Annotated in this window: 110 protein-coding genes and 2 pseudogenes (1 of these 112 running past the window's edge); 49 read left to right on the forward strand and 63 right to left on the reverse strand. The window is 72.8% G+C overall.

Annotation, left to right across the window (positions count from 1 at the left end):
- A partial coding sequence (locus ABZ321_RS26025) for an FtsX-like permease family protein (protein WP_354895604.1) occupies window positions 1-591 on the forward strand: 591 nt, incomplete at its 5' end.
- A 1-nt stretch (window position 592) separates the two neighbouring features.
- Here the strand turns inward: ABZ321_RS26025 and ABZ321_RS26030 are convergent.
- Window positions 593-1,063: a cupin domain-containing protein gene (locus tag ABZ321_RS26030; RefSeq protein WP_354895607.1), complete on the reverse strand. Its 471-nt coding sequence runs from the start codon at window positions 1,061-1,063 to the stop codon at window positions 593-595.
- Window positions 1,064-1,131: 68 nt separating this feature from the next.
- Between ABZ321_RS26030 and ABZ321_RS26035 the strand changes: the two genes are divergently transcribed.
- Both ABZ321_RS26035 and ABZ321_RS26040 read left to right on the forward strand, forming a co-directional pair.
- On the forward strand, window positions 1,132-1,899 hold the full coding sequence (locus tag ABZ321_RS26035; protein ID WP_354895610.1) for a maleylpyruvate isomerase family mycothiol-dependent enzyme: 768 nt from the start codon (window positions 1,132-1,134) through the stop codon (window positions 1,897-1,899).
- A gap of 9 nt (window positions 1,900-1,908) precedes the next feature.
- Window positions 1,909-2,661, forward strand: coding sequence for an aminoglycoside phosphotransferase family protein (locus ABZ321_RS26040; RefSeq protein ID WP_354895613.1), 753 nt, complete (start codon window positions 1,909-1,911; stop codon window positions 2,659-2,661).
- Here ABZ321_RS26040 and eda read toward each other — a convergent pair whose 3' ends face one another.
- The 8 genes from eda to ABZ321_RS26080 all read right to left on the reverse strand — a co-directional run bounded on the left by eda (window position 2,662) and on the right by ABZ321_RS26080 (window position 11,091).
- Window positions 2,662-3,285: a bifunctional 4-hydroxy-2-oxoglutarate aldolase/2-dehydro-3-deoxy-phosphogluconate aldolase gene (gene eda / locus ABZ321_RS26045; RefSeq protein ID WP_354895616.1), complete on the reverse strand. Its 624-nt coding sequence runs from the start codon at window positions 3,283-3,285 to the stop codon at window positions 2,662-2,664.
- Window positions 3,282-4,595, reverse strand: coding sequence for an FGGY family carbohydrate kinase (locus ABZ321_RS26050; protein WP_354895619.1), 1,314 nt, complete (start codon window positions 4,593-4,595; stop codon window positions 3,282-3,284). Before ABZ321_RS26050 ends, eda begins: the two co-directional genes overlap by 4 nt.
- Complete coding sequence (locus tag ABZ321_RS26055; RefSeq protein ID WP_344505418.1) at window positions 4,592-5,551, reverse strand: hexose kinase; 960 nt, start codon at window positions 5,549-5,551, stop codon at window positions 4,592-4,594. The genes ABZ321_RS26050 and ABZ321_RS26055 overlap by 4 nt, the downstream gene beginning before the upstream one ends.
- Window positions 5,551-6,537 (reverse strand): sugar phosphate isomerase/epimerase family protein, encoded by a 987-nt coding sequence (locus tag ABZ321_RS26060; protein WP_354895622.1) that lies wholly within the window; start codon window positions 6,535-6,537, stop codon window positions 5,551-5,553. The genes ABZ321_RS26055 and ABZ321_RS26060 overlap by 1 nt, the downstream gene beginning before the upstream one ends.
- Window positions 6,538-6,567: 30 nt before the next feature.
- Entirely contained in the window at window positions 6,568-7,608 is a 1,041-nt protein-coding gene (locus ABZ321_RS26065; RefSeq protein WP_344505420.1) for an ABC transporter permease, read from the reverse strand.
- 2 nt (window positions 7,609-7,610) lie between these two features.
- Window positions 7,611-9,152 carry a sugar ABC transporter ATP-binding protein gene (locus ABZ321_RS26070; RefSeq protein WP_354895627.1) on the reverse strand — a complete coding sequence of 514 codons (1,542 nt, stop codon included), beginning with the start codon at window positions 9,150-9,152 and terminating at the stop codon, window positions 7,611-7,613.
- A 28-nt stretch (window positions 9,153-9,180) separates the two neighbouring features.
- Window positions 9,181-10,248 carry a sugar ABC transporter substrate-binding protein gene (locus ABZ321_RS26075; protein WP_344505422.1) on the reverse strand — a complete coding sequence of 356 codons (1,068 nt, stop codon included), beginning with the start codon at window positions 10,246-10,248 and terminating at the stop codon, window positions 9,181-9,183.
- A 75-nt stretch (window positions 10,249-10,323) separates the two neighbouring features.
- Entirely contained in the window at window positions 10,324-11,091 is a 768-nt protein-coding gene (locus ABZ321_RS26080; protein ID WP_344505423.1) for a DeoR/GlpR family DNA-binding transcription regulator, read from the reverse strand.
- 342 nt (window positions 11,092-11,433) lie between these two features.
- Here ABZ321_RS26080 and ABZ321_RS26085 point away from each other — a divergent pair, with 342 nt between their 5' ends.
- From ABZ321_RS26085 to ABZ321_RS26125, 9 genes are all read left to right on the forward strand, one after another.
- The gene (locus ABZ321_RS26085) at window positions 11,434-12,015 is read left to right on the forward strand and encodes a glucose-6-phosphate isomerase family protein (RefSeq protein ID WP_344505424.1); all 582 of its coding nucleotides are present in this window, start codon (window positions 11,434-11,436) and stop codon (window positions 12,013-12,015) included.
- Window positions 12,002-12,685 carry a deoxyribose-phosphate aldolase gene (gene deoC / locus ABZ321_RS26090; RefSeq protein ID WP_354895632.1) on the forward strand — a complete coding sequence of 228 codons (684 nt, stop codon included), beginning with the start codon at window positions 12,002-12,004 and terminating at the stop codon, window positions 12,683-12,685. Before ABZ321_RS26085 ends, deoC begins: the two co-directional genes overlap by 14 nt.
- Entirely contained in the window at window positions 12,685-13,635 is a 951-nt protein-coding gene (locus ABZ321_RS26095) for a hypothetical protein (protein WP_344505427.1), read from the forward strand. Before deoC ends, ABZ321_RS26095 begins: the two co-directional genes overlap by 1 nt.
- Window positions 13,636-13,637: 2 nt before the next feature.
- Window positions 13,638-14,426, forward strand: coding sequence for an MBL fold metallo-hydrolase (locus ABZ321_RS26100; RefSeq protein WP_354896114.1), 789 nt, complete (start codon window positions 13,638-13,640; stop codon window positions 14,424-14,426).
- On the forward strand, window positions 14,423-15,292 hold the full coding sequence (locus tag ABZ321_RS26105; protein WP_344505428.1) for an SIS domain-containing protein: 870 nt from the start codon (window positions 14,423-14,425) through the stop codon (window positions 15,290-15,292). The genes ABZ321_RS26100 and ABZ321_RS26105 overlap by 4 nt, the downstream gene beginning before the upstream one ends.
- Window positions 15,289-16,779 (forward strand): FGGY family carbohydrate kinase, encoded by a 1,491-nt coding sequence (locus tag ABZ321_RS26110; protein WP_354895636.1) that lies wholly within the window; start codon window positions 15,289-15,291, stop codon window positions 16,777-16,779. Before ABZ321_RS26105 ends, ABZ321_RS26110 begins: the two co-directional genes overlap by 4 nt.
- A gap of 18 nt (window positions 16,780-16,797) precedes the next feature.
- On the forward strand, window positions 16,798-17,652 hold the full coding sequence (locus ABZ321_RS26115) for a class II fructose-bisphosphate aldolase (RefSeq protein WP_354895640.1): 855 nt from the start codon (window positions 16,798-16,800) through the stop codon (window positions 17,650-17,652).
- A complete protein-coding gene (locus ABZ321_RS26120; RefSeq protein ID WP_354895643.1) occupies window positions 17,649-18,554 on the forward strand; it encodes an NAD(P)-dependent oxidoreductase in 906 nt (301 codons plus the stop codon). The genes ABZ321_RS26115 and ABZ321_RS26120 overlap by 4 nt, the downstream gene beginning before the upstream one ends.
- A gap of 114 nt (window positions 18,555-18,668) precedes the next feature.
- The gene (locus ABZ321_RS26125; RefSeq protein WP_344505433.1) at window positions 18,669-18,818 is read left to right on the forward strand and encodes a hypothetical protein; all 150 of its coding nucleotides are present in this window, start codon (window positions 18,669-18,671) and stop codon (window positions 18,816-18,818) included.
- A gap of 6 nt (window positions 18,819-18,824) precedes the next feature.
- Here ABZ321_RS26125 and ABZ321_RS26130 read toward each other — a convergent pair whose 3' ends face one another.
- The 4 genes from ABZ321_RS26130 to ABZ321_RS26145 are packed head-to-tail and all read right to left on the reverse strand — an operon-like array spanning window position 18,825 to window position 23,986.
- Window positions 18,825-19,301 (reverse strand): (2Fe-2S)-binding protein, encoded by a 477-nt coding sequence (locus ABZ321_RS26130; RefSeq protein WP_344505434.1) that lies wholly within the window; start codon window positions 19,299-19,301, stop codon window positions 18,825-18,827.
- An 11-nt stretch (window positions 19,302-19,312) separates the two neighbouring features.
- The gene (locus tag ABZ321_RS26135; protein WP_354895647.1) at window positions 19,313-21,565 is read right to left on the reverse strand and encodes a molybdopterin cofactor-binding domain-containing protein; all 2,253 of its coding nucleotides are present in this window, start codon (window positions 21,563-21,565) and stop codon (window positions 19,313-19,315) included.
- Window positions 21,562-22,761: an oxygenase MpaB family protein gene (locus tag ABZ321_RS26140; RefSeq protein ID WP_354895650.1), complete on the reverse strand. Its 1,200-nt coding sequence runs from the start codon at window positions 22,759-22,761 to the stop codon at window positions 21,562-21,564. The genes ABZ321_RS26135 and ABZ321_RS26140 overlap by 4 nt, the downstream gene beginning before the upstream one ends.
- Before the next feature lie 16 nt (window positions 22,762-22,777).
- Window positions 22,778-23,986, reverse strand: a complete 1,209-nt coding sequence (locus ABZ321_RS26145) for an oxygenase MpaB family protein (RefSeq protein ID WP_354895653.1) — start codon at window positions 23,984-23,986, stop codon at window positions 22,778-22,780.
- 157 nt (window positions 23,987-24,143) lie between these two features.
- Here ABZ321_RS26145 and ABZ321_RS26150 point away from each other — a divergent pair, with 157 nt between their 5' ends.
- Together ABZ321_RS26150 and ABZ321_RS26155 are read left to right on the forward strand one after the other, a co-directional pair.
- Window positions 24,144-24,782 (forward strand): helix-turn-helix domain-containing protein, encoded by a 639-nt coding sequence (locus tag ABZ321_RS26150; RefSeq protein ID WP_344505438.1) that lies wholly within the window; start codon window positions 24,144-24,146, stop codon window positions 24,780-24,782.
- Window positions 24,783-24,786: 4 nt separating this feature from the next.
- A complete protein-coding gene (locus ABZ321_RS26155) occupies window positions 24,787-25,200 on the forward strand; it encodes an AMP-binding protein (protein WP_354895656.1) in 414 nt (137 codons plus the stop codon).
- On the opposite strand, the gene ABZ321_RS26160 is transcribed toward ABZ321_RS26155, so the two are convergent.
- The 4 genes from ABZ321_RS26160 to ABZ321_RS26175 are packed head-to-tail and all read right to left on the reverse strand — an operon-like array spanning window position 25,163 to window position 29,275.
- On the reverse strand, window positions 25,163-26,296 hold the full coding sequence (locus ABZ321_RS26160; RefSeq protein ID WP_354895659.1) for an acyl-CoA dehydrogenase family protein: 1,134 nt from the start codon (window positions 26,294-26,296) through the stop codon (window positions 25,163-25,165). The genes ABZ321_RS26155 and ABZ321_RS26160 overlap by 38 nt on opposite strands.
- Window positions 26,297-26,305: 9 nt before the next feature.
- Window positions 26,306-27,334 carry an LLM class F420-dependent oxidoreductase gene (locus ABZ321_RS26165; RefSeq protein ID WP_354895662.1) on the reverse strand — a complete coding sequence of 343 codons (1,029 nt, stop codon included), beginning with the start codon at window positions 27,332-27,334 and terminating at the stop codon, window positions 26,306-26,308.
- Window positions 27,334-28,440: a CaiB/BaiF CoA-transferase family protein gene (locus ABZ321_RS26170; protein ID WP_354895665.1), complete on the reverse strand. Its 1,107-nt coding sequence runs from the start codon at window positions 28,438-28,440 to the stop codon at window positions 27,334-27,336. The genes ABZ321_RS26165 and ABZ321_RS26170 overlap by 1 nt, the downstream gene beginning before the upstream one ends.
- A gap of 55 nt (window positions 28,441-28,495) precedes the next feature.
- A complete protein-coding gene (locus ABZ321_RS26175; protein ID WP_354895668.1) occupies window positions 28,496-29,275 on the reverse strand; it encodes an enoyl-CoA hydratase-related protein in 780 nt (259 codons plus the stop codon).
- Window positions 29,276-29,318: 43 nt separating this feature from the next.
- Here ABZ321_RS26175 and ABZ321_RS26180 point away from each other — a divergent pair, with 43 nt between their 5' ends.
- Window positions 29,319-29,987, forward strand: coding sequence for a GntR family transcriptional regulator (locus ABZ321_RS26180; RefSeq protein WP_354895670.1), 669 nt, complete (start codon window positions 29,319-29,321; stop codon window positions 29,985-29,987).
- A gap of 477 nt (window positions 29,988-30,464) precedes the next feature.
- On the opposite strand, the gene ABZ321_RS26185 is transcribed toward ABZ321_RS26180, so the two are convergent.
- Window positions 30,465-31,889 carry an aldehyde dehydrogenase family protein gene (locus tag ABZ321_RS26185; protein ID WP_354895672.1) on the reverse strand — a complete coding sequence of 475 codons (1,425 nt, stop codon included), beginning with the start codon at window positions 31,887-31,889 and terminating at the stop codon, window positions 30,465-30,467.
- A 71-nt stretch (window positions 31,890-31,960) separates the two neighbouring features.
- Between ABZ321_RS26185 and ABZ321_RS26190 the strand changes: the two genes are divergently transcribed.
- The 7 genes from ABZ321_RS26190 to ABZ321_RS26220 all read left to right on the forward strand — a co-directional run bounded on the left by ABZ321_RS26190 (window position 31,961) and on the right by ABZ321_RS26220 (window position 40,570).
- The gene (locus ABZ321_RS26190) at window positions 31,961-33,136 is read left to right on the forward strand and encodes an acyl-CoA dehydrogenase family protein (protein ID WP_354895675.1); all 1,176 of its coding nucleotides are present in this window, start codon (window positions 31,961-31,963) and stop codon (window positions 33,134-33,136) included.
- A gap of 178 nt (window positions 33,137-33,314) precedes the next feature.
- A complete protein-coding gene (locus ABZ321_RS26195; RefSeq protein ID WP_354895678.1) occupies window positions 33,315-34,541 on the forward strand; it encodes an ABC transporter substrate-binding protein in 1,227 nt (408 codons plus the stop codon).
- Window positions 34,542-34,548: 7 nt separating this feature from the next.
- Window positions 34,549-36,468, forward strand: coding sequence for an ABC transporter permease (locus tag ABZ321_RS26200; RefSeq protein WP_354895681.1), 1,920 nt, complete (start codon window positions 34,549-34,551; stop codon window positions 36,466-36,468).
- Complete coding sequence (locus tag ABZ321_RS26205) at window positions 36,465-37,256, forward strand: ABC transporter ATP-binding protein (protein WP_354895684.1); 792 nt, start codon at window positions 36,465-36,467, stop codon at window positions 37,254-37,256. The genes ABZ321_RS26200 and ABZ321_RS26205 overlap by 4 nt, the downstream gene beginning before the upstream one ends.
- Window positions 37,253-37,966 (forward strand): ABC transporter ATP-binding protein, encoded by a 714-nt coding sequence (locus ABZ321_RS26210; protein ID WP_344505452.1) that lies wholly within the window; start codon window positions 37,253-37,255, stop codon window positions 37,964-37,966. The genes ABZ321_RS26205 and ABZ321_RS26210 overlap by 4 nt, the downstream gene beginning before the upstream one ends.
- A complete protein-coding gene (locus tag ABZ321_RS26215; protein ID WP_354895688.1) occupies window positions 37,966-39,918 on the forward strand; it encodes a GMC family oxidoreductase N-terminal domain-containing protein in 1,953 nt (650 codons plus the stop codon). Before ABZ321_RS26210 ends, ABZ321_RS26215 begins: the two co-directional genes overlap by 1 nt.
- A gap of 10 nt (window positions 39,919-39,928) precedes the next feature.
- The gene (locus tag ABZ321_RS26220) at window positions 39,929-40,570 is read left to right on the forward strand and encodes a hypothetical protein (RefSeq protein ID WP_354895691.1); all 642 of its coding nucleotides are present in this window, start codon (window positions 39,929-39,931) and stop codon (window positions 40,568-40,570) included.
- Window positions 40,571-40,671: 101 nt separating this feature from the next.
- Here ABZ321_RS26220 and ABZ321_RS26225 read toward each other — a convergent pair whose 3' ends face one another.
- The 4 genes from ABZ321_RS26225 to ABZ321_RS26240 all read right to left on the reverse strand — a co-directional run bounded on the left by ABZ321_RS26225 (window position 40,672) and on the right by ABZ321_RS26240 (window position 48,012).
- Complete coding sequence (locus tag ABZ321_RS26225) at window positions 40,672-41,940, reverse strand: helix-turn-helix transcriptional regulator (RefSeq protein WP_354895694.1); 1,269 nt, start codon at window positions 41,938-41,940, stop codon at window positions 40,672-40,674.
- A gap of 213 nt (window positions 41,941-42,153) precedes the next feature.
- Window positions 42,154-44,517: an ATP-binding protein gene (locus ABZ321_RS26230; protein WP_354895697.1), complete on the reverse strand. Its 2,364-nt coding sequence runs from the start codon at window positions 44,515-44,517 to the stop codon at window positions 42,154-42,156.
- 156 nt (window positions 44,518-44,673) lie between these two features.
- Window positions 44,674-46,788: a 3-hydroxyacyl-CoA dehydrogenase NAD-binding domain-containing protein gene (locus ABZ321_RS26235; RefSeq protein WP_354895700.1), complete on the reverse strand. Its 2,115-nt coding sequence runs from the start codon at window positions 46,786-46,788 to the stop codon at window positions 44,674-44,676.
- 12 nt (window positions 46,789-46,800) lie between these two features.
- A complete protein-coding gene (locus ABZ321_RS26240) occupies window positions 46,801-48,012 on the reverse strand; it encodes an acetyl-CoA C-acetyltransferase (RefSeq protein ID WP_354895703.1) in 1,212 nt (403 codons plus the stop codon).
- Window positions 48,013-48,116: 104 nt separating this feature from the next.
- Between ABZ321_RS26240 and ABZ321_RS26245 the strand changes: the two genes are divergently transcribed.
- Together ABZ321_RS26245 and ABZ321_RS26250 are read left to right on the forward strand one after the other, a co-directional pair.
- Window positions 48,117-49,289: a TetR family transcriptional regulator gene (locus ABZ321_RS26245; RefSeq protein WP_354895706.1), complete on the forward strand. Its 1,173-nt coding sequence runs from the start codon at window positions 48,117-48,119 to the stop codon at window positions 49,287-49,289.
- A 99-nt stretch (window positions 49,290-49,388) separates the two neighbouring features.
- Window positions 49,389-51,215, forward strand: coding sequence for an AMP-dependent synthetase/ligase (locus ABZ321_RS26250; protein ID WP_354895709.1), 1,827 nt, complete (start codon window positions 49,389-49,391; stop codon window positions 51,213-51,215).
- Between the two features lie 67 nt (window positions 51,216-51,282).
- On the opposite strand, the gene ABZ321_RS26255 is transcribed toward ABZ321_RS26250, so the two are convergent.
- Both ABZ321_RS26255 and ABZ321_RS26260 read right to left on the reverse strand, forming a co-directional pair.
- Entirely contained in the window at window positions 51,283-52,665 is a 1,383-nt protein-coding gene (locus tag ABZ321_RS26255; RefSeq protein ID WP_354895711.1) for an AAA family ATPase, read from the reverse strand.
- A gap of 40 nt (window positions 52,666-52,705) precedes the next feature.
- On the reverse strand, window positions 52,706-53,029 hold the full coding sequence (locus ABZ321_RS26260) for a hypothetical protein (protein ID WP_344505465.1): 324 nt from the start codon (window positions 53,027-53,029) through the stop codon (window positions 52,706-52,708).
- Window positions 53,030-53,138: 109 nt separating this feature from the next.
- On the opposite strand from ABZ321_RS26260, the gene ABZ321_RS26265 reads away from it, so the two are divergent.
- The 4 genes from ABZ321_RS26265 to ABZ321_RS26280 all read left to right on the forward strand — a co-directional run bounded on the left by ABZ321_RS26265 (window position 53,139) and on the right by ABZ321_RS26280 (window position 57,656).
- Complete coding sequence (locus ABZ321_RS26265; protein ID WP_344505466.1) at window positions 53,139-53,717, forward strand: PadR family transcriptional regulator; 579 nt, start codon at window positions 53,139-53,141, stop codon at window positions 53,715-53,717.
- Window positions 53,714-54,439 (forward strand): ABC transporter ATP-binding protein, encoded by a 726-nt coding sequence (locus ABZ321_RS26270; RefSeq protein WP_354895715.1) that lies wholly within the window; start codon window positions 53,714-53,716, stop codon window positions 54,437-54,439. Before ABZ321_RS26265 ends, ABZ321_RS26270 begins: the two co-directional genes overlap by 4 nt.
- A 5-nt stretch (window positions 54,440-54,444) precedes the next feature.
- Window positions 54,445-56,925: an FtsX-like permease family protein gene (locus ABZ321_RS26275; RefSeq protein ID WP_354895717.1), complete on the forward strand. Its 2,481-nt coding sequence runs from the start codon at window positions 54,445-54,447 to the stop codon at window positions 56,923-56,925.
- Between the two features lie 227 nt (window positions 56,926-57,152).
- The gene (locus ABZ321_RS26280; protein ID WP_354895719.1) at window positions 57,153-57,656 is read left to right on the forward strand and encodes a DinB family protein; all 504 of its coding nucleotides are present in this window, start codon (window positions 57,153-57,155) and stop codon (window positions 57,654-57,656) included.
- Here the strand turns inward: ABZ321_RS26280 and ABZ321_RS26285 are convergent.
- Window positions 57,625-58,812: an ABC transporter permease gene (locus ABZ321_RS26285; protein ID WP_354895722.1), complete on the reverse strand. Its 1,188-nt coding sequence runs from the start codon at window positions 58,810-58,812 to the stop codon at window positions 57,625-57,627. The genes ABZ321_RS26280 and ABZ321_RS26285 overlap by 32 nt on opposite strands.
- Window positions 58,809-59,504, reverse strand: a complete 696-nt coding sequence (locus tag ABZ321_RS26290) for an ABC transporter ATP-binding protein (RefSeq protein ID WP_354895725.1) — start codon at window positions 59,502-59,504, stop codon at window positions 58,809-58,811. The genes ABZ321_RS26285 and ABZ321_RS26290 overlap by 4 nt, the downstream gene beginning before the upstream one ends.
- A gap of 32 nt (window positions 59,505-59,536) precedes the next feature.
- Between ABZ321_RS26290 and ABZ321_RS26295 the strand changes: the two are divergent.
- Window positions 59,537-60,730, forward strand: a pseudogene (locus tag ABZ321_RS26295) (RNA-guided endonuclease TnpB family protein); the annotation flags it as partial.
- 149 nt (window positions 60,731-60,879) lie between these two features.
- Here the strand turns inward: ABZ321_RS26295 and ABZ321_RS26300 are convergent.
- Together ABZ321_RS26300 and ABZ321_RS26305 are read right to left on the reverse strand one after the other, a co-directional pair.
- A complete protein-coding gene (locus ABZ321_RS26300; protein ID WP_354895728.1) occupies window positions 60,880-61,968 on the reverse strand; it encodes a peptidoglycan-binding protein in 1,089 nt (362 codons plus the stop codon).
- The gene (locus tag ABZ321_RS26305) at window positions 61,965-62,483 is read right to left on the reverse strand and encodes a hypothetical protein (protein WP_354895731.1); all 519 of its coding nucleotides are present in this window, start codon (window positions 62,481-62,483) and stop codon (window positions 61,965-61,967) included. The genes ABZ321_RS26300 and ABZ321_RS26305 overlap by 4 nt, the downstream gene beginning before the upstream one ends.
- Window positions 62,484-62,593: 110 nt before the next feature.
- Between ABZ321_RS26305 and ABZ321_RS26310 the strand changes: the two genes are divergently transcribed.
- Window positions 62,594-63,871, forward strand: a complete 1,278-nt coding sequence (locus tag ABZ321_RS26310) for a histidine kinase (RefSeq protein WP_354895734.1) — start codon at window positions 62,594-62,596, stop codon at window positions 63,869-63,871.
- A complete protein-coding gene (locus tag ABZ321_RS26315) occupies window positions 63,868-64,518 on the forward strand; it encodes a response regulator transcription factor (protein ID WP_344505476.1) in 651 nt (216 codons plus the stop codon). The genes ABZ321_RS26310 and ABZ321_RS26315 overlap by 4 nt, the downstream gene beginning before the upstream one ends.
- 141 nt (window positions 64,519-64,659) lie before the next feature.
- On the opposite strand, the pseudogene ABZ321_RS26320 reads toward ABZ321_RS26315, so the two are convergent.
- Window positions 64,660-64,773 (reverse strand): annotated as a pseudogene (locus tag ABZ321_RS26320) (PQQ-dependent sugar dehydrogenase); the annotation flags it as partial.
- 303 nt (window positions 64,774-65,076) lie between these two features.
- Between ABZ321_RS26320 and ABZ321_RS26325 the strand changes: the two are divergent.
- Window positions 65,077-68,109: a hypothetical protein gene (locus ABZ321_RS26325; protein WP_354895738.1), complete on the forward strand. Its 3,033-nt coding sequence runs from the start codon at window positions 65,077-65,079 to the stop codon at window positions 68,107-68,109.
- Between the two features lie 48 nt (window positions 68,110-68,157).
- On the opposite strand, the gene ABZ321_RS26330 is transcribed toward ABZ321_RS26325, so the two are convergent.
- The 8 genes from ABZ321_RS26330 to ABZ321_RS26365 form a co-directional block, all read right to left on the reverse strand.
- On the reverse strand, window positions 68,158-68,289 hold the full coding sequence (locus tag ABZ321_RS26330; protein WP_354895741.1) for a hypothetical protein: 132 nt from the start codon (window positions 68,287-68,289) through the stop codon (window positions 68,158-68,160).
- Between the two features lie 199 nt (window positions 68,290-68,488).
- Window positions 68,489-69,781 carry an MFS transporter gene (locus tag ABZ321_RS26335; RefSeq protein ID WP_354895744.1) on the reverse strand — a complete coding sequence of 431 codons (1,293 nt, stop codon included), beginning with the start codon at window positions 69,779-69,781 and terminating at the stop codon, window positions 68,489-68,491.
- Window positions 69,782-69,803: 22 nt separating this feature from the next.
- Window positions 69,804-71,228, reverse strand: a complete 1,425-nt coding sequence (locus tag ABZ321_RS26340; protein WP_354895747.1) for an NAD(P)-binding domain-containing protein — start codon at window positions 71,226-71,228, stop codon at window positions 69,804-69,806.
- Between the two features lie 65 nt (window positions 71,229-71,293).
- Window positions 71,294-71,797 (reverse strand): N-acetyltransferase family protein, encoded by a 504-nt coding sequence (locus tag ABZ321_RS26345; RefSeq protein ID WP_344505486.1) that lies wholly within the window; start codon window positions 71,795-71,797, stop codon window positions 71,294-71,296.
- Complete coding sequence (locus tag ABZ321_RS26350) at window positions 71,794-72,123, reverse strand: metalloregulator ArsR/SmtB family transcription factor (protein WP_344505488.1); 330 nt, start codon at window positions 72,121-72,123, stop codon at window positions 71,794-71,796. Before ABZ321_RS26350 ends, ABZ321_RS26345 begins: the two co-directional genes overlap by 4 nt.
- A gap of 12 nt (window positions 72,124-72,135) precedes the next feature.
- On the reverse strand, window positions 72,136-73,389 hold the full coding sequence (locus ABZ321_RS26355) for a M28 family peptidase (protein ID WP_354895750.1): 1,254 nt from the start codon (window positions 73,387-73,389) through the stop codon (window positions 72,136-72,138).
- Entirely contained in the window at window positions 73,386-73,619 is a 234-nt protein-coding gene (locus ABZ321_RS26360; protein ID WP_354895752.1) for a hypothetical protein, read from the reverse strand. The genes ABZ321_RS26355 and ABZ321_RS26360 overlap by 4 nt, the downstream gene beginning before the upstream one ends.
- 57 nt (window positions 73,620-73,676) lie before the next feature.
- The gene (locus ABZ321_RS26365; protein ID WP_344505492.1) at window positions 73,677-73,823 is read right to left on the reverse strand and encodes a hypothetical protein; all 147 of its coding nucleotides are present in this window, start codon (window positions 73,821-73,823) and stop codon (window positions 73,677-73,679) included.
- 90 nt (window positions 73,824-73,913) lie between these two features.
- Here ABZ321_RS26365 and ABZ321_RS26370 point away from each other — a divergent pair, with 90 nt between their 5' ends.
- A complete protein-coding gene (locus ABZ321_RS26370; RefSeq protein ID WP_354895755.1) occupies window positions 73,914-74,294 on the forward strand; it encodes a metalloregulator ArsR/SmtB family transcription factor in 381 nt (126 codons plus the stop codon).
- Here the strand turns inward: ABZ321_RS26370 and ABZ321_RS26375 are convergent.
- A complete protein-coding gene (locus ABZ321_RS26375; RefSeq protein ID WP_354895758.1) occupies window positions 74,263-74,757 on the reverse strand; it encodes a hypothetical protein in 495 nt (164 codons plus the stop codon). The genes ABZ321_RS26370 and ABZ321_RS26375 overlap by 32 nt on opposite strands.
- Before the next feature lie 61 nt (window positions 74,758-74,818).
- Here ABZ321_RS26375 and ABZ321_RS26380 point away from each other — a divergent pair, with 61 nt between their 5' ends.
- Genes ABZ321_RS26380 through ABZ321_RS26390 form a run of 3 tightly spaced genes read left to right on the forward strand, consistent with a single transcriptional unit; the run spans window position 74,819 to window position 75,922 of the window.
- Complete coding sequence (locus tag ABZ321_RS26380; RefSeq protein ID WP_354895761.1) at window positions 74,819-75,166, forward strand: helix-turn-helix transcriptional regulator; 348 nt, start codon at window positions 74,819-74,821, stop codon at window positions 75,164-75,166.
- Window positions 75,148-75,723, forward strand: coding sequence for a permease prefix domain 1-containing protein (locus tag ABZ321_RS26385; RefSeq protein WP_344505499.1), 576 nt, complete (start codon window positions 75,148-75,150; stop codon window positions 75,721-75,723). Before ABZ321_RS26380 ends, ABZ321_RS26385 begins: the two co-directional genes overlap by 19 nt.
- 43 nt (window positions 75,724-75,766) lie before the next feature.
- Complete coding sequence (locus tag ABZ321_RS26390; RefSeq protein WP_354895764.1) at window positions 75,767-75,922, forward strand: hypothetical protein; 156 nt, start codon at window positions 75,767-75,769, stop codon at window positions 75,920-75,922.
- Here ABZ321_RS26390 and ABZ321_RS26395 read toward each other — a convergent pair.
- The 6 genes from ABZ321_RS26395 to ABZ321_RS26420 form a co-directional block, all read right to left on the reverse strand.
- A complete protein-coding gene (locus ABZ321_RS26395) occupies window positions 75,897-77,270 on the reverse strand; it encodes an FAD-dependent oxidoreductase (protein ID WP_354895767.1) in 1,374 nt (457 codons plus the stop codon). The genes ABZ321_RS26390 and ABZ321_RS26395 overlap by 26 nt on opposite strands.
- Before the next feature lie 65 nt (window positions 77,271-77,335).
- Entirely contained in the window at window positions 77,336-77,746 is a 411-nt protein-coding gene (locus ABZ321_RS26400; RefSeq protein WP_354895770.1) for an arsenate reductase ArsC, read from the reverse strand.
- Window positions 77,747-77,775: 29 nt separating this feature from the next.
- Window positions 77,776-78,513, reverse strand: a complete 738-nt coding sequence (locus tag ABZ321_RS26405) for an MIP/aquaporin family protein (RefSeq protein WP_354895773.1) — start codon at window positions 78,511-78,513, stop codon at window positions 77,776-77,778.
- A gap of 34 nt (window positions 78,514-78,547) precedes the next feature.
- Window positions 78,548-79,207, reverse strand: a complete 660-nt coding sequence (locus tag ABZ321_RS26410; RefSeq protein ID WP_354895776.1) for an arsenate reductase ArsC — start codon at window positions 79,205-79,207, stop codon at window positions 78,548-78,550.
- Window positions 79,200-79,883, reverse strand: a complete 684-nt coding sequence (locus tag ABZ321_RS26415) for a helix-turn-helix domain-containing protein (protein ID WP_354895779.1) — start codon at window positions 79,881-79,883, stop codon at window positions 79,200-79,202. The genes ABZ321_RS26410 and ABZ321_RS26415 overlap by 8 nt, the downstream gene beginning before the upstream one ends.
- Window positions 79,884-79,911: 28 nt before the next feature.
- Complete coding sequence (locus ABZ321_RS26420; RefSeq protein WP_354895782.1) at window positions 79,912-80,190, reverse strand: hypothetical protein; 279 nt, start codon at window positions 80,188-80,190, stop codon at window positions 79,912-79,914.
- On the opposite strand from ABZ321_RS26420, the gene ABZ321_RS26425 reads away from it, so the two are divergent.
- The gene (locus ABZ321_RS26425) at window positions 80,189-80,374 is read left to right on the forward strand and encodes a hypothetical protein (protein ID WP_354895785.1); all 186 of its coding nucleotides are present in this window, start codon (window positions 80,189-80,191) and stop codon (window positions 80,372-80,374) included. The genes ABZ321_RS26420 and ABZ321_RS26425 overlap by 2 nt on opposite strands.
- Window positions 80,375-80,550: 176 nt before the next feature.
- Window positions 80,551-81,054 carry a hypothetical protein gene (locus tag ABZ321_RS26430; RefSeq protein WP_354895788.1) on the forward strand — a complete coding sequence of 168 codons (504 nt, stop codon included), beginning with the start codon at window positions 80,551-80,553 and terminating at the stop codon, window positions 81,052-81,054.
- Window positions 81,055-81,080: 26 nt separating this feature from the next.
- Here the strand turns inward: ABZ321_RS26430 and ABZ321_RS26435 are convergent, their stop codons facing one another.
- Window positions 81,081-81,506: a DUF6114 domain-containing protein gene (locus tag ABZ321_RS26435; RefSeq protein ID WP_354895791.1), complete on the reverse strand. Its 426-nt coding sequence runs from the start codon at window positions 81,504-81,506 to the stop codon at window positions 81,081-81,083.
- A 1-nt stretch (window position 81,507) separates the two neighbouring features.
- Entirely contained in the window at window positions 81,508-82,131 is a 624-nt protein-coding gene (locus ABZ321_RS26440) for a DUF6230 family protein (protein ID WP_354895794.1), read from the reverse strand.
- A 213-nt stretch (window positions 82,132-82,344) separates the two neighbouring features.
- On the opposite strand from ABZ321_RS26440, the gene ABZ321_RS26445 reads away from it, so the two are divergent.
- Both ABZ321_RS26445 and ABZ321_RS26450 read left to right on the forward strand, forming a co-directional pair.
- Window positions 82,345-83,265 carry a hypothetical protein gene (locus ABZ321_RS26445; RefSeq protein ID WP_354895797.1) on the forward strand — a complete coding sequence of 307 codons (921 nt, stop codon included), beginning with the start codon at window positions 82,345-82,347 and terminating at the stop codon, window positions 83,263-83,265.
- A gap of 34 nt (window positions 83,266-83,299) precedes the next feature.
- The gene (locus ABZ321_RS26450) at window positions 83,300-83,977 is read left to right on the forward strand and encodes a Tat pathway signal sequence domain protein (protein WP_354895800.1); all 678 of its coding nucleotides are present in this window, start codon (window positions 83,300-83,302) and stop codon (window positions 83,975-83,977) included.
- A 61-nt stretch (window positions 83,978-84,038) separates the two neighbouring features.
- Here ABZ321_RS26450 and ABZ321_RS26455 read toward each other — a convergent pair whose 3' ends face one another.
- Complete coding sequence (locus ABZ321_RS26455; protein ID WP_354895803.1) at window positions 84,039-84,857, reverse strand: hypothetical protein; 819 nt, start codon at window positions 84,855-84,857, stop codon at window positions 84,039-84,041.
- A gap of 3 nt (window positions 84,858-84,860) precedes the next feature.
- Window positions 84,861-87,368 carry a hypothetical protein gene (locus ABZ321_RS26460; RefSeq protein WP_354895806.1) on the reverse strand — a complete coding sequence of 836 codons (2,508 nt, stop codon included), beginning with the start codon at window positions 87,366-87,368 and terminating at the stop codon, window positions 84,861-84,863.
- Window positions 87,369-87,593: 225 nt separating this feature from the next.
- Between ABZ321_RS26460 and ABZ321_RS26465 the strand changes: the two genes are divergently transcribed.
- Window positions 87,594-88,679 carry a lipase gene (locus ABZ321_RS26465; protein WP_354895809.1) on the forward strand — a complete coding sequence of 362 codons (1,086 nt, stop codon included), beginning with the start codon at window positions 87,594-87,596 and terminating at the stop codon, window positions 88,677-88,679.
- Window positions 88,680-88,924: 245 nt separating this feature from the next.
- Here the strand turns inward: ABZ321_RS26465 and ABZ321_RS26470 are convergent, their stop codons facing one another.
- The 4 genes from ABZ321_RS26470 to ABZ321_RS26485 all read right to left on the reverse strand — a co-directional run bounded on the left by ABZ321_RS26470 (window position 88,925) and on the right by ABZ321_RS26485 (window position 94,440).
- The gene (locus ABZ321_RS26470) at window positions 88,925-90,214 is read right to left on the reverse strand and encodes an ABC transporter substrate-binding protein (protein ID WP_354895812.1); all 1,290 of its coding nucleotides are present in this window, start codon (window positions 90,212-90,214) and stop codon (window positions 88,925-88,927) included.
- A gap of 20 nt (window positions 90,215-90,234) precedes the next feature.
- Complete coding sequence (locus ABZ321_RS26475) at window positions 90,235-91,788, reverse strand: methyl-accepting chemotaxis protein (RefSeq protein ID WP_354895815.1); 1,554 nt, start codon at window positions 91,786-91,788, stop codon at window positions 90,235-90,237.
- Between the two features lie 795 nt (window positions 91,789-92,583).
- Window positions 92,584-93,525, reverse strand: coding sequence for a hypothetical protein (locus tag ABZ321_RS26480; protein ID WP_354895818.1), 942 nt, complete (start codon window positions 93,523-93,525; stop codon window positions 92,584-92,586).
- Between the two features lie 39 nt (window positions 93,526-93,564).
- On the reverse strand, window positions 93,565-94,440 hold the full coding sequence (locus ABZ321_RS26485) for a M23 family metallopeptidase (RefSeq protein ID WP_354895821.1): 876 nt from the start codon (window positions 94,438-94,440) through the stop codon (window positions 93,565-93,567).
- Between the two features lie 112 nt (window positions 94,441-94,552).
- Between ABZ321_RS26485 and ABZ321_RS26490 the strand changes: the two genes are divergently transcribed.
- The 4 genes from ABZ321_RS26490 to ABZ321_RS26505 all read left to right on the forward strand — a co-directional run bounded on the left by ABZ321_RS26490 (window position 94,553) and on the right by ABZ321_RS26505 (window position 97,717).
- A complete protein-coding gene (locus tag ABZ321_RS26490) occupies window positions 94,553-95,455 on the forward strand; it encodes a hypothetical protein (protein WP_354895824.1) in 903 nt (300 codons plus the stop codon).
- A 362-nt stretch (window positions 95,456-95,817) separates the two neighbouring features.
- Window positions 95,818-96,408 carry a hypothetical protein gene (locus tag ABZ321_RS26495; RefSeq protein ID WP_354895826.1) on the forward strand — a complete coding sequence of 197 codons (591 nt, stop codon included), beginning with the start codon at window positions 95,818-95,820 and terminating at the stop codon, window positions 96,406-96,408.
- On the forward strand, window positions 96,405-96,728 hold the full coding sequence (locus tag ABZ321_RS26500; protein WP_354895829.1) for a hypothetical protein: 324 nt from the start codon (window positions 96,405-96,407) through the stop codon (window positions 96,726-96,728). Before ABZ321_RS26495 ends, ABZ321_RS26500 begins: the two co-directional genes overlap by 4 nt.
- 251 nt (window positions 96,729-96,979) lie before the next feature.
- Window positions 96,980-97,717, forward strand: a complete 738-nt coding sequence (locus ABZ321_RS26505) for a hypothetical protein (RefSeq protein ID WP_354895831.1) — start codon at window positions 96,980-96,982, stop codon at window positions 97,715-97,717.
- A gap of 10 nt (window positions 97,718-97,727) precedes the next feature.
- On the opposite strand, the gene ABZ321_RS26510 is transcribed toward ABZ321_RS26505, so the two are convergent.
- Window positions 97,728-98,078, reverse strand: coding sequence for a cytoplasmic protein (locus ABZ321_RS26510; protein ID WP_354895833.1), 351 nt, complete (start codon window positions 98,076-98,078; stop codon window positions 97,728-97,730).
- Window positions 98,079-98,101: 23 nt separating this feature from the next.
- On the opposite strand from ABZ321_RS26510, the gene ABZ321_RS26515 reads away from it, so the two are divergent.
- Both ABZ321_RS26515 and ABZ321_RS26520 read left to right on the forward strand, forming a co-directional pair.
- A complete protein-coding gene (locus ABZ321_RS26515) occupies window positions 98,102-98,704 on the forward strand; it encodes a helix-turn-helix domain-containing protein (protein WP_354895836.1) in 603 nt (200 codons plus the stop codon).
- Between the two features lie 245 nt (window positions 98,705-98,949).
- Window positions 98,950-99,219 (forward strand): hypothetical protein, encoded by a 270-nt coding sequence (locus tag ABZ321_RS26520; RefSeq protein ID WP_354895839.1) that lies wholly within the window; start codon window positions 98,950-98,952, stop codon window positions 99,217-99,219.
- On the opposite strand, the gene ABZ321_RS26525 is transcribed toward ABZ321_RS26520, so the two are convergent.
- The 6 genes from ABZ321_RS26525 to ABZ321_RS26550 are packed head-to-tail and all read right to left on the reverse strand — an operon-like array spanning window position 99,194 to window position 106,024.
- Window positions 99,194-99,874 (reverse strand): 2-phosphosulfolactate phosphatase, encoded by a 681-nt coding sequence (locus ABZ321_RS26525; protein WP_354895841.1) that lies wholly within the window; start codon window positions 99,872-99,874, stop codon window positions 99,194-99,196. The two genes, ABZ321_RS26520 and ABZ321_RS26525, sit on opposite strands and share 26 nt — an antisense overlap.
- Entirely contained in the window at window positions 99,871-100,329 is a 459-nt protein-coding gene (locus ABZ321_RS26530) for an NUDIX domain-containing protein (RefSeq protein ID WP_354895844.1), read from the reverse strand. The genes ABZ321_RS26525 and ABZ321_RS26530 overlap by 4 nt, the downstream gene beginning before the upstream one ends.
- A gap of 59 nt (window positions 100,330-100,388) precedes the next feature.
- Complete coding sequence (locus ABZ321_RS26535; protein ID WP_354895846.1) at window positions 100,389-101,804, reverse strand: glycoside hydrolase family 43 protein; 1,416 nt, start codon at window positions 101,802-101,804, stop codon at window positions 100,389-100,391.
- Window positions 101,805-101,811: 7 nt separating this feature from the next.
- Window positions 101,812-103,191: a family 43 glycosylhydrolase gene (locus tag ABZ321_RS26540; protein ID WP_354895849.1), complete on the reverse strand. Its 1,380-nt coding sequence runs from the start codon at window positions 103,189-103,191 to the stop codon at window positions 101,812-101,814.
- Window positions 103,188-104,642, reverse strand: coding sequence for a family 43 glycosylhydrolase (locus ABZ321_RS26545; protein WP_354895852.1), 1,455 nt, complete (start codon window positions 104,640-104,642; stop codon window positions 103,188-103,190). The genes ABZ321_RS26540 and ABZ321_RS26545 overlap by 4 nt, the downstream gene beginning before the upstream one ends.
- Complete coding sequence (locus ABZ321_RS26550) at window positions 104,639-106,024, reverse strand: glycoside hydrolase family 43 protein (RefSeq protein ID WP_354895855.1); 1,386 nt, start codon at window positions 106,022-106,024, stop codon at window positions 104,639-104,641. Before ABZ321_RS26550 ends, ABZ321_RS26545 begins: the two co-directional genes overlap by 4 nt.
- Window positions 106,025-106,263: 239 nt before the next feature.
- Between ABZ321_RS26550 and ABZ321_RS26555 the strand changes: the two genes are divergently transcribed.
- Complete coding sequence (locus tag ABZ321_RS26555) at window positions 106,264-106,770, forward strand: SigE family RNA polymerase sigma factor (RefSeq protein WP_354895858.1); 507 nt, start codon at window positions 106,264-106,266, stop codon at window positions 106,768-106,770.
- The gene (locus tag ABZ321_RS26560) at window positions 106,767-108,170 is read left to right on the forward strand and encodes a hypothetical protein (protein WP_354895865.1); all 1,404 of its coding nucleotides are present in this window, start codon (window positions 106,767-106,769) and stop codon (window positions 108,168-108,170) included. Before ABZ321_RS26555 ends, ABZ321_RS26560 begins: the two co-directional genes overlap by 4 nt.
- An 18-nt stretch (window positions 108,171-108,188) precedes the next feature.
- On the opposite strand, the gene ABZ321_RS26565 is transcribed toward ABZ321_RS26560, so the two are convergent.
- From ABZ321_RS26565 to ABZ321_RS26580, 4 genes are all read right to left on the reverse strand, one after another.
- Window positions 108,189-108,833 carry a hypothetical protein gene (locus ABZ321_RS26565; RefSeq protein WP_354895868.1) on the reverse strand — a complete coding sequence of 215 codons (645 nt, stop codon included), beginning with the start codon at window positions 108,831-108,833 and terminating at the stop codon, window positions 108,189-108,191.
- A gap of 109 nt (window positions 108,834-108,942) precedes the next feature.
- Entirely contained in the window at window positions 108,943-110,013 is a 1,071-nt protein-coding gene (locus tag ABZ321_RS26570; RefSeq protein ID WP_354895871.1) for a hypothetical protein, read from the reverse strand.
- Between the two features lie 26 nt (window positions 110,014-110,039).
- On the reverse strand, window positions 110,040-111,221 hold the full coding sequence (locus ABZ321_RS26575) for a hypothetical protein (RefSeq protein WP_354895873.1): 1,182 nt from the start codon (window positions 111,219-111,221) through the stop codon (window positions 110,040-110,042).
- Window positions 111,218-111,365 carry the 3' portion of a SigE family RNA polymerase sigma factor gene (locus ABZ321_RS26580; protein WP_354895876.1) on the reverse strand. 413 nt of this gene lie beyond the right edge of the window, so only the last 148 of its 561 coding nucleotides appear in the window; its start codon lies off the right edge, out of view; its stop codon occupies window positions 111,218-111,220. The genes ABZ321_RS26575 and ABZ321_RS26580 overlap by 4 nt, the downstream gene beginning before the upstream one ends.

Below are 111,365 nucleotides of genomic sequence, written 5' to 3' on the forward strand. Positions count from 1 at the left end.
GTGCGGCCCGCGGTCGCGTCGGCCCGCCGCCGCCGGGCCCCGCAGCGCATCGCCGGCCTCGCCCTCGGCAACGTCCTGCGCACTCCCGGCCGCACCGCCGTCGGCGCGGCCAGCCTGGCGATCGGCGTGGCCTCGCTGACCCTCCTCGTCATCATCAATCTGACGTTCCGCGGCAGCGTCTCCGGTACGGTCCTGGGCGACGCGATCACCGTTCAGGTGCAGGCCACCGACTACATCGCGGCGGCACTCACCACCCTGCTCGGCGCCGCCACGGTCGCCGACGTCCTCTACGTCAACATCCGCGAACGGGCCGCCGAGTTCGCCCTGCTGGGCGCGGTGGGCTGGACCGACGCGTGGACCGCCCGCCTCGCCGGATACGAGGCGCTGGCCCTCGGCGTCCTGGGCGCGACCACCGGCACCGGCATCGCGCTCGGCACCGCCGCCCTGCTCAGCTCCGGGCTCACCGGCACCTCGTTCGCGGTCGCCGCCGCCGCGGCCCTCGCCGGCACGCTGCTGGCCGTCGCCGCCGCGATCCTGCCGGTGCGGTCCCTGCGCGGCCTGCCGAAGGCGAGGCTGCTCGCCGAGGAGTAGCTCAGGCGGTCCGGTGCGGGGTGGTGTTGAAGCGGCCGCGGAACTCGTTGAGCATCTCGTCGTCGACCTCCGCACCACTGGCGACCGCCGCGTGCACCTGCCGGAAGTAGTCCTCGTACCCGGCCGGCGTGTACAGGCACAGCCCCCGCGCGGGCGCGTCGCCGGCGTTGCGGAACCCGTGCGGCGCCCCGCGCAGCGCGGCCAGCAGGCTCCCCGGCCCGGCCGTGACCTCGCCGCTGCCGTCGTGCAGCGTGAGCTTCCCGTCCAGCACATAGAAGAACTCGTCATGCGCGTGATGGACGTGCGGCCGCGCGCCGACCGTGCCCGGCCCGAGCGTGAACTCCTCGAACCCGAACCGCCCACCGGTCTGCGCCGACGTCAGGCGGAACAGGTGCTCCACCCCCGCCACGTCGATCAGCTCGCCCTCACCCGGCGGCACCAGCAACGCCCGCATCGACACATCCCCGTCCATGATCACAGTCTGCCTGCCGCGCCCGAAACTCGCTGTCCGTCCCCTTCGCCCGGTGGTACACAACCCGGGTGGAGTTTCCTGAGCTGCTCCGGCTGATCGACGAACGGTCCACCGCCTTCAGCGCCGTGGTCGCCGCCGCGCCCGCACTCGACGCGCAGGTGCCGACCTGTCCCGGGTGGACGCTGCTCGACCTGGCACACCACCTGGGCGACGGCCGCCGCAAGTGGGCGTCGATCGTCGCCGCCGGCCCCGCGTCCGCTCCCCCGCCGCCGCCCGTCCCGGCGGAACCCGCGCCGCAGGACCACTCGGCCCTGCTGCCCTGGCTGGCCGCCTCGACACGGCAGCTGCTGGACGCGCTGCGGTCCGCCGGCCCCGACCGCGGCTGCTGGACCTGGTGGGCGGACTCGGAGTCCCCGCAGACCAGTGGCGCCGTGGCCCGCCACCAGCTCCAGGAGGTCGCCGTGCACACGTACGACGCCCAGCTCACCACCGGCGCCCCACAACCTCTCCCGACCGCCATCGCCCTCGACGGCGTCGACGAGTTCCTCGCCACCTGCTGCGCCGGCGCCTACCACTGGCCGCACACCCCCGCCACCCTCGACTACCACGCCACCGAGGGCCGCTCCTGGCGCCTGTCCCTCACCGCCGACGCCGTCCGCCTCACCCGCTCCCCGGCCCCGACCCCGGCCGACGCCGCCCTGCACGCCACCGCCAGCGACCTGGTCCTCACCTTGTACGGCCGCATCCCCTTCGACTCCCTGCCCCTCACCGGCGACCGCCGCCACTTCGACCTGCTCGTCGCCTGGGACCCCGACGAGGAGCCCCTGACGGCATAGATTCGACGGGTGTCGCAGACGCACCATCTTCACGTCGACGGGGGCCGACTGATCAAGCGGTACGTCTCGTGGTCGCGCGGGGAACACCGCCGGGAGTGGGCCGTGCTGCACCGGGTGCACGCCCGACGCCCCGACCTCGTGCCCGAGCCGCTCGAAGCCGACCTGGACGCCGACCCACCCGCCGTCACCATGGGCCTGCTGCCCGGCACTCCACTGACCGACGACCTGGACGCCGGTCAGCAGGCCGCGTTCGCCCGATCGCTACGCCGGTTGTGGTCGGTGCCGTGCGCCGATCTCCCCGCACGGCGGGATCACCCCGCCGAGCTCCACGCGCTGATGACGCGGCGCCTGGCCGGCCTGGACCTGCCGGGCCCGGCGGGCGAGGCCGCCCACGCCGCCCGGTCCTTCCTGGCCGGCCTTCGCCTCGCCCCCGCAGGCACCACCGTGCTGGGCCACGCCGACCCGAACCTCGCCAACTACCTGTGGGACGGGCAGCGCATCCGGATCGTCGACTTCGAGGACGCCGGCCGGTCCGACCCCGAGTTCGAACTGGCCGACCTGGTCGAACACCTCGCGGCCCGGCGCGCCGACTGGACGGCGTTCCTCACCACGTTCGACCTCGACGGCGACCGCTTGCTCGACGCCCGTCGGCTCTACGCCGTCTTCTGGCTGCACATGCTCCGCCCCGGCGGCCCCGCCGAACACCGCAACCCACCCGGCACCCTTGAGCAGCAGGCCGAACGGCTCCTCAACCTGCTCTGATCAGGCCGCGGCGGCCACGGCCTCGGCGGTGAGGGCGGTCACCGTGGCGAAGTCGCCGGCGGCGATGGATGCGCGGGGCACCATCCAGCTGCCGCCGACGGCCAGGACCGAGGGCACGGCGAGGTAGTCCCGCACGTTCGACGCGTCGATCCCGCCCGTCGGCACGAAGCGGACCTGGGCGAACGGGGCGGCGAGCGCGGCCACCGCGCGGGCGCCGCCGGACGTGCCGGCGGGGAAGAACTTCAGCACGTCGACGCCCAGCTCCAGCGCCGCCATGATCTCGGTCGCCGTGGTGGCGCCGGGCAGGGCGGGCACGTTGTGGAAACGGCACCGGGACACGACCGCGGCGCTGAGGCCCGGGGAGACGACGAACGTGGCGCCCGCCGCCACGGCCGCGTCGACCTGGGCCGGGGTGGTGACCGTGCCGGCGCCGACCGTGACGCCGCCGTGCCTGGCCATCCGGGCGATCGCCGCGGCGGCCGCGTCCGTGCGGAACGTGACCTCGGCGATCGGCAGGCCGCCGGCCACCAGGGCGTCGGCCAGGGGTTCCGCGGCGGCCGGGTCGTCCAGCACGACCACGGGGACGATCCGGTTGCCGCCGACGACATCGACAATGCTGCTCATGAGGCGGGGTCCTTCGCGAGGATTCGGGTGGGAACGTCTGCCGCGCCGGTGACGCCGAGCCGGGCCAGGGCGGCCACGCCGAGGACGGTGGCCTCCGGCTCGGCGACGAAGCGCAGCCGGCGCGCGGTGGCGTCCTGGCGCAGCCGGCGCCAGGGAGCCCAGCCGGCGGCGACGCCCGCGACGGTCACGTCCGCGATACGGGTGCCGCCGAGTGCGCCGAGACGGGTGGTGGTGGCGTCGGCCTCGACGGCCAGGCCCTTGAGGAGACTGGCCATGGCCTGGGCCCGGGTGACGTCCATGGGCAGGGCGGCCGGGCGCACCGTGCGCGCGTCCGAGTCGATGCCGGCCGGACCGACGGTGTCCAGGGCCGCGTCGACCTCGGACCACATGACGTCGTCGGGCTGCTCGGCGTACAGCATCCGCCGCCACGACTGGTAGAACCGGCCGGACGGGGTGGCGCGGTGCAGGTACCGCAGCCCGCCCGCCACGAACACGCCCACGTCGATCCCGGCGTCGACCCGCTCGGGCAGGGCGTCGACGAGCAGCACCTGCGCCTCCGACGTGCCCGCCGAGACGTAGACGTCGCCGGGCTTGCGCACGCCGGAGCCGAAGGCCCCGCACATGTGGTCGTGGCCGCCGGTGACGACGGCGACGCCCCGGGGCAGGACCCCGGCGCCGGAGGTGTGCCCGACGACCGTGGCGCTGCTGGTGAGGGCGGGCAGGCGCAAGGCACTCAGGCCGAGGGAGGGCAGGGCCGCCTCGTCCAGGGTGCCGGCCCGCACGTCGAGCAGGCCGGTGCGGGAGGCGTGCGAGACGTTGAGGAACACCGGCGCGGACGGGTCGGCCAGCAGGTCCCGGGCGACGAAGTCGGCGAGGGAGGTGAACGTGCGGGCGCCGCCGAGCAGGCCGGCGCGGTCCAGCCAGAGCAGCTTGAAGACGGAGAACGTGTCGTCGACGCCCGCCCAGGCCTCGCCCGCGTGCGGCTTGGCCTCGCGGCCGTGGCCGGCGAACCAGGCCGGCACCGGGGCGGTGACCTCGCCGCCGGCGCCGAGCATCACGACCTCCTCGCCGACGGAGCCGACGCCGATGCCGGCGACGGCCTGCGGGCGGACGGCCGGGTCGTCCAGCAGCTGCCGCAGCAGCCCGGCCACCGCCGCGGTGAGCCGGGCGGCGTCGCGCCGCCCGCCCCACGCGTCGTCGCTGACCTCGGTCGGCGCCGAGTACAGCGCGATGAGCCGTCCGGCCTCGACGTCGTAACAGCCGACCTTCGTCCGGGTGGTGCCGATGTCGACACCGAGGAACAAGCTCATTTGGAGACCGTCACGCGCTCGCGGAGGGTGGCGACCAGGTCCGGGTCGACGTCCGGGGCGAGCGAGGCCGCGTTGGCCGCGCCCATCGCCGCCGCCAGGGTCAGGGCCGCTTCCGGCGTCTCGCCGCGGCCGAGTGCCACCGCGAGCCCGGCCAGGAACGAGTCCCCGGAGCCGGTGGCGTTGACCGTGTCGACCGCCGGGCTGTCCGCGGTGAGCTGCTCGCCGGGGCCGACCCAGACCGCGCCGCCTGCGCCGCTGGTGACCACGAGGGTGGCGCTGGTCGCGGCGTGCAGCTCGCGCGCGGCGGCGAGCAGGTCGGCCGGGTCGGACAGCTCGCGGCCCAGGATGCCGGCCAGCTCGTGGGCGTTGGGCTTGATCACCAGCCGGCCGCCACGCGTCCCGTGGGTGCCGGCGTCGTCGATGACCCGGGCGAGGGCGTCGCCGTGGGCGTCGACGAGGGCGGTCGCTCCGTGGCTCAGGGCCACGCGGGCGACGACGGCGTGCAGGTCGGGCGCGCACCCGGGCGGCAGGCTGCCCGTGGAGACGACCACGTCGCCCGGCCGGACCGCGGCGGCCAGGCCCGCGGCGAGCTGCTCCTGCTCGCCGCGGGTGACCTGGGGACCGCGCTCGTTGAGCACCGTCGAGCGCCCGGTGGCCCGCTCGATGACGACCGGCGTCACCCGGGTGTCGCCGGCGATCTCGATGTGCCGGTCGGCGACGCCCATCTCCTCGCAGCCGCGGCGGATGACCTGGCCGACGAAGCCGCCGACGAAGCCGTGGGCGGCGACCGTGGCGCCGAGGCGCCGGGCGCCCCGGCACACGATCATGCCCTTGCCGCCGGGGAGGCTCTGCACGTCCACGACCCGGTTGACCTCGAACGGCGCGAAGTGCTCGACGACCTGCAGCCGGTCGAGGGCCGGGTTGGGGCAGACCACGTGCAGGGTGAAGCCTGTCACTATTCGCCGTCGATCTGGTACAGCGCGAACAGTTCCTCGTCGGAGGCCGCGAGGACCTCCTGCTCCCGCTCGCGGAACGTCTGCGCGGTGACCCGGACGAGCTCGTCGAGCCTGTCGGCCTGCGGCGGCAGGTTCATCGCCGCGTACGGGTTGCCGCCGGCGCCGAGCGGCTCGGCCGAGCAGTAGTTGTCGCCGCGCTGGTAGCCGATCGCGTACAACGCCATGATGATGACGTCGAGGTCGAGCAGGCCGTGGCCGAGGGCGCGCCGGTTGGTGTCGGCCAGGTGCAGGTTGAGCATCCGGTGGCCGTGGTCGAGCAGCGTGGCGCCGATGTGCAGCTCGCCGCTGAGCATGTGGTAAGTGTCGCCGTTGATGTGCGAGATCGCCGGGTGGTCGACGAGGTCGAGCAGCCGCAGCGCCTGCTCGAAGGTGTGCACGACGCTCGTCTCCTCGGGCCGGATCGGCTCGACGGCGCCGCGGATGCCGGCCCGGGCGAAGTCGTCGGCGACGTGGCGCATGGTGCTCGCCGAGCGCTCCATCTCGTAGGAGTCGAACGCGGCCGGGCGCCCGACCGAGCCCGCGCCGAAGAGCAGGTACGTCCCGCCGACGGCCTGGGTGAAGGCGGCCTGCCGGCGGAAGTACTCCACGGCCCGGGCGCGCACGTGCGGCTTGTTGTGCGCGAACTCCTGGTCGGGGGTGACCATGCCGCAGATGCCCGAGACGGTGATGCCGTGGTCGCCGAGGGTCTTGAGGGTGGCGTCGGGCTTGTAGCCGAAGTCGTCGGAGTACAGGTTGCCGTGCAGCTCGATGTACTGCACGCCGTACTTCGCCAGCCGCTGCGCCGACACGCCGAGCTCCTCGGTGCCGAAGCCCCAGTTGCTCCAGCCGAACTTCAGGCGCGGCTCGTCGGCGGTGTGGGAGCGGCGTGCCTCGACGAACGCCTTGACGACCCGCTGGTCGTGGACACGGAAGGGTTGGGGCTTCATGTCAGGGTCCTTTCGGAGAACGGAGCCGGCTCAGCGGCCGGACAGGAAGCGCTGGCGCAGCGCGGCCGGGCTCAGGTGGCGCAGGTTGCCCTGCCGGCCCTGGTCGAACAGCGCGGCCAGGACGATGACCAGGCCGATGCTGAGCTGCTGCAGGAACGGGGAGAGGGCGAGCAGGATGAACGCGTTGCGCAGGACGCCGAGCAGGCAGGCGCCGAGGAACGCGCCGATGATGGAGCCGCGGCCGCCGGAGAGGCTGGCCCCACCGATGACCGCGGCGGCGATGACGTCGAGCTCGTAGCCCGTGCCGGCCTGCGCCTCGGCGACGCCGACCTGGGTGGAGAAGATGATGCCGGCCAGGCCCGCGAGCAGGCCGATGAGCACGAACGTGAGGATGCGGGTGCGCCCGACCGGGATGCCGCCGGTGCGGGCGGCGGCGTCGTTGTCGCCGATCGCCGTGACCCGCAGGCCGAAGACGGTGCGGGTGAGCAGCAGCTGGCCGAGGAGGACCAGCACGATGAAGATGATGACGCTGACCGGGACGCCGCCGAACACCCGGCCCTGCCCGATGAATGACAGCTCGGAGGGCATCGACTGGGGCAGGCCGCCGGTGACGAGCTGGGTGAGGCCGCGGGCGATGGACAGCATGCCGAGGGTCACGATGAACGAGCTGACCCGGCCGATGACCACGACGGTGCCGACGAGCAGGCCGCAGACGCCGCCGACCGCGATGCCGGCGAGCATGGCGATCCACGGGTTGGCGCCGCTGCCGTAGACGGAGCCGGCGGTGACCGCGGACAGCGCCAGCACGGAGCCGACCGACAGGTCGATCTCCTTGGCGATGAGCACGAACGTCTGGCCGACGGCGATGACACCGACCACGACGACGGTCTGCAGGACGTTGTAGAGGTTGTCCGTGCGCAGGAAGTTGCTGTTGAGAAGGCTGACGACGAAGCCCAGCAGGATGATCACGCCGAGCAGGCCGGTCTCCTGCCGCTTGAAGACCGCGCGCGCGACGTCCTTCGCGGAGCGGCTGCGCGGCGGGGCCGGTGCGGTGACGGTGGGGGCAGACATGCTCATCCTTCGGTCGATCCCATGGCGGCGGCCACGATGGGCTGCGGTCCTGCGGTGTTGGGGGCGTCGAGGGTCAGCCGGCCCTGGCGGACCACCACGACGCGGTCGGCCAGCTCCACGACCTCCTCGAGCTCGGAGGAGATGAACCACACGGCGAGGCCCTCGGTGTGGGCCAGCTCGCGCAGGGTCGCGTAGATCTCGGCCTTCGTGCCGACGTCCACGCCGCGGGTCGGCTCGTCGAGGATCAGCACCCGCGGCTTGGCGGCCAGGGCGCGGGCCAGCAGCACCTTCTGCTGGTTGCCGCCGGACAGCGAGGTGATCGGCGCCTCGGTGGAGGCGGTCTTCACCCCGAAGCGGCGGGTGAGCTCGCGCGCCGCGGCGTTGGTGCGCCGGGCCGACACGAAGCCGAACGGCCCGAGCGTGGACAGGATGCGGACGGTGAGGTTGTAGCCGACCGTCTGGGCGTGGAAGACCTCGGTCCGCCGCTCTTCGGCGACGTAGGCGATGCCGAGCTTCTGGGCCCGCCCGGGGCCGGAGATGCGGGCCGGGCGGCCGCCGACCAGGACCCGGCCGCCGCTGATGCGCCGCGCGCCGATGACCGCCTCGGCGATCTCGGTGCGCCCGGCGCCGACCAGACCGGACATGCCGAGGATCTCGCCGCGGCGCAGCGCGAAGCTCACGTCGGCGAAGCCCTCGCCCGAGAGGTTGGCGAGCTCAAGCGCGACCTCGGCGTCCCGGGCGTGCGCGACGGCGTCGCGGCGCTCCGCGACGGTCTCCGCGACCACGGCCCGCTTGCGCTCGCCGGCCATGAGCGCCACGGCCCGCTGCTCGTTGATCTCGGTCGGGTCGCCGGCCGCGACGAACGTGCCGTCACGCAGCACGATGACGTGGTCGACGATCGAGAACACCTCGGCGAGGCGGTGGCTGACCAGCACCACCGCCACACCGTCGGCGCGTAGCCGCCGCACGACGCTGAACAGCCGCTCCGACTCCTCGTGGGTGAGGCTGGAGTTGGGCTCGTCGAGGAACAGCACCTTGGGCTGGCGGGACAGGGCCCGCACGATGTCCACCATCTGCCGCGACGCGGCCGACAGCTCGCGGCACAGCGTCGCGGGGTCCGGCAGGTAGTCGGTCATGCCCAGGTCGCGCAGCAGCTCGCGGGCCCGGGCGACGTTCTCGCCCCGGCGGGCGGCCGCGTAGGCGGGCCGCTCGCCGAGGTCGTAGAGGAACAGGTTGTCGGCGATGGTGAGCTCGCTGATGAGCAGCGGCTCCTGGTGCACGACGACGACGCCGGCTGCGATCGCCTCGAGCGGCGAGCCGAAGCTCACCTCCTGCCCGGCGAGGGTGAGCCGCCCGCGATCGGGGCGCATCTCGCCGGAGCAGAGCCGGATGAGGGTGGACTTGCCTGCGCCGTTCTCGCCGAGCAGCCCGGTGACCTGCCCGGCCGGGAAGGCCAGCGACACGTCGCGCACGGCCCGGACGGCACCGAACGATTTCGCCAGGCCGGCGACTTCGAGGGCCGCCGGCTTCTCAGTGGTCGTCATGCTTGCCACAACCTTCAGGTGCTGCCGGTCAGGAAGCGCCCGGCGTGCCCAGCGGCACGGAGGACGGGTCGTGCTGGGCCAGGTTGTCCTTGGTCACGAACGGGGCCTCGGCCTCCTGGCTGACCTGGTCCGGGTTCTTGCCGGTGACGGCGGCGTTGTACAGCTGGATGGCGACGTTGTAGCCCTGGCCGAACGCGTCCTGGCCGATCACGCCGTACATCGAGCCGTTCTTGATCGCGTCGATGTTCTCGGTGGTGATGTCGAAGCCGATGACCTTGACCGTGTCCTGCTTCTTGGCGGCGGCGACGGCCTGCGCGGCGCCGAACGGGCCGCCGGCGGTGGCGTAGATGCCGACCAGGTCCGAGTTGGACTGCAGGTAGTTCTGCGCGGCCGTGAAGGTGTTGGAGGCGGAGTCCTTGGCCTCCACGCCCTGCCCGACGAGGGTCAGGCTGGAGCCCTGCAGGCCGTCGACGAAGCCCTTGCGGCGCTGCTCGGAGCCCGGGGCGGTGAACTGGCTGACGATGATGCCGACCTTGCCGGCCTTGCCGCCGGTCGCCTTGATCATCTCCTTGGCCGCGGTCTGGCCGGCCTTGTACTGCTCCTGCGCGTAGTTGACCGTGCCGCCCGAGGAGCCGACGCAGTCGAACAGCGTGTTGTACGCGCCGAGCTTGTTGCCCTTGGCCGACAGCGTCTTGATGTCGGCGCAGTTGCCCTCGCCGGCGATGAAGAAGCCGATGCCCTTGTACCCCTGCGCGTCGGCGCCCTTGATCGCGCTCGACACCGTCTGCACGTCGATGTTGTCGCCGGCGACGATCCAGTCGACCTTGCCGTTGCGGGAGGCGAGCACCCGGTTGGCGTAGTCCGCTCCCGACTTCACCGACACCCAGTACGGGTTGTTCGCGAAGCCGATCATCGCCACCTTGACCTGGCTGCTGGGCTTCTGGTCGGTCGGCGCGGGCCGGCCGCTGATGACGTCGGACGGGCCGGAGGCGGCCTTGCTGTCATCGCCACCACCGCAGGCGGCGGCGAGCATCGCGACGGCCACCAGCACGGCGGTGCCGCGCGTGACCGACCGGATCCCGGTGCGTAGGTTCATCTGTCCTCCAAGGGGGTGTGTGCGCCCATGCGGCCGTGCGGGGCCTTGGGATGCGGTGTTTCGGGGGGTCGTGGTTCAGCCGCCGGCGAGGCGGACCTCGGTGCCCAGGGCCCGGATCTCCTCGACGACGGTGGGACTGAGGCCGCTGTCGGTCACGACGAGGTCGATGTCCTCGATCGAGCCGTAGCGGCAGGCGGCCTGGAGGCCGAACTTGCTGTTGTCGGTGAGCAGCACCGACTTCTGCGCGGAGGCGAGGATGGCCGCCTTGACGGCCGCCTCGGCCGGATCGGGCGTGGAGAGGCCCCACGCCAGGTCGATCGCGTTGGCGCCGACGAACGCGACGTCGAAGCGCAGCCCGGCCAGGCGTTCCAGGGCCCAGGTGTCGACCTCGGCGTAGCTTGCCGGGCGCACCCGGCCGCCGATCGTCATCACCGTGGAGTGACCCAGGTCGGTCAGGGCGAGGGCGATCTGCAGGGCGTTGGTAACGATGAGCAGGTCGCCGCGGTCCGGCAGGAGTGCGGCGAGGTGGCCCGTCGTGGAGCCGGCCTCGATGAAGATGGCGCCGAAGGGCGGGATCTCCTCGGCCGCGGCCCGGGCGATGGCGATCTTCTCATCGCGCCGCTCGGCGATCCGGTTGGAGACGCGTCCCTCGGCGGCGAGCGTCGCGCGGGCCACGGCGCCGCCGTGCACCCGCTGCAGGTCGCCCGCGGCCTCCAGCGCTGACAGGTCGCGGCGGATGGTCTCGGCGTTGACCGAGAAGCGGCTCGACAGCTCGGCTGCCTGCACGCGCCCGCTGCTGCGGACGATCTCGGTGATCTCGCGCCGGCGCTCGGCCGCCTGCATCGCGCCACCTCCCTTCCCTGCCGTCCGCACGGAGTGCCCTGTGGATTTCCGTGTGGGGGTTGTGGGTGAACCCACATCACTTGTGGAGCCACACTACATCCGGTCCGGAAGTTGTCAACGCAAGATTTTGTGATCGTTACGTACGCGTGTCAGCTCCGCCCGAATTTGTGTGCGCTTATGTCCGGTTACATGGGCTTTTAGCCAGGTAGCCGGTCGCAATATCGTGGAACTTCACTACATTCGAGGTGGCTTTTTGTAGTGGATTCAACTTCCACGTGACACGGTCTTGTAAGTTTGCTACAAACTGAAGCCAGCAAGCACCACGTACGACGGAGGAGCACGGTGAGCGAAGTGCGCAGCGGCCCCGAACTGGTCGTCACGCCGGACGGGCTGACGAACCGCACGGGCCGGTACGAGAAGAGGCTGGCCGACCTCGACGGCCTCTTTGCCGACGCCGGGGCGTTCGCCGCCCGCCTGGCCCAGGAGGCCGACCGGGTCATCTACCACGTCGACGAGTTCCGCCCGTCCGAGGCGGCCGGCGACCTCATCACCGGCATCTCCACGCTCTCGCCGGGCAAGGTCGGCGACGAGTTCCACATGACCCGCGGGCACATCCACGCCCAGCACGACCGGACCGAGATCTACCACTGCCTGGCCGGGCACGGCCTCATGCTGATGGAGACGCTCGACGGGCAGACCGTCGTCACCGAGCTGCGGCCGGGCGTCATCGCCTACGTCCCGCCGGTGCACATCCACCGCAGCGTCAACGTCGGCGACACCGACCTGGTCACCGTCTTCTGCTACCCGGCCGACGCCGGGCAGGACTACGGCATCATCGCCCGCGCCGGCGGCATGCGGCACCTGGCCGTCGACGACGCCGGGGAATGGCGCCTGAAGGAGAACCCCAACTATGTCGCCCGATGAGCTGACCGGCCGCGCCCTGGCCCGCATGGTCGACATCAGCGCGGTCCAGGCCCAGCACGGCCGCGCCGACGTCGAGGCCCTTGCCCGGCACGCCCTCGAGGGCGACTTCGTGGCCGCGCACGTGCTGCCGTCCTGGCTGCCGGTGCTGCGCCCGCTGGTGGCCGGGTCCACCACCAACGCCGGCTCGCCGGTCGGGTTCCCCTCCGGCGGCTCGGCCACCCCGATCAAGGTCGCCGAGGCAGGGTGGCTCATCGAGGCCGGCGTACAGGAGATGGACGTCGTCATGAACATCGGCCTGGTGCGCTCGGGCGAGCTCGCCGCGGCCGGCCGGGACGTGGCGGCGGTGCTGTCGGCGGTCGGCGGCGCGGTGCCCGTGAAGGTGATCCTGGAGGTCGGGCTGCTCGACGAGGGGCAGCTCCGCGACGCCGCCCGCGCCGCCCTGGACGCCGGGGCCACCTCGCTCAAGACCGGCACCGGCTGGCAGGGCGTGGCCACCACCCCGCGGCACGTCGAGATCATGCGCGCGGCCGCCGGCCCCGGGCCCGAGATCAAGGCCTCCGGCGGCGTCCGCTCGCTGGAGCAGATCCGCGCGCTGATCGCCGCCGGCGCCACCCGCTTCGGCATCAACACCGCCGTCGCCGTGCGGCTCGTCGCCGAGGCCGGCGCCTGATGCCCACCGTCCTCACCCCCGCCACCCTGGTCCCTGCCACCGCGCCGACCATGTACTTCGTCGGCGTCACCACCGGCTCCTCCGCCATCCACCGCGTCTTCGCCGCCTGGCGCCCCCTGCTCGGCCTCGACGGCGTCGACCTGACCGGCATCGACATCCCCGTCGGTGCGCCCGCCGCCGACTACCGCGCGGTCGTGGCCCACCTGCGCGACGATCCCCTCTCCCGCGGCGCCCTGGTCACCACCCACAAGCTCGACCTCTACGCCGCCACCCAGGACCAGCTGCGCGGCGTCAACGGCGACGCCGCGCGGCTGCACGAAGTCAGCGCCCTCGTCGCCGGCGACGGCCGCATCGACGGACTGGCGCTGGACACCATCACCAGCGAGCTGTCACTGCACGCGATCGTGCCCGCCCTCGCCGGGCGCGACGTGCTCGTCATGGGCGCGGGCGGCGCCGCCCTCGCGCTGTGCGACTACTTCGCCCACCGGTCCGGCCCCGACGCCCCCGCGAGCGTCGTCGTCACCGACATCGCCGAGGAGCGCCTGACCGCCATCGTCAAGGCGACCGCCGGGGGCGACCCGGGCATCGCCTGGCAGTCCCGCCTGCTGGCCCGCGGCGACAACCACGACGCGCTGCTGGCCGAGCTGGCCCCCGGCGCGCTCGTGGTCAACGCGACCGGGATGGGCAAGGACCGGCCCGGCTCGCCGCTCACCGACGCGGCCGTCTTCCCGCGCGGCGGGGCGGTCTGGGAGTTCAACTACCGCGGCGAGCTGGGCTTCCTGCGCCAGGCCCGGGCCCGCGCCGCCGCCGACGCGCTCACCGTCGAGGACGGGTGGCGGTACTTCGTGCACGGCTGGACCCGCGCCATCGACGCCGTCTTCGACCTCGGCCTGCCGACGGAGGGCGCCGGCTTCGACCGGCTCTACGCCGCGGCGCAGGAGGTCCGGTGACCATGCTGGCCCGCTGGCTCGGCCAGGCCGGGTTCGTGCTCACCGCGGGGGTGGCGCACCTCGCCGTCGACCCGTACCTGTCCGACTCACTCGCCGAGAAGTACGCCGGGCGCCTGTTCCCGCACACCCGCATGCGCCCCGCCCCGCTCGCCCCGCGGCAGCTGCCGCCGCTGGTCGCCGTGGTGTGCACCCACGCGCACACCGACCACATGGACCCCGCGACCCTGACCCCGCTCATGGCAGGACAGCCGCGGCTGCGCCTGGTCTGCCCGCGCGCCGTCATCGGGGAGGCACTGCGCCGCAGCGGCGCGGACGCGTCCCGGCTGGACCCGCTGCGCGCAGGCGAGCAGACCGGCTACGGCCCGTTCGCGATCAGCGCGGTGCCCTCCGCCCACGAGGAGCGCGAGCTCGACGAGCACGGCGACGACCGGTTCCTCGGCTACGTCATCGACGCCGCCGGCACCCGGGTCTACCACTCCGGCGACTGCGCGCCCTGGGACGGCCTGGCCGAGTGGCTGGGGTCCATGGCCGTCGACGTGGCGCTGCTGCCGGTCAACGGGCGCGACGCGCACCGCCGCGACAACGGCGTGCCCGGCAACTTCACCTTCGAGGAGGCCGTGCGGTTGTGCGCCGCCGCCGGGATCGGCACCCTCGTCCCACATCATTGGGGCATGTTCGCCTTCAATTCCGCCGACCCGGCCGGGTTCGACTTCGGCCTCGCCGGGCGCCTCGGCGTCACCGTCCAGCTGCCGGTGCACGGCGCCACGATGATCCTGCGGGGGCGTCGATGAACGGCCCGGCCGGCGGCCCCGTGCTCGTCCGGATCAACCAGCACCTCGACCAGCTGCGCCGCTCCGAGCGCAAGGTCGCCGACGTGGTGCTGGCCAACCCGCGCGGCGTGGTGCAGATGACCCTGGCCGAGCTCGCCGAGGCGGCCGGGGTCAGCCAGCCCACGATCGTGCGCTTCGCCAACGCCATCGGCTGCGACGGCTTCCACGACTTCCGCATCCAGCTGGCGCAGAGCGTCGCGCTCGGCGTGCCGGCCACCCAGTCGGTCATCGAGGCCCAGGACGACACCGCCACCACGGTCGGCAAGATCTTCGACTTCTCCATCACCTCGCTGGACCACGTGCGCCGCCACCTCGATCTCGACGCGATCGGCAGGGCCGTGGACACCCTCGCCTCCTGCTCGAACATCGTGTTCATCGGCCTCGGCGCGTCCGGGATCGTGGCGATGGACGCCGAGCAGAAGTTCCCGCTCTTCGGCGTGCCGTGCTCGGCCCAGATCGACACCCACCAGCAGTTCCTGGCCGCCTCGACCAGCCGGCCAGACACCGCGTTCGTGGCCATCTCCAACACCGGCCGCACCGTGTCCATCCTCGACACCGTGCGCGTCGCGCGGGAGCGCGGCGCCACCGTCATCGGCATCACCGGCGGCCCGTCGCCGCTGGCCGACCTGTCCAACATCGCCATCCTCGTCGAGTCGCTGGACAACACCGACGTCTACACGCCGACGATCTCGCGCCTGGCCCAGCTCGTCGTCGTCGACATCCTCGCCACGATGGTGCTGCTGCGCCGCGAGGAGTCCGCCCTGGAGGACATCCGCACCATGAAGACGCGGCTGTCCCGGATGCGATCGGGGATGCCGCGCGCATGACGACGCTTGATGTGGTCCTCGCCTTCGACCTCGGCACCGGCGGCTGCAAGGCCGCCCTCGTCGACGCCTCCGCGCGCGTGCTCGCCACCGCGTTCGTCGCCTACCCGACCGACTATCCGGCCCCGGGTCGCCACGAGCAGCGCCCGGCCGACTGGTGGGCCGCCCTGGCCGCCGCGACGAGCCGGCTGCCGCTGTCCGGGCACCGGGTCCGGGCCGTGGCGCTGTCGGGGCACAGCCTGGCGATGGTCCCGGTCGACACGGACGGCGCGCTGTTGCTGGAGTCCGTGCCCATCTGGTCGGACGTGCGCGGCGAGGCCGCCGCGACGGCCTTCTTCGGGCACCTGGCCGAGCACGACTGGTACGCGTCCACGGGCAACGGCTTCCCCGCCGGCATGTACACCGTGTTCAAGGCGGCCTGGCTGCGGTCCGGGACACCGCTGGGCCCCCGGGTCGCACGCATCCTGGGCAGCAAGGACTGGATCAACGCCCGGCTCACCGGCGTGCAGGCCACCGACCCCAGCTACGCCTCCGGGTCGGGCGCCTACGACCTGCTGACCCGCACCCTGCGCCCGGACGTGTTCACGGCGCTCGGCGTGCCGGCCGGCTGGTGGCCTGACATCGTCGCCTCCACCGCGGTCGTCGGCACCGTCACCGCGGCGGCCGCCGCCGAGACCGGCATCCCGGCCGGGGTGCCCGTCGTGGCCGGCGGCGTCGACAACTCCTGCATGGCCCTCGGCGCCGGCCTGGACCGGCCCGGCGCCGCGTACCTCTCCCTGGGCTCGTCCAACTGGGTCACCGTCGCCGGCGCCGAGCCGGTCCTCGACGCCGTGCAGCGGCCGTTCGTCTTCGACCACGTGCTGCCCGGCCTGTACGTCTCGGCGCTGTCCACGTTCGGCGGCGGCAGCAGCCTCACCTGGCTGGCCGGCCTGCTCGGGCGGGACGGCGACCTCGACGCGCTGCTGGCCGAGGCGGCCGAGGCCCCCGTCGGCGCCGCCGGCCTGACCTGCGTGCCGACGCTCGCCGGCGGCACCGTCGTGGAAGGCGGCCCCTCCGTGCGCGGCGCGTTCCTCGGGCTCGACCTCGGCCACACCCAGGGCCACGTCGCCCGCGCCGTCGTGGAGGGCATCGGCTTCAGCCTGGCCGACGCCGCCGCGGTGATGCTCGCCGGCGCGCCGCCCGGCGCCCCGATCACCGCCGTCGGCGGCGGCGCCCGCGGCGCCCTCCTGCTCCAGGTCCTCGCCGACCTGCTCGACCGGCCCGTCACCCGCCCCGCCGACGCCCAGCACTGCGCGGCGCTCGGCGCGGCGGCCCTGGGCTGGCTCGGCATCGGCGCCTGGGACTCGACCGCCCCGCTGGCCGCCGGCACCGAGGCCGGCGAGGCCGACGTCGTCGCCCCGCGCGCCGGTGCGGCCGCCGACTACGCCCTGCCCCGGGCCCGCTTCCACGCCGCCCGCGCGGCCGTGCGGGCCCAGTCCGAAGTCACATAACGCTCTTGGAGTTCCACCGTGCCCCTCGCTGATCCACGCCCCATCCTCGCCGCCGCCCGCGCCAGCGGGCACGGCGTCGGCGCCTTCAACACCACCCTGCTCGAACACGCCGAGGCGCTCGTCGCCGGCGCCGAGGCGGCCACGGCGCCGCTCATCATGCAGATCAGCGAGAACGCGGTCCGCTACCACGGCTCCCTGCGCCCGCTGGCCCTGGCCGCCCGGGCCCTCGCCGAGGCCGCGACGGTGCCGGTCGTGCTGCACCTGGACCACGCCGAGGACGTCGACCTGGTCCACGAGGCGGTCGACCTGGGCTTCACCTCGGTCATGTTCGACGGTTCCCGGCTCGACGACGCGCGCAACCGGGCCGTCACGGGCGAGGTCGTGGCCTTCTGCCACGCCGCCGGGGTCGCGGTCGAGGCCGAGCTGGGCGAGGTCGGCGGCAAGGACGGCGTGCACGCCCCCGGGGTACGCACCGACCCCGGCGACGCCGCCGCGTTCGTGGCCGACACGGGCGTGGACTCCCTGGCCGTGGCCGTCGGCACCTCGCACGCCATGGCGACCCGCAACGCCGTCGTGGACGTGGAGCTGGTCGCGGCGATCGCGGCCCGGGTGCCGGTGCCCCTCGTGCTGCACGGCTCCTCCGGCGTCGACGACGAGACGCTGGCCCGGGCGGTGACCGCCGGCATGACGAAGGTCAACATCGCCACCCACCTCAACAAGTGCTTCACCGCCGTGGTCCGCGCCCGCCTGGAGGCCGACCCGAAACTCATGGACGCCCGCAAGTACGTGGCGCCCGCCCGCGACGTCATGGCCGCCGAGGTCACCCGCCTCATCCGCGTGCTCAACCCCGTCGCGCCGGTCGTGGCCGCATGAAGGTCCTGGTCACGCCGCGCAGCATGTCGGCGGCGGGCTCGCCCGCGCTGGACCGGCTCAGCGCCGCCGGCTACGAGATCGTCACCCCGTCGCCCGGGCGCCAGCCCACCACCGAGGAACTGCTCGACGCGGTGCCCGGCGTGGTCGGCTGGGTCGCGGGCGTGGAGCCGATCGGTGCCGAGGTCCTGGCCCGCGCCGACCGCCTCCGCGTCATCAGCCGCAACGGGGCCGGCAGCGACGCGATCGACGCGCGCGCCGCGGAGGCGCACGGCGTGCGGGTCATCACCGCCCGGGGCGCCAACGCGCAGGGCGTCGCCGAGCTGGCCCTGGCGCTGACCCTGATGGGCCTGCGCGGCCTGCCCGAGGCGGCCGAAGCGCTGCGCTCGGGCACGTGGCAGCGCAGCACCGGCCGGGAGGCGGCCGGGCGCAGCCTGGGCATCGTCGGCTACGGCGCGATCGGGCGCCGCCTCGCCGGGCTGGCCCGCGGGCTCGGCATGACCGTGATGGCCCACGACCCGTTCGTCGACGTCGCGGACGTGCCGCTGGTGTCTCTCGACGTGCTGCTGCGCACGAGCGAGGTCGTGTCCCTGCACGTGCCCCCGTCCCCGGACGGGCCGCTGCTCGGCGCGGCCGAGCTGGCCCTGCTGCGCGACGACGTGGTGCTGCTCAACACGGCCCGCTCGACGCTGGTCGACGAGGCCGCCCTGCTGGCCGAGCTGCGCGCCGGGCGGATCGCGCTCTACTCGGTCGACGCCTTCGACCGCGAGCCGCCGGAGCCCTCCGAGCTGCTGCGTCAGCCCCGGGTGGTGCCGACGCCGCACCTGGGCGCGGCCACGGCCGAGAGCTCACGCCGCGCGGCCGAGGCCGCGGTGGACAACCTCCTCGCCGCCCTCGCCGCGTAGCCGCCGATCGCCCTCAGCAAGGGCAAGGACAACGTCGCATTCCTCAGTTCGATCGACGAGGAGCTGGCGATCGGCAAGGAGTGTCTGGCGGCGCTGGAGCCGCCGGCCGGCAAGGTGCAGCAGGCCGAGCTGCGGCAGCCGCTCGCCAACCTGGTGAGCGAGCTCAAGCAGTACACCGCCCGCAACGACGGCGTGAAGATCGGCGACATCTACACCAAGGCGAACGCGGCGATGGCGGCCCTGTCGATCCAGTGCCCGAGCTGACGAGGGCTACATTCGCTTCGCGGCGTCCTTGATGGCGGCGCGGATGCGGGGGTACGTGCCGCAGCGGCAGATGTTGCGCAGGGTGTCGAGGTCCGCGTCGGTGATGTCGCGGCCCTCGGCGGCGGTGCGGCGGACGAGGTCGACGGCGGCCATGATCTGGCCGGGCTGGCAGTAGCCGCATTGGGCCACGTCGTGGTCGAGCCACGCCTGCTGCATGGGGTGCAGGTCGCCGCCGGCGGTGGCGGCCAGGCCCTCGATGGTGGTGACCTCGTCGGTGGGGGCGAGGTCCTTCACCGGGATGGCGCACGGGTTCACGGCCCGGCCGTTGAGGTGGCTGGTGCAGGCCTTGCAGACGTTGATGCCGCAGCCGTACTTGGGGCCGGTGATCCCGAGGAGGTCGCGCAGCACCCACAGCAGGCGCTCGTCGTCGGCGGCGTCGACGGTGACCTGGGAGCCGTTGACGCGGAAGGTGTGCTGGGGCATGCGAGCGGCTCCTAGGCAAGCCCGTCGGTGGGCGACGGCGGGATCGGCGGGACGGTCGGCTTGGGGGTGAAGGACAGCGTGCCGTGGTTGATCGGGAACGTGGTCGGCATGGTGCCGGTGGCCCGGCCGTAGGCGCACGCGACCGCGGCCATCGAGGCGGCCACGCCGAGCTCGCCGGCGCCGCCGGGCTGGTCGGACGTGCTGGGCATGACGATGACCTGCAGGTCGGGTGGGGTGTTCCACTGGCGGGTGTAGAAGTAGTTGTCCCAGCTGGCCTCGAGGAAGTACCCGTCGCGCAGGTGCAGGCTGGACGTCAGCGCCAGGGCGATGCCGTCCATGACGCAGCCCATCATCTGCGCCTCCAGCCCGCGCGGGTTGACGGCGAGGCCGACGTCGACGGCGACCACCGCGCGGGTGACGCGGGGACCGGCGACGCCGTCGCGGACGGGGCGGTTGACGGTGGCGGGGCGGCAGTCGAGCTCGACGAGGACGGCGCTGACGGCCTTGTACTCGGCGTGGAACGCGATGCCCTGCGCCACGCCGGCCGGTAGGGAACGGCCCCAGCCGCCGGCGGTGGCGACCCGGTCGAGCACGGCGCGGGAGCGGTCGTCGCGCAGGAAGGCCCGCCGGAACTGGTACGGGTCCCGGCCCATGCGGGCGGCGAGCTGGTCGACGACGAGCTCACGGGCGCAGGTGACGTCGGGTGAGTAGACGTTGCGCATGCTGCCGGTGTTGAAGCCCTTGTCGGTCTCGTTGAGCAGCCGGCTGGTGACCCCGAAGTCGTAGGACATCGTCTGGCTGAGCTGGAAGAACGTCTCGGAGAAGCCGATGTCGCCGACGGGCAGCCGGGCGGCGAAGGCGGTGATGATCTCGCCGAGGCCGTGGCTGAGGTCGGTGGCGACGCTGGTGTGCCGCTGGTCGTAGGTGAGGACGGTGTTGCCGAGGTACGCGGCGCGCACCCGCGACGTCGCCATCGGGTGCACGCGGCCCTGGCGGGAGTCGTCGGCGCGGTGCCACATGAGCTTCACCGGCCGGCCGATCTTCTGGGACACCTCGGCGGCCTCGAGGGCGGCGTCGAAGAACAGTTTGCGGCCGAACGAGCCGCCGCCCTCGGTGACGTGGACGGTGACGGCGCCGGCCGGCAGGCCGAGCTTGGCGGCGATCGCCTGCTTGGCGACGATCGGTGCCTTGAGCGCCGACCAGATCTCGGCGCGGCCGGCGCGGACGTCGGCGATGGCGCAGTTGGGCTCCAGGGCGCTGTTGTTGCGGAAGTGGAAGGTGAAGCGGGCGTCGACGACCGGGGTCGGCGGCCGCAGCCCGATCGGCAGCTCGGCGAGGGCGAGCTCCTGCCGGATGGTCTGGTCGGACTTGCCTTCGGCGGTGCCGGGCCGCCAGGTGACGCGCAGGGCGCGGACGGCGTCGATGCACTGGCCGAACGTCTGGGCGCGGACGGCGACGCCGGTGCCGATGACGACGACGTGGGTGACGCCGGGCATCGCCTGGACCTCGGCGAGGTTGGCGACCGAGCCGACCTTGCCGTTGATGGTCGGCGGGCGGCAGACCATGGTCGGTTTGGCGTCGGGGACGTCGAGGTCCATGGCGAAGCGCTTGCGGCCGGTGACGGCGTCACGGGCGTCGACGCGGTTGTGGGGCTTGCCGATGACGGTGAAGCTCTCGCGGGCGGTGAGCTCCACCGCCATCTGTGTGGTGCGGGCGCTCGCCGCCGCGACGGCGAGCGCTCCGATGTCGACGTGCCGGCCGGAGCGATCGGTGATCACTCCGGCCCGCAGGGTCAGGTCGGCCACGGCGGTGCCGAAGGACACCGCGGCGGCCTGCAGGAGCCGGGTCCGGGCGATCGCGGCGGCGACCCGGATCGGCGTGTAGGTGGCGATGGTGGTGTTGGATCCACCGGTCAGCTGGTTGAACAGCAGCTCGGGCCGGGCGTCGGCGAGCGTCACCCGCACCCGCTCCAGCGGCACGGACAGTTCCTCGGCGATCAGCATGGCGGTGGAGGTGGTGATGCCCTGCCCGACCTCGGCGCGGGGCAGCGCGAACGACACGGTGCCGTCCGGGGTGACCTCGACGGAGATGAGGCCCGAGGTCGGCAGGGCGGCCACGGTCATGAGGTCGTTGAGGTCCACGATGTCGGTGATGTCGGCGGCGGCAGCGGCGGGTGCCGGGGCATCCAGTGCGGCGGCGGTCACCAGTACAGGAGCGGCGACGACGAAGCCGATGAACTGCCGCCGCCGGATGCCCTCGCTCACGACGGCCGGTTGATGGTGGGGATCTCGATCTTCGTCTCCTGACCCTTGGTGAGGTAGAAGAGGATGTACTGGCGGACCGCCTCGTCGACGACCCACGCGGCGGCGGGGACGAGCGGCAGCGGCATGAGGCCCTCGCGGAACTTCACGAGCGGCGGCCAGACGGTGGCGATCAGCGGGTCCCACACCGGCTCGCGCGGGATGGCGTCCCAGTCGGCGACCTGGTTGCCCACGAGGTACCGGGCGAGCGCGTTGCACAGCGGCCGGCTGACGCTGCCGGGGCTGGTCTGCTCGGCGAGCTGGCCGAGCAGGACGTCGGTGAGGATGACGCCTTCCGGGGTCGGTCCCATGTTGCGGGGCAGGACCTGGTCGGACTGGGCGTTCGCGGCGGTCCACGTGGCGGGGATGTACTCGTCGCGGATGCCGAGCAGGTGCGCGGTGACCTGCCAGACGTGCAGGTAGGCCTCGGCGTCGGCGGCGGGGATCGGCACCTTCCACTCGCGCATCTTGCGCATCGCGAAGGTCGGCAGGGTGTGCCAGGTGACGAGCATGTCCTCCTGGCTGATCGGGATGGTGCCGTCCCAGTGCGGGGACTGCTGCAGCAGGTGCCGGACGGCGGCGTGCACGAGCCGGGTCTTGACGGCGTTGACGATGCAGTTGCCGTCGGGGCGGTAGGCGTTGAGCGCGCCGACGGCGAAGCCGAGGATGCTCGTCTTGGCGACGCGGTCCTCCATGTCGGCGCCACCCTTGGAGTAGTAGACCGCGCGGGCCTCCTTGGGGATGGCGGTGCTCAGCATGCCGCCGCCGACGCCGTTGAGCAGGTTGAGGTAGAGGCCGCGGGACTTGTTGAAGGTCGCGGCGGCCTCGAGCTTGCCGCGGTCGGCCCAGTCCGGCAGCTGCCGGGCGTGGTCGATGAACGCCTTCACGTCGGCGGGCAGGCCGGCGGGCGTGGGCTGGTCGTTGCGGGTCCAGTCCCACAGCAGCCGGTTGACCTCCGGGACGCCGCCGCGGTCGAGCAGCGACGCGACGAGCGGGTCCGCCTCCTCGTCCCACACCCAGCGCGGGTCGGCGCCCACGCCGGCGCCGGCGATCGACCCTTCGGGGGCCCAGGTCCAGGCCGGCGTCGCGACGCTCAGCGCGCCGAGCGCCCCGAGGGCGCCGCCGGCCATCAGCACTTTGCGTCTGCTCAATTCCGTCATATCGATGATGTCCAATTCATGAAGGGCGGTTGGTCTGCGGGATCTCGATGCTGATCGGGCCGGCTTCGGACAGGAACAGCAGCGCCGCCTTGCGCAGGAACTCGTCGAAGAGCCAGTACGCCTGCGGGGCGAGCGGGAAGGGCAGCAGCCCTTCGCGGACGGCGATGAACGGCCCCCAGGCGACCTTGAGCAGCGAGTCCCAGACCGGCTCGCGCGGGATCCGCAGCCACCCGGCGATCTGGTCGCCGAGCATGAAGCGGGTGAAGGAGCCCAGGATCGGCTTGGTGAGGATGCCGGCGTCGACGACGGCGCCCAGGCTGAGCAGGATGTCGGCGAGCTTGATGCCCTCCGGGGTCGGCGCCAGGACCGGGGTGAGGACCTGGGCGGCCTGCGAGTTGGCCTCGGCCCACGACGCGGGGATGTACTCGTCGCGGATGCCGAGCATGTGCGCGCCGACCTGCCACGAGTGCAGGAACGCGTCGGACTCGGCGGCGGGGATCGGCACCCGCCAGTCGGCCAGCTTCTGCATCACGGTGGTGGGCAGACTGTGCCAGGTGACCATCATGTCGCGCTGGCTGATCGGGATCTGCTCGTCGGCGGCGCCCGGCCAGTACGGCGACTGCGGCAGCAGGTGGCGCACGGCGGCGTGGACGAGGCGGGTCTTGACGCAGGTCACGATCATCTCGCCGTCGGGCTGGTAGGCCTTGAGCGAGCCGATGTCGTAGCCGAGCTTGGCGGTCTTGGAGATGCGGTCCTTCATGTCCGCGCCGCCCTGGGAGTAGTACACGGCCCGGGCCTCGTGCGGGATGACGGTGCTCATCATGCCGCTGGCCAGGCCGTACAGGACGCCGAGGTAGAGGCCGCGCTTGCGGTTGAACTCGACGGCCAGGGCCAGCTTGCGCTGGTCGGTCCACGCGGGCAGCTGGCGGGCCCGCTCCATGAAGTCGCGCAGGTCGGCCGGCAGCCCGTCGGGCAGCGGCTGGCCGTTCTTCTTCCAGGTGCGCAGCAGCGCGTTGACCTGCGGCACGTCGCCGCGGTCGAGCAGCGACGCGACCAGCGGGTCGGCCTCGTCGTCCCACACCCAGCGCGGGTCGGCGCCGGGTCCCGCGCCGGCCACCGACCCGGCGGGCGACCAGCTCCAGGCCGGCGTGGCGACGCTCAGCGCGCCGAGCGCACCCAATGCAGTGCCGGTGGTCAATACCTTGCGCCGGCTGATGTTGCCCATGCCTTCGCCTCCTTCGAGTACCGGACCGGCGGTGATACGATGAAACGCATCCCGCGTCCGTGTATCATCGATGACAACACATGGTGTCGGCAATCACAAGGCATCCAGTGACATCGACTGCCGGGCAGGGCAGAATCGGCACCAGCAGGAGGTGATCGTGGACCCGGACCAGTCGTTGCTGGAGCGTGCCTACCTCGACGCCGTCGAGCGCGTCGACGACCTCGACGAGGCCCGCGGCCGCATCCTCGACGCGGCCTACGAGCAGTTCTGCCGCATGGGCATCCAGCGCTCCACCATGGAGGACGTGGCCCGGCGGGCCCGCGTCTCCCGGATCACCGTCTACCGGCGGTTCGCCACCAAGGACCTCCTCGTCGAGCACGTCGTGCGCCGCGAGTTCCGGCGCTACTTCGAGGTGTTCCTCACCGACATCCAGCAGGCCGAGACCGTCGCCGACCGGGTCGTGTTCGGGTTCGTGAGCTCGTTGCGGGCGATCCGGCGCAACCCGCTCATCGGCGGGCTCATGGCCGCCGAGCCCGACCTGCTCATGCCGTCGATGCTCGGCGACGGCGGGCAGACCCTCGCCACCGTGCGGCAGTTCGTCGCCGGGCAGCTGCGCCAGGAGCAGCGCGCCGGCAACCTGCCCGGCGACCTCGACGCCGACCTCGTCGCCGAGATGATGGTCCGGGTCTCCGCGTCGTTCCTCGCGATCCCGAGCAAGGTCGTCGACCTCGACGACGAGGAGCAGCTGGCGGCGGTCGCCCGCCAGTTCCTCGTGCCGATGCTGCGCCCGGAATGAAGCCATGGACGCCGACCTTCCCCCCGAGGTGGCAATGCTCGCCCGCGGCCTGACCCGGATCGGGCTCAGGCCCGGCGGCAGGCTGCTGATCGTGCTGCCCGGCCGGGCCGAGCAGTGGCTGATCGACCTCGCCGCCGCCTCGCTCGGCGCGGTGCCCGCGGCGGTCGACCCGGCGACGCGCCCCGACCGGCTGCGGCACCTCGCCCGGCACGCCGCACCGCAGCTGCTCGTGCTGGAGAGCGCCGCCGAGCTGGCCAGATGGCGGCCGATCCTCGCGGACCTGCCGAGCCTGCGCCGGATCGTCCTCGTCGACGATCCGGCGCCGCACGAGCTCAGCCTCGCCACGGTCTCCCTGACCCAGGTGCGGGAGGCGGGCCTGCTCACAGCCCCAGCGACCGGCCGATCACTTCCTTCATGATCTCCGTGGTGCCGCCGTAGATGGTCTGCACCCGCGAGTCCAGGAACGCCTTCGCCACCGGATATTCGCGCATGTACCCGTAGCCGCCGTGCAGCTGCAGGCACCGGTCCACGGTGCGCTGCTGCAGCTCCGTGCACCACCACTTCGCCATCGCCGCCGTCTCGGCCGTCAGCGTCGGCTCGACCAGGCAGCGGTCCACGAAGACCCGGCCGAGGCGCAGCTCCGTCGCCAGCTCCGCCAGCACGAACCGGTTGTGCTGGAAGCTGCCGATCGGCTTGCCGAACGCCTGCCGCTGCCGGCAGTACGCCACGGTCTGCTCGAACACGGCCTCGGCCGCGGCGAGCGCGGCGACGGCGATCGACAGCCGCTCGAAGGGCAGGTTCCGCATGAGGTACGCGAAGCCCTGCCCCTCCTCGCCGAGCAGGTTCGCGGCCGGCACCCGCACGTCGGAGAAGAACAGCTCGGCGGTGTCCTGCGCCTTCTGCCCGATCTTGTCGAGGTTGCGGCCCCGCTCGAAGCCGGCTATGCCGCGCTCGACGACGAGCAGGCTGATCCCCCGGTGCCCCGCCGCCGGGTCGGTACGGGCGACGACGATGACGAGGTCGGACAGGATGCCGTTGCTGATGAACGTCTTCTGCCCGTTCAGGACGTACGTGTCGCCGTCGCGCACCGCGGTGGTGGTGATGCCCTGCAGGTCGCTGCCCGCACCCGGCTCCGACATGGCGATGGCGGTGATGATGTCGCCGGAGCAGAAGCCCGGCAGCCACCGCCGCCTCTGCTCCTCGTCGGTGAGGTCGGTGAGGTACGGGCCGATGATGTCGTTGTGCAGGCCGAACGCGGGCCCGGTCGCGCCGGCGCGGGCGAGGCCCTCGGTGAGGACGGCGCTGAACACCCGGTCGGTGACGCCGGCGCCGCCGTAACGCTCGTCGACGAAGAACCCGAGCAGGCCGGCGGCGCCGGCGGCCCGCCACACGTCCCGGTCGACGACCCCGTCGGCCTCCCACCGCTCGTGGTGCGGGGCGATCTCCTTGTCGATGAACGCCCGCACCAGCTCGGCGAACGCCCGGTGCTCGGCGGTGAAGACGGTGCGCTCCACGGTGACTCCCTACTGGGTCATGGCTTTGACGGCGGCGATCAGGCGGCGGGGGTCGGGCCCGAGGGGCGTCACGTTGAGGATCGTGACGCCGGCGTCGCGGTATGCCCGCACCCGGTCCCGGACGTAGCTCTCCGGCCCGATGAGGCTGGTGCGTTCCAGCAGCTCCGCCGGCACGGCGGCGGCCGCCTCCTCCTTGCGGCCGGCCAGGTACAGCTCCTGGATGCGGTCGGCCTCGGCGGCGAACCCGTACCGGCTGACGAGGTCGTGGTAGAAGTTGCGGTCCTTGGCGCCCATCCCGCCGACGTAGAGCGCGATCAGCGGGCGGGCCAGGTCCCGCAGCCCGGTGACGTCGTCGCCGATCGCGAGCGGCCCGCCGGCGGCGATCTCCAGCGGCCCCAGCGCCGGGTCGCGTTTCTCCCGGCCGGCGGCCAGGGCGGCGCCCCACACGTCGGCGGCGCGGGAAGGGTCGTACAGGAACGGCATCCAGCCGTCGGCGAGCTCGGCGGTCATCCGCACGTTGCGGTCGCCGAGCGCCGCGACGTAGATCGGGATGCTGTCGCGGACCGGGTGGCTGAGGATCTTCAGCGGCCTGCCGAGGCCCGTCCCGGCGCCGGGCGGGAGCGGCAGCTGGTAGGAGCCGTCGTTGACGAGGGTCTCGCGGCGCCACACCCTCCTGCAGATGCCGATCAGCTCGCGGGTACGGGCGAGCGGCCTGTCGTACGGGACGCCGTGCCAGCCCTCGACGACCTGCGGCCCGGAGGCGCCGACGCCGAGGATGGCGCGGCCGCCGGAGACCGCGTCGAGGCCGGCGGCGGTCTGCGCGATGAGCGCGGGGGTACGGGAGTACAGCGGCAGAATCGAGGATCCGATGCTGAGCCTCGTCGTCTTCGCCGCGAGGTAGCCCATGACGGTCGGCGCGTCGAACCCGTACGCCTCGGACACCCACACGATGTCGAGCCCGTCGTCCTCCCAGGCCGCGACGCGGTCGGCGGCCGCCCTCGGGTCGGCGTCCACCGGGAGTGCGGTGGCGATGCGCATCACGGGCCTCCCAGCCAGTCCTTGAGGACGTCGTCGGTGTGCTGCCCGGGCACCGGTGGCAGGCCACCGATCGCGCCCGGGGTCTGCGAGAAGCGGGGCGCGGCGGCGGGCTGCACGATGCCGTTGTGGACCTCGAAGGTGCCGCGCGCGACCAGGTGCGGGTGGCCCGCGGCCTCGGCGAGCGACAGCACCGGCGACACGCACGCGTCGGTGCCGTCGAACACGGCGGTCCATTCCGCTCTGGTACGGGTGGCGAATACCGCTGTGAGCCGCTCCCGTAGTACGGGCCAGCCCTTGACGTCGTGCTGGGCGGGCAGGTCCGGGTCGGCGTCGAGGCCGAGCAGGCGCAGCAGCTCGGCGTAGAACTGCGGCTCCAGGGCACCGACGGCCATGTGCCCGCCGTCGGCGGTGGCGTAGACGGCGTAGAACGGGGCGCCGCCGTCGAGCAGGTTCCGCCCCCGCTGCGGGCGCCAGGCGCCGGTGGCGAGGAACCCGGCGAACATCGTGGTGAGGTGCGCGGTGCCGTCGACGATCGCGGCGTCCACGACCTGCCCCACGCCCGTGGTACGTGCGACGTGCAGCGCGGCGAGGCAGCCGACGACGAGGTACAGCGAGCCGCCGCCGAAGTCGCCGACGAGGTTGAGCGGGATCTGCGGCGGGCCGTCGGCGGCGCCGATCGGGTGCAGGGCGCCGGCGAGCGCTATGTAGTCGACGTCGTGCCCGGCGGTCTGCGCGAGCGGGCCGTCCTGACCCCAGCCGGTCATCCGCCCGTACACCAGGGCCGGGTTGCGCTCCAGGGCCGCGTCCGGGCCGACGTCGAGGCGCTCGGCGACGCCGGGGCGCCAGCCTTCCACGACGATGTCGGCCTTCGCGGCGAGGTCGAGGACCCGGCCGGCGCCAGCGGGGTCCTTCAGGTCGACGACGATCGAGCGCTTGCCGCGGTTGAGCAGGTCGGTGCGGGGGTCGCCGGCGGCCAGCGGGCCGGGCTCGGGGCGGTCGACGCGCACGACGTCGGCGCCGAGGTCGGCCAGCAGCATGGCGGCGAACGGTCCGGGCCCGATACCGGCGAGCTCCAGGACCCTGACACCCGTGAGCGGTCCGGTCATGCCGCCACCTCCGCTGCGCTGCCGATCCGCAGTTCCTCCGCTGTACTCCGGCCGCTCATGCGTCCCACCTCGGTGTGCTGCCCTGTACCAACGCTGCCGCCGCGGCACGGAAGTCCGGGCCTGACAGGGACTCCCCCATCAGGCGGACGGCGTCGGCGGTCGCGTCCTGTGCGGTGCTGTCCAGGCCGGCCCACACCTGGCGCCGGATGATCGCCATCGACGACGGCGCGCAGTGCACGGCGAGGTCGGCGGCGTAGGCCTGGGCGGCGGGCAGGACCTCGGCGCGGGGCAGGACCCGCTGCGCCAGGCCCATCCGCTGCGCCTCCGCCGCGTCGATCTTGCGGCCGGAGACGAGCAGGTCCATGGCGTTCCCGACGCCGATCAGGCGGGGCAGCAGCCAGGCGCTGCCGTATTCGGCGATGAGGCCGAGCCGGCTGAACGCGGTGGACAGGCGCGCCTCGGCGGCGAGGAACCGCACGTCGGCGTAGAGGGCGTGGACGAGCCCGAGGCCTGCGGCGCCGCCGTTGACCGCGGCGACGATCGGCGTGCCGAGGGTCAGCGGCAGGTGCGGCGCGAAGCCGAGCTCGTGCAGCAGCCGGTCGCGGTGCCCGGGGTCGAGCAACGCCTGCAGCGCGGCAGGGTCGGCGCCGGCGCAGAACCAGTCACCGGCGCCGGTGACGACGATCGCGCGGACCGCCGGGTCGTCGTCGGCCGCCTTGAGCGCCGCGTAGTAGTCGCGGAACATCTCCCACGTCATGGCGTTACGGTGGTCCGGCCGGTCGAACCAGATCGTGCGTACGCCGTCGCGGGTCTCGACCCGCAGGGCACTGCTCATCGCGCTCCCTCTTTGACTTTTGACATTTGATACTATTGCGGGCATGTCCAAGCTGTCAGACGGCCGCCCGCAGTTGTCGGAGACCGTGGCGAGCCTGTTGCGGGACCGGATCATGTCCGGCCAGCTGCGCCCCGGCTCGCGGATCCGGCTCGAGCAGGTCGCCGAGGAGACCGGGCTGAGCATCACCCCGGTCCGCGAGGCGCTGCTGATGCTGCGCGCCGAGGACATGGTCGAGCTGCAGCCGCGCCGCGGGCACGTGGTCGCGCCACTGTCCCGGCAGGACATCATCGACGTCTTCGGGCTGCAGGGGCACATCGCCGGCGAGCTGGTCGCCCGGGTCGCCACCGTCATCACCCCGGCACAGCTGGACGAGCTGCGCGCGGTGCACCAGCGGCTGGCCAAGGCCGCGCAGGCACGGCAGGCGAGCAAGGTGGAGCAGCTGGAGTTCGAGTTCCACCGCGGCATCAACCGGCTCGCCGACGCCCGCAAGCTGTCGTGGCTGCTGCGGGCCGCGACCCGCTACACGCCGACCCGCTTCTACGCCGCCGACGCCGCCTGGCGCGCCGCCATGGTCACCGACCACGAGGCGCTGCTGGCGGCCCTGGCGGCCAACGACGCCGACGCGGCCCGCCCCGTCATGGCCCGCCACTTCACCGACGGCGCCGAGCGCCTGGTGAAGCACCTCGACGACCTCGGCCTCTGGACCGCCTGACCTGGCATTTTGCCGCCCACCGACACCCGTCACGGTGAGTGATATCGTGACAGCACGCGTGACCTGCCGGTTTGGAAAGATGCTGTAAGGTGCTCTGAGAGCGGAACGCAGCACACCGGAATCCACCCGATCACGGCATGCCGCCTCGCCACTGGACGAGCCGCTGGACGACCTGCCGGACTGGCTTTTGGACGACCCGCCCGCCCGGCGCAGCGCCGCACCGACCCGTTCGACGTCCGGCGTGCCGCCGGCGAACGGCGACCGCGACGCCTCGAGGAGCTCGGGCGGGGCCGCGCTGCTGGACGGGCTACCGGACCGACTGCCGGACGACCTAGCGGACGGGCTTTGGGGCGGCCCGCCGGACCGGCTGCTGAACGATCTGGTGGACAGGCTTTGGGGCGGCGGCCCGCCGGACCGGCTGCTGGACGACCGGCCTGCCCGGCCGCTGGACTGGCTTCGGCTTCGCAACGGCCGACCTCACCCGCGCCCGTGGCGCAGCTTGAACATGGCCAACGACGTGCGCATCGCCTTCTCGGCGGGCTGCAGGGTCAGCAGGTCGATCGGCGGCCGGAAGCGCTGCCACGTCACGGACTTGGCCCGGCTGAACTCGCGCAGCCCGTCGGCGCCGTGGACCCGGCCGAAGCCTGAGTCGCCGACGCCGCCGAAGGGCAGCGCGGGCACGGCGGCGTAGCCGAGCACCGAGTTGACCGAGACCGCGCCCGCCCGCAGGCCCGCGGCGAGCGCCCGGCCGGTCGCGCGGCGGCGGGTGAAGATGGAGCCGGCCAGCCCGTAGGCAGTGGCGTTCGCGCGGCGCAGCGCCTCGTCGGCGTCGGCGACCCGGTTGACGATCAGCACCGGCCCGAACGTCTCCTCGGTGACGGCGGCGCTGTCCTCGGGGACGTCGGCGAGCAGGACCGGGTCGACGAACGGCGGGCGCACCGAGGCCGCGTCGCCGACGACCGCCCGGCCGCCGCGGTCGATCGCGTCGGTGATGTGCCGCCGGACGATCTCCGGCTGCGTGGGTGTGGTCATCGGCCCGTACGGCGCGTCGGCCTCGGCGCCCGGCCGCACCTCGCGCAGCAGCGGGGTCAGCTCGGCCAGGAACGCGTCGTGGACGGCGTCGACGACGTAGATGCGCTCGACGCCGGCGCAGGTCTGGCCCGCGTTGCCGAGGCCGCCGAACACCGCGGCGCTCGCCGCGGCCGGCAGATCCGCGTCGGCGGTGACGATGAGCGCGTCCTTGCCGCCGCCCTCGATGACGACCGGGGTGAGCCGCTCCGCGCAGGCCGCCATGACGCGACGGGCCGTGGCCGCGGATCCGGTGAACGCGACCTTGTCCACGCCCGCCCGGCACAGCGCGGCGCCGGTCGCGCCGTCGCCGGTGACCACCTGCAGGACCGGGTGCTCCGGCACCAACGAAGACCAGCGCGAGGCGAGCCACGACCCGACGCCGGGCGTGAACTCGCTGGGCTTGAACACGACCGCGTTGCCGGCGGCGAGCGCGTGGGAGATGGAGCCCATCGGCGTGTAGAAGGGGTAGTTCCACGGGCCGATCACGCCGACCACCCCGAACGGCACGTACTCGACGGTGCTGGCCTGGTTGAAGGCGAGCATGCCCGAGGACACGGAGCGCCGCCTGAGCACGCGGCCGGCGTGGCGGGCGGCCCAGTCGAGGTGCTCGACGGTGAGCATCACCTCCAGCAGCGCCCCCGCGAGAGGCTTGCCGGTCTCCTCGCGGATCAGCGAAGCGAGCTCGGTGATCTGACGGGCGATCGACGCCTTGAACGCCAGCAGATGGTGCCGCCGCTGCCGGGCGGCGAGGCCCGCCCACCAGCCGGCGGCGGCGCGGGCGCGCTCCACCGCCGCCTCAACAGCCACCTCGTGCGCGACGGTCGACGTCATCGAGACCTCCCTGACATTTGATATTCGATAGTTTAGCCTCGGTGTCAATCCCCGCGTTCACAACGGCATCCATGGAGGACCCAGCTGTGGAATACAACGACGAACAACGATCCCTGGTGGCCGCGGTGCAGGACTTCTGCCGCCGGGAGGCCGGCAGCCGGGAGCAGCGCCTGGCGCTGACCGACGGTGGCAGGGAGAACCACAGCCCCGAGCTCTACCGCAAGATGGCCGACCTCGGCTGGCTCGGCATGGCGCTGCCGGAGGAGTTCGGCGGCGGCGGCGCCGGCATGGTCGACCTGTGCCTGTTCCTGGAGACGACCGCGAAGGCGATGGCCCCGATCGGCGGCTTCACCACCTCGATCATCGTGGCCGCCGCGTACGAGCGCTTCGGCTCGCCCGAGCAGAAGAAGGTCGTCCTCGGCGGGGTCGCCCGCGGCGCCATCGAGGCGATCGCCATGTCGGAGCCCGAGGCCGGCTCGGACGTGGCGAACCTCAGCTGCCGCGCCGAGCGCCGCGGCGACGAGTGGGTGGTCAACGGGCAGAAGACGTGGTGCTCCAACGCGCACCTCGCCGAGCGCATCCTGCTCGTCGCGCGGACCAGCGGCCGCGCCGGTGACCACAGTGGACTCACCATGTTCCAGGTCCCCACGACGGCCGCCGGGCTGACCGTCTCCGGCATCGACACGATGGGCGGCCGCGAGGTCAACGACCTGTACTTCACCGACTGCGCGCTGCCCGCCGACGCCGTCGTCGGCACGCTCGACGCCGGCTGGCGGCAGCTGATGGCGGGGCTCAACCTGGAGCGGCTGATCCTCGCCAGCCTCATGCTCGGCACCGCGCAGCGCGCGTTCGACGACGTCGTGGACTACGTGAAGGGGCGCCGCCAGTTCGGCCGGCCGATCGGCTCGTTCCAGGTGCTGCGGCACCGCCTCGCCGACCTCGCCACCGAGATCGAGTGCGCCCGGCTGCTCGTGTACGCGACGGCCGCGCAGGTCGACCGCGCGCCCAACACGGTGCTGCCGCGGGAGACGTCGATGGCGAAGCTGAAGGCGACCGAGACCGCCCGCCGGGTGACGCTCGACGCGATGCAGATGATGGGCGGCTACGGCTACGCCACCGAGTTCGACATGGAGCGCCTGGTCCGCTCGTCGATCGTCTCCACGGTGTACGGCGGCACCAGCGAGATCCAGCGCGACATCATCGCCAAGACCTACGGGCTGCACGAAGTTAGTCGAGATTCACAGTAGGACCGCGCAGATACTTCCCAAGAAGTTAACGCTGACTTACAGTGCCTCCTACGCGATCCACGGGCGTCGCCAGCACTGCTGGCGGCGCCCCACGGGCGTCGCCGGGAAAGCTCGCCGCGACGCCTCACGGGCCCCGCCCGCCCCCTCGAGGCAACCATGTGATCGAAGTGGAGTTCCCATGCTCCGAATCAAAGCCCTTGCCGCCGCCGCCCTCGTCATGGTCACCGCCGCCTGCGCCGAGGACACCGCCGAACCGCAGCGCGCAACACCCAGCTTCGCCAAGCCGCCGATCACCGTCGGCTTCCTCAACCCGAACGGCGGGCCGGTCCCGCAGCCCGGCACCGACACCGGCGTCAAGGCCGCCCTCAAGTACGTCAACACCGAGCTCGGCGGCATCAACGGCCACCCGCTCGAGGTCGTGTACTGCGACACCGACACGACCCCGGAGAAGGCGCAGTCGTGCGCCAACACGTTCGTGGAGAAGAAGGTCGTCGCCGTCATGGACGGCTACAACCTGTCCTCCAGCGCCACCCTGCCCGCGCTGACCGCCGCGCAGATCCCGCTCGTCGGCATGATCCCGTTCGACTCCGTCACCGGCGCCAAGGCCGAGAACCGGGTGTTCTTCGCCGCCCCGCAGGCGTCGTTCCTCGTCGGCGCGCTCCAGGCGTTCAAGACCGCCGGGAAGACGTCGGTCACCCTCGCGCTCGTCGACACCCCGTCGTCGCACCAGACCATCGACAACCTGCTGCCGGTGCTGGCGAAGACCCTCGGCATCACCGCCAAGGGCATCTACTTCTCCCCCACCAACCCCAACTTCACCGCCGTCGCCTCCACCATCGCCCAGGACAAGCCCGACGTCGGCGGCCTCGTCGCCTCCCCCAGCGAGGCCGTGTGCACGGCGCTGGTGAAGGCACTGCGGCAGCTGCAGTACAAGGGCGACATCTTCACCGCCGCCTGCACCGACTACATCAAGGCCGGCCCCGCACAGGCCGCCGGTGGGGCGCTGTACTCCTCCAACTGGCTGCCCGTCGCGGCGAAGTACGTGCCCGCCGAGCTGCAACGGGAGCTGTCCCTCGCCACGAAGTACATCGACGGCGTCGAGGGCGGCACCGGCGGCTACTACGCCGTCGGCGAGTTCGCGCTGCTGGTGAACTTCGCCAAGGCGATGTCGAGCGCCGCCGAGACCGACCTGACCGGCCCCGGCGTACTCAAGACGCTCAAGGGCCTCAAGGACTTCCCGAGCTTCCTCGGCCCGCGACTCAACTGCGGCAGCGCCACCTCGCCGAACTGCACCACGCAGATCGGGCTGTACGTCGTACAGCCCGACGGCTCGGCGAAGCCCGTCACGGACACCTGGATCACGCCGGTCCCGCAGGTCCTCGCCGCGATCCCGGGCGCGGTGTAGCAGCACCATGGATCAGGTCCTGCTCTTCCTCACGCTCGGCTTCGCCGCCGGCGCCGTGTACGCCGTCATCGCCACGTCCATCGTGGCGCTGCACGTCGCCACCGGGGTCCTCAACTTCGCGCAGGGTTCGCTCGCGCTGTGGGGCGTCTGGGTCGTCGCCGAGCTGCGCCGCAGCGGCACCCTGGTCCTGCCGGTCGGGTCAGTGCCGTTGGGCACCGCAGCAAGAGAAGCGTGGACGGCGGTGGCGCTCGGGGTGCTGAGCACGGCGGCGCTGGCGTTCGCCGCGCACTGGCTGGTGTTCCGGCCGCTGCGCGGCGCGCCGCCGCTGTCGCAGGTGGTGGCGTCGGTCGGGCTGATGCTCGCGATCGGCTCGCTGGTGCCGCTGCGGTTCCGGACCGACGGTGCGCTCGCGGCGCCGCTGCTCACCGACCGGACGCTCGGGGTGGCCGGGACGCGGCTCAACGTGAGCGACCTGATCCTCCTCGTGGTGGCGTCGACCGCGACCGTGGCGTTCTCGGTGTACTTCCGCCGGACCCGCTGGGGCGTCGCGACCCGGGCCTGCGCCGAGGACGAGCGGGCCGCCCGGCTCACCGGCCTCTCGCCGGACCGGCTCGCCGCCGTCGCGTGGCTGTGCACCGGCGCCGCGACGGCGCTGGTCGCGGTCCTCGCCGCGCCGACCGTCGGGCTCGACCCGATCGGTTACATGTTCTACGTCCTGCCCGGGCTCGCCGCTGCGCTGCTGGCCCGGCTCACGTCGGTCATGACCGCGGGGCTCGCCGGCATCGGCATCGGCTGCTTCCAGTCGCTGCTGCTGCTGGCGAGCACCGTCGACGGCTGGCCCGCCTGGGCGCAGGCCGGGCTCGGCGACGCGGTGCCGTTCGTGCTCGTCGTCGTCGCGCTCGTCGTGCTCGGCCGCGGCATCCCCGCCCGCGGCGCGCCCGGCGCGGACCGGATGCCGGCGGTGGCGCTGCCCCGGCGCCGACTGCGGGCGGGCCTGCTGCTCGCGGGCGCGGCCGCCGCCGCGATCGCCCTCACGTCCGGCAGCTGGCGCTTCGGGGTCGTCACCTCGATCATCATGGCGCTGATCGCCCTGTCGCTGGTCGTGCTCACCGGCTACCTGGGGCAGATCTCCCTCGCCTCCATGGCCTTCGCCGGCACCGGCGGCTTCGTGCTCTCCAGGGCCACCGTCGCCTGGGGGCTGCCCTTCCCGCTCACCATCCTCGTGTCGGCGGGCGTCGCCACGCTCGTCGGTGTCGCCGTCGGCCTGCCGGCGCTGCGGATCCGCGGCGCCCAGCTGGCGGTGGTCACGCTCGCCGGCGCGATCGCCATCCAGCAGCTCGTGTTCGCCAACCCGGCGCTGACCCCGTTCGAGGGCAACCTCATCGACGGGCCCACCCTCCTCGGCTGGAACCTCGAGGTGCGGCGCGGCACCGACCTGACGACGACCGCGTTCGCCGGCACGGTCGTCGTCGTGGTCGGGGTGCTCGCCGCCGCCGTCGCGCGGCTGCTCGCCGGCACGACCGGGCAGGCGTTCCTCGCGGTGCGCGCCAACGAGCGCGCGGCGGCCGCGGCCGGCATCGACGTGGCCCGCACGAAGCTCGCGGGGTTCGCCGTCGCCGCGTTCCTCGCCGGGGTCGGCGGCTGCCTCATCGGGTACAGCCGCTCGCAGCTGTCCGCGGAGTCGTTCAACGTCATCGTCGGCCTCGGCGTGCTGTGCATGACCTACGTCGGCGGCATCACCCGCATCGGCGGTGCCGTCATCGCCGGGCTCGTCGCGCCGCTCGGGGTGCTGTACACGCTGCTCAACACGACGTTCGGCCTCGGCCGGTACTACACGCTCATCGCCGCGTGCGCGCTCGTCGTCACCGCGGTGCTCAACCCCTCCGGCATCGCCGGGCATCTCCACCGCCGGAAGGTCGCGGCATGACGCTCCTGGAAGCCACCGGACTCACGGTGCGGTACGGCGGCGTCCTCGCCAACACCGACGTCACCCTGCACGTCGGCGCCGGCGAGGTGGTCGGGCTGATCGGGCCGAACGGCGCCGGCAAGACCACGTTCGTCGACGCCGTCACCGGCTTCACCGCCGCCCGCGGCACCGTCACCCTCGACGGGCGGCGCCTCGACGGGCTCCCGCCGCACGCCCGCCGCCGCGCCGGGCTGGCCCGCACCTGGCAGGCGGGCGAGCTCTTCGGCGACCTGACCGTCCGGCAGAACGTCGCCGTCGCCGCCGCCCGGGGCCCGCTGCGCAACCTGTGGAGCGACCTGACCGGGCGGGCCGTCCGTACCGGCGACGTGGACACTGCACTGGAGATGTTCGGCCTGCAGTTCGTGGCGGACCGGCGCCCCGGCGAGCTGAGCCTGGGCCGGCAGAAGATCGTCGGGGTGGCCCGCGCCCTCGCCGGCGGGACCCGCGCGGTCCTGCTCGACGAGCCGGCCGCCGGGCTCGACACCGACGAGAGCGCCGAGTTCGGCGGGCACGTGCGGGCGATCGCGGCGGCGGGCCTCGGCGTGCTGCTCATCGACCACGACATGAACCTCGTCTTCGACGTCTGCGACCGCGTGTACGTCCTGGACTACGGCGCCGTCATCGCCGCCGGCACGCCCCACGAGGTCCGCGCCGACCCGGCCGTGCGGACCGCGTACCTCGGCGCCCCGGCCGAAGCCGGCGCCCCGTCAGAGGCTGAGGCCGGCGCCCCTCAGGAGGTGCCCTCATGACCGCCGTCCTGAAGCTGGCGGGCGTCACCGCCGGGTACGCGGGCGTCCCCGCCGTGCGGGACCTCGACCTCGAGGTCGGCGAGGGCGAGGTCGTCGCGCTGCTCGGCCCCAACGGCGCCGGCAAGACCACGACGCTGCTCACCGCCGCCGGCGTCATCGCCCCGGCCGCGGGCACCGTCACCGCGTACGGGAAGCCGCTGCACCGGCGCGTCGAACGCAACGCCCGCGCCGGGCTCGTCCTCGTCCCCGACACGCGCGGCGTGTTCCACGGCCTGACCGTCCGGGAGAACCTGGCCCTCGCCCGGCGGGCCGACCTCGGCCGGGTGCTGGAGCTGTTCCCCACCCTGGAGCCGCTGCTGTCCCGCCGGTGCGGGCTGCTGTCCGGCGGCGAGCAGCAGACGCTCGCCATCGCCAAGGCCCTCGTCAGCATGCCGCGGATCCTGCTGATCGACGAGCTCAGCATGGGTCTGTCCCCCATCGCCGTGCAGGCGATCCTGCCGACCGTCCGCGCGCTCGCCGACCGGCTCGGCGTCGCCGTCGTGCTCGTCGAGCAGCACATCGACCTCGCCCTGACCGTCGCCGACCGGGCCGTCGTGCTCCACCACGGCCGCGCCGTCCTCGCCGGATCCGCCCGCCGGCTGCGCGCGCAGCGGCACACCGTCGCCGAGGCGTACTTCGGCGCGTCACCTTCTACGATCGGGAAGTCCTGATGGAACTCACCGCCCGGCAGCGCGCCGCGCTCGCGAGCATCTGCGACACCTTCGCGCCCGGCGACGGCGACGGCATCCCGTCGGCCCGCGAGATCGGCGCCGTCGACATCATGGCCGGTCTCGTGCTGGGCAACCCGCGCGCCGCCGAGACCCGGCAGTTCCTGCAGCTGCTGACGCTGTGGGACTCGCCGCTGGCCGCGCCGCTGCGGGGTGGCGGGCTGCGCTCGTTCTCCCGGCAGCCGCAGGCCCGGCGGGAGGAGATCCTGCTCGGGCTCGCCGGGTCCGGCAACGCCCGCAAGCGGGCGCTGTTCCAGGCGCTCAAGGGCGCCGCGACACTCTCCTACTACCTCGCGCCCGGCCCCACCGGGCATTCGCCGCTGTGGGACGCGATCGGTTATCCGGGCCCCCTCGGTACACGAGCCGACGCCGCGGAACCACCGCTGCGGCCGATCCGTCCGGCCGGACCGACCGTCCTGGACTGCGACGTGGTGGTCGTCGGATCCGGGGCGGGCGGCGGGACCGCGGCCGCCGTCCTCGCCGCCGCCGGGCTCGACGTCGTCGTCGTGGAGAAGGGCGCCTATCACGACGACCGGGACTTCGACGGCGGCGAGCTGTCCGGGCTGTCCCGGCTCTACGCGCCCGGCCCGGCCGCGACCGCCGAGGGGCAGCTGAGCCTGCTGCAGGGCCAGGGCGTCGGCGGCGGCACCGTCGTCAACTACTCCACGTCGTTCCGCACCCCGGCCGGTGTACGCGACGAGTGGGCGTCGCACGGCGTGCCGCAGTTCGCCACCGACGAGTACGACGCCTCGCTCGACGCGGTGTGGACCCGCCTCGGCGTGAACCTCGACCACGGCGCGATCTCCTCCCGCGACGCCCTCATGCAGGCCGGGCTCACCAAGCTCGGCTGGCACGTCGCGGAGATGCCGCGCAACGTCATCGGCTGTGACACCGGCATCGAGTGCGGCCGGTGCGGCCTCGGCTGCCGCATCGGCGCCAAGCAGTCCGTGGCGAAGACCTGGCTCGTCGACGCGCAGCGGGCCGGCGCGCGGCTGCTCGTCGGCGTCGACGTGCGGACCGTCACCGTCGCGGCCGGCGCCGCCACCGGCGTCACCGGGCGCACCGCCGACGGTTTCCCGGTCACCGTGCGCGCCCGGGCGGTCGTCGCCGCCGCCGGCAGCATCCAGACGCCGGCGCTGCTGCGCCGCTCGGGGCTCACCAACCCCAACATCGGCCGGCACCTGCACCTGCACCCGGCCACCGGGGTCTGGGGCACCTTCGCCGAGGAGGTCCGCCCGTGGGAGGGCGGGATGCAGACGCGGTACTCCACCGAGCACGCCGACCTCGACGGCCTCGGCCACGGCGTCATCTACGAGACGGCCGCCACCAACCCCGCGATCGCCGTGTCGTTCATGAGCTGGCGCGGCGCGCGGTCGCACCTCGCCCAGATGCGCGCCCTGCCGCACCTCAGCGGCGTCGGCGTCATCACCCGCGACCGCGACGCCGGCCACGTCACCGTCGACCGCGACGGCGAGCCCGTCGTGCATTACCGGCTCTCCGCGTACGACGCCGCCCACATGCGGGCCGGGATCGCCGGCGCGGCCCGCATCGTGGAGGCCGCCGGCGCGCTGACCGTCTTCTCCGGCCACCAGCGCGGCCTGACGTGGGAGCGCGGCAAGGGCTCGATCGACGACTTCATCGCGTACACCGGCGGCCTCGGCACCGCGCCCGGCGAGCTGTCGATGGCGGCGCTGCACATCATGGGCGCGGCCCGCATGGGCGGCTCCAGGGCGACGTCGGCCACGGACCCCGACGGCGCGACGTGGGAGGTCCCGAACCTCGTCGTGGCCGACGCGTCCTGCTTCCCGACGTCGTCCGGCGTCAACCCGATGATCTCCGTCGAGGCGATCGCCCACATGAACGCCCGCCGCCTCGCCGCGACGCTCCGCAGCTAGGATCGGCGGCGTGACGCTGCCGACCCCAACCGTGGAACGGCTCGCCCACTCCGTCGCGGTCTTCAACGGGTACGCCAACGCCGACCGGACCTGGCTCGACTTCGTCGCGCGGACCGCGCCGGGCACTGACCTGTCGCGGCCGGAGCACCGGCGGCTGCTGCACCGGTGGCTCAACTCGTGGGGGTGCCGCATCCGGTACCCGCGCGACGGCGAGCCGGACCTGTTCGACGCCGGAATCGCCGGCTGGTGGGCCGCGTCCGGCGCGACCCTGCCGGCCGGCCCGCTGCGCCTGGCCTCCGACGCCGACCTGGCCGCGCTCGGCACGGCGTACGCCACCCTGTCCGCCGTGCCGGCCGGTCCCCGCCGCACGCTCGGCCCGACCGCCGCCGCCAAGGCCCTGTACGCGCTGCGCCCCGACACCGTGATGCCCTGGGACGCCGCGATCGCCGTCACGCTGCACGGCGCCCGCGACGGCGCGGCCTTCACCCGCCACCTGACCCTGGGCCGGACCTGGGCCGCCGCGCTGGTCGCCGCGACCGGCGTCGACGACGCTTCGCTTCCCGCATTCCTCGGCCGCCAGTCGGTCTCGCTCGCCAAGCTCCTCGACGAGTACACCTACGTCTTCATCACGCTCGGACACGACCCGTGCTGACCATGCAGCGCAAGCACGACCGGCTCGCATGGACGCATCCCAGTTGCGGCGACCACTCTCCTTCGCCGTTCGCTGGAGTTGCTGACACAGCGGTGGGTGGATCAGCTGTTGGAGCGGTAGGAGTCCTCGAACTCGTCGACGACCACGTTGCCGCGGTGCGGCTCCAGCACCCGGCGCAGCACCTCGACCCGCTCCGTGGCGCGGACCGACCGGGCGACCCGCGCCAGCCGGAGCGCCCGGGTGGCGGCATCGGCCGCCTGGTCGACCTCGTGCGCCTGGACGAACGCCTCCGCCAGCCACGTCAGGTACAGGGCGGTCTCCCGGGCGATGTCGGCGCCGTAGCCGGCGGTCGCCCGCTCCAAGATCGGCACCGCCCGCAGCGGGCGTCGTAGCTCCGTCCAGCAGCGGCCCGCCATGATCTCGACCTCGTCGGAGCTGAGCCAGTAGACCCACACGGGATCGTCGTCGGGGCGCTGGTGCTCAAGCTCGCGCTCGACGGCGGCGAGGGTCCGGTCGCATGCGTGGGCGTCCCCGGCACGGGCGTGCGCCCAGGCGACCCGCTCCAGCAGCAGCGCCCGGGTGGTCGCGCTCGCATGCTGCTCGGCGCCACGGAACGCGGACCGGGCCAGCAGCACCGCGTCCCGCGGGTCGCCGACGTTCGAGACCTGGTAGGCGAGGCTCGACAGGTTGTTCGCGGCCCCGGCCCGGTCGCCTCCAGCGTGTGCGGCGCGGAGACCGGTGAGGTAGAGCCGCTCCGCGTCGCGGTGCCGCCCGGCGTCCGAGGCGACCCACCCGGCGACCTGGCACAGCTCGCCGAGGCCGACCAGGAGCCGGCGGCCGACGTCCTCGGTGTAGGACGCCAGTTGCAGCAGCTCGGCCGTGGCGGCGACCTCGGCGGTGACGAGCGCGAAGGTCTCCTCACCACCGACGTGGTCGTCGAGGAGCCGTAGTTGGTGCACCCGCTGCTCGACGTGTTCGACGGTTGACGACCCGATGCGACGGCCTGCGCGGACCTCGAAGACCTGCGGGGGCTCGGCGACGAGCCACTCATGGGCGAGGCGGAGGGCGTTCTCCGGGGTGGGCGCGTGCTCGACGAGTGCCGCCGCGAGGGCCTCCGAGTCGTCGCGGCTCCATGTGTCGCTACCGAACCGGCACAGCGGTGCGGGTCGCGGCCGCCCGGCCACGGCGACGAGGGCTCCATCGGCGCCGAGGGCGACGTCGACGGCCTCCGCGATCGCGGGAGTAGGCGGCCGGGCGCCCGCCTCGATGCGGCTCAGGTGCCCGGGGTCGACGTGGGCCTCGCGGGCCAGGGCACGCAGGCTCAGACCGGCGGCTTCCCGCCGTGTCCGCATCGCCTCGCCGAACGCCACCGCACCTCCCTCGGGATGTTGCCAGCTGTTGCCAGCGCACTCGGCATCAGGTCACGGCTGTCACACCGTGTGTCACATCAACGACGAGCTGATCCTGACCGTTTATCCCGGTCCCTCGCGGAGCGCGTGATGGCCACCGGCCGGGTTCTGTTCGCCCGCGGCCACAACCCGCTCCTCGCCACCCACGCCCTCGGCCGCGCCGGCCCGTGAGCTTCAGACCAGCAGCTGCGCCGGGAGGCGCACCTCCGCCACGACGCCACCGCCGGGGGCGGGTGACAGCTGGACCGCGATGCCGTGCCGGGCCGCCAGGCAGCTCACCGCGTAGAGCCCGACCCTCAAGTCGTTGGGTGTGCCGGGGCGGGCGAGCTGGTCGTTGATCTCGGCAAGCTGATGGGGTGAGATCCCGACCCCGTCGTCCTCGACGGTGATGCGCAGGCGGTCACCGACCTTTCGAGCGGTCACGTCGACCATCGAGTTGGGCGGTGAATAGATCGTGGCGTTGTCGAGGAGCTCGGCGATCAGGTGGACCACGTCGAAGACCGCGAAGGCGGCGATGCGCTGGGTCCGGTCGACCGCGATGTAGCGGACGCGGGTGAAGTGCTCGATCTCGGACTGCGCGCTGCGCAGCACGTCCGCCACGGGCGCCGGCTCGCGACGGCGGCGGCCCGGGTCCCCGCCGGCGAGGACGAGCAGGATCTCGTCCGACCGGCGGATCCGGGCGGCGAGGTGGTCCAGGTGCAGCAGCTCCGCCAGCCGGTCCGGGTCCTGTTCCTGGTCGGCCAGCTGATGCACCGCGGCGCGCAGGCGGACGCCCAGGTACTGCGTCCGGCGGACCATGGTGCCGAACACCGCCGACATCATGGCCTGCGCCTCAGCGGCGCGCAGCGCGGCCGTCGCACGGAGCAGGTGGACGTAGACGTCGACGACGCCGGGGTGGTATCCGCGCCGCACCGACGGGAACTCCGGCGGGTCGGGGATGCGCGCCGATCCGAGGGCGAGGGCCGTGTAGGCGCGGTGGAGGTACTCGTCCACCGCCGCGGGGTCGTCGCCGCGGCCGTCGGCGGCGAGGCCCGGCGGTGGCAGGTCCAGCCCGGCCGGCGCCCAGGCGGGACGCGGGAAGGGCACGGACGGGGCCGGACCGTCGACGTCGTCGCCGAGGAGCCGCCCTCCCGCCGCCCGGTTGCCCACCGGGCCACGGGTCAGCTCCTGGTGCCGCCGCTCCGCCAGCTCCAGCCGCTTCGCCGCGTCGTGCTCGGCCGCCGTGCGCAGCGCCCGCAGGTGTGCCACCTCTGCCCCGATCGCGGCGGCTTCGGCCTTCGCCTCCTCGGCGGCCTGCTCGGCGGCCCGCAGCCGCTGCTCCGCCTGCTCCGCGGCGAGCACGGCGAGGACCGCGTCCTGCTCCGCCTTCGCCCTGGCGACGGTGGCCGCCTCGACCTGGGCCTTCGCCTCGGCGATGATCTCGTCGTACTCCTGCTGGGCGGCGCCGACGATCTGCTCCGCCTCGGCGCGGGCGGCGTTCACGCTGCCCAGGTCGAGGATGTCGCCCTGCGGCGCCGGCGGTTCGTCGGGGCCGGCGTCGGCCGGGTGCGCCGACAGCAATGCCCGCGCCGCCGCGACGACCGGCGGGATCTCCTGGCCGGCCAGCTCCTCCAGCACGCGCCTGGCGGTCACCGCACGGCCCGGCTGGCCGCCGAGCCACTGCCCGAGGGTCGTCACGGCACCGAGCCGGACCTCGGGGTGCGGGCTGTCGAGGGCGGCGCGCAGCGACGCGGGCAGCGGCACCGGTTTGATCACCGCGCCGGCGAGGCTGCGGGCGAGCCAGATCTTGCCCTCGCCGCCGTAGATCCACCGCTGCGGTGTCTGCGCCGCCTGCTGCCTGCGGACGTGGTCGAACGCGTAGGTGTAGGCGTCGTCGACGGAGATGTAGCCGTCCCGGTCGGTGTCCGCGTCGCCCGACCGCAGGCCCTCGATCATGCCGGTGGTGAACACCGACCCGGCGACGAGCGCGCCCGGCAGCACCTCGCCCTCGAACGAGTACTCGCCGGCCCGTGAGGCGGTGAGCACCGCACGGCCGCGGCCGCTGCTGCCGATGAGGTGCCGTTCGAGGTTCACCTCCGGCTCGCCCTTCGCCCCGTCGGAGAACGCGCCGCTGAAGCAGCAGTCGAGGATGACGACCTGGCGGGCCCGGCACTCGTCGAGCTGTTCGAGCAGCCACCTCGACTCGACGCCGGTGGAGCCGAGGTGGGTGGTCCTGGAGTCGGTCGCCGCGAAGTACAGCCGTCCGCGCCGGTCCCGGACGCCATGGCAGGACAGGTACACGACGAGCAGGTCGTCGGGGTCCCGGCCGGCGAGGAAGCCCTCCACCTCGACGCGGATGTCGTGCGCGGTCCGGTCGATGAGCGACGTCACCGCGAACGCGCCGATGGCGGGGTCGGCGAGGACCTCGGCGAGCCCGGCCGCGTCGTGGGCCGGTGCGCGCAGCTGGCTCAGCGCGGGATCGGCATACGTCGCGGTGGCGATGACCAGGGCGAACCTGGGTCCAGGGGGCAGTTCAGGCGCGGGTGTTCGGCCGCGCACGCCGGACCTCGCCGTTCAGCTCCCCGGCACCAAGGTGCACGTCGATCACCAACCGCCCTCCTCCGCGTCACCGTCCGTTCTATCACTCGTCGGCGGGGCGCAGCGCGGCAGAGGGTGCGGGCCTGACGCCCGCACCCTCACGACGGTCCGGGACCGCTACTCGAAGCGTTCGCCGCGGGCGGACCTGTCGAGCAGGAGCTGGGGCGGCTCGAAGCGGGTGCCGTAGCGGGCGGCGAGTTCCGACGCGCGGGCCACGAAGCCGGGCAGGCCGCCCTGGTACTGGTTGGCGTACTGCAGGACACCGCCGGTCCAGGCCGGGTAGCCGATGCCGAGGATGGAGCCGACGTTGGCGTCGACGGCGGAGGTGAGGACGCCCTCCTCGATGCAGCGGATGGTCTCCAGGGTCTCGACGAACAGCATCCGCTCGATGAGGTCGGCGAAGGGGACGTCGAGGTTGGTGCCGCCGAACGCGTCCCGCAGGCCGGGCCAGAGGCCGGCGCGCTTGCCTGCGGCGTAGTCGTAGAAGCCGGCGCCGCCGGAGCGGCCGGGACGGCCGGCGGCGATCAGGTGGTCGATGACGGCGTCGGCGGCGTGCGGGGTCCAGGTGCCGCCGGCGGCGACGACCGCGGCCGCGGTCTCCTGGCGGATCTTCTGGGGCAGGGTGAGGGTCAGCTCGTCCATCAGCGCGAGCACCGGCGCCGGGTATCCGGCCTGCGAGCTGGCCTGCTCGATGGTGGCGGCCGGGATGCCTTCGGCGAGCATCGAGACGCCCTCGTTGGTGAACGTGCCGATGACCCGGCTGGTGAAGAACCCGCGGCTGTCGTTGACGACGATCGGCGTCTTCTTCAGCTGCCGGACGACACCCAGCGCCCGGTCGACGGCGGCAGCCGACGTGCCGGCGCCGCGGATCACCTCGACGAGCGGCATCTTGTCCACGGGCGAGAAGAAGTGCAGCCCGACGAAGTCCTCCCGGCGGGTCACGCCCTCGGCGAGCAGCGAGATCGGCAGCGTCGAGGTGTTGGAGCACAGCAGCGCGTCCGGCGCGACGACGTCCTGGACCTCGGCGAACACCTTGTGCTTCAGGCCCGGGTCCTCGAACACGGCTTCGATGACCAGGTCGCACCCGGCGAGGTCCGCCGGGTCCGCGGTCGGGGTGATCCGGCCCAGGATCTCCTCGGCGGGCAGGAACGGCTTCTTCGCCAGGACCCGGGCCGAGTACTCCTTGCCCCGGGAAGCCGCCTCGACGGTGACGTCCTTGAGCAGCACCTGCATGCCGGCCTTCGCGCACACGTACGCGATCGCCGCGCCCATCATGCCCGCGCCGAGGACCGCGACCCTGCCGAACTTCTGTGCCGCGGCGCCGCGCGCGTTGGCGGCCTGCACGTCGAAGAACAGCGCCTGGATCATGTTCTTGGCGATCTGGCCGGTGGCGAGCTCGATGAAGTACCGGCCCTCGATGGTGAACGCCGTCTCCAGGTCGACCTGGGCGCCCTCGACGGCGGCGGCGAGGATGTTGCGCGGCGCCGGGTATGGCGCGCCTTTCAGCTGCTTGCGCAGGGTCGCCGGAAACGCCGGGAGCTGGGCCGCGAGCGCGGGTGTCGCCGGTGTACCGCCGGGGATGCGGTAGCCCTTCACGTCGTACGGCTGGACCGCGCCGGGGTTCTCACGAATCCACGCCTTCGCCCGGTCGAGCAGCTCCTCGCGGGGCGCGACCTCGTGCACCAGGCCGTGTCCGAGCGCGGCGGAAGGCCGGTGCCGCTGGCCGCGGACCAGCCAGTTGGTGAGCGCGTCCGCGATGCCGAGGAGCCGGACGCTGCGCACGACCCCGCCGGCGCCGGGCAGCAGCCCGAGCGTCACCTCGGGGAAGCCGATCTCGATGCGGGCGTCGTCGGCGACGATGCGGTGGTGGCAGGCGAGCGCGATCTCCAGGCCGCCGCCGAGCGCGGAGCCGTTGATCGCGGCGACGACCGGCCGGCCGAGCGTCTCGAGGCGGCGCAGCGCCTGCTTGAGCCGGCGTGTGTCGGCGTCGAGCGCCGCGGCGTCGTTGACCCGCACCAGCGACTCGAGGTCGCCGCCGGCGAAGAACGTCTGCTTGGCGGAGGTGAGCACGACGCCGGTGATGTCGTCGCGCTCCCGTTCCAGCCGGTCCACGGTGGCGACGAGGCTCTCGCCGAACTCGTCGTTCATCACGTTCGCGGAGCGTCCCGGGTGGTCGAGGGTCAGCAGGACGATCCCGTCCTCGCCGCGCTCCCAGCGGATGGTGTCAGCCATGTCTGTGTCCCCCTACAGGCGTTCGATGACGGTTGCGATGCCCATGCCGCCGCCGACGCAGAGCGTGGCGAGGCCGTAGCGGCCGCCGCGCCGCTCCAGCTCGTCGGTGAGGGTGCCGAGGATCATGGCGCCGGTCGCGCCGAGCGGGTGACCCATGGCGATGGCGCCCCCGTTGACGTTGACGATGTCCATGCTGAGTCCCAGGTCGGCGACGAACCGCAGTACCACGGCCGCGAACGCCTCGTTGATCTCGACGAGATCCAGGTCGTCGACGCCGAGGCCCGCCTTCGCGAGGGCCTTGCGGGCGGCGGGTGCCGGGCCGGTGAGCATGATGGTCGGGTCGGCGCCGCTGACGGCGGTGGCGACGATGCGGGCGCGGGGCGTCAGGCCGGCGGCGGCGCCGACCGCCTCGTTGCCGATGACGACGAGCGACGCGCCGTCGACGATGCCGGAGGAGTTGCCGGCGGTGTGCACGTGCTCGATCCGCTCGACCCAGTGGTACCGCTGCAACGCCACCGCGTCGAAGCCGCCCATCTCACCGATCATCGCAAACGACGCCGGCAGCTGCCCGAGACCCTCCAGTGTGGACGCTCGCAGGTGCTCGTCGCGGTCGAGGACGACGAGCCCGTTGCGGTCCCGCACCGGCACGACGGACCGGGCGAAGTAGCCGTTGGCCCAGGCCTTCGCGGCCCTGGTCTGCGACTGCAGCGCGTAGCGGTCGACGTCCTCGCGGGTGTACCCGTCGAGGGTGGCGATCAGGTCGGCGCCGATGCCCTGCGGCACGAAGCCGGTGTCGTAGTTGGTCTCCGGGTCGAGGGCCCACGCGCCGCCGTCGGAGCCCATCGGCACCCGCGACATCGACTCGACGCCGCCGGCGAGGACGAGGTCCTCCCAGCCGGACCGGACCTTCTGCGCGGCGACGTTCACGGCTTCGAGGCCGGAGGCGCAGAACCGGTTGAGCTGCACGCCGGCGACCGTGTCGGGCAGCCCGGCGGTGAGGGCGGCGGTCTTGGCGATGTCGGCGCCCTGGTCGCCGAGCGGTGACACGACGCCGAGCACGACGTCGTCGATGCGGGCCGGGTCCAGGCCTGGCGCGCGGCGCAGCGTCTCCTCGATCAGGCCGCTGATGAGCGACACCGGCTTCACCGAGTGCAGCGCTCCGGTGGGCTTGCCGCGGCCGCGCGGCGTGCGCAGCGCGTCGTAGATGTACGCCTCGGATGCCATGACCACTCCTCGCCTAAACGCTCTCGGACGCGAATCCCGCCTAACTTTCTGTGCCGGTGCGCTCAGTTGTCAAGCGTTGTCGTGGCGGCGTTAACCTGTACCGTGTGCGAACAGCAGCGAACAGCGCGGAGCCCGCCACGCCGGCGAAGCGGCCGAAGGACCGCAAGGACCGCATCGCCCTGGCCGGCGCCGAGCTGTTCTGTGAGCGGGGCTACCACGGGGTGTCCGTCGACGAGATCGCCGCGGTCGTCGGCATCAGCGGACCCGCGGTCTACCGGCACTTCCCGAACAAGTACGCGATCCTCGTGCACGCCACCCGGGACGTCGTCAACGCGCTGCTCGCCGCCACCACCGAGGGCACCCTGGACGAGCTGCTCGCCGCGGTCGCCGGGATCGCCGTGGCCAGGCGCCGCGCCGCCGGGCTGTACCAGTGGGAGCGGCGCTACCTCACCGTGGAGCACCGCCGCGAGTTCGGCGCGGGCCTCACCGAGCTGGTCGGCCGCCTCGCCGGGCCGCTGCGCGCCATGCGGCCAGAGCTGGCCGCGGGCCAGGCGGAGCTGCTGGTCAACGCGGCGCTCAGCGCGTTCGGCAGTGTCACCACGCACCGCGTGGCGGCCACCGGCACCGACACCGCGCGGCTGCTGACCCGGGTCGCGTGGACCCTGCTGCGCGCCGACCCGCCGCAGCTGCCGGCGGGCGGCGTGGACGCACCCGCGGTGATCAAGCCCGCGTCGCGCCGCGAGCTGCTGCTCATCGAGGCGATCCGGCTCTTCCACCGGCACGGCTTCCACGCCGTCTCCGTCGAGGACATCGGCCGTGCGGCGGGCATGCAGGCGTCCAGCGTCTACCGGTACTTCCCCAGCAAGGCCGACCTGCTCGCGGCCGCCTACTACCGGGCCACGGACCGGCTCACCGGCGCGACGAGCACGGCGATCGCGGAGGCGAGCGACCCCACCGACGCGCTGCGGCGGGTCGTGGCGGCGTATGTCGACTTCGCGTTCGGGCAGAGCGACCTGGTCGCGGTCTACCTGGCCGAGAACAACAACCTGCCCGACGCCGACCGGCACCAGCTGCGCGGGGCGCAGCGCCTGCACGTCGAGGAGTGGGTGCGGCTCGTCGGCGCGGTCCGGCCGGAGCTGCCGGTCGCCGACGCGCGGGTCCTCGTGCACGCGGCGCTCAACGTGGTCACCGACATCGGCCGCCTCGGCGGCTTCGACCGCACCCCCGGCTACTCCTCGCAGACGGCCGGTCTCGCACTGGCGGCTTTGCACGCCTGAATCACGGTTCACGCGCCTGACGTCGGATCTCTTCCCAATAAGTTAATCGGGAGTTACAGTCCCTCCAGAGCTGATCCGTCGGCCGAGGAGGCTGAGTCCGTGACCGCCAACCTGGACCTCGCGACGCGCTGCGCGGACATCGCCGCCGGCACGAGCATTCCCGCACTACTGCACCGCAACGCCACCGAACACCCCGACCTGGTGGCGCTGAGCACCTTCAACACCGATGACTCCGTCACCTGGCTGGAGCTGCGTGACCGGGTCGCCGCCGTGGCCCGGGGGCTGAGCGCCCTCGGCCTCTCCCCCGGCGACCGCATGATCATGAGCCTGCCGAGCCGCATCGAGCACTGGGTCGCCGACCTGGCCGCCGTGCATCTCGGCGCCGTCCCCTGCACCGCCTACGCCACCCTCAGCGCCGAGCAGCTGCGGTACATCGCCCAGCACAGCGGCGCGAAGATCCTCGTCGTCAACGGCCTGCCCGAGCTGCGACGCTGGCAGGCCGTCCTCGGCGACCTCCCCGCCGTCGAGCACGTCATCGTCGTCGAGGAGGACGCGGTACAGGCGGGGACGACGGCACTGTCCACAGTGGCCTCCGACGGGGCCGCGCTGCACGCCGCCGACCCGACGGAGTTCGAGCGGGCGTGGCGGCAGGTGCGCACCGAGCAGCCCGTCACGCTGCTCTACACCTCCGGCACCACCGGCGACCCCAAGGGCGTCCTGCTGTCGCACCGCAACGTCGTCTACCAGTGCGGGGTCCTGGAAGGGGCGGTGGCGGTGCCCGACCACCCGCGCACCCTCGCGTACCTGCCGCTCGCACACATCGCCGAACGCGTCCTGGGCATCTACAACCTGCTCTACCGCGTCGGGCACGCCACGATCGTCACCGACGGCAAGCAGCTCGTCGCCGCGCTGCGCGCGGTCCGGCCGCACTCGTTCTTCGGCGTCCCCCGCGTCTGGGAGAAGATGGCCGCCGGCGTGCAGGCCCAGCTGGCCACCGCCGACCCGGCGGTCCGGGCCGCGTTCGAGACCGCCAGCGGCCTGGCCCGGGAGAGCTTCCACGCCCGGGCCGACGGGAAGGCCCTGGCCGAGGACCAGGCAGCGCAGCTCGCCGCCTTGGATGCCAAGGTACTGGCACCGATGCGCGCCCTGCTCGGCCTCGACGAGATGCGCTGGGCCGGCAGCGGCGCCGCGCCGATCCCCGTGGACGTGCTGGTGTTCCTGGCCGGCCTCGGCGTCGACGTGCTCGAGGTGTGGGGCATGACGGAGACGACCGGCACCACGACCATCAACACCCCCACGACCTTCCGCCCCGGCACCGTCGGCCGGGCCAACGCCGGCATGGAGGTGCGCCTGCTCGACGACGGCGAGATCCAGGTCCGCGGCCCGCTCGTCTGCCTCGGGTACCTCGACGCCGACGGCTCCACACAGTCCATCGTGGACACCGACGGCTGGCTCTCCACCGGCGACGTCGGCGCCGTCGACGCGGACGGGTTCCTCACCATCACCGACCGCAAGAAGGAGCTCATCATCACGTCCAGCGGGAAGAACATCTCCCCCGCACAGATCGAGAACCTGCTGCGCGTCAGCCCGCTGATCGGCCAGGCCGTCACCATCGGCGACCGGCGCCCGTACATCACCGCGCTCATCGTCCTCGACGAGGAGGTCGCCCCCGTCTGGGCCACGTCACAGGGCCTCGCGGACGTCGACCTCGCCGCGCTCGCCGCCGACCCGGCCGTCCACGCGGCCGTGTCGGCGGTGGTCGCCTCGGTCAACGAGCGCCTGTCCCGCCCCGAGCAGATCAAGACCTTCCGCATCATGCCGTCCGCCTGGACCCCCGAAACCGGCGAACTCACCCCGTCCCTGAAACTCCGCCGCCGCATCGTCTCCTCGAAGCACGCCACCGTCATCGAGGAGATGTACGCCTGACCCGGGCCGAGCACCCCGGCGGCGACGAGGCCGGGCAGCTCGCCGAAGAGCTGCCGGGCCTCCCGGGTCAGGACGCCGGGGTGCCGAGGAGGGAGCGGGTGACGGACTCGGCCTGGGAGAGCATCTCGTCGAGGGCTGTGGCGAGGTGGGTGTCGGTGGGGTGGGTGCCTTCCTCGGCGGCAACCAGGACGGCGCGGCGGAGGAGCTCCTTGGCGAACGAGGCGGTGACGCCCGCCGCGGCGGCGGCCGCCCGGTCGAGCGCGGGCTCCGTGAAGGGGAGGTTCCGGGCGTACAGGCGCAGCAGGCGGCGACGGGAGGCCTCGTCGGGCAACGGGATCTCCACCGCCAGGTCGACGCGGCCGGGGCGCTGGGCGAGGGCGGGTTCGAGGACGTTGACGCGGTTGGTGGTGAGCAGGAACGCGACGTCGGCGTCGTCGCCGAGGCCGTCGAGGGTCTCCAGGACGGTGAAGAGCAGCGGCTGCGGGCCGTGGTGCAGCTCGCGGCTCTCGGCGACCAGGTCGCAGTCCTCCAGGACGACGAGCGCCGGTTGCAGCGCGCGGGCCATCCTGGCGGCCTCGGCGACGAACGCGATCGCCGGGCCGGCCAGCAGGACGACGGTGACGTCCGGCAGGGCGGACAGCAGGTACCGGACGGTGTGGGTCTTGCCGGTGCCGGGCGGGCCGTAGAGCAGCAGGCCGCGCTTGAGGTGCTGGCCGGCGGCGCGCAGGCGGTCGCGGTGCTCGGCGATGCCGGCGACGTGCCGGTGGACGCGGGCGAGCACGCCGTCGGGGAGGATGATGTCGGCCTCGGTGACGTCGGGGCGGCGGTGGAACGAGATCTGGCCGACGCCGCGCTCGTACGCCGAGCCGCCCAGCGACAACACCTGACCGCGCAGCACCGACCGCCGCAGCATCAGGGCGCCGACCTCTTCGATCAGGCGGGCCGCCACACCCTCGGCCGCGGTGACGACCTCCATCCGGGCCATCGCCTGGCCGATGCGCATGTCGGGCGAGCGTTGCAGGACGGCGACGGGCGCTCCGTCGTACATGAGCAGCCGCAGCCCGAACGACACCGCCTGGCGTGCCGTGTCAGGCCCGGTGGCGACGCTGGCGTAGTCGACGGCGGCCACGCCGAACTGGCCATACCGCCCGGCGTGCTGCAGGATCTCGCTCAGCGACTGGTGCCGGCGCTGCTCGCCGCCGCCGATCCCGATGAGCGCGTGCCGCCCGCCGCGGCGCTGCACCTCGTCGAGCGCGATGTCGAGGTCGACGAACTGGTGCCCGGCGACCTCCTCGGTGACGACGGGCAGCCGCCGCGGGTCGTTGCCGAGGTGATCGGTCAGGACCGGGACGAGCTGCCCGTCGGTGTCCTGCCGCTCCCGGTGGTCGCTGACGACCTCCTCCAGGAACGCCTTGAATGCCGTGACGAAGTCGCCCGCGCGTTCATCCACCGCAGCATCATCCCCCACGGGAGGAGCCGCGGCGGGGCGTTCAGCTCGTGGCGCGGTGCAGTTCCTCGCGGCCGACGTGCAGCTCGACGACGTCGTCGGTCACTCCGCTGATCTGGTTGCCGGCGGCGTAGACGTCGTTGGAGAGGAATCCGGTGCCGTCGATGCGCGCATACCCGGTGCCCATCAGGTGCTCGGCGATCCCGGCGATCGTGTCGGGGCGGATGTCGGTCCCCGGTCCCTGCACCGCCGCCACGACGCCGATCTGCTCCCCGGCTTCGTCGACGACCGGCATGCCCACACCCACCCGCAGGAACGGCTGGGTGTCCACGACGATCTCGTCTCCCGCTGACGCACCTGGCTGCATGCACCAGATGTTCCCCACCAGGATGATCCGAAACACGGGACATCGAGATCCTCGACAAGGTTAGTATACTGAGTATTATACGGGGCATGATATCGAGGAAGGCGATCCGATGAGCATCCGGCACGCACTGTTGGCGCTGCTCAGTGAGGGTCCGAAGTACGGGCTGCAGCTGCGCGAGGAGTTCGAGGCGCGCACCGGTGAGGTGTGGCCGCTCAACGTCGGGCAGGTCTACACGACCCTGCAGCGGCTGGAGCGGGACGGTCTCGTGGAGTCCGACGGCGACGCCGAGCCCGGGCCGCAGCGGGGGTTCCGGATCACCGACGACGGGGCCGAGGAGCTCGCCGGGTGGTTGCGCACCCCGCCCAACCTGGAGTCGCCGCCGCGCGACGAGCTGGTCATCAAGGTGCTCGTCGCGGTCCGCCTGCCGGGCGTCGACGTGCACGAGGTCATCCAGACGCACCGGCGGTACCTGGTCGAGCTGATGCAGCAGTGGACCCGGCTCAAGGAGGAAGAGGCCGACCTCGACCTCGGGCTCGCGCTCGTCGTGGACGCCGAGCTGTACCGGCTCGACTCGGTCGTGCAGTGGCTGGACACCGCCGACGGCCGGCTGAAACGCGCCGCGCTCGAGCCACCCAGGGAGCGGCCCGCGACACCGCTGATCCGGCGCCGGACGGGGGTCCGTCGATGAGTGACGTGCTGCGCCTGGACGGCGTGTCGAAGACGTACCTCGACGGCAGCGACGAGGTCCACGCCCTGCGCGAGGTGTCGCTGACGGTCGAGGCCGGCAAGATGGTCGCGGTGATGGGGCCCAGCGGCTCGGGCAAGAGCACGCTGCTCACGATCGCCGGGGCGCTGGAGTCGCCGACGAGCGGCGAGGTGCACGTCGCGGGGCGGTCGCTGGGCGGGATGTCGCGCGACGACAGGAGCCGGCTGCGGCGGCGCGCCATCGGGTACGTCTTCCAGGACTTCAACCTGCTTCCCGGCCTGACCGCGGCCGAGAACGTGGCGCTGCCACTCGAGCTCGACGGAGTCCCGGCGGGCAAGGCCCGCGCCGCCGGCCAGCGGGCGCTCGACGACCTGGGGCTCGCCGACCGGGCGGCCCGCTTCCCCGACCAGCTGTCCGGTGGGGAGCGGCAGCGGGTCGCGATCGCGCGGGCCGTCGTCGGCGACCGGCGGCTGCTGCTCGCCGACGAGCCCACCGGCGCCCTCGACTCGGCCAACGGCGAGACGGTCATGCGCATGATGCTGGCCGCCTGCAAGCGCGGGCTGGCCGCGGTCATCGTGACCCACGACGCGCAGCTCGCCTCGTGGGCAGACCGGGTCGTGTTCATCCGCGACGGGCGCATCGTCGACCGGACGGCGCCGCGCCCCGGGCCCGAGTCCCTGCTGGCCGACGAGGCGGCCCGATGAGCCCGATGAGCGCCGTCGTGGAGGAGAGGCCGCCGCCGGTGCTGGGCAAGGGCCACGGCGGCATGCCGGCACGCAGAGCGGTCGTGCGCTGGGCGTGGCGGCTGTTCCGCCGGGAGTGGCGGCAGCAGGCGCTCGTCCTGGTGCTGCTGGTGATCGCCGTCGCCGCGACCACGGCCGGGCTCGGCTACGCCGGCTCCGCCGGCGATCCGCAGGCCGCGACGTTCGGCACCGCCAACCGCCTGGCCACGATCGGCAGCACCGGCGCGCAGGCCGACGCCGACCTCGCCACGCTGCGGACCGCGTTCGGCACCATCGAGGTCATCAACCATCAGAAGATCCCGGTGCCCGGCTCGGCCACCGCGTACGACCTGCGCGCCCAGGACCCGAACGGCCCCTACGGACGCTCCATGCTGCGCCTCACCGCCGGCCGCTACCCGCAGGGCGCGGACGAGGTCGCGGTGACCCCGCGGGTGGCGAAGACGTTCGACCTGCGCCTCGACGGCACCTGGGACCAGGGCGGCCGGCGCCGCACGGTGGTCGGCCTGGTCGAGAACCCGCGCAACCTGCTCGACCACTTCGCGCTCGTCGCGCCCGGCCAGGCCGGCGCCGACGCGCAGACCGCCGTGCTGATCCGCTCCACCGAGCAGCAGTTCCGCGCCGCCCGCAAGCCGGACGGGATGTCGGCCCAGTTCCGCGGCACGCAGACGGATCCGGGCACGGTCCCGGTCCTCGTGCTCGCCACCATCGGCCTGCTGTTCGTGGGCCTGCTCGCCGTGGCCGGGTTCACCGTGATGGCCCAGCGGCGGATGCGGGCGCTCGGCATGCTCGGCGCGATCGGCGCGAGCCACCGGCACATCCGGCTCGTGCTGGTGGCCAACGGCGCCGTCATCGGCGCGACCGGCGCGATCGTCGGCGCGGCGGCCGGGCTCGCCGGATGGGCCGCCTTCAGCCCCCGGCTGGAGCCGCTGATCGGGCGCCGCATCGACCGCTTCGACCTGCCCTGGTCCGCGTTCGCCGCCATGCTGCTGCTGGCGGTCCTCACCGCCGTGGGTGCGGCCTGGTGGCCGGCCCGGGCCGCCGCCCGCGTCCCGGTCGTCGCCGCGCTGTCGGCGCGTCCGCTGCCGCCCCGGCCGGCGCACCGCTTCGCGCTGGCCGGCCTGGCGCTCCTCGCCGCCGGGCTCGGCGCGCTCTTCACGTCGCACCACGAGGAGCCTCCGTACCTCATCGGCGGCGTCCTCGGCGTCGCCACCGGCCTGCTCCTGCTCGCCCCGCTGGGCGTGGCCGCCGCCGGCCGGCTGGCGCGGTTCGTCCCGCTGGCGCCCCGGCTGGCGCTGCGCGACCTGGCCCGCTACCGGGCCCGGTCGAGCGCCGCGGTCGCCGCGATCACCCTCGCCGTCGGCATCGCGGCCGCCCTCGCGCTCGCCGCCGCCGTGTCCGTCGCCAAGGCGGCCGCGCCGGCCGGCGGCAACCTGCCGGCCGACCAGCTCGTCGTGTGGCTCGGACCGTCCGGCCTCGACGGACCGGTACCGGAGACGACACCGGAACAGGAGGCCGCCGCCCGGCAGCAGGTCGACGTGATCGCGGCCGCGCTGCACGCCACGTCGGTGCTCCCGCTCCAGGCGGCGATGGACCCGCACGGGCCGCAGGTCGGCGACTCCGGCGGCGGGCGTCCGGTGTCGCAGATGGGCATCGGCCGCCGGGAGACGATCGGCGGCCGCACGATGACCCAGTACAGCAGCTCCGAGGCCGACCCGTTGGTCGTGGCGACGCCGGAGGTGCTGCGCCACTACGGGATCGACCCGGCGAGCATCGCCGCCGACACCGACATCGTCACCTTCCGCGCCAGCTACGACGGGTACGACCTGATCCCCAGCGACCAGCCCGACTGGCGCCCGAAGGTGCAGCACGCGGACCTGCCGGCGTACCCGTCGCTGCCCGGCTCGCTGATCACCGCCCACGCCATGGCCACGCTGCGGTTGCAGGCGGTCCCGGGCGGCTGGCTGGTCCACGCCCCGGGCCCGCTGACCCAGGCCCAGATCGACCGGGCCGAGGAGACGGCCCAGCGGTCCGGCCTCACCGTGGAGACCCGCCCGACGGGCGCGGACGTGGCCCGGGTCGCGCTGTTCGCGACCGCCATCGGGATCGCGGTCGCGCTCGGCGTGCTCGCCGTGACGGTCGGCCTGATCCGCAGCGAGACCGCCCGCGACCTGCGCACCCTGACCGCGACGGGCGCGCCGCGCCGCACCCGCCGGGCGCTGACGGCCGCGACCGCCGGGGCGCTCGCGCTGCTCGGCGCGCTGCTCGGCACGGCCGGCGCCTACCTGGCGCTGCTCTCCTGGCACCACCGGGCGCTGCACTGGCTGGGCCACCCGCCGTCGGTCGCGCTCGCGGCGATCCTGGTCGGGCTGCCGGCGGTCGCGTACGCCGGCGGCTGGCTCCTGGCCGGGAAGGAGGCCCCGGCCCTGTCCCGCCAGGCACTCGACTGACGCTCCGCCGGCCCGCCTCCGACGCGCTCTAGCGGGCGGCGGTGAGGGTGCCGACGAGGCGGGCGGCGGTGACGGCGAGGCGGTGGCGAGGGTAGCCGCGCTCGGACGCCCTCGGCACCGGGGTCGGCCAGCCGGGACCGGTCTCGAAGCGTCGCTGAGGACCTTCTGACGCCGGCCCCACGATCCGACCCGATGCCACGGCATGCAGCCGGAAGGATGGACGACCTATGTGGACGATGCCCACGGTGACCGCCGGGCCCGAACGGCTCCTGCTGGAGCACATGCTCGACCGCGCCCGGCAGGCGCTCATCGACACCGCGCGCGGGCTGACCGAGGCCCAGGCGCGGCAGCGACTCGTGGCATCGCTGACGACGCCGATCGGGCTGGTCAAGCACGCCGCGACCGCCGAACGCATCTGGTTCCAGCGGGTGCTGCTCGGCCTGGACGCGGCCGAGTGCGACGGGCCCGCCGCCGGCGGTGACAGCAGCTTCGTCGTCGCCGGCGACGAGACCCTGGCGGACGTGATCGCCGAGTTCGAGCGGGCGAGCGAGCGCTCCCGCGCGATCGCCGCCGGCTTCGAGCTCGACGACACCAGACCCCATCCCGTCGCCGGCGACGTCAGCCTCCGGTTCATCTACCTGCTGCTGATCGAGGACCTCGCCCGCCACGCCGGCCACGGCGACATCCTCCGCGAGCAGCTCACGCGGTCCGCAGCGCGTCCGTCGGGTTGAGGCGGGCGGCTCTGACCGCCGGGTAGACGCCCGCGACCACGCCGATCAACAGCGTCGCGGCGAAGCCGCCGGCGACCGCCGACAGCGGCACGAGCGGCTGCCAGCCGCGGTACGCGGCGACGGCGTGCGTGACGGCCGTGCCGAGGATGACGCCGGCGAGGCCGCCCAGCAGGGACAGCAGGAGGGACTCGGTCATGAACTGGGCGGTGATGTGGCGGCGGGCGGCGCCCAGGGCGCGGCGCAGGCCGATCTCGGTGCGGCGCTCCAGGACCGAGATGACCATGACGTTGGCGACGCCGACGCCGCCGACGAGCAGGGCCACCGCGCCGAGGCCGAGCAGCAGGGACGTGATGGAGTCCGCGACGAGCAGCCGGGAGGCCAGGGCGTCGGAGGGGCGGCTCACGTTGACGCTGTTCGGTTCGGTGGGGTTGACGGCGCGGGCCAGCATCCCCGCGACCGGGGCCGTCCGCGCGGTGTCCGCGCGGACGTACAGGCGCGTCGGGTGGCCGTCGTAGCCGAAGTACGACGCGGCCACCGGCAGGCCGATCAGCGCGGCCCGGTCGATCTCGGGGGCGAGCTCGAACGGGCGCAGCACCCCCGCGACGGTGAACCAGTGCTCGCCCAGCCAGACGCGCGTGCCGGCGTCGACCTGGGCGATGCCGAGCGCCGTCGCCGCGTCGTGGCCGAGGACCACCACGGGATACCGGGCGGTCGCGTCGTTGAGGAAGACGCCGGTCGCCAGGTGCCCGTCGAGCGTGTCCAGCAGCGACGGCTCGGTGGCGCGGACCTCGACGCCGCCGCCGCGGTAGGCGGGCACCATGTCCGTGCGGAACACCTGCAGGCGCGGCACGCCCGCGGTCGCCGTCACCTTCAGCACGCCGTCGGTCCGGGCGGCGCCGGTCGCCGAGGACGTGGGCAGCTTCGCCTCGTCGCCGCCGATGCGGGTGCCATTGGCGACGGTGAGCAGGTTGGTGCCCAGGTGGTCGATGCGGGCGAGGAGGTCGGCCTGGCTGGAGCGGGTGATGCCGAGGACCCCGACGATGGCGGCGACGCCGATCGCGATGCCCAATGTGGACAGTGCGGCGCGCAGGGGTCGGCTGCGCATGCCGATGCTCGCCAGCGGGAGCAGGTCGGCGGCGCGTACACGGGATCTCATCCGGACCGTCCAGTCAGCGTGTCGGCGACGATCCGGCCGTCGCGGAGGTCGACCCGGCGCGGGCAGGCCTCCGCGACGACGGCGTCGTGGGTGATGACGAGCAGCGTCACGCCGTCCGCGTGCAGTTGCCGCAGCAGTACGAGGATCTGCCCGCCGGTCCTGCTGTCGAGGTTGCCGGTGGGCTCGTCGGCGAGGACCAGCGCGGGACGGCCGACGAGCGCGCGGGCGATGGCGACGCGCTGCCGTTCGCCGCCGGACAGTTTGCCGGCGGGGTGGTCGACGCGGTGCGCGAGGCCGACCCGGTCGAGGGCGTCGGCCGCCGCCCGCCGTCGCGACGACGCGCGCACGCCGCGGTACAGCAGCCCGTCGGCCACGTTGTCGACCGCGGACCGGTGGTCCATCAGGAAGAACTGCTGGAACACGACGCCGAGCGTGTGCGCCCGCAGGCCGGACAGCTGCCCGTCCGTCAGGTCCTCCACGGCGTGCCCCGCGAGGCGCACCGAGCCGCTCGTCGGCCGGTCCAGCCCGGCGGCGAGGTTCAGCAGCGTGGTCTTGCCGGACCCCGACGGTCCGACCACGGCGACCATCTCCCCGGCGGCGACGGTCAGGTCCACGCCCCGCAACGACTCGACGGGCGGGGTGCCGGGGTACGTGCGCGCTGCCTGTACCAGAGCCAGAACGGCATCGGTCATCGGAAACCTCCGTGAAACCCCCGGCTTGAGCCATGGGGAGGAAACGGATCACTTGCGGAGCAGGGCAGGAGGAGCCAATCCACAGCCAGCCCGGATCGGCGTCCACCCGTCGCGTCGCCGCAACGTCTACTGCTTGGTGTGCTAACTTGCGAGCCTTGTCCAGGACTGTGAAGCGGGCGTTCAAGTACCGCTTCTACCCGACTCCGGAGCAGGCCGCTGAGCTTGCTCGGACGTTCGGGTGTGTCCGGCTGGTGTACAACATGGCGTTGCAGGCCCGCTCCGAGGCGTGGAAGCTGCGGCAGGAGCGGGTCAACTACAACGCCATCAGCGCGCTGCTCACCGGCTGGAAGAAGACCGAGGAACTGGCGTTCCTCAACGAGGTGTCCTCGGTCCCTCTGCAGCAGGCGCTGCGCCATCTGCAGGTGGCGTTCACAAACTTCTTCGCCAAGCGGGCCAGGTATCCGACGTTCAAGAGCAAGAAGCGGTCGCGTCGGTCGGCGGAGTACACCACCAGTGCGTTCCGCTGGCGTGACGGTCGGCTCACCCTGGCCAAGATGGCCGAACCCCTGGACATCGTGTGGTCGCGTCCCCTCCCACAAGGTGCATCTCCGTCCACGGTCACCGTGTCCCAGGACAGCGCGGGCCGCTGGTTCGTGTCCCTGCTCTGCGACGACAGGATCGAGCTGACCCTGGTCACGGGTGCGGTCGGTGTCGACGCCGGCCTGGACAGCCTGCTCACCCTGTCCACCGGTGAGAAGATCACCAACCCGAAGCACGAGCGCCGGGACCGCGCGGCGCTCGCCCGCGCCCAACGTGCGCTCGCCCGCAAGGAGAAGGGCTCCGCGAACCGGGCCAAGGCTCGGCTCAAGGTGGCCCGCGTGCACGCCCGGATCACCGACCGGCGCAGGGATCACCTGCACAAACTGAGCACTCGGCTCGTTCGTGAGAACCAAACGATCGTGATCGAGGACCTGACCGTACGCAACATGGTTACCAACCACAGCCTGGCCCGCGCCATCAGCGACGCGGCCTGGCGGCAGTTCCGCACCATGCTCGAATACAAGGCTGACTGGCACGGCCGGAATCTGGTCGTGGTGGGCCGCTGGTTCCCGTCGTCCAAACTGTGCTCGACCTGTGGTGCGCGCGCTAAGCAGATGCCGCTGAACGTCAGGTCGTGGACGTGCCGGTGCGGCGCCGTGCACGACCGGGACGTCAACGCGGCCCGCAACATCCTCGCGGAGGGGCTCTCCGTGATCGCCTGTGGAGGCGGTGTAAGACCTCAACGAGAGTCCTCTCGGACGGGGCAGTCGTCGGTGAAGCAGGAAACCCAGCGGGCGACCGCTGGAATCCCCCGCCGTCAGGTACGGGGAAGATGTCAAGTGACAGGTACCTCGACGCGCATGCCTTCGGTGAGCTCGCCGCCGGTGATCTCGACCATGCTGGCGTTCTCGTCGAAGAGGCCGGTCGCGACCGTGATCAGGCGTCGGCCGGACCCGTCGACGACCGCGACCTGGTAGCCGCCGTCTGCGGCGGCGAGCAGGGCGGTGACCGGGACCCGCAGCACGTTCCTGCGCTGCGACCCGGTGATCGACACCTGAACGGGCGCCTGGTCGAGCGCGGGCGCGCCGGGCGGCATGGTCACGGTCACCACCATCGACACGGTGGCCGGCCCGGGCGGGCCGTTGTTGCCCGGCTCGGGCGCGATCGCGACGGTGCCGACCTCGCGGACGGTGCCCGGGACGGGGGCGTCCAGTCCGGGCACGTTGACCGTGACCGGATCGCCGGCGTGGACGGTGCCCTGCCGGCCGGCGCTCAGCGCGACGCGGACCACGCGGGCGGTCGTCGTCGCCGACAGCATCGGCTCACCCGGCCCGGCGGACGCGCCGACCTGGACGAGGGCCGCGCCGACCCGCACCGCGCCGGGCAGGAACGCGACCTGCCCGAGCGGCAGCCGGCCGGTGCGCTGCGCGACGGGCAGGCCGCGGGCCGCCTGCCAGCGCCGGACCGCGGTCGCGGTGGCGTCGCTGAAGTGCCGGTCGACGGTGATGCCGTGGCCCGGGTCCATGCCGAGGGCGACCAGGTTCTGCTCCAGCTGCAGCACGTCGACGCCGTCGCTCATGCCCGCGGCCAGCTCCCGGTACGCCGGCACGGCTCCGTAGAGCAGCGTCGCCGGGACGCCGGCCACCGTGTAGAGGTCGGCGCCGCGGACGACGGCGGTCCCGGGCGCCGGCACGGCGGTGACGACGCCGCCCGGCAGCTGGTTCACGACGGTGTACGCGCCGTCGAAGCCCAGCACGCCGGCGACCTGGACGCGGGCGGCGACATCGCCGCGCGTCACCGGCGACGTCGTCGTGCGCACCTGGGGCGCCGCGACGGTTTCGGGCTTCTGCGGGCGGGTCATCGCCCAGCCGGCCACTCCCGCCGCCAGCAGCGCGCTGCCGGCCGCAACCACTCGTACCCTCATGAGACCGCGATCTTCTTGTCGTAGATGCTCTTGCAGGCGTCCATGGCGGTCAGGACCCGCTCGCTCTTGCCTTCGTTCTCCAGCGGCGTGCCGACGAGCGGGAACGTGCCGTCCGCCTTCGGGTCGGGGAAGCCGTCGATGCCGTGCTCCCGCATGCACCTGGCGAACGCCTTGAGCTTCTCCATGTCCGCGGCGCTGGGCGGCTCGGCGGAGCGGGGCGTGCCGAGCGCCGCCATCTCGTCCATGATCGCCTTGCACTCGGGGACCTGCTCGCTGAGCGTCCGCAGCTGCTCCTTGACGTCGCGGCCGTCGCCCGGCCAGGCGAGGCGGTCACCTTCCATCACCGGGTCCGCCATGTCGGGGTACCCGTGGTCGCGGGCGCACTGGGAGATACGGCGGCCCACGTCGAGGGCCTGCTGGGTGTTGATCACGCTGGGGTCCTGCTGCTCGGCCGCCGGTGAGCAGCCGGCCAGGAGCGCCACCAGTACCAGCGCCAGGAGCGGTCTCGATGTCATGTGCTCACGGTCGCCGTTCACCGGCATCACCCGCGTCTGGCCGCAGACCGATCTTCGGGGTCTGTCGTGCGACAGATCCGCAACCGCCGCGACGCACGTACGCTCGGACGATGCAACGCCTGCTGGACGCGTCGCTCATCGCTGTGCTGGTCGCCGCCACGTTGCTGTGGAGCGACGCGCTCCTGCTGTTCGGTGAGCCGGACTTCAAGGTGCTCGCCACGTTCGGCACCGTCGCCGCCTGGCGGCTGCACACGCTCTGGTGGAGCCTCGCCGCGATCCCGTCGGCGGTCGCGATCGTCCTGCGGCACCGCTGGCCCCTCACCGCGACGATCCTGGCGATCTGCGCGGCCGAGGTGCACCTGCTCGACCCGGTCCTCAAGTCGCCGCCGACCGACGTCGCGGTCCTGATCACGATGTACACCCTGACCAGCTCCGACCACCGCCGCCAGACGGTCCTGGCGACCCTGGTCGCGACCGAGGCGCTGCTGCTGTCCGGCGCGCTGGCGCAGGGGATCGGCCTCGCGCCGGACCCCGCCCGCCCGCTGACGTCCGTGGCCGACTACCTCGGCCGGGCGTCGAAGGCCTTGTACGCCGCCGTCCACGGCGACGCGCTGCCCATGCTGGTGCGCGCGCTGCAGTCCGCGGCCGTGCCCGCGCTGCTGCTCGCCGCCACCTGGGCCGTCGCCGACAGCGCCCGCACCCGGCGGCTGCACGTCGCGGTCCTGCAGGCCCGCGCCGACGACCTGGAACGCGAGCAGGAGCAGCGCACCGCCCTCGCCGTCGCCTCCGAACGCGGCCGCATCACCCGCGAGCTGCACGACGTCGTCGCGCACGGCCTGTCGGTGATGGTCGTGCAGGCCCAGGGCGCCAAGGCTCAGCTGCACCGCTCCCCCGAGCGCTCCGACGCCGCGCTCACCACGATCGTCACCACCGGCCGCGCCTCCCTCGCCGAGATGCGCCGCCTGCTCAACCTGGTCCGCGCGCCGGCTTCCCTGTCCCCGCAGCCCGGCCTCGCCACGCTGCCGGAGCTGATCGACCGGGTCCGAGCCAGCGGCGTGCCGGTCACCTTCAGCGTGGCCGGTGCCCCGGCGACCCTGCCCGCCGTGATCGAACTGGCGGCCTACCGGATCGTCCAGGAGGCTCTGACGAACACGCTCAAACACGCCACGCCGGGCGCCTCCTGTACGGTGGAGCTCACCTTCGACCCCTCCGGCCTGCGGATCTTCGTCTGCGACAACGGCCGTGTCGTTGCGCCCCTGACGCCCGGCAACGGCCTGCGGGGCATCACGGAACGGGTCACCGCCCTCAACGGCGTCCTGACCGCCGGCCCGTCCCCCGACGGCGGCTTCGAGGTGTCGGCGTTCCTGCCCCTGGCGCTCGTCGCATGATCCGCGTCCTGCTCGCCGACGACCAGTCCCTCGTCCGCGCCGGCTTCCGCATGATCCTCGACGGCACCGACGACCTGGTCGTGGTCGGCGAGGCCGCGGACGGCCTGCAGGCCCTGTTGGTCGCCGCGTCGGTGTCCCCGGACGTGATCCTGATGGACGTCCGCATGCCCGGCGTCGACGGCATCGAGGCCACCCGCCGTCTCCGGACCGCCCTCCCCCCGTCCGCCCCACCCCACGTGATCATCCTGACCACGTTCGACCTCGACGAATACGTCTACGCGGGCCTCCGCGCAGGCGCCGCCGGCTTCCTGCTGAAGGACGCCCTCGACACCGAACTGACGCAGGCGGTCCGCGCCGTGGCCGGCGGCCACAACGTCGCCGCCCCGACCGTCACCCGCCGCCTCGTCCAGCACTTCGTCTCCACCGACCCCCGCCCGTCCGACCTCGTCCCCATCGACGTCCTGACCGCCCGCGAACGCGACGTCCTGCACCTGATCGCCGAGGGCATGTCCAACCAGGAGATCGCCACCCGCCTCACCATCTCCGAAGGCACCGTCAAGACCCACGTGAGCCGCATCCTCGCCAAACTCGGCCTCCGCGACCGCATCCACGCCGTCATCTACGCCCACCGCACCGGCGCCGCCTGACCACCCGACAATTGCCTGCGCCTTTCTGTGGCGTCCTCGGAGGTAGTTCGAACCTCCGGCCTCTTCGTTCGTAGGCAAGATCAGGTGTTCGAACGGGGTCTTTCAACATGCGTCGATCTTGACCAAACTGCACACCTCCTGCGGCGCGGCACCCGGACGCAGCCGCAGGATCCGGCCGGTGTCGCGTTCGGCGAACAGCACGTCGCCGTCGGGCAGGAACGCCAGCCCCCACGGCACGTCCAGGCCCCGCGCCACCTCCTGCGGGGCGGCGAGGTCGGGACGGCCCGACGGGACACTGCCGGCGACCTGCCGTGGTGAGCCGGTCCGGCACCCGCTGATCATAGGGGCGGGCACGCGCGTCGATGTCTTGACATCGCCACTGACACATCCTATGTTTCGCAGCAGATGACTGTGCCCGCCGCCACGGAGCATGGTCGCAGTCCGCACCCCATCGCACAGTTCGGACCAGGTCGCTTACGAGTCGGCGCGTCCAGCGATCGCAATACATCCCATGTATGCCTGCCCGCTGCGGGGAGCGGTCTCGCCGAAAGGACGACCATGATCCGACTCAGACTGCTGTTCGCCGGGATAGCCGCAACCGCGGCGGGACTGGCGCCGGCCCTGCTCATCCCGCAGGCGACCGCGGCGACCGCGGCGACCTTCTCCGCGTCGCCGGCCGGCGCCGGGTCGTCGTGCACGCAGGCGGCCCCGTGTTCCCTCGCCGGCGCGCAGGCCGCCGTCCGCGCCAAGCTCGCCGCCGACCCCGGCGCGGACGTGCAGGTGCTGCTGGCGGACGGCACGTACCGGCTGTCCAGCACCTGGAAGTTCACCGCCGCCGACTCCGGCAGCACGGGGCATCCCGTGGTGTGGCGCGCCGCGCCCGGCGCCGTGCCGGTGATCTCCGGCGCGACCCGGGTGACCGGTTGGGTGCAGGAAGGCACCAGCGGCGTCTGGTCCGCGCCGGTGCCGGCGGGCAGCCAGACCCGGCAGCTGTACGTCGACGGCAGGAAGGTGCCGGTCGCCGGTGCATCCTTGTCGGACCTCGGGTGGAACGCCGGCTGGACCGGGTCCTCGTCCGGGTACACCATCAGCGGCGACGCCAACGCGAAGGCGTGGTTCGGCGCGCGCACGGCGGCCGAGGTGGCCAGGGTCGAGTTCGACTATCCCGGCGGCAACGGCCCCTGGACCGAGTCGCGGTGCCCGGTCGCCGGCTACGCGGCGAGCACGGCGACCCTCACGATGGCGCAGCCCTGCTGGACGAACGTCACCAACCGGGCCGCGTTCAGCCAGGGCAGCGGCGGGCTGCCGTCCATGTCGGTGAACACCAAGCCGGCACGGGTCGACAACACCAGGGCGTTGCTGAGCCCGGGTGAATGGTTCCTGGACGCGAACCGGCTGTACTACCAACCGGAGTCCTGGCAGCAGATGCAGAACCTCGACGTGGAGCTCCCCCGCCTCGAGTCGCTGCTGCAGGGTGCGGGCACGCTGGCCAACCCGCTGCACGACGTCACGTTCGTCGGGCTGCAGTTCTCCTACGCCACCTGGAACGACCCTTCCCGCGGCTTCTCCGACGTGCAGAGCAACCTGCGCATCACCGAGGGACGCAACCAGGGCATGTGCACCTTCTCCAACCCGGCCGGCAGCTGCCCGTGGGGCGCGCTGACCCAGCCCCTCGCCAACGTCGCGTTCACCGCCACCACCAACCTCACCCTGGCCGGCAACCGGTTCGTCAACCTCGGCGGCGCCGGGCTCAGCGTCATGTACGGCGCACGCAACACCCTCATCCAGGGCAACGAGTTCACCGACATCTCCTCCACCGCCCTGCTGCTGGGCTGCACCTACGACCCGACCCCGACGAACGACGGCGAAGCGCAGGGGATCAAGGACCACTGCACGCCCGATCCCGCGGCCGTCAGCGGCGACAGCGTCGGGCTCAACGAGATCCTGACCAACACCACGGTGTCCGACAACGTCATCCATCACATCGGCACCGACTACTCCTCCGCGTGCGGCATCACGCTGCTGTTCTCCCGGGGCACGAGGATCACCAACAACGTGCTGTACGACCTGCCGTACACCGCGATCACCGCCGGCGTCATCCAGGGCCACGTGGACCAGGCGAGCACGCCGCAGAACTCCACGAACATCAACGAGAGCAACACGATCAGCAACAACCTCTTCCACGACTACATGTCGGTCCGCAGCGACGGCGGCGCGATCTACGTCGAGGGCCACCAGGCCGGCTACGTCCGCCGGACCGACGGCACCATCGACCCCGTCGCCACGCTCGCCAAGGGCCTACAGGTGAAGGGCAACGTCGCCTTCAACGGCCGCTCCACCAACTTCACCTACTACGACGACGCCGGCGCCGAATGGATCAACTGGGAGGGCAACGTCGCGTTCAGCGCCGGCGGCTCGGCACAGGGCGGTTGCAGCCCCACCGGGCACTTCTGGATCCGCAACAACTACTTCTCCGCCCCGATCCAGTCGTACCCGTGCGCGCAACCGGTCGACTCGAACGCCTCCGGCAACGTCTCCATCCCGGCGACACCCGGCCCCACACACGTCCCGGCAAGCGTCCTCGCGGCGGCGGGGTTGACCTCGGCATACGTCGCGCAACCGAACGCGGGTGCGCCGCAGGTCCGGTACATCTCCCCGACGAACGCGACCCAGGTGCTGGTCGGCGGGCACGGCTTCACCGCCACGACCCCGGTCTACGTCAAGAACGTGCGGGTCAGCGGCGTCCAGTTCGTCTCCGGCGGGTTCCTCGTCGTGCCGATCCCGTCGGGCACCACGGCGGCCGACATCCGCGTCGGCGACGACGGCGGTGGCCCGGTCACCCCCGGCCGCATCGACAACACGGACAGCCGGATCAGCTACAGCGGTTTCACCCTGCAGTCCGGGCGGACCTTCGGCGACCTCAACGGCGACGTCCATTTCGCCACCGCCAACGGATCCACCGCCACGCTGACCTTCACCGGCACCGGCATCACCGTCTACGGCGAACAGAACACCGACCAGGGCAACCTCGGCATCACCATCGACGGCGGCACCCAGCAGGTCGTCAACACTATCCCCGCTGATGGTGCACGCCACGCCAACGTCGCCGTGTTCAGCAGGACCGGACTCAGCGCCGGCACGCACACCATCGTGGTCACCAAACTGTCCGGCAGCTACGCGGTGCTGGACGGGTTCGCGGTCGCGAATACCGGCCCGACCACGACCCGACTGGACGACACCGACAGCCGGATCGCGTACAGCGGCTTCACGTTGCAGTCGGGCCGGACCTTCGGCGACCTCAACGGCGACATCCACTACGCCACCACCAACGGATCCACGGCCACTCTGACGTTCACCGGCACCGGCGTCACCGTCTACGGCGAACAGCACACCGACCAGGGCAACCTCGGCATCACCATCGACGGCGGCACCCAGCAGGTCGTCAACACCATCCCCACCGACGGCGTACGCCACGCCAACGTCGCCGTCTTCAGCAGGACCGGACTCAGCGCCGGCACGCACACCATCGTCGTCACGAAGCTGTCCGGCATGTATGCGGTGCTCGACGGATTCGCAGTGACCTCGAGCTGACAGCGTGGACCGCGGCGATCTGTCCGCCGCGGCCCACACCTCACATCATCACCGCCGGAAGAGGCTCAGCAACGCGTAGAACGGCCAGCGCCATCCGGTTACGGTCTTGAACCAGTCGTCGAACCAGGCGCGTTGCTGCTGGACGGTGACCACGTCGGCGCAGTCGGCTGGATCGAGCACGTCGACCAGGTTGCCCGTGGACGGTCGGCGACCGCGTCGGAGCAGGAATCGAGTCGAAGATCCATTCCTGCTCGGCGGCGAATGGATTCTTCCAGAATCCACCCATCAGCCCCGGCCGCGGCAGGCCGAGCCCGGACAAGAACGCTGCAAACCGGCCGGCCTCGACCGCCTCGACCGTGGTCGTGCTGGCGTTGTTGGCCTACGGCTTGGTGATGTACGCGTTGTCCGTCCCTGTGGCGGTGACCGTGGCGCGGGCGGCGGAGGCGTGAGGCACTGGTGAGGGTGTCGAGGCCTTCACGACGATGCCGGCCGCGGCGATCAGGCACGCGGCGCTGACCGCGGTGAGGACCGGGACGTAGCCGCCGGCGGTGTGCAGCGCCGCGGCGCCGAGTGGTGCCCCTGCACGGGAGAGCGTGATGGGGACGGTGAGGATGCCGGCGATCGTGGCGTACGCGACGGTGCCGTACCGGTCGGCGAGCAGGGCGGGCGATGCCAGGCTGGAGATGCCGAACCCGAGCCCGAAGGCGATGACTCCTGCGATGGCGCCGGCCCGGCTGCCGCTGACGGCGAGCAGCGCGAGGGCTGCGGTGGCCTGGACGGTGTAGACGGCCGCGACGACGGTGGTGGTCCGGATCCGCCGTTGCGCGCCGGTGAGCACGAGCCGCCCGGTCACGGACAGCACGCCGAGCAGGCCGGCGACCGTGGCGGCGAACGTGACCGGGTGTCCAACGCTCGTGAGGAAGCCGACGAGGTGGACGGTCATGGTGGTCATCGCCGCGCCGTGGGCGACGAACGCGACCGCGAGGGCCCAGAACCGGCCGTCGCGCAGCGCGGCGGCCACCACCGCCTGCCGGGCCGCTGGGTGCCGGTGCTTCGCGGCGACCGGCGTGTACGGCGGCCGGCGCAGGACGAGTCCGTGCAACGGGACCGTGATGAGGCCGTGCAGGGCGGCGAGGACGAGCAGGGCGTGCTGCCACCCGTACCGCTGGACGAGGGCACCGGTCAGGGGCAGGAAGATGGCGCTGGCGAACCCGGCCACGATGGTGATCGCCAGCAGCGCCTTCGCCCGCCGTCCGGGATCGAACCAGGACACCACCACGGCGAAGGCCGCTTCGTACTGCACCATGGCCGAGGTCAGGCCGATGCCGATCAGCACGGCGTACAGCTGGATCACGGTGGACACCTGTGACCAGGCGACGAGCAGCCCGGTCGCGGCGGCCGAGCCGGCGGTCATCAGGGCCCGGCCGCCGTGGCGGTCCAGCCACCGCCCGACCGGGACGGCCATGACCGCTCCGGCGAGGATCGATGCGGTCAGCGCGCCGGTGACGGTCGTGGTGGAGGTGTGCAGCGTCGTGGCCATGGGTTGCAGGAGGACGGCGAAGGCGTAGTACAGGGTGCCGTAGCCGACGGTCTGGGTGATGGCGAGCGCGGCGACGATCCGCCAGCCGTGGAAGACGGGCCGGTGGCCACCGACGTGTGTGTCGGCGGCCACCGTGGGAGCAGATTTCACCTGGTCAGCTGCAGCAGCTGCCGGACTGCTCACCGCTGGCCGGCGCCGAGGCGCTGATCAGCGTCAGCGGGGACGACAGCAGCCCACCGGAGATGCCCGTGGCCAACCCCCGCCCGGCTGGCGCCGTATCGACGGCGGGTGCGCCGCAGCAGCCGCCTCCGGCCGCGTCGACGGTCTCCTCGCCGACGACCGGGTTGCTGTTGCACACGCCGGTCTCGGGCAGGTCCAGCTGCACGTCGCGGGCAGCGTCCCAATCCCCGGCGAGGGCAGCGACGACGGACCGTGCCTGCTCGTAGCCGGTGGCGAGCAGGAACGTCGGGGCGCGGCCGTAGCTCTTCACACCGATGGCGTAGAAGCCGGCCTCGGGGTGCGCGAGCTCGTCGACGCCGTGCGGCGGGACCGTGCCGCAGGAGTGCTCGTTCGGGTCGATGAGCGGCGCCAGGGCGCGGGTGGAGCCCAGGATCGGGTCCAGGTCCAGGCGCAGCTCGGACACGAAGCCGTGGTCCGGGCGGAACCCGGTCGCGGACACGATCCGGTCCACCACGACGACGCGCTCACCGTTGGACACCTCGACCGCACCCTCGGGCAGGACCTTCAGCGTCTCGGCGGAGAACCCGGTGATGAGCTGGATGCGGCCGGCGTCGACGTGCTCGCGCAGCCGGGTGCCGATCGCGCCGCGAGCCGGGAGGGCATCGGCGGTCTCACCACCGTAGGTGCGGGCGGGCGTCGCCGCCCGGATCGCCCACGTGACCCCGGTGCCCGGGACCTGCTCGGCCAGTTCGGCCAGGACCAGCAGGGTGTTGGCGGCGGAGTGCCCGGCGCCGACGACCAGGGTCCGCTTCCCGGCGAACCGGTCCCGGTCGACGCCGAGCACGTCGGGCAGGGCGTGCTCGATGTACGCGGCGGCGGCCGTCTCGCCGTGCGCGGGGATGCCTGACGCGCCGAGGACGTTCGGGGTGGACCAGGTGCCGGACGCGTCGATCACGGCCCGCGCGAGGAGGTCATCGCCGTCGGCGAGGCGGACCAGGAACGGCGCCGACTCACGGCCGGCGGTCCGCAACCGGTCCAGGCCGAGCCGGGTCACTGCCACGACCCGCGAGCCGTAGCGCACGTGCGGCTTCAGCGCGGGCAGGTCCGCCAAGGGCTGCAGGTAGTCCTCGGCCAACTGCCCGCCGGTCGGCAGTCGCTCGGCGTCGGGTTCGACCCAGCCGGCGTCGGCGAGGAGCTTGCGGGCGGCGGCGTCGATGTTGTACCGCCACGGCGAGAACAGCCGGACGTGAGCCCACTGCCGGATCGCGGCGGCCGGGCCGTCGCCGGTCTCGAGAACAACGAACGGCAGACCGCGCTCGTTCAGGTGTGCGGCGGCGGCCAGACCGACCGGGCCGGCACCGATGACGACGACGGGCAGGTCTTCCAAACGGTTGCTCACAACGATCTCCAATGTCTTGACAGAATTCGAAATACGAAGGCGCACTGCGGTGCTACGCCATGGCGCTAGACGTGTTGGCTGCGGCGTTCGATGAACACGACGTCACGCCACCGGTTGCCCTGGCTGGCGTGGCGGCCGACGCGTTCGCGGATGCCGACCTCGCGGAAGCCGGCGGCGCGGTGCAGTGCGCGGCTCGCGGTGTTCTCTGGGAAGACGCCGGACTGGATGGTCCAGATCCCGGCCGCTTCGGTGGAGACGACCAGGGCGTCGAGCAGCGCGCGGCCGACGCCGCGGCCCTGGGCAGCGGGGTCGACGTAGACGGAGTGTTCGACCACCCCGGCGTACACCTGACGCGCGGAGACCCGGGACACAGCGACCCAGCCGAGCACCGTGTCGCCAGGATCGACCGCTACGAGGCGGTGGCCGGCCAGCTTGCCGGCGTCGAACGCCTCCCACGTGGGGGCGGTGTCCTCGAAGCTGGCGTTGCCGGCGTCCATGCCGGCCTGGTAGATCGCCAGGACCGTTGCCGCGTCCCCGGCCGTCATCGGGCGGATCGCAACGTCGGTCACGCGCAGCCTCCGATCGGGCTCGGGGCGGGCTTGCCCATCACGACGTCGGCGGCGGACGGGAAGCAGGCGATGCAGGCGGCGTTGATGCGGTAGTGCCGCGCGGTGCCGACCGCCTCGACCAGCACGAACCGCACCTCGGTCAGGATCTTCAGGTGCTGCGACACCGTCGATTGGGCCAGACCCACGGCCGCCACGATCTCCCCGACGCTCAACGGCTTCCCCTGCCGGGCGAGGTACTCCACGATCTGCACCCGCGACGGGTCCGCCAAGGCGCGAAACCAGGACGCGTACTCCTCCGCGGCCGCCCTGTCCAGCAACTCGCTCACGCAGCACCAACTTCATCGTCTATCGCCGATCAACGATTGAAGTGTAGCCGGGTCGGTCGCCGCCAGCCAGCCCGTTGCGACGACCAGTCGCGCGACGGCCGCAAGCGTCGTCGTTTCCACGCGGTCCGGGGTGTCGGCCGGGCTGTGGTAGCCGGCCATCCCCGCGCCGATCCCGACTGCGGCCAGGCCCTCGGCCGCGTAGCGGCGGTTGTCCGAGGCGACCGGCCCCGCGACGAGCGGCAGCCCGGTGTGCCGCCCGGCCTGGTCGAGCGCCGCAAGCAGTGCATGTGCGGGCCCGCCGGCTTCGACTGCGGCGGCCTGGTGCAGGTTGCCGGCGCCGTCGACGTTGATGACGAGCGGCGCGGCGCCTGCCTGCCGCAGTTGTGCGGCATGGTGGGCGGAGCCGAGCGCTCCGGCCTCCTCCGCGTCGAGCAGCGCGACCGACAGCCGCAGACCGGCTTCCCTCAGCACGCGGGCCGCCTCGAGGACGACGGCGACGCCGCTGCCGTTGTCGGCCGCCGCCGGCTGGCGTAGCCCCGGATGGTCACCGACCCCGTCATAGTGCGCCGTCAGCAGCACCTCTGCACCCGTGCCGGCGGGCCACGTGGCGTGCAGGTTGGTGGCAGGCACGTCGAGCCGGCGGATCGGCGCGTTTGCGGCCAGCCAGGCCGCACCGCTGCCGGCCGCGGCACACAGTGCGGTGTGGGTGGCGGTGTCGAGGGTGAGGATCGGCAGCGGGCCGGGGTTCGGGCCGGCGAGCATCGTGTAGTGCCAGCCGTCGGCGTCCACCCCACGGCCGAACAACAGCCCGACCGCACCGTGTGCATGGCCGTACGCGTCGAAGAGCGTCATCCCGGCCGGGACGGCGAGCCACCGGCCGGCAGGATCACCGGCTCCGGCGACCGCGAGGCCGCCGCGCTGGATGAGCGGCTGGTCGGCGGAAGCGAGGTGGACGGCGACATCACGGCCGAAGGCCAGCCGGCGGGTCGTGGTGCCGTCGTGCCAGTCGACGGTCGGCGTCGTGTACACCTCGGGGACGAACCGGACCGCGAACGGCTCCAGGCTGACCGCCGCGCCGAGATCGGCCAGGTGCTGGGCGAGCCAGGCGCGGGCCGCGGCGCCGCCAGCCGAACCGACCCGCCGCCCGCGGAACGGCTCCCCGGCGAGGGCGGCGACAGTGGCGGCCATCCGGTCGCCGGAGACCGCGCCGAGCATCTCCGCGAGGATCTGCGCGACCGATGCCGGCCGGCTGGCGGCGGCGCTCATCCGCAGCAGCCCGCGCCGGACGCGACTGCCTCAGCCTTCGCCGACGTACCGCAGCAGGCGCCGGCCTCGGTCGCCTCCGCGGTGGTGCCGCAACAGGGCCCGGAGCTCGCGGGCTCCGGCAGGGTAAGAGTCGCCTCGGGCGGGTTGCCGCAGCAGCCGCTCGTTCCGGCGACGTTGAGGGCTGCCGCCGGGTCGCCGGCGAATCCGCCCTGAGTCTGCGTGCTGGTCATGGTGTGCTCCATAAGGTTGTTGGTGTTCGTGGATCAGGTCGGGTTGAGCGGTGTCGGCTAGCGCGGGCCGGCCAGTGCGGCGAGCTCGGCGCGGGTGCGCTCGACGCGGCGCCACGCACGGTCGGCAGCGGTGCTGACCTCGGCGCAGCCGTCGCAGAACCGGACGCCGGCCTGCGCAGCGGAACGGCGGGGGAAGCGGAACATGGCGATCTCCTCATCGTGCGGGACGAGCTGTCTTGACGTCCGTCGAATCAAACAGTTGCACGCTGATTCGAGATCTGTCAACCTAGAGGCATGTCAAAACAGCCGGCGGTGCTCACCCTCACCGACCTCAACGCGGACACCCCGTGCTGCCCGCCGATCGCGCAGCGCCGCATCCCCGCGGAGACCGCCGCCGTGCTCGCCCCTGCGTTCAAGGCGCTCGGCGACCCGGTCCGTCTGCAGCTGATGTCGATGATCGCGTCCGCGCCGGACGGCGAGATCTGCGTCTGCGACCTCACCCCGGCGTTCGAGCTGTCCGGACCGACGATCTCCCACCACCTGAAGACCCTCCGCGAAGCGGGCCTGGTGGACTCCGACCGGCGCGGAACGTGGGTCTACTACCGGGCCCGGCCCGGCATCATGCGCCAGCTCGCAGGTCTGCTCACGGTGGAGACGACGGCGCCGACCGGCTGACCCGCAGCGCGCCGTCGCGCCGCAGCGCCCGCCACGTGAGCGGGGCACCCACGGCGACGGGCAGCAGCCAGTACAGCACCGGCGGCAGCCGATCCCACAGTGGCAGCCGGCCACCGTTGTCGACGTAGAACCCGGTCAGCAGGGCGATGTACGAGCCGGCCATGGCCGAGCCGTGCCAGACCACCCACCGGCGGGGCCGCGCACGGCGCGCCCACCAGCCGGACAGCGCCAGCGCGAACGCGACCGCGGCGATCAGGAACAGGTGCCAGTCGTGCCGCCAGCGCAGGACTGCCATGACGGTCGCCGTCGCGAACACGCCGCCGATCGCGTACAGGTACACCGCACCGGCCCACGGATGGCGGCCGGGCCGCTTGCGGGAGGCGGCCGCCAGGCCACCCGCGACGACTCCGGTCAGACCCGCGGCCACGTGCACCGCGAGCGCGGTCAGGAACACCGGCGACATGCGCGCCTCCGACCAGATACGTAGTTAACCTACCTACGTTCGTACGGTAGCATAACTACCTATGAAGGCCGAGGCGCAGGCGCTCAAGGGGCACCTCGACGTGCTGCTGCTGGCCGCCCTCGAGGACGGCCCGCGGCACGGATACGCGGTCAAGGAGGCGCTACGTGAGGGCAGCGGCGGACGGTTCGACCTGCCCACCGGCACGGTCTACCCCGCACTGCACCGCCTCGAGGCCGCGGGCCTGATCAGCGGCACCTGGTCGCACGCCGAGACGCGCCGCCGCCGCCGCATCTACGAGCTGACCGAGGCAGGCCGACGCAAACTCGCCGGCGACCGGGTCAACTGGCACGAGTTCGCCGCCGCCGTCACCACCCTGCTGGACAGGCCGCCGTGGCCGGCCACGAGCTGATCGACGACGCCGTCACCGCGCTCGCCCGGCACCTGCCCGCCGACGCGGTCGACGAGCTCGCCGACGGCCTGGCCGAGACCTACGCACGGCACCTCGCTCAGGGCCTCGACCCCGACGCCGCAGCGCGCGAGACCATCGCCGAATTCGGCGAGCCGGACGTGATCATCGCGGCCTTCGTCCACCAGTCCCCCGGCCGTCGCGCCGCACGGGCCCTCGTCGCCTCGGGACCCGCCGTCGGCGGCTGCTGGGCCGTGGCGATGGTCACCGGCCACGCCTGGAGCTGGCCCGTGCCGGCACCCGTCAGACTGGCGTTCGGCGTGGGCTTCCTGGCCGTCGTCACCGCGATGGTGTTCGCCGCTACCGCCCGCCGCAGCTACCGCCGCACCAGGATCGCCGGCGCCGCCGGTCTCGGGCTCGTCGCCCTCGACGCGGCCATCCTCGTAGGGGCCGTCCTGCTGCCGCTGACGTTCACCTGGCCGCTCGCCATCGCCACGGGCGCCAGCCTCACCCGCCTGATCCTGACGGCCCGGGTCGTGCCCCGCCTCCTCACCGGGTGACAGCATCTTCAGCGACGACATCGTCGACACGCTGCACCGGGACATGTTCGGGGTGTTGTTCAGCGAGTGGGGCCACGGCGTACAGGCCGCGGTCGACCTGACGCTCATCTGCCGCTACTACGAGCGGTACGCCGACCACGCCGTCGATGCTGGACACCAGGTGGTGTTCATGGTCACCGGTGAGGCACCGCCGAGCTGACGCGCTCCCAGCCGATGGCGGCGACCTGCACGGCGTCCCACGGGCTGCCCAGGGGCGGGGTGTAGGACAGGTCGAGGTCGGCGACGTCGGCCACGCTCGCGCCGTAGCTGATCGCGGCGGCGAAGACGTCGACGCGTTTGGCGATCTCGGCGCCGCGATGGCCGAGGAGCTGTGCGCCGAGCAGCCGCCCCGTGGTCCGGTCGCCGGTGACCCTGATCCGGATCGGGGTCGCGCCCGGGTAGTACGCCTTGTGATCGTCGGCGGTGGTCGCGACGGTGACCGGGTCGTAGCCGGCATCGCGGGCGGTGTGGTCGCGCAGTCCGGTGCCGGCGGCGACGAGGTCGAACACCTTGACCGCCTGGGTGCCGAGGGAGCCGGCGAAGACGGCGTCGCCGCCGAGGGCGTTGGCGCCGGCGACGCGGCCCTGCTTGTGGGCGGTGCTGCCCAGCGGCAGGTACACATTGCGGTCGAGGATGCGGTGGTACGTGTGGACGCAGTCTCCTGCGGCGTAGACGTCGGGCAGGTTGGTGCGCATGCCACGGTCGACGGCGATCGCGCCGCGCACACCGAGAGCCGCTCCGGCGTCGGCGGCGAGCTGCACGTCGGGCCGTACACCGGTGACGACGAGGACGATGTCGCCGTGGTGCGACCCCGCTGCGGTGTCGACCCGCAGCCGGTCGCCGTCCGCGGTGACCGCGTGGACCTGGGTGCCGTGCTGGACGGTGACGCCGTGCGCGCGGAGGTGCTCGGCGAGGGGTTCGGCGAGTTCGGCGTCGATGGTGGGCATCACCTGGTCGACCTGTTCCAGGACGGTGACGTGCAGTCCCCGGGTGGTGAGCGCCTCGGCCATCTCCAGGCCGATGTAGCCGGCGCCGACGATGACGGCGGTCCGGGCCTGCCGACGTTTGATCGACTCCAGGAGGGCGAAGGTGTCGTCCATGGTGTGCAGGACGTGTACGCCGTCAGCCGGGCCGAGCCGGTCCAGGCCTTCGACCGGCGGCCTCGCCGGGACGGCGCCGGTGCCGACGACGAGCCGGTCGTAGCCGAACGTCGTCTCGTCGCCGTGGGGCGTGGTGGCGGTGACGGTGTGCGCGGCCGGGTCGATGGCGACGGCCCGGTGCCCGAGCTGCAGGTGCAGGCCGACGGCTTCGAGGTCGTCTGTGGTGCGGTGGGCGAGGTTGCGCCAGTGCGGGACCTCGCCGGAGACGTGGTACGGGATGCCGCAGATGCTGAAGTTCGGGTACCGGTCGGCGACGAGGAGGGTGACGTCGGCGGTGGGGTCGAGTTCGCGGGCGCGCAGGCCGGCGCTGATCCCGGCGTCGCTGCCGCCGATGACGAGCAGGCGCATGGACAACCTCTCCGGAGACGAACGGGTGGAACCGCCGCCGGCCTGACCAACCGGCGGCGGAGCTCTCAGCCGGTCGTGACGGGCAGTTCGGTGATCAGCTGCTCGACGCGGGCCTTGATGGCGTCGCGGATCGGGCGGACGTCGTCGATGCCCTGTCCGGCCGGGTCGTCGAGCTTCCAGTCCAGGTACCGCTTGCCGGGGAACACGGGGCAGACGTCGCCGCAGCCCATCGTGATCAGGACGTCGGAGGACTCGGCGGTCTCGTAGTCCAGCTTGCGCGGGATGTTGGCGGTGATGTCGATGCCGACCTCCCGCATCGCCTCGACGGCGACGGGGTTGATCTGCGATGCGGGCTCCGACCCGGCGGAGCGGACCTCGACGGTGTCGCCGGCGAGGTGGCGCAGCCAGCCGGCGGCCATCTGCGAGCGGCCGGCGTTGTGCACGCACACGAACAGGACGCTGGGCTTGTCACTCATGACGGTTCGGTTCCTCCGTGCTGGTGGTTTCAGGACGATCGTGCGGTCTGATCGGCGTGGCCGACGACGACCTCGTCTGCCGCGCGACCGGCGTCCGGATACAGCGCCAGCAGCAGCCCGGTCCCGACCAGAAGTCCGGCGAGCTGCGCGACGACGAAACCCGGTACCGACGAGGGAGCGATGCCGGCGAACGTATCTGTGAAGGCCCGGCCGATGGTGACGGCTGGGTTGGCGAAGCTCGTGGAGGAGGTGAACCAGTACGCGGCGCCGATGTACGCGCCGACCGCCGCGGGCGCGACCGGTGCCCGGCCGGAGCGGGCGAGGGCGAAGATGAGCAGGATCAGCCCGGCGGTGGCGACGACCTCGCCCAGCCACAGGTGACCGGCCGAGCGGTCCTTGCCGGAGAAGTCGACGGCCGCGAGGTCGAACATCAGGTTCGCCAGGACCGACCCGGCGATCGCGCCCGCGGTCTGCGCCGCGACGTACCCGCCGAGGTCGGATGCGCTCAGGCCGGTGCGGGTGCGGCGACCGAGGAACCAGTCCGCGGCCGACACGACCGGGTTGAAGTGCGCGCCGGACACCGGCCCGAACGTGAGGATCAGCGCGCCGAGCGCGAACGCCGTGGCGACGGAGTTCTCCAGCAACTGCAGCCCGACGTCGTCCGAGAGTGTGGTGGCCATGACGCCGGAGCCGACGACGGCGGTGACGAGCAGCGCGGTGCCGACGAACTCGGCGAGGAACCGTCGCCACGGTGCTGGGTGGGTCATCGAGTACGTGCTCCTTGCTCTGGTGGGCGAAGTATCAGGCGGCGGGGATGTTGAGCTGGTCGATCAGGCGGCGGACCCGGCGCTCGATCTCGTCGCGGAGCGGGCGGACACCCTCGACGTCCCAGCCGGCCGGGTCGTCCAGGTCCCAGTTCTCGTACCGGGTGCCGGGGAACACGGGGCAGGCGTCGCCGCAGCCCATCGTGACGACCACGTCGGCGGCACGGACGACCTCGTCGGTCCACGGCTTCGGGTATTCGGCGGTGATGTCGATACCGCGCTCGGCCATCGCGGCGACCGCCGCCGGGTTGATCTCGATGCCGGGCTCCGAACCACCGGACCAGGCGACGGCCCGGTCTCCGGTGAGGTGGGTGAACCAGCCGAGCGCGATCTGGGAGCGGCCCGCGTTGTGCGTGCACAGGAACAGCACGACCGGTTTGCCGTCGCGGTGCTTGCCCTCGACCCGGGCCAGGGCGTGCAGGCGCTGCCGGGCGAAGCGTTCGGCGAGCAGCGGCAGGAAGTTCGGCACGGTGCTCAGCGACGCGAACTGGTCGTAGCTGCTGTGCAGGAACCGTTCGATGGTCTCGGAGCCGTACGTGCCGTCGAACTCACCGGCGAGCCGCGCCGCGGCGGTGCGCAGGGCGAGCTGCTGGTCGATGGAGAGCTCCTGATGGTAGCCGGCGAGGGCGTCAGGCATGGTTGGCTCCGGGGAGTAGGGCGGGTGCGAGGCGGTCGATGCGAGCGGCGAGGTCGGCGAACGTGGCCTCGAAGGCGGCGTCGGTGTCCGCCGGCGCCGGGACGGACCAGTGCAGCCGGGGCCGGACGCCCTGGGTGAGGTCCTCGTGGGCGTTGTCGCACACGGCCACCACGAGGTCCGTGTCGTGCACGACGTCCGCGACGTGCGCGGTGCCGGCGGCGTTGATCACCAGCCCGTGCCGGCGGGCGACGGCCACCGCGCGGGGGTTGACGCGTGCGGCGGGCTGGGTGCCGGCCGACGCGGCGGGGATCGTGGCCTTGTGCGTCCACAACGCGGCGGCCAGCTGGGACCGGGCGGAGTTGTGGGTACAGACGAACACCACCCGCGACACGTCGGTCAGCACCGGCGCCGTGAGCGAGGCGAGCGCTCCGGGCTCGAGGCGCAGGTACGTACGGCGCCGGTCCCCCTCCGAACGGCTCCGGACGAGGAGCCCGGCCTCGTCGAGGACCTTGACGTGGTGGGCGACGAGGTTGGTGGGCAGGTCGAGCGCACGGGCGATCTCGCCGGGCGAGGCGTCGCCGAGGGTGAGCGTGTCCACGATGGCCAGGCGTGCCGGGTCACCGAGAGCGGCGTGAATCCGGGCGCGCCGCTGCACCGAAGAAAGCTCAGCGTTCATTGACTCAATGGTGTCTGAGCTTTTCTGCTCACGTCAAATGAACAGCAGATGTCGCCCTCTCGATCCACGCGGTCGACGACGCCTCGCTCGCCGCGGTCCCGTACGCAACACCGGCGACCCGCAGTCCCAGCGCGCGCACCCTGTCGGCGGCGTCGGCGCGGTCGGCCCAGTGCGGCAGCCGGACACGCGCCGCCGCGACCAGCCGCGCGCCGAGGTCGACACCAAACGGCTCGACCCGGCGGCCACGCTCGGCCGCCCATCGGTGCACCGACTCCATCAGCAGGCCGTTCGCGCAGCCGACCTGCATGCACGTGCGGGTCTACGCCGATCGGATCGAGGTGGTCAATCCGGGGCTCGTGGCAGGGCGCCGGATTGACGTCGACGAGTTCCTGGGACTGTCGGGCGGCGAGGGGCAGGCGGTGGCCGGGCATCTGCACCGCGCAGTTGTCTCGCACTGGTTCGTCCGAGCGTTTGTGACGCCCGTTGACTGATCACGCCAATCCGCTGCGGACCACGACGGCCGTGGACGCTGTTGTCGTTGAAATCGGCATGATCCCTGATCCATGAGGCCGGAATTGCCGTCGCGGGATACCTCTTGAACGAGCCCTTCCGGGGCAACCGCAGCTCTTATCCGCCTCTCAAGGATGGGGCTCGGTAGGCTGGTTTCGTGCACGGGCCGAATGCTGCCGCGCGCGAGGCGGTGTCTTTCCCGGTCTGGGATGCGGTGGTCGATCTGCCCAGGTCGGCGATGGCGGACGGGACGATCGCGCACGGCTGCGTCGTCGACGCGGTCTCCCGAGTGCGTGGGGCATCGCCGGACGATCTCGGCGGGCCGGCCGCCGCGCCCGGTGTGACGGTGTGGTCGTTCGCCGTTGACCGGCTCGCCGGGGACAGTGGCTGGCCGGTTCGCCACGCGAGCTTGATCTTTGCTGTGCGGTTGGCGGAGGACGCCGGGATGTCGTTGCGCGACGCGGCCGTCGAGCTGGCGGGAATCGCCGCGTCGGGTGGGATTGCGGTCGACCTCGTTGTCGGTGGCCAGGCGGAATCAGGTCGGTTGTTCGAAGTGCGCGGCCTGGGCTGGTTGGTGTCGTCGACGCAGCCGGGTCACGCGTTTGCGGCATCGTGCTATCTCGTGCCGCCGGTGGTGCAGTACCGACTGGACCACCGTTAGTCGCAGCCGGCCATTGAACTGGCCGGCTACGGTTCGGCGCGTTCGGCCTCCAGCGGTGTGTCGTTCTCGTGCTGGGACTCGGCAGGTATGGCGTCCGGGTCGGGCTTTCTCGGCGGTACCGGCTGCCAGGAGAAGGCGAGAGAGCCGCCGAGCAGGCCGAGGAGCAGGCCGATCAGGAAGCCGCCGAGGTTGGACGTGACCCAGGAGGCGAGGGCCATGAGCAGGGCCAGGATCGAGTAGAAGGTGCGGTTCTCCGGGCTGAACCAGAGCAGGACCCCGCACAGCAGCATGATGATGGGCACGAGGTAGCCGGCCAGGCCCTGCATGCCGATGTGTAACACCACCGGCAGCGGGGCCTTGACCGTCAGGAAGATCTCGACGGCGGCGACGACGATGAACAGGCCGCCCCAGAAGGGGCGGCTGCGTCGCCAGCGGCGGAAGGAGCGGCGCAACTCAGCAGCCCTCGTCGCTGAAGCTCATGTGCAGGTTGGGCAGGATGAAGGTGGCGGCCGTGGTGGCGTAGTTGTTCTGCCGCAGGTGCTGGATGCGCACGGTCTCGGCCTGCTGGCCGAAGATGCCGATCCCGCCGGTGGCGCCGGGCACGCGGGTCAGCGTGCTGGCGTCCTGACCGATGTCGATCGAGGTGAAGCTGGCGTCGCCGGAGATGAGGTCGGAGTCGACGATGAGCTTGGTGGCGGTGACGGGGTGCTGGGCGTCGCCGGCGGTCAGCTTCAGGTTCGTCCCGCCGAGGTTGATGCTCTGGCACAGGTTGGTCAGCTTGGCGTTGTCGACCGCCGAGACGATGAGGATCAGCTGGCCCCCGGTGTCGCCCTCGTTGGGGCTGCCGGGCTCCATCGTGTCGAGCACCGCGTACTGCTCGAAGCCCGTGCCCTGCAGCTCGTCCGCGGTCACCACGAACGGCAGGCCGGACACCGAGAAGGACGCGGCGATGACGCCTTGACCGGTGAGCACCACGAGCCCGGCGGTAACCGCCGTCGAAATGACCATCGTCAATGCGAATCGGCGCCAGCGGGTCTTTCCCTGCGGCTGTTCTTCCTGATCTTCGGCCTGGGTCATGGCGGGACCTCCACGCACTCGACGGACGGCGGTCACCCGGAAGTTACTCGCGGGTATTGATCAGGTCAACCCTGGTCGCCCGTATTTCACCGGTTGAAAACTCCGGCGGTTTTCGATCTCTGTGGACAGATCATCGTCGAATGCATTCTTGACGTTAGATACTCGACGGGTTTACAACTCGTCACACCCCGCCGAAATCCAGCAGGAGGTTCCATGCGCTCCAAACGTGTGTCCGCCGCGACCGCGGTGATGGCCGCCGGCATCCTCGCGGTCTTCGGCACTCCCGCAAGTGCACAACCGGCGGCGGCCGCGAAGCCGACCGGCATCTACGCCGGGATGGGCAACTGCCCGCTGTCCAGCCCGGTCCTCGCCGACCCGGGCAACCAGCAGGTCGGCTGCGTCATCTCGGTGACCCGCGGCGGCAGCGTCACGATCGGCTCCACCACGGTCGCGCTCACCCAGCCGATCACGCTGCAGTTCGGCGTGTACTGGCCGGCGAGCGGTCCGACGGTCGAGTTCCCGGACGGCACCATCGCCAACGTGTTCAGCACCGTGCCGTCCGCCGACGGCAAAACGCTGACGTCGTCGCCATTGCAGGTCCCGATCCCGGGGCTGGCCAACTTCCTGCCCGGCGTCACCAGCGCGTTCGCCCAGGTCGAGCTGGCCGGTCCGATCACCGAGTTCATCCCGCTCGCCACCGGCGAGCCCGCCCCGGTGTTCCGCCTGCCGATCAAGCTCCACCTGTTCAACGCGCTCTTCGGGCTGCGCTGCTACATCGGCTCGAACAGCAGCCCGATCGTGCTCGGCCCGACCACCGGCACGACCAGCCCGCCGCCGCCCAACGTCCCGATCACCGGTGACGCCGGCGTCATCGACCTCGCCTCGGACCCGAACGGCTTCGGCGCCTTCGTCGTGTCGTTCTCCGGCGCGACGCTGGTGGACAACAGCGTCAGGGTGCCGGTGGCCAACGGCTGCGGCATCGGCGGCTCGCTGGACTGGGTCATCAACACCGTGTTCGGCCTGCCCGCCGCGGCCGGACGCAACACCGTCGTGTTCAGCCAGACGGACACGTCACTGGCCGTCGACTCGAGCCTCGGCGACCTCAAGCAGGCCATCGCCGCGTCCGCGCACTGAACGGCCGCGGTACCCGCACGAGAAAGGCTCCTCCATGCGCAAGCTCTGGACCCTGTCCGCCGCCGCGCTCACCGCGGTCCTGACGGCCGGGCTGCTCCCCGCCGCGGCGCACGCCGCGACCGTCAACGTGCTGACCACCGTCAGCGTCGGCGGCCCCAACGTGGCCAACGGCGACGCGGTCTCCGCGCCGCTGAAGACCGGCACCACGGCCACGTTCTACAGCACGCCGGGCAGCTCCAGCTTCATCACGTGCACGGTGTCGAACTTCGGCGCCACCGTGACGAGCAACGTGCCCGCTCCCGGCACCGCCGGCGAGTCGCTGACCCTGCAGAACTTCTCGTCGTGCACACCGACGGGCATCCCGACCGTCACCGCGGTGCAGAGCATCGTGGTGAACAACCTGCCGTACGCCACCACCGTGACCTCGCCGCCGAGCAACCAGGTCAAGGTGACCGGCACCGCCACACTGCCGATCCAGACGACCATGAAGCTCACGTCGGGCCTCGGCACCATCACCTGCGTCTACCGCGCCGACCTCAACCAGGTGGTCGGCGTGGCGAACAACGTCGGCCAGTCCATCACGTTCACGAACCAGAAGTTCAACCGCTTCTCAGGCCCGTCCGCGTGCTTCCCGAACGGCTACTTCAGCGCCGCCTACGGCCCGGTGAAGGACACCACCGTCGCCGGCAGCCCGCTGGTGTTCGTCAACTGAGGCCCGCCGCGGGGTGAGAAGGGTGCGGCCCCGTCCTCCGTGGACGGGGCCGCGCCGAGCCTCAGGAGTTCTGGAAGACCGACTCGTACGGGCGGTGCGGGCAGGCGGTACAGGTGAAGAGGTAGATGCTGCCGACATCACCCAGCATCAGGCCCGACGGCTGGCGAAGGCGGGACCCGGCCGGCAGCCAGCGCTCCCCACCCGGGTCGCACTCCAGGCTCGCCACCGTCGCCAGATGCTCCATCGTGGTGCCGCACGCCGGGCAGGCCGGCCACTCCGGCAGCTGGCACCAGCTGGGGTAGCCGCCCAGCTTCGTGCCTGGGGCGACGGACAGTTCTGCGTCGAAGTCGTACGGGGTCGCCGACCGGATGGCGTAGTACAGGTCGCGGGGCAGGTCCCAGCTCGGGTACTCGAGAACGGGCTCCGGGCTGACCGAGCACGGGGCCGGCACCGTGGTGCGGGGGCTGGCGTGGTGCGGCGCGGGGATCGCCGCCGGCTGGTGGAATCCCGCGCTGTCGCGCCAGTCGAGGCGTGGGATCGGCGCGCTGTACGGGTTGTGGTCGAACGGGCACCAGGTGACCTGCAGCAGGTCCGTCCCCGGCGGGTACGGCAGCTGCGGCGCGTCGCGGGCGTACACCTGCAGGACCGGGACGAACGGCACGGGCTCCCGCGGGGCGTCGTCGAAGGTGTGGTCCCACCGGCCCGGGTGGCAGTACGGCCAGGGTTCGCCGATTGGCCACGCGAGCGGACCGCCGAGCGAGCTGTCGGCGGCGGTCGGGGCGCCGGGGCGCGGGTGCAGGCGGACCGTCTGCCGCGCGTACGCCGCGAGTGCCGGTACCAGCGCCGTGACGTCGACGGGTGGTGGCGGGGTGGTCGGCACCGGTCACTCCAGCCAGGGTTGGAACTCGTAGGGCGGCGGGGACGGTTCACGCCACGCGGACGCGAGGCGGGCGGTGTCGGGGCCGGACTCCCACAGCGCCGCGGGGTCCAGCGGCATCGCGGCGTTGAGCAGGTGGAGCAGCCGGCCCTTCGGCAGCGCCGCGATGGCGTCCGATGCCGTACGAGCGGCCGCCGCGCTCAGCCCCGTCACCTCCAGGTACGAGGGCGGCACGGTGACGTCGTCGGCGGCGGCGCAGTACGTCGCCCCGGTGAGCAGGACCGTCGCCTGCTCGACGGGGAGGTTGGGGAACGACGCGGCCCACTCGGGGCGCCAGGTGACCGGCCCGCGCTCGGCGAGCAGGTCGACGAACCGGCGCACCGTGCCGGCGGTGCCCCAGCCGGCGAGCGGGATCCGCTCCACCACTCGCAGGCCGGGGCGGTCAAAGACCGGTCCGTGGACGATGAGCCGGCGGCAGGAGAGGCCGAACCCGCCACTGACGCCCTCCGCGACGACGGCCCTCATGCCGAGCCCGGCCGTCCGCTCGGCGGTGAGCTGGTCGTCGGTGACGACGGTGAGCACCGACAGGCCGGCGGACCCGTCGGCGAGGCCGGCGTCGGCGAGCGCGGTCAGCAGCGCCGCGAGGACCTCCCGCTCAGGCGGTCGGGTCGTCGGCATCGCCGCGCGCAGCGCCACGGCGCCGAGGCCCGCCAGCACGCGGGTCCAGCCGGCCACGCCGGCGGACGGGCGTGGCCGCTCGCCGTCCAGCGCCGCCGGCAGGGCGTCGAGGAACCCCATCAGTTTGTACTCGGGGACCGTCGACGTCCTCGACTCGCGGCGGTGCTCGGTGAACCGGGAAGCGTGGGTGAGGCCGGACAGGGCGTCGGCGATGGTGACGTCATCGGCCGTTACCGGGACCGGTGGGCGGGCCGGCTCGTGCCGCAGCGCGCGGTACTGCTCGACGGTCGCCGCGAGGGTGGCGGCGATGGCGGCCTGCCGTCCGACCGCGTCGGCCAGGACTGGGTCGGTGACGGCGGTGACCGGTCCGCCGGCCCGCAGCGCCGCCGAGCCGGCCGGGTCGCGCGGGCGCAGCAGGTCCCACCAGCCGGCCGGCGGCAGCCCTTCCGGCTTGGCAGGCCCGTACGCGGGGGTGCCGGTCGCCGGATCCCAGACCGTGACGGCGCCGAACTGGTCGACCGTCACCAGCCGGTCGCCGCCGCCGGGCAGGGCGAGCACGCCCATGATGGTCGCCGTTCGCACCGTTGGCGGCAGCGGCACCTGACGCCCGTCCACCGAGCGGACAACCGCGCCGCCGGCGATGTCGACGACGTTCCAGCCGGTGACGCCGTCCGCGGCGCCGGCGGTGTCGATGACGTCCCAGCCGGTCACGCCGTCCGCGGCGCCGAACACCGCGGGCGCGTCCGGCCACAGGTCGCGGCGCCAGCGGAGGCGGACCGGCCCTGCGCCGGGCACCGGCTCAAACCGGCCGCCGGGGACGATGTCCTCGGACACAGGCAGGCGGGTCATCGGCCCGAGCACCAGCCCACCCAGGTCGGCGTCGAACTCGACGCCCGGCGTGTCGGCCCAGTAGCCGCGTTCGCCGCCGCCCTGTTGCCAGCTGACGAGCAGGCGTCCGTCGTGGAGGGTGCAGCGCGGCGGGAACTGCCCGTCGATGCCGTCGCGGGCGGGCACCGCGAGCTCGTGGCGGGCGACGACGCCGGACGGGCCGAGCACGACCGCCGTGCCGGCGTCGTGGATCGCGAGCAGCGGCCATTCCTGGTCGGTCCGCATGGTCCCGGCGTCGAGCGCGGCGGACGCCTGCTCGTACGGCGGCCACACCAGCTCCTCGGGGAGCCCGCACCGCAACGTCCGCGCCAGCGCGGCCGGCGCGTCCAGGGCAGCGATCCGCTCCAGGAACGGCTTGAACGCGGCGTAGCCGGCCGGGCTTCGCAGCGTGCCCAGCCGGTACATGATGCGCTGCACCTCACCGAGTGGCGCGGCGCCGAGCGAAGCGGTGAGCGCGTCGACCTCGGCCGTGAGCGCCGCGGCGACACCGGGGACCGACAGCGCCCGCGCCAGGAGGTTCGGGTGGATCGGGAACCCGCCGACGTCCGCGCCGAACCGGTGGTCGCCGAGCAGCCAGAGGCAGGACTTCCTGAACTCGGCCTCGAACACCGGGTGCGTGCCGAGGCTGAGCAGCGGCCGCCGGCCGGGCCCGTCGTCGGCGAACCAGTCCGACAGCTCGATCTGCCGCGGCACGTCCAGCTCGAACGGGATGCCTTCGGCCACGAACAGGTCGTACACGTCGAGCTCGCTGAAGAACGAGGAGCCTGACGGATTGGTCACGGCGACCCCGTCGCCCCGCAACCGGTCGGCGAGCCGCGCCACGAGCTCCAGCAGTGGCGCCGACCGCGACATCCCGTGTTCGGCCCGCCAACTCAGCCGGCGGCTCAGCAGGCGCGCAGGCTCACCCGGAGCGGTCGCCCGGAGGCGCAGTTCGATCTTGTCGAGCACCCCAGCACGATAGCCGTTCCGCCGGGGTGGGGATGGCCCCACCGGCAACAGGCCGGGCAACCGGATCGAGGTCGGTCGCTGGGAGTCATAGCGTCGCGGGTATGAGACTTCTCAGGCACACGATGGTGCTCGGGCTGGTGCTGGTGGTGGGCGCGTCGAGCGCCGCGGCCGCCGGGGCGCAGCCGGAACGGGGCGGGGACGGATGGCGTGGGGAGGTCGTGGCCGGTGCAGCCGCTGCGGGAGCTCGACGCCAGCGGGGTGCGGGACGTGCTCGGCGGGGCACAGTTCGACCCGGGCGAGGTGCGGCACGGCGTCGAGGTGTACCAGGTGCTGTACCGCACCGTCGACGCGCGCAACAGGACGACGGTGGCCAGCGGGCTGCTCGCCCTGCCGCGCAACGGTGAGCGGCAGCTGCGGGTGGTGTCGTACGCGCACGGCACGGAGCTCAACCGGACCGACGCGCCGTCGATGTGGCGGGACGGCTGGGCGGTGGCGCCGGCGCTGACGTACGCGTCGGTCGGGTTCGCCGCCGTCGCGCCCGACTACCTCGGGATGGGGCTCGGGCCGGGGCCGCACCCGTTCCTCGACGTCACGACCGAGGCGTCGGCGTCGCTGGACCTGCTTCGGGCCGCCCGGACCGTCGCCGCCGGTCAGGGGCGCACGCTGCGCCGCGAGGTGTACGTGACCGGCTTCTCGCAGGGTGGCAGCGCCGCGACCGCGCTCGGCCAGGTGCTGGAGCGCGGCGGCGACGGCTGGTTCCGGCTGGGGGCGCTGGCGCCGATCGCCGGCGCGTACGACGCCCGGCGCGTCGAGCTGCCGGCCCTCATCGGCGGGACGGTGGCGCCGCCGTACAACGTCGGCTACACCGCCTACCTGGTCGTGGCGTGGAACCGGCTGCACGGCCTGTACCAGCGACCCGAGGAGTTCTTCGCCGCACCGTACGCCGGGAAGGTCGAGGCCCTGTTCGACGGCGTGCACACCGGCGAGGACCTGGCGGCGACGCTGCCCGGCACGCCCGAGGAACTGTTCACCCCGCGGGGTCTGGCGGTGCTGCGGGCACCGTCGGGGCCGTTCGCGGACGCCCTGGCCGTGCACGACGCGTCCTGCGACGGCATCCGCGCGCCCGCCCGGCTGCTCGTGGACCGCGCCGACGAGCAGGTGCCGGTCGCCAACAGCACCTACTGCGCCACCCGCCTGCGCACCGGCGCGGTCGTGGACGTCGGCACGCACCCGTACAACGGCTCGGCGCACCTCGGCGCGAACATCGCCGGCACGGCCGCGGCCCTCGCCTGGTTCCGGCAGCTCGGCTGACATCGATCGATCGCAGCCGCCCGGGGCGCGACCCCAGGGCGGCTGCACCGGTCGGTCGTCTGGACCTGGTGAGCGCGACGACCGTGTGCCTGCACACCGGTAGCCGCGCCGAGGCCTCGGGCGGGCCTACTCGTACGGCGGCGGGACGGCTCGCTCCACGCGGACGCGAAGCGGGCGGTGTCGAGCCAGAATCCCACAGCGCCGCGGAGTCCACAGGAGGTGACCCGTGACGCTGCGGCGCCGGCTCAGATGGCCTTCCGTTTTGCCGCGGCGACGGCCTGCTGCCAGGCGGCGTCGGCAGTGATCTTCCCGGCGACGTACGCGTCGAGGGCCGCCTGCGTGGTCTCCGCGACCGGCCGGTGCCGCACCGCCACGTACATCGGCTGGATCTTCATGGCGCCCTCGCCGAAGATCTTGCCGACCGGGGCGTTGCCGAAGTACGGATTGGTGATCGCCAGGAAGTTCGGGTCCTGCAGCGACTTCACGTCCGAGGGCAGAGCGCCGACCGCCTTGAAGGCGGCCACGTGGCTGGCCGGCGAGGTGAGGAACATCGCCAGCTCGGCGGCCTCCCGCGGGTGCTTGCTCTGCACGGGCACCGAGAGGAACGAGCCGCCCCAGTTGCCGCCGCCACCGGGGATCGCGGCCACGTCCCACTTGTCCTTGGTCTGCGGGCCGCCGCCGTCCTGGATGATGCCGAGCATCCAGCTGGGGCAGGCGGTCGTGGCGAAGGTACCGTCGCGGAAACCGGCGTGCCAGGCGTCCGTCCACGTCTCGATCTTCGAGCTGAGCCCGGAAGCGACCATGCCCGTCGCCTCCGCCCAGGCGGTCTTCACCGCCGGGCTGGTCTCGATGATGAGCTTGTCGTCGTGGTCGAAGTACGTGACGTTGTCGTTCGCCGCGGCGGCCTGGGACAACGCGGCGGCGAGGATCTGGTCGGGCGAGTCGACGAACGCCGCGCCGGTGTTGGCCGTCTTGAACCGCACGCCGGTCTGACGGAACGCCTCCCAGGTCGGCCACAGCTTCGACACCGCGTCGCGGTCCGTCGGCAGGCCCGCCTTGGCGAACAGGTCCTTGCGGTAACACATCGCGAGGCCGCCGATGTCCGTGCCGAGCGCGACGACCTTGCCGTTGTCGAGGGTGCCCTGCGCCCATTTCCACGGCAGGAAGTCGGCCTTCATGGCGTTCGCGCCGTACCTGGCGAGGTCCACGAAGCTGTCCGACTGTCCCTTGTAGAAGGGCGTGACGCCCTCCTCCATCGCGACGACGTCGCCGGCGCCGCTGCCCGCCGCGAGGTACACGTTGAGTTTCGGCCAGTAGACGTCGAGGTTCTCCACCACCCGGCTCTTGATGGTGATGTTCGGGTGGTCCTTCTCGTACTGCTTGAACAACTCGTCGTAGCCGAACTTGCCGAACGTGTCGACCGTCAGCGTGATCTTCCGGTCCGCCGCGGAGATGGCCTCGGTGCAGCCCGCGGAGGCCACCACGCCGAACACGGCCATCAGCAGCCCCAGCGCACGCAGTCGTGAGTGTCGCATGTGGACGTTCCTCCCCCAGGTCAGATCCGGAATCGCGAAACCATCTGCTGCAGATCGCCCGCCAGGGAGGCGAGCTCGGCCGCGGAGTGCCGGTTGTGCGAGGACGACTCCGCCGACCGGCGGGCCGCGACGGTCATCGCCTCGATGTCGGTGGCGATCTCCGTGCTGCCGGTCGCCGCCTCGGAGATGTTCCGGCTCATCTCCAGGCTGGTCGCCGACTGCTCCTCCACCGCCGCGGAGATCGTCGCCTGGAAGTCGTTGACCTGCCCGATGATCGACGTGATGTCGGCGATCGCGGAGACCGCGGCCTCGCACTCGGTGCGGATCGACGTGACCTGCTTGGAGATCTGCTCGGTCGCCTGCGCGGTCTCCTGCGCGAGGTCCTTGACCTCACCGGCCACGACGGCGAAGCCGAGCCCCGCCTCGCCGGCCCGGGACGCCTCGATGGTGGCGTTGAGCGCCAGCAGGTTGGTCTGCTTGGCGATCGAGGTGATGATCTGCACGATCTGGGTGATCTGCTGGCCGGTCTCGCCGAGGCGGTCCATCGTCTGGCTGGTGGACTCGGCGACGTCGGCCGCCCGCCCCGCCATCCGCGTGCCTTCGAGGCTGGTCGAGGCGATCTCCCGGATGGAGATGCTCATCTCCTCGGCGGCGGCGGCGATGGTACCGATGTTCTCCGACACCGACGAGGCGGTGGAGGTGGCCCGCTCGGCCTGGGCACTGACGTGCTCGGCGCCCACGTTGAGCTCATCACTGCTGGTGCTGAGCCGGCCGGAGGTGCCGCCGAGCACCTCCGAGCTCTTCGCCAGCGCCGTCACCGTCTCGCGCAGGCTGCCCGTCGCGGTGTTCACCGACTCGGCCATGGCCTGCAGTTCCCGCGCGGACTGGTCCGGCACGCGCTGGGTCAGGTCGCCGCTCGCGACGGCCCTCAGTACCTCGGACACCCTCGCCAGCGACCGGGCGATCATGCGGGAGATGAACAGGCCGATCGCCAGCGCCGCCACCACCCCGACCGCGATGCCGGCGATCGCGATGTTCCGGGCCCGGCCGTAGGAACGCTCCGAGACGGCCTGCGCGGCGCGGGCATCGTCCTGCTGCGCCCGGACGACCTTCTCCAGCCCCGCGCCGAGCCTGATCGCGAGCGCCTCGAACGCCTCCGCGTCGCCCGGGACGACAGCACCCGCCGGGGCGGGCGCGCCGAACACGAACGCGTCGCGGATCTGCCGGAACTGGCCCCACTGCGTGCCGAACTCGCTTGCCGCCGCCTTCGTCGCCGCGCTGGACGCACTGGACGTGAAGTCCGTGAGCGCCTGATCCATCACCTCGTCCGACGCGGTGACCGCCGCCTGCGTCCGCTTCGCGGCCCCCTCGCCCTGCGCCGCGTACGACCACAGGTTCTGGAACATCAGCGCCTGCGCCGCCCGGACCCGCTGCAGCGCCGCGTCGCTCACGCCCTGCCGCACCCGCAGTCCGTCCAGGTCGTCACTGAGCTTCCCCATCTGCTGCACGGACAGCAGCCCGACCCCGGCCGCCGCCAACGCGACGACGAACAGGGCGGCCAGGATCCGTCCCAAGATGGACAAGCCTCGGCCGGGCCCGGCACCGCGCGGACGTACGTCCTCAACCGCACCTGTCATCTGTAACCCGCCTACACCAGACCGCCCGCCGATCGGGAACTGCCGCATCCCCCATCGGAGCACCACGCCGCGATCTGAGCACTTCGTCACACCCCGCTGTGGCCGCTCCGGTACGAGCGGTCGCCCAGTGGCGGCCGCGCGGGTCGGTACGCTGCGGCGGTGAGCGCTGTGTACCTGTGCACGGGCGGCGGCCCCGGGATCTACCCGATGGAGCAGGACGCGGAGTACGAGGCGGAGCAGGTGGTGGCCGTCGCCGACGGCGAGGTGCCGCTGCTATGGCTCACCCTGTTCCGCGCGGACGACGTCAGCGCCGGCGACACGCCGTGGGGGCCGGCCACCGCGCCGCTGGTGGGGCGCGAGCGCGGGACGACCAATCTGGCGGCGGCGGTCCCTACGCTCGACCGGATGTTCGGGCCGCCCGTGACGACCCACGCCGACCTGCTCCGCCAGGCGCTGCAGTGGTCTCCCGGCGACTGGCTGACGATCGAGTGGTGGTGCGGCGACCGGCCGTGCCCGCCGGACCCTGCGGCATTGAGGTCGGCGCTCGGCGCGTTCGACGATCCGGCCGCCGGGCCCGGGCCGCTGCTGGATCTGTGCGGGCTGGACCCGGCGGACCTGCCCGCTCCCCGCGACCCCGCTGCTGCCGCACCTGACGGCGCAGGCGGCCGGCCTGCGGCGCCTCCTCGGCCGCGCCTTCCACCAGCTGGTGCCGTGGGAGCAGCCGATTTGACGTCAGCTTTGCTGGTAGTTGACCGCGGCGAACCCGCACGGGGCGTGCAGGTGCAGGTAGTAGGCGCCTTCGCCAAATTCGTCGAAGTCCCCGCCGTACAGCATGCCGATGTAGTCCATCGGCTCGCCGCAGCTGGGGCAGGCCGGGTGGTCGGCGTCCTGGATCCACTCGGGGTGGCCGCCGAGCGTCGAGCCGCCGTCGTTCCACGCGCTCGCCTGGAACGGGCTCTGCCGCTGCGGGCCCATGACCGGCAGCAGCGCCGGCGGGTCCTCCGGGCCGGCGTCGCGGCCGATGTAGTCGGGGCGGGTGTTGCCCGTCCACCACGTGCTGCCGCCGTCGGGGGCGACGGCGCTGTACAGCGTCGTGTAGCAGGCGCAGAAGTGGCAGGTCCGGACGACGAGCCGGCCGGGCCAGCCGGTGTGCGCCAGGGCGTCACCCGCATCGGGGAGGTCTGCGGCCGTCCACAGCGGCGACGTGCACCACGGGCAGGTGCCACCGTCGGCCGCGGGCGTGGACGGGCGCAGGTGCCACTCGTAGGCGACGTCGCCGCACAGCGAGCGCCGGCTGCCGTCCGGGCCGACGGTCCAGCCGGCCTGCTCCGCGTACCGCAGCGGACCGAGGTGCAGTGCGTCCGACCCGACCGGTGGGGCAATCTCCCAGCGGCGCATCGCCTGCTCCGCGAGCGGATGGCCGGTGTGCGCGAGGACGAGCAGCAGGTTGTTGAGCTGGACGGGGATCTGCCCGCCGTCGACCCGCTCGACGACGCGGCTCACGACGTCGGCGCCGGCTCCCCGGTACAGCGTGGCCGGCCACAACACGTCGAGGTCGAGCATCAGGTGGTGGTGCGGCACCAGGCGTTGCGGGTCGGCGGCCGCGATCGCCGTCAGCTCCTCGGCCGCATCCTCGTCATCGTCGGCGGTCTTTCTGATCAGCTCCTCGATCACGCGACGCATGCTACCGGGCGGTCAGATCGAGCTGCGGTTTCAGTCCCAGGCGTTCTGGTTGAGGAACCGGGCGAAGCCGCGCCACGAGTTGGGGCCCATCACGCCGTCGAGCGGGCCGGTGTACCCGTAACCGGACGCGAGGTTCTGCACGGCGCGCCACGAATTGGGGCCCATGGCGCCGTCGATGGGTCCCGTGTACCCGTAGCCGCGCATCGCCCGCTGCAGGGCGGAGTACGTGGCGGTGCCGGGGACGCCGTCGATCGGGCCGGTGTAGCCGTTCGTGAGGCGCAGCCAGTGCTGCATCCGCTTGTAGCACACCGTGTCCGGCGTGCCGGTCGTCTCGGTGGCGGTCTTCGGCAGCGCGCCCGCCGGCGGATGCTGCGCGACGTATTCGAGCGGGTTGATCCGGGTGCCGCCCGGGTCGATCATGTGCCAGTGCAGGTGCGGGCCGGTCGACGAGCCGGACCCGGGTGCGCCGACCGCGCCGCCGGACCGGCCGACGATCGCGCCGCGGGCCACCGGCGTGCCGTTCGCGAGCACGAACGCCGACAGGTGCAGATACTGGCTCTTGTACCCGTCGGCGTGGGCGATCGTCACGGTGTGCCCGCCGGTGCCGTTGTTCGGGATGTTGGTGACGGTGCCGGCGCCGCAGGCGGGCAGCCCGGTGCCGACCGCCATGGCGAAGTCGATCCCGCCGAGCGAGCCGTTCGCCCGGTGCTGCGCCCAGGTCTGCGTGATGGTGTACCCGGCGAACGGGTTGTCGATCACCGGTGCCGCGTACGCGGTGCCGGGCAGGCCGAGGACCACGCCGCCGCCCGCCGCGAGCGCCGCACCGCGCAGCACGCCGCGGCGGCTGAGCCCGCCGGCCGGCTGCTCGTCCGCGCCGCAGCAGGGTGACACCCTGGGCCGCATCATCCGATCCACCTTCCCCCGTCGATGTGAGCCCGTCGAGGCTATCCACCCTGATCCACTGATATCAATGGATGCGCGGAGATTTCATCTGCGGGCCACCGGATAGGGTGAGGCCGTGCCGATCCCGTCGCGCTGGCGCCTGCTCGACCACGACACCGACACCGTCGTCGCCGAGTGCGACGACATCGACGGGCTGTTCACCGATCGCGTGTTTCCTGTGCCGCCGGTGTACGAGCGGTACACGCTGCTGGGCTGCACGCCGGAAGGGCCGCTTCGGGCCGCGGTCGACGGCACCGGCCCCGCGTGGCTCGGCAACATCTACCTCGAAGGCGTCCACGCCCCGTGCTCCGCCACCGCCGAATGCCTGACCTGCTACGAGACCGGCGAGGAGCTGCTGGACGTCCGGGTCGTCGGCCACACGGAGGCCGCCGGCGGGCTGCTCGACGTCGAGCTCGAGGGCCATCGCCGCGACGAGCCCAACAATCACAACGGCACCATCGCGCCGGCCGTCTCCGGTTACCGGCTGTCCGTCTGGCCCGCGCCGGACGGCTCGGACGAGCTCCTGCCGGCCGGCGACTGCCGCGACGTCGCGGGCGTGTTCCGCGAGCGGCCCGACGTCTGGCTGCCCGGGCCACCGGTGACCCTGCTCGGCTGCCGCCCCGGTCTCACCGGCCTCGTCAACGCCAAGCTCGCACACGTCCGCGTCGACGGCACGGTCCACCACCTGTACCGCTGGGTGTCCGGCAACGTCGTGGCGACGCGCCCGTCCGCGCTGGGCAACGGTCTCGTCGACGGTCTCGGCGGCTGGTTCGGCGGCGACCTCTTCTGGCTGCACGAGTGCGCCGGCACCGGCGACGCGGGCGCCACCCCCGGCTTCCGCCTGATCTGGCACGACGCCGAGATCGCCCGCACCCACCTGGTCCCCGGTTACGACCGTAAGGCCTGGAGCGTTGCCGTCACCTTCGACGATCTGGTCGACCGGCTCACCGACGACGGCGTACAGGTCGAGCTGCGCTGAAAGCCGTTGGCATCGCGCGGTGCGGGTCGCGTTGCCTTGCCGCCCATGCCGATCCGCACCGAACACCCCAGCGACCACGCCGCCGTCGGCGCACTGCACCGGGCCGCCTTCGGCGGCGAGCACGGCGGCACGGCAGCCCGCCCGGTGACGCCCTCCGCCGCGCTCTCACTGGTGGCCGAGGAGGACGGCGAGGTCGCGGGGCACGTCATGTTCAGCCGCTGCCTGCTGGACGCGCCGCGCCGGCTGGTCGCGGTCCAGTCGCTGAGCCCGCTCGCCGTCGCGCCGCACCTGCAGCGCCGCGGGATCGACTCCGCCTCATCCAGGCCGGCCCGCGCCGGCTCGACGAGCGCGGCGTCCCGCTGGTGTTCCTGGAGGGCGACCCGGGTTACTACGCCCGCGCCGGCTTCACCCCCGCGGGCGACCACGGCTTCCGCAAACCGTCCCTGCGCATCCCCGACCAGGGCTTCCAGGTCACCCGCCTGTCCGCCTACGAACCCTGGATGACCGGCACCCTCGTCTACTCGACCCCCTTCTGGGACCACGACTGCGTCGGCCGCCGCGAGCCGCTGGCGTCCACCGACGGGTGTCCACCGGCCGGTCAGATCACACCCCGTGACAACGGGCGTCCGGGCACACCGCGGTACACCGGTGACGCCACCGGCGATCCCGGTGTTGACCTTGAAGGGCGCCGGTTTCCTACGCTTTGCCGCTCCCACCCACCGAAGCGAAGGTCACCGTCTGTGCCAACATCCCTGCGTCCAAGCCGGTCCCGCCGGCTCTGGTACGCCTTCGGCGTCAGCCCGACCGACTGGGTGTTCGGTGCGAAGCAGTTCGGGCTGGACTTCGACCCGACGCTGAACCACACGAACTACTGGGACGGCGACTACAGCAGCAACTCGGTGCGGCAGAGCATGGCGGCCATCAACACCGGCCTGTACGGGTCGGTTCGATGACCCCGTTCGTCGGGCCGGCGGCCACGCCGCCGGCCCGCGGCCAGACCCTCGGCGCGGTCCTCGGCGCGCTGCCGCACGTACTGCTGATGGCGTTCCTGATCCTGCAGCTCATCGTCAACGGCGACCCGGAGGCCCGGTCGTTCATGGTGCTGCTGGTGATCCCGGAGCTGGCGATCGTGCCGGTCGGGGTGTTCGTCTGCGGGGTGTGCATGACCCAGCCGTACGCGCGGGCGTTCGGACGGGGCGCGCTGTCCAGCACGCTCATCGGCGCGACCGTGTTCGTCCCGATCTGCCTGGTGACCCGTCCGTCTGATGGTTGAATGCCGGGCGTGGCGGACCCCATCGAGATCTTGCGCGATCTGCCCATTCGCCGCCGCACCGGCAGCCGCGCACGCCAGCACCACCCGCGCCCGTAACGCAAGGGCCTGCGCACTCGACGGACGACGCGACCACGCCAGCAACTGCTCCTGTTCATCATCAGTGAGCACGATCGGCACTGCTGTCGGCAACGGCCGACAACCACCGTACCCACTGATAACGAATTAACGACTCACGGCACTAGCATGCTGCGGTGGACTTCTGGGGTTCGATCGTCGTCGCGGCGGCGCCGGGGCTGCTCGCGCACGAGCCGGCGATGGCCGGGTTCGGCTACATGCACTGGGAGTTGCGGTCGCTGGGCGGCGATTGGCAGCTCGTGGAGACGCAGGGGTGGGGCACGCCCGACGTCGCCGAGGCCGCCCGGCGGCTCGCCGCGGCGACCGGCGGCCCGGTGCTCGGCGCACACATCAGCGACGGCTATTGCGCCAACGTCTACCTGGTGTTGCCCGACGGCACGCACTCGCACTTCCACCTGCCGGAACCCAGCCCGCAGTGCGAGGCGTTCGAGCACATTCCTGATCCGCCCGCACGGAGCATCGACGACGTCACCGCCGACCTCCAGCGCTGGGCGGAGTCCAGCGGGCTCCGCCCACCGGCCGGCGCGATCCCGGCCGCGCTGTCCACCGACGGCGATGCCTACGACATGGTGTACGCCGCGGTCCGGGCGCTGGGCTTCGAACGGTTCGACGAACCGCGGCCCTGGACGTTCCGGCCCGACGAATCGATGAACCGGATCTACGGCGCCGCCTACGTCGCGCGGTGCGCCGCCGTGTTACGGGAGGCAGGTGACACACCGGCGCCCTGGGAAGCCGAGGCGATCGCCCTCGAAGAGGAGATCTGGACGGCGATCTACACCGACGACCCGAACGTTGCCGGGTTGGCCGCACGGTGCATCGCGGTCCACGACGCCAGGGCGGCAGACGAGGACTGACGCGACGCGGTCAGTGGTTGGACGGGCCGAGTGGGGCTGCGCCGGCGGACGGGTTGGGGGCCGGCTCCTTCAGCTCGATGAAGACGGCGTGGCTGTCGGTGGTGCCGATGTTCTCGCCGGTGTGCTCCTGGGCGCCGACCCAGCGGGCCTGGGCGACGGTCAGCTCGATGTCGGCGTGGCGGCCGCCGCTGGAGACGCGACGCTGGAAGGAGCTGAGCGTGACCATCACGCTGTCCGGGTGGCTGTGCGGGTGGGTCCGGTCGCCCGGGCGGTCGCGGTACTGGAGCACCCGCACCCGCTCGTTCTCGAACAGGACGCTGTACAGATTCGGGTCGGTGACGACCGGGTCCTGACCGTTCATGGAACTACGGTACCATGATGGGCATGGCGGTACCATATGAGACGACAGGCAGAACGCAGCAGAAGTCCCGGACCCGGCAGGCCCTCGTCGACGCGACCCGTGAGCTGCTCGCGGACAGCTCGACCCCGCAGGTCGAGGACGCCGCCGAGCGGGCCGGGGTGTCGCGCACGACCGCGTACCGCTACTTCCCCAACCAGCGTTCGCTGCTCATGGCGGCCCACCCGCAGATCTCGCCGGACACGCTGCTCGGCCCCGACGCACCGCAGGAGCCCCGGGCACGGCTCGACGCGTTCATGGCCGCGTTCAGCCGGTACAACATGGACTGGGAGCCACAGCTGCGCACCTCGCTACGACTCTCGCTCGACGAGAAAGGCGGCGGCAGTGGTGGCGGCCGCCCGGCGCTGCGGCAGGGCCGGGCGATCGGCTGGATCGAGGACGCCCTCGCCCCGCTGCGCGACACGCACCCCGACGTCGACCTTCGCACGCTCGCCGTCGCCATCAGGTCCGCGACCGGCATCGAAACCCTCGTCTGGCTGCTCGACATCGCCGGCCAGACCCACGCCGAGGCCGCCGAGACCGTACGCCGGACCGCCCAGGCCCTCCTCGCCGCCGCCCTCACCACCTGAGTCCCGCACCTCTCGATGCCGGCCGGGCATGTCGGCCGCTCTATATATGCTGGCCCGCATGTCAGCCGCGGTGCTCGCGATCGTGCTCGCCTTCGTCGGCATCGTCGGCACGTATCTGACCAACATGTATCTGGCCCGGCGCCAGGAGCGGCTGGCGCGGGTCAACGAGCAGCTCAGCGAGTTCTACGGGCCGCTGCCTGTGGTTCACCACCGCCTTCCTGCCGAACATCCAGCGGGCTCGGGAAGTGGTCGTCCGCCGCGCCGACCTGCTCATCGAGCCGTCGATGCCGCCCGTACTGCTGCACCTGTGCGCCCACGTGACATCCAGCGAGATCCTGGTCGCCCGCTGGGCGGCGGGCGATCTGACCGACCAGATCGCACTCATCCGCTACCCCGCCGACGGCGTCCTGGAGTACGCGAGCAGCTCGTTTGCCACGTTGAAGCGCCGCCAGGCCGACCTGCTCGGTGACCCGACCGGGCGCGGGCTGTTCAGCAGGGCACGGCGGCGAGGGTGACGCGGTTGTCGCGGAGCTCGCCGACCATGGCGAACGCCGACCGGTCGACGTCGCAGCACAGCGGCAGGTCGCGGGTCAGGTCGACGCGTTCGTCCGCGGGGCGGCCCGCCGACCGGAGCGCCTGCTGGGCGGCGCCCTCCCTGATCCCGGCGACCAGTTCGGCGCTGTCGGCTGCGGACCCGCCCAACAAACGATCCAAGTGCCGTCCGCAGGCCCAGTCCTCGGCGCTCCGCCCCGTGCACACGATCGTCCACGGCACACCCGCGTGGTGCTCGGTGATCCAGCGCACGGTGGCGGCGGCGTTCACGGCGGAGGCCGCGAGCAGCGCCGCGGCATCCGGGTGGCGGACGAGGCCGCGGGTGCCGTTGGAGGTCGCCTGGATCAGGCTGCGGCCGCTGACGTCCGCGGCGGCCATGTCGAGCGGCGAGTTGCCGAGGTCGAAGTCGTCCGGCTTGAGCCCGCCGACCTCGCCGATGAGCAGCCGGTCGGGGTGCCGGTCGCGCAGCGCCCTGCCTTCCGGGGCGGACCCCACGCACACGATCTCCGCCGCTCCGCGCTCGAACGCCACCGCCGCCGTGGTGAACGCCCGGATCACGTCGATCACGACCACCACCCGGCCGGCGGGAACGTCGGCGTCGATGCCCACTACCGTCACGGGCCCGTCACCCAGCCACGCAGGGCGAGCGTCTCGCCGCGGGTGATGGCGGCCAGGGCCTCGGCGACGTAGTCGACGACGTCGGGCGGGAGGTCGGTGGGGTCGGCCCAGCGCAGCTCGCTGCACTTGCCGGGCTCGTTGATGACGGGGTCGCCGGTCCACCGGTCGACGGTGAAGAACAGGTGGAAGTACTCCTGGTCGTCGGCGTCCTCGGGGGCGGTGTGCAGGAGCAGCGCCAGGCGGCAGCCGTCGGGGTCGGCCTCGATGCCGAGCTCCTCCCGCAGCTCCCGCACGAGCCCGGTGCGCGCGTCCTCGCCGCCGTCGAGGTGGCCGGCCGGCAGGCTCAGCTGCCCGTGCCGGAAGGTCGTCCCCGCCCGCCGCAGGAGCAGCAGCCGACCGTCGGCGCGCAGGATCCCGTACACGGCGGCGGCGATGCGGAAGCGTTCACCAGGCACCGGGCAACCCTACTGGCGGTGGCCGGCGCCCGTTGGCGGTGGGGCGCCGGCCACCGGTCTCAGGTGGTGATGCGGAAGGTGGCGTCGGCGCGGGCGGTGGCGGTGGTGATGGGGTCGATGCGCAGCAGGTAGTTGCTGTGCCGGATGTACCGGTCGGGGAAGTTGTACGACTGGAAGGACGTCCACGACGCGTCGGCGAGGCCGGCGACCTGCCGGAAGGTGGCGTCGGCGGCGAAGGTGGTGGTGCCGTCGTTGGCGGCGAGGACGAAGTCGTAGTTCCAGTGGCGCAGGTAGTAGCCGGGGAAGTTGACGGACTGGATGGAGACGGTGCCGGTGCCGGCCAGGCCGGGGACGAGGCGGAACTGGGCGTCCTGGGCCGGCGAGACCGAGGCGTCGATGCGGACGTCGTAGTTGGCGTGCCGCACGTAGCGGTCCTGGAAGTTGTACGACTGGAGCCGGTTGATCGTCGTGGTGCTGGGCCAGCGGGACAGGACGCGGCTCTCCTCGGCGGCGGTGAGGTTGAGGATGGCGCCGTGGCGTTTCTTGGTGCCGCCCATGTTGTAGGAGCCGGACGCGGGCAGCTGGTAGGCGGCGGGGCTGGACGGGTTACCCGTCAGCACCGGCATGTAGCCGCGGCCCGAGGCGTACTGGTCGAGGTAGAGCGCCCAGGAGTTGCCGGTGTTGAACTTGACCCACATGGGGCCCTCGACCTGGGAGCCGGTGAGGCCGATGCCGGACAGGTTGCCCAGCGTGGTCCACGTGCCGAGGATCGAGTTGCTGCCCTCGATGGTGATCTGGCCGTCGCCGGACGTGCGGACGTAGCGGTAGTTGCCGACGCCGGCGGGGACCTCGACGATCTGGGTGTCGATGATCTCCTGTGCGCCTGGGCGGGTGATGTACGGCTGCGGCGTGGTGATCGTGCGGAAGTTCGAGGTGCGGGCGTAGTAGATGCGGTGCTTGGTCGCGCCGTTCAGGGGCACGTTCGTGGCCCAGTAGAGGACGTAGTCGTTGGTGGCCGGGTTCCAGATCGCCTCGGGCGCCCATGCGTTGCGGCCGTCGGGGATGGCGCCGGCGACGTTGAGCAGCCACGGCGCGGACCAGTTGACCAGGTCGGTGGACTCCCAGACGACGAGGTTGCGGCTGCCGTTGTTGATGGACGTCGGCCAGTCCTGGCCGCAGCCGATGCACAGGTCGGTGGCGATGATCCAGTACCGGTCCCCCGCCGGCGACCTGACCAGTGCGGGGTCGCGCACCCCTCGGGTGCCGACGTTGGAGCTGAGCACGAGACCGCCGTTGTTGAGGTCGGTCCAGCGCAGGCCGTCCTTGCTGTGGGCGAGGTAGATCTGCTGGGCGGTCGACGACTCGCCGGTGAAGTGGGCCATCAGGTAGCCGGTGAACGGGTCCGCGGCGGCGGCGGGTTTCGGCAACGCGACCGTAAGGGCGGCGAGCAGGATCGCGACGAGGAGTTTGCGCATGATGCTCCTACAAGGAGACGACGACGGGGCGGATGGTGCCGTCGGCGTTGAACGCCAGCGGGTCGATGGTGGTCTCGCGGTTGGTGCCGTTGCCGGCGGGCACGGCGAAGCGGTGATAGGCGATGTACCAGGTGTCGGTGCCGGGCGCCTGCACGACGGAGTGGTGGCCGGTGCCCTTGATGCCGGCGTCGAGGCGCTTCTGCAGCACCACGCCGCGGTTCGTCCACGGGCCGAGCGGTGACGGCCCGGTCGCGTACGCCACCCGGTAGTCCTCGCTGCGGGTGTCGTTCTCCGACCACATGAAGTAGTAGGTGCCGTTGCGTTTGAACACGAACGACCCCTCGTTGTAGCCGGCCGGGGTGACGACCCGTACCTGTGCGGGGTCGAACGACGTCATGTCGGCGTTGAGCCGCACGGCGCGGGCGACGCCCTGCCCCCAGTACAGGTACGACTGGCCGTCGGTGTCGGTGAACACCATCGGGTCGATCGCCTGCCCGCCGCTGAACTGGTCGCCGCGGACCAGGGGCCGGCCGAGGGCGTCGCGGAACGGGCCGGTCGGGGTGTCGGCGACCGCGACGCCGAGCTGCTTCGCCCCGGTGGCCGCGCCGCCGCTGAAGTACAGGTAGTAGCGGCCGTTGCGGGTGGCGACCGCGGGCGCCCACGCCGAGTTGTCGGCCCACGCCACGTCGGGGCCGAGGTCGAGGATCACACCGTGGTCGGTCCAGTTCACCAGGTCGGTCGAGGAGAACGCCTTGTAGTAGGGGCTGCTCCAGCCGGCGTACCCGTCGGTGGTCGGGTACAGGTAGTAGCGGCCGTTGAAGACGGTGAGGTGCGGGTCGGCGAACAGGCCGGGGATCACCGGGCCCTTGTTCGTCTTGGGGGTCCACGGTGCCGTGACGCGGAACGAGCTGTCGGCCTTGAACGCGGCGGTGTCCTGGAACGGGTCGAGCCACAGCGCGAAGTCCCGGTGCCGGATGCGGCGGGACGGATAGTTGTAGGAGGTGAACGCGACCGACCCGGCCACGGAGCCGTCGACGGGGCAGAAGGTCGCGTCGGCGCGGAACGTGGGATCGCCGGTGTTCGCGTCGACCCGCAGCCGGAAGTCGCGGTGCCGCAGGAACAGCCCGCTCTTCGTCTGCAGCGAGTAGCACGCCGGGGAGGCGAGCCCGTTGACGACGGTGAACGTCGCGTCGGCCTTCGTCTGGGCGTCACTGGACGCGGACACCGGATCGAGTTGGCCTTGTCGCATGTACCGGCCGGGGTAGTTGACGGATTCCAGTGAGCGCGCGCCCGTAGGTACGGTCGGCGCGGCGAGAGCGGGTGTGCCCGGCAGTACCGCGGCCAGGACCGCGAGCACCGGAAGCACCGGGAGGACGGCGCGCCTCACGCGACGAGCCGGAACGTCGCGTCGGCGCGGGCGGTCGCCGTACTGATCGGGTCGAGGCGCAGCAGGTAGTTGTAGTGGCGGATGTACCGGTCGGGGTGGCTGTAGGACTGGAAGGACACCCTGGCGGCGTCGGCGAGGCCGGCCACCTGCCGGAAGGTCGCGTCGGCGGCGAACGCGGCGCTGCCGTCGTTGCGGACGAGCGAGAAGTCGTAGTTCGAGTGGCGCAGGAAGTAGCCGGGGAAGTTCGTCGACTCCAGCGAGACGTACCCGCTCGCGGAAGCCAGGCCCGGCACGATCCGCCACTGTGAGTCCGCGGCGGGGCTCACGTTGGGGTCGATGCGGACGTCATAGTCGGCGTGCCGCACGTAGCGGTCCGGGAAGTTGTACGACTGCAGCCGCCACGTCGTCACGGCGGGCCCGGCGGGCTCACCGGACGGCGGCGCGAGCACGGTCCCCGTGGCGACCGGGACGCCGAGATTCGGGGTGCCGTCGGCGTTCCAGCTGATGCGCTGGATCCGGGTGGTACGGGTGGACCCGCAGCCGTCGGAGGCGGAGGCGTTCGCGTGGTAGACGATCCAGTCCTCGGTGCCGTCCGGGGACTTGAAGAACCCGTGGTGCGCCGGGCCGTAGACGCCGGCGGCGTCGTTGCGCTGGAAGATCGGCGTGGACTTCTTCACCCACGACGACGCCGACAGCACGGCGCCGCCGGTGTACGTCAGCTGCCCGATCTTGTAGTCCGGCCCCTGGCAGGCGCTCGCGGAGTACGTGATGAACGTGCGGCCGTTGTGCTGGATCGCGACCGGACCCTCGTTCATCGGGGTGCCCTGCCGCTCCCAGTCCAGGATCGGTTCGGAGATGGCGGTACGGGCGCCGGTGACCGTCCACGGGTTGCTCATCGCGACGAGGTAGATGTGCGGGTCGCTGTCGCGCCACAGCACGGTCGGCACCCCGGACCACATGAAATAGAGCTGGTTGTTGATGGTGACGACGCTGCCGTCGATGCCCCACCAGTTGTTCGATCCGAAGACCATGCCCTTGTACGTGTACGGGCCCATCGGGTCGAGGCCGGCGCTCTCCAGGACGTGTACCCGCTGGCCTTCGATGTCGCCGTTGCCGGCCGAGTAGTAGATGTACCAGCGCTGCCCGTTGGGGCCGTTGAGCAGGTGGAACTCCGGCGCCCAGACGTTGCGGTCCCGGCCGGCGGCGTGCGCGCTGAACACGGCCGTCGGGGTGGTCGTCTTCAGCTGGGCGATCGTGGGCGCCTTCCGCATCGTCAGCGGGCCGCTCCACGGCGTGGTCATCAGGTAGTAGTTGCCGTTGTACCAGGTCATGTACGGGTCGGGACCCGAGCTGTTCAACGGGTTCGTGAACGCCGGGCCGGCCTCGGCCCGTACCGGAGCGGCGATCACAGCGAGAAGGACCGCCGCGACCAGCAGCAGCACGCGTCTCACGAGGTGACCTTGAAGGTCGCGTCCTGCCGGTCGGTGGCGCTCGACGACGCGCTCAGCGGGTCGATGCGCAGCACGTAGTTGGCGTGCCGCAGGTAGCGGTCCGGGAAGTTGTACGAGCGGAACGACGACCACGTCGAGTCGGCCAGCCCGGCGGTGCGGTGGAAGGTGGCGTCGGCGCGGAACGCGGCGGTGTTGTCGTTGGCGTCCAGGCGCAGCTCGTAGTTGTAGTGGCGCAGGTAGCGGGTCGGGTAGTTCACCGACTGGAAGGACACGCCCGTGCTGTCGGCGAGCCCGGGCACCAGCTTCCACAGCTGGTCCTGGTACGGGTCGAACGGGTACGGGTCGATGCGGGCGACGTTGTTGGCGTGCCGCACGTACCGGTCGGGGAAGTTCGACGACTTGAGCCGCACCCAGCCCGGCAGCCCCCAGCGGGTGACGGCCGCGTTGTACTCGGCGGTGGTGATGCCGGCGATCGAGCCGTGCTTGGCGTTCAGCGGCGGGGTGTAGTCGCGCTGGTTGAGCACCGTCCACGCGCCGCCGCCGACGTTGCTGGTCGACCAGGCGTAGTAGTCGTTGTTGACGGGGCTGAACGAGTCGCCCCACAGCCACCACCCGGAGCCGCTGTTGGCCTTCACCAGCATCGGCGCCTCCATGGCGTTGCCCTGCTTCAGCCCGGCGGTGTACGTGGTGTAGCTGCCGGGTGCGCCGGTGGACGAGCGGGCGCCGTAGGTGAGTCCGTTGGCGAGGTTCTTGTAGTACAGGTAGAACGTCGAGCCGTCCACGACGATGTCGCCGTCGAGCACGGAGAAGCCGGGGCTGAAGTACACCTGGTTGGCGCTGACGGTGCGGAAGTCCGACGTGTAGTTGACCATGAACACGTCGCTGCCGTTGTTCGCGGAGTAGACGATGCCGTACTGGCCGCGCGAGGCGTCCCAGAAGGCGGTCGGCGCCCACGTGTGGGTCGCCAGGTTGTGCATCTTGATCCGCCGGTAGCCGGTGAAGCTGGTCAGGTCCGTCGAGTCCCACACGTGCAGGTACTGGTTGTTCTGCCCGAAGTCGGTGCCGTTGAGGTCGGTGGCCAGGATGACGAACGTGCCGTCCTGCTTGCGCAGGATGAACGGGTCGCGCAGGCCGAGCGTCCCGGCGGTCGGGGTGACGACCGGGTTGTTCTGGTTCAGCGGCGCCCAGTTGAGCCCGTCGGTGCTCACCGCGACGTGCAGCCCGTAGTTGGCGCCGCTCTGGTTCGGCGTCTCGGTGAAGTACACGAACACGTAGGCGCTGTTCGCCGCGAGCGCCGCCCGGGGCGTGGCGGCGACCCCGACCGCGGCGGCCGCGGCCGACAACCCGGTGAGCTGGACGAAGGTACGACGACGAAGGTGCACGATGGCAGACCTCTCTGCAGAAGTTTGTTAGCGCTCACATAGCGCGCCGCAGAGGATCGCCGCGCGACTGGCGGCGCGGGCGACCCATCACTGCGAAACGACGACGGAAGGTGACCATCGACGGCCGGTTGGCGGACGCCCGTCGATGCGTGACTTTCCGAGAATGTTAGCGATAACACTTCTGCTGTCAAGAGCGGCCGCGCTCAACCCGCCGGGGCACGGGAGGCGTCATACCCTGCATGAGCGAGCACGATGACGGCTTCCGGTCGTTCGTCACGACGCAGTGGGGGCCGCTGACCCGCACCGCGTTCCTGCTGACCGGCGACCGCGGCGCCGCCGAGGACCTCGTGCAGTCGGTGCTGGAGAAGGCACACCGGCGATGGAGCCGGATCCTGCGTTCCGACGCCCCCGAGGTGTACGTGCGGCGGGCGATGGTCAACACCGCCATCTCGTGGCGCCGGCGGAAACGCTTCGCCGAGGTGCCGCTGCTACCGGCCGACGACACACCCGCGGACGACCAGTACGGCCGGGTCGACGACCGGCAGCAGCTCCTCGCGGCGCTGCGCCGGCTGCCACCGCGGACCCGGGCGATCCTCGTGTTGCGGTACTTCGAAGACATGAGCGAGGCCGACATCGCCGCGGTGCTCGGCTGCTCGACCGGCTCGGTGAAGAGCCAGGCGTCCCGCGGGCTCGCCCGCCTCCGCGACCACGTCACCACCACGCACCTCCAGGGGGACCCGGCATGACCGACCACGTCACGACAGCGCTGCACGACGCCCTGGCCGGCGAGGCGGCCAGGATGACCACGCCCGAGGACCCGTGGCCGCGCTTCGCGGCACGGGAGTCGGCGCACCGGCGGGTGCGGCGGCGCCGGACGGCCGTCGCGGTCGCGGGAGTCCTGGCGGTGCTGGTCGGTGTCCAGACCAACGTGGTCCCGCTGCCGGGCTGGATGCCGGCCGTCGCCGTCGCGGCCGCACCCTCCCGGCTGACCGCCGGGCCGACCCGGGGCAGCCTCGCCGGCGACACCGCCTGGCTGGAAGGGCTGCGCCGCCAGATCCCGGGCATCACGGAGCCCGAGGGGCTGTGGGAGATCGCGGACCGCGGCGCGATCCGGATCGTGTTCGCCGGCGACGTCCCCGGGCACCGGCTCGCGCTCGCCCTGCTACCGGTGCGTCTCGGCCTGGTCAGCGGCTGGACGATGGCCTGGTACGGCGGCCCGGCGGGCGCCGCACCCGACCGCATGACGTTCGACGGGACCCTGGACGCCCGCGAGCCGGTCGCGACGCTGTTCGACGGCTCGGTGACCGACGGCGGCTTCGCCCTGGTCGTCGGGCCGCCGGGGTCGGCCGTGACGGTCACCGGCGGCGCCACCTACACCGCCGAGGGCACCGTCGTCCGGCGGCCCCTCGCCACGTCCACCGGCGCCGGCGGCATCGCGGTGGTCGCGCTGCCGCCGGGCCGCGAGCCTGAGGTAGCCACGCAGGTCACCGTCGGCGGCGCACCGTACTACGCCGGCGCCCTGAACGGCGGCTGGTCCGGCCGTACCGGCGAGATCGAGGACCCGACACCGAAGATGCTCGACGCCGCCGCCCGCGGCGCCCGGGGCCCGGGCCTGGACAACCAGGTGTTCCTGACGTTCGCCGTCACGGCGCTGCACCTCAGCCGCCTGCACCTGCAGGACGTGACGCTCAGGCTGCTGTGGACCGGCACCGTGAACGGCCAGGCCGCCGGCCTGCTGACCCTGCAACCCCCAGGCGGCGGCGTCGTCGTGTGGGCCTTTCACGGCAACACCAGCATGCACCGCTTCGACCTGCGGCTGCTGGTGCCGGCCGACGGCGCCTTCGAGCGGCCGTACGCGTGGCGGCTGCGCGCCGAGGGCCGCGACAACGTGACCGACCGGGTGGTCGTGGTCGCCCCACCCGGCGCCGCGTCGGTCACCGTCACGTTCGGCGGTGGCGCGCCGGTGCCGGTGCCGCTGGACGCGTCCGGGTCGGGTGAGACGACCGTCCCGCCGGGCAGCCCGGCCGTCGTCACCGCCTACGCCGCCGGCGGCGAGGTGATGGCGACCACCCCGCTGCACGTCCTGGAGAACGACGCGAGCCAGCTGCCCGGCGATACGCCCGGCACCCGCGTCACCGGTTCCTGACGCGGGTGCCGGGGTGGCTCAGCTCGTGGGGCTGGCGGTGGCGGTGGGCTTCGGGCCCCTGCCACCGCCGCCGCCGTCGCCGCCCTTGCCGGTCCGGGCGGTGAAGGTCTTGAGGTCGGCGCTCACGTCGTACATCACCTTCGCGCCGTCCTTCGTGCCGAACACGTCGTAGGAGCCGTCCGGATCCTTGCGGACGCTCGTCACCGTCACCGACGAGTCCTTCGCCTTCGTCGCCGCGGTCACCTTCGCCAGCTCGTCGCCGGTCACCGCCGTGTCCGCGCCGCCGCGGCCGCCGCCCTTGCCGTCACCGCCGCCCTTGCCGGTCTTGGCGGTGAAGGTCTTGAGGTCGGCGCTCACGTCGTACATCACCTTCGCGCCGTCCTTCGTGCCGAACACGTCGTAGGAGCCGTCCGGGTCCTTCCGCACGCTCGTCACCGTCACCGACGAGTCCTTCGCCTTCATCGCCGCCGTCACCTTCGCCAGCTCGTCGCCGGTCACGGCGGTGTGGTCGCCGCCGCCGCGCTGGTGACCGGGGGCGGCGGCGGAGCTGCTGGCGGAGGGGGACGGCGCCGTGGTGGCGGCGACGGCGGGGATGCCGAAGAGGAGCGCGCCCGCGACGGCGGTGCTGGCGGCGGCGATGCTGATCTTCACAGTGCGACGCACGGTAGGTGTCCTTCCAGTTCGATCATGGTGTTCGACTGGAACTCAGCGTGCGGTGGCTTCCTGTGTACAGCCTGTCAACGGCCTGCTGTTTCGCCGCCGATCGGGGCGTTCAGCAGCCGCGCCACACGGCCAGCTGGGCGCCGAGGTCGTCGTGACGCACGGTGCCGATCATCGTGCGGCCGTCCGGGCCGACCCAGTCGATCACGCTCGGCGCGGGGTCCGGCATCGGCATCGGCAGCACGAAGGCGGCGCCGTCGTGCCAGACGGCCGGGCGGCCGGTGCCGTCGATCGCGCCGGCGGCCACGCCCGACGCGCCGATCGCCATCGGGCCCACCATCTTGTCGAGGATCTCGACGGCGCCGGAGCGGAGGTTCCACCGCACGCCGCGGCTCGGGTGGGCCGGGTCGTCGACCAGCTTCCCGTCCCGCTCGACGGGTTCGGCCGCGGACACTCCGAGCGCCCAGTCACCACCCACCGCGACCGCGGCGACCCGCAGGTAGCCGTCCGGCACTGCGAGGGCCGTCGCGGTGCCGTCCGGCGTCCAGCGGTACCCGTGCCGGTTCTGGCCCGCGTTGCCGACCACGACGCCGTCGTCGTTGATGCCGACGGCGCTGGTGTCGCGGGTGCCGGCGGCGCTGGTGTCGCGGGTGCCGGCGGCCAGCAGGAGCGGGGTCGCAGCGCCGGCCCGCCACAGCACCGCCCGCTCCCCGCCGGCCTTGAGCGTCACCGTCCCCGCGACATCGCCGCGGGTGTTGATGCCGGCCGCCGACGTGGAGGTCGCCGAGTCCGGCACCGGCAACGGGACCACCTTGCCGTCACGGATGAGGACGGCCCGCTCCCCCGGGACCCCCGGCACGTGACGCGTGCCGGCGACCACGCCGGAGGCGTTGACGCCCGCGACCGAGATGTCCTTGATGGCGGGCAGGGGCTGCGGCTGCCCGCCGTCGGTCCACAGCATCGCCCCCAGCTCCGCCCCGTTGTGGTTGGGGACCGCCACCACGAGCCGGCCGGCCGGGTCCACGCCGCGGATGTCGAGCCCGTTGGCGTCCGGCGGCAGGGGCAGCGGCGACGAGGCGCAGGCGCTCGCGCTCGGAGGCGCCGCGGCCGGCGCGGCGGCCGGCGTCGAGCAGCCCGAGACGGTGGCGAGCGCCACCACCAGCACCGCACCGGCGAATCGCATCCTCGTCGTCTCCTTCTGGTGGGTCGTCATCGGCAGGTCCAGCGGGTGTTGTCGTACAGGTCATGGCGATCGCCCTCGACCATGCTGGCCACGACCGTGGTGCCGTCGCCGGTGATGCCGGCGCGCCAGCGCCACGGACGGTCTGGGTTCAGCGGGGGCAGCACCGTGACCGCGCCGTCCTGCCACAGGGCCAGGCCGGACGCGCGCTCCGCGGGTACGCCGAGCACGGTCCCGGCGGCGCTCACGGCGAGCGGGGTGAAGAGCCCGAGCGGCTCGACGGCGCCGGTGCGCAGGTTCCACCGGGCGTGCCAGGGGCCGAGCTCGTCCGGGTCGTGCGGGCGGGTTAGCGGCGCCGTCCCGACGGCCCACTCGCCGCCGACCGCCGTGACGGCCCCGGCGGCGCCCTTCGGCAGCGGCGTGCCGTCCCCGTCCCACCGGTAGGCGACCGTCGCGTCGTCCGCGACCGTCGCGCCGGCCGCCACGCCGTCGTCGGTGATCCCGGCGACCTGCGCCCTGCGGCCCGCACCGGCGGGCGGCTCGACGAACCCGCCGCCGGCCGGCCAGACCAGCCCGACCCGGCCGCCGCCGACCACCGCGTATCCGGCGGCGTCGCCGCGGGCGTTGACGGCGAGCGCCTCGCTGCCGGTCGCGCCCGGCGGCAGCGGCAGCGGCACGACCGCGCCGTCGTGGAACAGGGCCGCCCGGCGTTCGCCGCCGGCCGTGCGGGTGGCACCGGCGACGGTGCCGTCGCGGTTGACCGCGTTCGGCGCGAACCCGGTCGCCGCCGCCGGCCGGTCCGGCACGCCGTCCTTCCAGACGAGCAGGCCGGTCACCGAGGACGCGGACGCGTAGCCGCCGACCATGTACCGCCCGGTCGGGTCGACCGTGTACACCGCCCACTGCCCGGCGGGGAGTCCCGGCGGGGCGGGCACCGCGGCGGCCGTGCAGGTGAGCGGCACCGCCGACCGGGTCGGGGCGACCGGCTGCGTCGGGGTCACCGCGGGCGGCCCGCCGTCGGGGCGGCGCAGCGTCGACCCGAACACCACCCCGGCGATCACCAGGGCGGCGACGACCCCGGCCGCGGCCGCCGCCCTGATCCGCCCGCGCCGCACGCTGCGGCGGGCGCTGGCGAGCACGTCGTCGGCGAGCAGGCGCACCGGCGGGGCCTCCCGCTCCGCGTGGGACCGCAGCACCTCTTCGGGGGTCACGCGGGCCTCCTCATCGACAGGTCGGCGCCGGTCGCCGGCGTCGCCACGAACAGCTCGCGCAGCGCCCGCAGCGCCGTCGACGTCTGTGCCTTGACCGTGCCCTCCGAGCGGCCCAGCACCCGGGCGACGTCGGCGACGGGCAGG

Origin of the sequence: Dactylosporangium sp. NPDC006015 (genome assembly GCF_040614215.1) — a bacterium.
GTDB lineage: Bacteria > Actinomycetota > Actinomycetes > Mycobacteriales > Micromonosporaceae > Dactylosporangium > Dactylosporangium maewongense.

What these genes read in the sequence shown, in the direction of transcription:
- ABZ321_RS26030 (WP_354895607.1), bottom strand. Translation starts at nt 1,063, where the DNA reads ATGGACGGGGATGTGTCGATGCGGGCGTTGCTGGTGCCGCCGGGTGAG.
- eda (WP_354895616.1), bottom strand. Translation starts at nt 3,285, where the DNA reads ATGAGCAGCATTGTCGATGTCGTCGGCGGCAACCGGATCGTCCCCGTG.
- ABZ321_RS26050 (WP_354895619.1), bottom strand. Translation starts at nt 4,595, where the DNA reads ATGAGCTTGTTCCTCGGTGTCGACATCGGCACCACCCGGACGAAGGTC.
- ABZ321_RS26060 (WP_354895622.1), bottom strand. Translation starts at nt 6,537, where the DNA reads ATGAAGCCCCAACCCTTCCGTGTCCACGACCAGCGGGTCGTCAAGGCG.
- ABZ321_RS26065 (WP_344505420.1), bottom strand. Translation starts at nt 7,608, where the DNA reads ATGTCTGCCCCCACCGTCACCGCACCGGCCCCGCCGCGCAGCCGCTCC.
- ABZ321_RS26070 (WP_354895627.1), bottom strand. Translation starts at nt 9,152, where the DNA reads ATGACGACCACTGAGAAGCCGGCGGCCCTCGAAGTCGCCGGCCTGGCG.
- ABZ321_RS26075 (WP_344505422.1), bottom strand. Translation starts at nt 10,248, where the DNA reads ATGAACCTACGCACCGGGATCCGGTCGGTCACGCGCGGCACCGCCGTG.
- ABZ321_RS26080 (WP_344505423.1), bottom strand. Translation starts at nt 11,091, where the DNA reads ATGCAGGCGGCCGAGCGCCGGCGCGAGATCACCGAGATCGTCCGCAGC.
- deoC (WP_354895632.1), top strand. Translation starts at nt 12,002, where the DNA reads ATGTCGCCCGATGAGCTGACCGGCCGCGCCCTGGCCCGCATGGTCGAC.
- ABZ321_RS26095 (WP_344505427.1), top strand. Translation starts at nt 12,685, where the DNA reads ATGCCCACCGTCCTCACCCCCGCCACCCTGGTCCCTGCCACCGCGCCG.
- ABZ321_RS26100 (WP_354896114.1), top strand. Translation starts at nt 13,638, where the DNA reads ATGCTGGCCCGCTGGCTCGGCCAGGCCGGGTTCGTGCTCACCGCGGGG.
- ABZ321_RS26105 (WP_344505428.1), top strand. Translation starts at nt 14,423, where the DNA reads ATGAACGGCCCGGCCGGCGGCCCCGTGCTCGTCCGGATCAACCAGCAC.
- ABZ321_RS26110 (WP_354895636.1), top strand. Translation starts at nt 15,289, where the DNA reads ATGACGACGCTTGATGTGGTCCTCGCCTTCGACCTCGGCACCGGCGGC.
- ABZ321_RS26120 (WP_354895643.1), top strand. Translation starts at nt 17,649, where the DNA reads ATGAAGGTCCTGGTCACGCCGCGCAGCATGTCGGCGGCGGGCTCGCCC.
- ABZ321_RS26130 (WP_344505434.1), bottom strand. Translation starts at nt 19,301, where the DNA reads ATGCCCCAGCACACCTTCCGCGTCAACGGCTCCCAGGTCACCGTCGAC.
- ABZ321_RS26140 (WP_354895650.1), bottom strand. Translation starts at nt 22,761, where the DNA reads ATGACGGAATTGAGCAGACGCAAAGTGCTGATGGCCGGCGGCGCCCTC.
- ABZ321_RS26145 (WP_354895653.1), bottom strand. Translation starts at nt 23,986, where the DNA reads ATGGGCAACATCAGCCGGCGCAAGGTATTGACCACCGGCACTGCATTG.
- ABZ321_RS26155 (WP_354895656.1), top strand. Translation starts at nt 24,787, where the DNA reads ATGGACGCCGACCTTCCCCCCGAGGTGGCAATGCTCGCCCGCGGCCTG.
- ABZ321_RS26165 (WP_354895662.1), bottom strand. Translation starts at nt 27,334, where the DNA reads ATGCGCATCGCCACCGCACTCCCGGTGGACGCCGACCCGAGGGCGGCC.
- ABZ321_RS26170 (WP_354895665.1), bottom strand. Translation starts at nt 28,440, where the DNA reads ATGACCGGACCGCTCACGGGTGTCAGGGTCCTGGAGCTCGCCGGTATC.
- ABZ321_RS26175 (WP_354895668.1), bottom strand. Translation starts at nt 29,275, where the DNA reads ATGAGCAGTGCCCTGCGGGTCGAGACCCGCGACGGCGTACGCACGATC.
- ABZ321_RS26180 (WP_354895670.1), top strand. Translation starts at nt 29,319, where the DNA reads ATGTCCAAGCTGTCAGACGGCCGCCCGCAGTTGTCGGAGACCGTGGCG.
- ABZ321_RS26185 (WP_354895672.1), bottom strand. Translation starts at nt 31,889, where the DNA reads ATGACGTCGACCGTCGCGCACGAGGTGGCTGTTGAGGCGGCGGTGGAG.
- ABZ321_RS26190 (WP_354895675.1), top strand. Translation starts at nt 31,961, where the DNA reads ATGGAGGACCCAGCTGTGGAATACAACGACGAACAACGATCCCTGGTG.
- ABZ321_RS26195 (WP_354895678.1), top strand. Translation starts at nt 33,315, where the DNA reads ATGCTCCGAATCAAAGCCCTTGCCGCCGCCGCCCTCGTCATGGTCACC.
- ABZ321_RS26200 (WP_354895681.1), top strand. Translation starts at nt 34,549, where the DNA reads ATGGATCAGGTCCTGCTCTTCCTCACGCTCGGCTTCGCCGCCGGCGCC.
- ABZ321_RS26205 (WP_354895684.1), top strand. Translation starts at nt 36,465, where the DNA reads ATGACGCTCCTGGAAGCCACCGGACTCACGGTGCGGTACGGCGGCGTC.
- ABZ321_RS26210 (WP_344505452.1), top strand. Translation starts at nt 37,253, where the DNA reads ATGACCGCCGTCCTGAAGCTGGCGGGCGTCACCGCCGGGTACGCGGGC.
- ABZ321_RS26215 (WP_354895688.1), top strand. Translation starts at nt 37,966, where the DNA reads ATGGAACTCACCGCCCGGCAGCGCGCCGCGCTCGCGAGCATCTGCGAC.
- ABZ321_RS26235 (WP_354895700.1), bottom strand. Translation starts at nt 46,788, where the DNA reads ATGGCTGACACCATCCGCTGGGAGCGCGGCGAGGACGGGATCGTCCTG.
- ABZ321_RS26240 (WP_354895703.1), bottom strand. Translation starts at nt 48,012, where the DNA reads ATGGCATCCGAGGCGTACATCTACGACGCGCTGCGCACGCCGCGCGGC.
- ABZ321_RS26260 (WP_344505465.1), bottom strand. Translation starts at nt 53,029, where the DNA reads ATGCAGCCAGGTGCGTCAGCGGGAGACGAGATCGTCGTGGACACCCAG.
- ABZ321_RS26265 (WP_344505466.1), top strand. Translation starts at nt 53,139, where the DNA reads ATGAGCATCCGGCACGCACTGTTGGCGCTGCTCAGTGAGGGTCCGAAG.
- ABZ321_RS26270 (WP_354895715.1), top strand. Translation starts at nt 53,714, where the DNA reads ATGAGTGACGTGCTGCGCCTGGACGGCGTGTCGAAGACGTACCTCGAC.
- ABZ321_RS26275 (WP_354895717.1), top strand. Translation starts at nt 54,445, where the DNA reads ATGAGCGCCGTCGTGGAGGAGAGGCCGCCGCCGGTGCTGGGCAAGGGC.
- ABZ321_RS26280 (WP_354895719.1), top strand. Translation starts at nt 57,153, where the DNA reads ATGTGGACGATGCCCACGGTGACCGCCGGGCCCGAACGGCTCCTGCTG.
- ABZ321_RS26285 (WP_354895722.1), bottom strand. Translation starts at nt 58,812, where the DNA reads ATGAGATCCCGTGTACGCGCCGCCGACCTGCTCCCGCTGGCGAGCATC.
- ABZ321_RS26290 (WP_354895725.1), bottom strand. Translation starts at nt 59,504, where the DNA reads ATGACCGATGCCGTTCTGGCTCTGGTACAGGCAGCGCGCACGTACCCC.
- ABZ321_RS26300 (WP_354895728.1), bottom strand. Translation starts at nt 61,968, where the DNA reads ATGAGGGTACGAGTGGTTGCGGCCGGCAGCGCGCTGCTGGCGGCGGGA.
- ABZ321_RS26305 (WP_354895731.1), bottom strand. Translation starts at nt 62,483, where the DNA reads ATGACATCGAGACCGCTCCTGGCGCTGGTACTGGTGGCGCTCCTGGCC.
- ABZ321_RS26310 (WP_354895734.1), top strand. Translation starts at nt 62,594, where the DNA reads ATGCAACGCCTGCTGGACGCGTCGCTCATCGCTGTGCTGGTCGCCGCC.
- ABZ321_RS26315 (WP_344505476.1), top strand. Translation starts at nt 63,868, where the DNA reads ATGATCCGCGTCCTGCTCGCCGACGACCAGTCCCTCGTCCGCGCCGGC.
- ABZ321_RS26325 (WP_354895738.1), top strand. Translation starts at nt 65,077, where the DNA reads ATGATCCGACTCAGACTGCTGTTCGCCGGGATAGCCGCAACCGCGGCG.
- ABZ321_RS26355 (WP_354895750.1), bottom strand. Translation starts at nt 73,389, where the DNA reads ATGAGCGCCGCCGCCAGCCGGCCGGCATCGGTCGCGCAGATCCTCGCG.
- ABZ321_RS26360 (WP_354895752.1), bottom strand. Translation starts at nt 73,619, where the DNA reads ATGACCAGCACGCAGACTCAGGGCGGATTCGCCGGCGACCCGGCGGCA.
- ABZ321_RS26365 (WP_344505492.1), bottom strand. Translation starts at nt 73,823, where the DNA reads ATGTTCCGCTTCCCCCGCCGTTCCGCTGCGCAGGCCGGCGTCCGGTTC.
- ABZ321_RS26370 (WP_354895755.1), top strand. Translation starts at nt 73,914, where the DNA reads ATGTCAAAACAGCCGGCGGTGCTCACCCTCACCGACCTCAACGCGGAC.
- ABZ321_RS26375 (WP_354895758.1), bottom strand. Translation starts at nt 74,757, where the DNA reads ATGTCGCCGGTGTTCCTGACCGCGCTCGCGGTGCACGTGGCCGCGGGT.
- ABZ321_RS26380 (WP_354895761.1), top strand. Translation starts at nt 74,819, where the DNA reads ATGAAGGCCGAGGCGCAGGCGCTCAAGGGGCACCTCGACGTGCTGCTG.
- ABZ321_RS26390 (WP_354895764.1), top strand. Translation starts at nt 75,767, where the DNA reads ATGTTCGGGGTGTTGTTCAGCGAGTGGGGCCACGGCGTACAGGCCGCG.
- ABZ321_RS26395 (WP_354895767.1), bottom strand. Translation starts at nt 77,270, where the DNA reads ATGCGCCTGCTCGTCATCGGCGGCAGCGACGCCGGGATCAGCGCCGGC.
- ABZ321_RS26400 (WP_354895770.1), bottom strand. Translation starts at nt 77,746, where the DNA reads ATGAGTGACAAGCCCAGCGTCCTGTTCGTGTGCGTGCACAACGCCGGC.
- ABZ321_RS26405 (WP_354895773.1), bottom strand. Translation starts at nt 78,513, where the DNA reads ATGACCCACCCAGCACCGTGGCGACGGTTCCTCGCCGAGTTCGTCGGC.
- ABZ321_RS26410 (WP_354895776.1), bottom strand. Translation starts at nt 79,207, where the DNA reads ATGCCTGACGCCCTCGCCGGCTACCATCAGGAGCTCTCCATCGACCAG.
- ABZ321_RS26415 (WP_354895779.1), bottom strand. Translation starts at nt 79,883, where the DNA reads ATGAACGCTGAGCTTTCTTCGGTGCAGCGGCGCGCCCGGATTCACGCC.
- ABZ321_RS26425 (WP_354895785.1), top strand. Translation starts at nt 80,189, where the DNA reads ATGCACGTGCGGGTCTACGCCGATCGGATCGAGGTGGTCAATCCGGGG.
- ABZ321_RS26420 (WP_354895782.1), bottom strand. Translation starts at nt 80,190, where the DNA reads ATGCAGGTCGGCTGCGCGAACGGCCTGCTGATGGAGTCGGTGCACCGA.
- ABZ321_RS26440 (WP_354895794.1), bottom strand. Translation starts at nt 82,131, where the DNA reads ATGACCCAGGCCGAAGATCAGGAAGAACAGCCGCAGGGAAAGACCCGC.
- ABZ321_RS26445 (WP_354895797.1), top strand. Translation starts at nt 82,345, where the DNA reads ATGCGCTCCAAACGTGTGTCCGCCGCGACCGCGGTGATGGCCGCCGGC.
- ABZ321_RS26450 (WP_354895800.1), top strand. Translation starts at nt 83,300, where the DNA reads ATGCGCAAGCTCTGGACCCTGTCCGCCGCCGCGCTCACCGCGGTCCTG.
- ABZ321_RS26470 (WP_354895812.1), bottom strand. Translation starts at nt 90,214, where the DNA reads ATGCGACACTCACGACTGCGTGCGCTGGGGCTGCTGATGGCCGTGTTC.
- ABZ321_RS26485 (WP_354895821.1), bottom strand. Translation starts at nt 94,440, where the DNA reads ATGATGCGGCCCAGGGTGTCACCCTGCTGCGGCGCGGACGAGCAGCCG.
- ABZ321_RS26500 (WP_354895829.1), top strand. Translation starts at nt 96,405, where the DNA reads ATGACCCCGTTCGTCGGGCCGGCGGCCACGCCGCCGGCCCGCGGCCAG.
- ABZ321_RS26510 (WP_354895833.1), bottom strand. Translation starts at nt 98,078, where the DNA reads ATGAACGGTCAGGACCCGGTCGTCACCGACCCGAATCTGTACAGCGTC.
- ABZ321_RS26515 (WP_354895836.1), top strand. Translation starts at nt 98,102, where the DNA reads ATGGCGGTACCATATGAGACGACAGGCAGAACGCAGCAGAAGTCCCGG.
- ABZ321_RS26535 (WP_354895846.1), bottom strand. Translation starts at nt 101,804, where the DNA reads ATGCGCAAACTCCTCGTCGCGATCCTGCTCGCCGCCCTTACGGTCGCG.
- ABZ321_RS26555 (WP_354895858.1), top strand. Translation starts at nt 106,264, where the DNA reads ATGAGCGAGCACGATGACGGCTTCCGGTCGTTCGTCACGACGCAGTGG.
- ABZ321_RS26560 (WP_354895865.1), top strand. Translation starts at nt 106,767, where the DNA reads ATGACCGACCACGTCACGACAGCGCTGCACGACGCCCTGGCCGGCGAG.
- ABZ321_RS26570 (WP_354895871.1), bottom strand. Translation starts at nt 110,013, where the DNA reads ATGCGATTCGCCGGTGCGGTGCTGGTGGTGGCGCTCGCCACCGTCTCG.